Raw genomic sequence first — 115,343 nt, 5'->3', positions numbered from 1 at the left:
TAGTTATTCATAATGACATGACAGAAGTGGTTGAAGAAGTTATGAAAAATAAATAGATATACATGTGGCTAGTGTTTTTTAGAACTACTAGCCTTTTTATATAAAAAAGCACTTCTCAACTTTGAGAAGTGCTTTAAACATTTTAATTGAACACAAATTGCTGACGCAATTTGCATATTGAACTTGTAAGCAAACAAGTTTGCAACAATTCCAATATTAACGTTTTGAGAATTGTGGAGAACGACGTGCTTTTTTAAGACCTGGTTTTTTACGTTCTTTCATACGTGGGTCACGAGTTAATAAACCTGCGCGTTTTAAAGAACCTCTGTATTCTGGATCAGCTTCTAATAATGCACGAGCGATACCATGACGGATAGCTTGAGCTTGTCCAGTGAAACCACCACCGTATACGTTAACTAATACATCATAGTTACCTTTAGTTTCTGTAACATCGAATGGTTGGTTTAAGTCTAAGATTAATGATTCGAATGGTAAGTATTCGCGTACGTCACGATCGTTAACAGTGATATTACCTTCACCTGGTACTAAACGTACACGTGCTACTGAGTTTTTACGACGGCCTGTGCCTCTATATTCAACTTGTGCCAATGTAATTTCCTCCTTCTAATTAACCACGTAATTCGTAGTTTTCTGGTTGTTGTGCAGCGTGTGGGTGTTCAGCGCCACTGTATACAAATAATTTTTTACCTTGTTTTTCACCTAAACGTGAACTTGGTAACATTCCTTTGATAGAAGTTTCAAGTAAACGAGCAGGGTTGTTACGTTTTAATTCACCAGCAGTCACTGATTTAATACCACCTGGGTGATTTGAGTGACGGTAGTAAACTTTATCTTGTTCTTTTTTACCAGTTAATTCGATTTTTTCAGCGTTGATGATGATTACATAGTCACCAGTATCAACGTGTGGTGTATAAGTTACTTTATTTTTACCGCGTAAGATAGATGCTACTTCTGATGATAAACGACCTAATGTTTGGCCTTCAGCATCGATAACATACCATTTGCGCTCAATGTTTGATTCATTTGCCATAAATGTTTGACGCATAATAATTATCCTCCTAAAAATAAATGCTTCGTCTTAGATTACAGGTACTCATCGCAGTCGAACCTACGAACGAGGCCTGCAATCTAGGTCATTCTGTTACGATTTCAAAGCGTAATGTTCATTTATTTTATTCCTGTCTAATCTGCTTATATATCTTGTAACACAATAAGTTTCCGGGGCTTATCGTGGGATGATATAAAACAATACCGTTAACTATCTTATATTTTATAAGCCCATTTGTCAATGCATATTAGTCATTTTGTAATGATTTTTTGTAATGTATTTTTACATCCTCACCAAAGTCATTTTTAAGTGCTTCTGGATCTAAATATATCTTTTCAAGATATAATCCTTCAGCGGGTGCTGTAAAAGGCACATTATCTCTATTTTTAGCTTTAAGCAGTTCAGGAACTTCGTTAGGTTGTCGCTTCCCTTTACCTACTTCTATTAAAAAAGCTACAAGTACGCGCACCATATTATATAAGAAACCAGAACCTGTGACGATATAGTCAAAACCTTCGTCCGTTTTGACAACTTCACTTTGGTATAGTGTACGTTCTTTACTTTCAACTTCAGTCTTTTGTGAACAAAATCCAGTAAAATCATGAGTTCCAATAAAGTGTTTAGCCGCTTCATTCATCTTATCTAAATCTAAGTCATCTTTTATAAATGTCTTAAGACCACTTTCAAATGGATTGCGATGTTCCGCTTGATACACTTTATAGCGATATCTCTTACCTACACAATCATAACGACAATGAAACGTGTCATCTACTTGTTTTACACTATTCACGTAAATATCCTCAGGTAACGCACTATTCATCGCATATTTCCATTGTTTAGGCTCAATATTCAATTCTGTGTCAAAATGAAAATACTGTTCATAAGCATGCACACCACGATCTGTGCGACTTGATGGATGTATACGCACATGTCGGCGATGCATACGTTTTAAAATTTTTTCAAATTGTTGTTGAACAGTTCTACCTTGTTGTTGAATTTGAAAACCAAGAAATCCATGTCCTTGATACGCAATATTTACTAGTATGCGCAATGTCTTACACTCCCATATATTTTAATATAAATAATATCATTCCAATAGGTATCAGACTGAATAGACTCAAAGTATCTCTCTTATGCCATGACAACTTACGATAACTTGTACGTTGTACATTAGCATCATATCCTCTAACTTCCATTGCAATGGCTAATTCATCAGCTCTTTGAAAGGCAGAAATAAATAGCGGTATCATTAATGGGATGAAAGCTTTAATTCTTGTCATTAAACTCCCCGAACTGATTTCAGAACCTCTTGATTTTTGAGCAAGAATAATTTTATCTAATTCATCCATCAATGTTGGAATAAACCTTAAAGCAATTGACATAATCATACTTAATTGATGCACAGGAATTTTAAATAGTTTCAATGGGGCCATTAACTTTTCAAAAGCATCAGTCAAGTCAATTGGACTTGTTGATAATGTCATAATTGTTGCAACCATAACAATCGTTATTAATCTTAAAGAAATAAAAATACCTTCTAATACCCCTGTACTATCAATTTTAATAAAACCTATTTCTAATAGCGTAGTCCCACCGTGAGTAAAGAAGATGTGCATTAAAAACGTAAAGATTAAGAAGAAAAATATCGGTGTTAATCCTTTAATTAAAAACCAAAATTGAATTTTAGCCATTTTCATAAAACATAGAATTAATAATATTATCCAAGCAAATGTAGCAAAAGAATGAGCAAAAAAGATAAAAATAATAAATACAAATACAAAAATCAACTTTGCTCTAGGATCAAGACGATGTATCACAGAGTTATTAGGTAAATAACGTCCTATAATAAGTTTATTTTTCATGTTCTTGCCACTCCTGATACAATGTTACAAACTCATCTTCATTTAAGGCAATATCATTAAACATGGTTTGATATTTATCTTCAACATCATATTGCAGTTGTACTACATCAGGCAATGCAATATGCCAATCTTTCAGTTTTTCGTGTTGTCTGAATAATGATTTAGGAGAGCACTGTTCTATTACTTTCCCTTGTCTCATTACAATGATTTCTTCTGCATATCGCGCCACATCATTCATATCGTGTGACACTAATATGACTGTTTTATGATGATTGACTTGAATTGATTTTATTAATTCCATCACTTGCTGACGACTTTTTGGGTCAAGTCCAGCAGTAGGCTCATCAAGAATAATTATATTCGGTTTCATTGCAAGGATAGAAACTAATGCAATTTTACGCATCTGACCACCTGACATTTCAAATGGCGATTGTTCCATAATATGATGATCAAAACCTAAATCTAAGAGTAACTGATACGCATAAGACTTAACTTGTTCCACATTCATCTTAAAATTTTTAGGACCAAATGCTACTTCTCTTTCCACACTATCTTCAAACAATTGTGATTCAGGAAATTGAAAAACCAAACCTACTTGTTGTCTTAATTCTCGTAGATGCTTGTCTTTTGTTTTATGAGTAATCTCCTTATTATCAAAAGTAATACTACCTTTTGTTGGTTTTAATAGCCCATTAAAATGTTGAATGAGTGTGGATTTACCACTTCCTGTTTGACCAACAATCGCATAGTATTTACCTTGCTCAATTTTGAGATTGATATCATTTAAGGCTTGATATTCATAAGGAGTGCCTTTTTGATAAATATATGAAACATGATTAAATTGAATGGTCATAATTTATCAACCAGCCCTTCATATGTAGTGAATTCATCTTTAAAGCCTAGCTTTTGATTCATTTTCATTGCAAATGGTAAATCTAAGCCAATCTCTACTAAATACTGTGTATTTAAAAAAATAAAATTTGGCTTGCCTTCTTTGTAAACTTTGCCTTTATTCATAATGACGACATGATCACTTTCTAACGCTTCACTTAAATCATGAGTAATAGAAATAATCGTTAAATTTTTCTCTTGTTTAACTTGTTTAATTAATGAAAGTAAAGACTGTTTACCTTGGGGATCTAACATAGAGGTTGCTTCATCAAGAATGATGACATCTGGACTTAGTGCTAAGACTCCTGCAATAGCCACGCGTTGCTTTTGGCCTCCCGATAAAGAATGTGGTTCATATTCCATATATTCTTTCATATCTACATTATCTAAAGATTGAATGACGATTGCTTTCATTTTGTCATGAGATACTGCGTGATTCTCGAGTCCAAAAGCTACATCATATTCCACAATTGAACCTACAAATTGATTTTCTGGATTTTGAAAGACAATACCAATATGGCGTCTAACCTCTCTTAAATAATCAGGCGTAACTAAATGATTGTTATAAAAAATTTCTCCTTCAGTTGCTTGTTCTATTCCAACTATAAGTTTTGCAATTGTAGATTTCCCCGAACCATTATGTCCTACAATGGATGTCCATTGATGTTTTGGTATATTAAATGACACATCTTCTAAAGTGAAGGCCGCATCTTTTTGATATTGAAAATGTACATGTTTAAGTTCGATGATATTGTTATTATCAGTTTTCACAGCCTTCCTCCTTTATTAATAGTTACTACATTAGTTTACATGAATAAAAACTAGATGTACATGAGTAAACGTCTTTTATATATAAAAAGAGTCATGCCTCAAAAGCACGACTCTTTTTAATCATTATAGATTCATTAAAATTAAAAAAGCGCGCACCCCATCACATTTTAGTTGAGTTCACGCTTTATATTAGTATTTAGTTGATGGGGTACTCTGAGCTAGACAATATTTGTATGTGGCAAACATTATCGTTGCACTCATTTGCTTTAAATACAAGTAGTTAGTGTATTTATATATAAAATTAATCTACTAATTCGATGATAACTGATTCAGCACCGTCACCACGACGAGGACCTACTTTAAGAATACGAGTGTATCCACCTTGACGTTCTGCATAACGTTCAGCAATTTCACCAAATAATTTTTGAAGTGCAGTTTGTGTAGTTTCATCTTCATTTAAGATTTCAACATTACGTAATGTTTTAGCAGCATTACGACGAGATGCTAAGTCACCTTTTTTACCTAAAGTGATTAATTTCTCAACAACACTACGAACTTCTTTTGCACGAGCTTCTGTAGTTTCAATACGCTCACTTACGATAAGTGATGTAGCTAAATCACGTAACATAGCTTTACGTTGATCAGAAGTACGACCTAATTTTCTGTAACCCATGAGTTAACCTCCTTTAACTTATTAATCTTCTTTTCTTAAACCTAATCCTAAATCTTCTAATTTATATTTAACTTCTTCAAGAGATTTACGACCTAAATTACGCACTTTCATCATATCAGCTTCAGACTTGTCCGCTAATTCTTGAACAGAATTGATGCCTGCACGTTTTAAACAGTTATATGAACGCACTGATAAGTCTAATTCTTCGATAGACATTTCAAGTACTTTTTCTTTTTGATCTTCTTCTTTTTCAATCATGATTTCAGCATTTTGCGCTTCATCTGTAAGACCAACGAAAATATTTAAATGTTCAGTCATAATTTTAGCAGCTAATGAAACAGACTCTTGTGGAGTAATTGAACCATTAGTCCAAACATCTAAAGTTAATTTATCAAAATCACTACTTTGACCTACACGTGTATTTTCAACTGTATAGTTTACACGTTCAACAGGTGAATATAGTGAATCTACAGGAATTACACCAATTGGTAAATCACTAGTATTATTTTGTTCTGCTAATGCGTAACCTCTACCCTTATTAGCAACAAGACGAATTTTTAAATGTCCACCTTTAGACACTGTTGCAATTTTAAGTTCTGGGTTTAGAACTTCAACATCACTATCGTGAGTAATATCACTTGCTGTTACTTCGCCTTCATCTCTCACATCAATTTCTAATGTTTTATCTTCTTCAGAATAGATTTTTAATGCTAATTTTTTGATGTTCATAATAATTGTAGAAACATCTTCAACAACATTGTCTATAGCTGAAAATTCGTGTAAAACACCTTCAATTTCGATGTACTTAACGGCTGCACCTGGTAATGAAGATAGTAGGATACGACGTAAGGAGTTTCCTAGTGTAGTACCGTAGCCACGTTCAAGTGGTTCAACAACGAACTTACCGAATTTAGCATCTTCACTAATTTCAATTGTCTCAATTCTAGGTTTTTCAATTTCTATCATTTACAAAATCCTCCTTAATAACGTCGAATTAATTTTAAAATTGTTTCGCTCAGTGATTTGTAACAATAACAATCAATAAAAATTATACGCGACGACGTTTTGGTGGACGACAACCGTTGTGAGGTACTGGAGTAACGTCTCTGATTGCTGTTACTTCTAAACCAGCTGATTGTAATGCACGAATAGCTGATTCACGACCTGGTCCAGGTCCTTTTACTGTTACTTCAACAGTTTTCAAACCATGTTCCATTGCTGATTTTGAAGCAGTTTCAGATGCCATTTGAGCAGCGAATGGTGTTGATTTTTTTGATCCTTTGAAACCTAATGCACCAGCTGATGACCAAGATAAAGCATTACCAAATTCATCAGTGATAGTTACGATTGTATTGTTGAATGTTGAACGGATGTGTGCTACACCATTTTCAATATTCTTTTTAACTCTACGTTTACGAGATACTTGTTTACGTGCCATTTATATTTTGCCTCCTTTACCTATTATTTTTTCTTATTAGCTACAGTTTTAACTGGGCCTTTACGAGTACGAGCATTGTTTTTAGTTTTTTGACCACGAACTGGTAAACCACGACGGTGGCGAATACCACGGTATGATGAAATTTCCATTAAACGTTTAATGTTTAAGTTTTGTTCACGGCGTAAGTCACCTTCTACTTTATAACCGTCAACTACTTCACGGATACGACCTAATTCGTCATCTGTTAAATCTTTTACACGTGTATCAGCTGATACGTTAGCTTCTTCAACAATTTTTTTAGCTGTTGAAGTACCGATACCATATACGTAAGTTAATGAAATAACTACGCGTTTTTCACGTGGAATATCTACTCCTGCAATACGTGCCATATATTTTTACACCTCTCTTTTATTAACCTTGTCTTTGTTTGTGCTTAGGATTGTCACAAATTACCATAACTTTACCTTTACGTTTAATGACTTTACATTTTTCGCAAATAGGTTTTACTGATGGTCTTACTTTCATTTTTATACCTCCCTATATTATGGAGTGACGATTATTTATAACGATACGTAATTCTACCGCGTGATAAATCATACGGAGACATTTCTACTGTTACTTTGTCGCCAGGTAGAATACGAATATAATTCATTCTAATTTTACCACTTACATGTGCTAAAATTTCATGACCATTTTCTAATTCTACTTTAAACATAGCATTTGGTAAAGTATCAAGTACTGTACCTTCTAATTCTATTACATCTTGTTTCGCCATTGATTAACTTCCCCCTTTTTACAATAGTAAGGTAATCGTCAATAGACAACTTCAACGATACGAATCTAATATAGTGAATAGTTATTATAAGTTTAACAAAATGCGGGAATTATGATCGTCATACGACACTCAAAAAATAAATTCTTGCCAGAGAAACCTAATCAAAGTTCACATAAATCTAGATCGCACATTAGTTGACCTATTTTAATTGATCTAAGATATCAATGACATCTTTGGTTACTTCGTCAATATCTTTCGCACCATCAATGTTTTTCAATACGCCTTTTTCATCGTAATACTCTAAAATTGGCTTGGATTGTTTAACATTAACGCTTAAACGATTAGATACTGTTTCTGGATTATCATCTTTACGTTGATAAAGTTTTCCACCATCGATATCACAAACACCATCAACCTTTGGAGGATTAAATACAAGATGATAAGTTGTACCACATTTCTCACAGATACGACGACCTGTAAGACGATTCATTAGCTCTTCCTCAGGAACTTCAATATTGATAACAGCATCAATATTTCTGTCAAGCTCAGACATAATGTTGTTTAATGCCTCAGCTTGCTCAATTGTTCTAGGGAATCCATCTAATAAGAAACCTTTTTTTGCATCGTCTTCAGAAATTCTTTCTTTAACGATACCTACAGTAACTTCATCAGGGACTAATTCTCCACGATCCATGTATGATTTAGCTTCTTTTCCTAAATCAGTTTCATCTTTAATCGCTTTTCTGAACATGTCACCAGTAGATATATGTGGTATTGGGAATTTCTTAACAATTTCACTCGCTTGAGTACCTTTACCAGCTCCAGGTAAACCCATTAAAATGATATTCATAAATTGCCCTCCTACAAATTATCTACCACCAAAGCCTTTATATTCTTTTTGACTCACTTGTGCTTCAAGTGATTTCATAGTTTCAATTGCTACACCAATAACGATTAATAAACTTGTACCACCAATTTGAATTGATTGAGGTAAATTCATAAATTTTGTCGCTATAATTGGAAGAATAGCAATAACTGCTAAGAAAATAGAGCCTACAAAAGTTAAGCGATAAAGTACTTTAGTAATATATTTTTTTGTTTGTTCCCCAGGTCTAATTCCTGGTACATAACTACCTTGTTTTTTCAAGTTGTCAGCCATTTTTTCAGGATTAACTTGAACAAAGGCATAGAAATATGCAAATGCAATAATTAATATAACATAAACAATCATACCATAAGTGTTTGAAGGGTTAGCATATTCTGCAATATTTTGCGCCCAATCAGCTTTAGGGAAGAACAATGTTAATGTTCTTGGCAATAAGAAGAATGCCATCGCAAAGATGACTGGAATAACCCCTGCAGAGTTTACTTTTAAAGGTAGATATGTTGCTTGTGATCCTAAACGTTGTGCAGATTGTTTTTTAGCATACTGAATTGGAATTTTACGTTTCGCTTCCAATACATAAATCGCTCCAATTGTTAATAAAATTAATCCAACAATTAAACCGATGACTTTTAACCATGCTAACGTTGTATCGTCATTACCAACAAATGCTTGTTGCACAAATTGGATAATTGATGATGGCAACGTTGATAAAATACCTGCAAAGATAATGATTGAAATACCATTACCTACACCAAACTGTGTAATTTGATCACCAAGCCAAATTAAAAATGCAGTTCCAGTTGTTAAAACTACAGCAATCAATAAATAACTCATGACAGATTGATGAATAATCAATTTACCGCCTAAATAGTTATTAAATTGAAATGCCATACCAATTGACTGTATAAATGCCAATATGATAGCGAAATAACGTGTTACATTGCTAAGCTTTCTTTTACCTACTTCACCTTGTTTAGCCCATTCAGTAAATTTAGGGACAATGTCCATTTGTAATAATTGCATTACGATAGAAGCAGTGATGTACGGCATTATACCCATAGCAAAGATAGAAAAGTTCTTTAAGGCTCCGCCACCAAACGTATTAAGAAGAGCAGCGACACCTTGATCAGAACCTTGCTGTTCAAAAGGCTCAGGATTAACTCCAGGAGCCGGAATATAAGTTCCTATTTTGAATATTACTAACATTGCTAATGTGAAGAAAATCTTGTTTCGAACTTCTTTAGTTTTAAAGAAGCTCATAAACGTTTGAAACATTAGATCACCTCGTGTGCTCCACCTTTAGCATCGATAGCTTCAACCGCTGAAGCTGAGAATTTGTGAGCTTTCACTGTCAATTTTTTATCAAGTGAACCATTACCTAGTACTTTAATACCAGATTTTTCATTCTTAACCACACCAGTTTCAACTAATAAAGCTGGAGTTACTTCAGTACCATCTTCAAATTGATTAAGTTGGTCTAAGTTAACAATAGCATATTCTTTACGATTAATGTTAGTGAAACCTCGTTTTGGTAAACGACGGAATAAAGGTAATTGTCCACCTTCAAATCCTGGTCTTACGCTACCACCTGAACGTGCTTTTTGACCTTTTTGACCGCGACCACTAGTTTTACCATTACCTGTACCAGCACCACGACCTACACGATTACGTACACGACGTGAACCTTCAGCTGATTTTAACTCATGTAATTTCATTATTTAGGCACCTCCTTAATTATTTTTCTTCAACTGTTAATAAGTGTTTAACTTTGTTGATTTGCCCACGAATTGCAGGGTTATCTTCAACAACTACTGAACTATTAGTCTTTTTAAGACCTAACGCTTCAACAGTTTTACGTTGTGTTTCAGGACGACCAATAACACTACGAGTGAGGGTAATTTGTAATTTAGCCATTATTTATTTTCCCTCCTTAATTATATAATTCTTCTACTGATTTGCCACGTAATTTCGCAACATCTTCAGCGTTTTTAAGGTTTTGTAAACCATTTAATGTCGCACGTACCATGTTGATAGGTGTATTTGAACCTAATGATTTACTTAAGATATCAGTGATACCTGCTAATTCTAATACGGCACGTACTGGACCACCAGCGATAACTCCTGTACCAGGTGCAGCTGGTTTCATAAATACACTACCAGAACCATAACGGCCAGTGATAGTGTGAGGAGTTGTTCCTTCTACACGTGGAACTACTACTAAATCTTTTTTAGCTGCTTCTACAGCTTTTTTAATAGCTTCTGGTACCTCTTGAGCTTTACCAGTACCGAAACCTACACGACCATTTTTATCTCCTACTACTACTAATGCAGTGAAACGGAAACGACGTCCACCTTTAACAACTTTAGCAACACGATTAATTGTAACAACGCGTTCTTCAAATTCTTTCGTTTCTTCTTCTCTACGAGCCATGTATTTGTCCCTCCTTTAAATTAAAATTCTAATCCGTTTTCTCTCGCAGCTTCAGCTAACGCTTTAACGCGACCATGATATAAATAGCCACCACGATCAAATACGATTTCTTTGATACCTTTATCTGAAGCTTTTTTAGCGATTACTTCACCAACTTTAGTTGATAAATCAACTTTAGAAGTAGAATCACTAGCGATATCTTTATCTTGAGATGAAGCTTGTACTAAAGTTTCACCTTTAACATCATCAATAATTTGTGCATAAATATGTTTGTTTGAACGATATACATTTAAACGTGGTTTTTCAGCTGTACCTGATAATTTAGTACGCACACGAGCATGTCTTTTCAAACGCACTTTGTTTTTATCAATTTTACTGATCATTGTATTACTCCTTTCTTTAGAGAGTTATCTATTATTTACCAGTTTTACCTTCTTTACGGCGAACATATTCACCTTGGTAACGGATACCTTTTCCTTTATAAGGTTCTGGAGGTCTTACTGAACGAATATTAGAAGCGATAGCTCCAACTTGTTCTTTAGATACACCAGATACTGTAACAGTTGTATTTTTCTCTACTGCGAAAGTAATGCCATCTTCAGCTTTAATTTCAACAGGATGAGAGTAACCAACGTTTAATACTAAGTCATTACCTTGCATTTGAGCACGGTAACCTACACCAACAAGTTCAAGAGTTTTAACAAAACCTTGAGAAACACCTTGTACCATATTATTTAATAACGCACGAGTTGTACCATGAACTGTTCTATCTTCTTTAGAATCAGTAGGTCTTACAACTTCTAGAGTGTTTTCATCTTGTTTAAAAGTCATTCTTTCATCAAAAGTTCTAGTTAATTCACCTTTAGGACCTTTTACAGTAGCTGTTTGTCCGTCAAAAGATACTGTAACGTCACTAGGGATGTCAATAATTTTCTTACCAACACGACTCATGTTATGGCACCTCCTTATTTATTATTACCAAACGTATGCGATGATTTCTCCACCAACGTTACGTTTTCTAGCTTCTTTATCAGTGATGACACCTTCAGAAGTTGAAACTAATGCGATACCTAAACCATTTAATACTTTAGGCACTTCGTTCGCTTTAGCATATACACGTAAACCTGGTTTTGAGATACGTTTTAATCCTGTGATAACACGTTCATTGTTTTGACCATATTTTAAGAATAAACGAATAACACCTTGTTTATCATCTTCAACGTATTCTACGTTTTTAATGAAACCTTCATTTTTTAAGATTTCAGCAATTTGTTTTTTAATATTTGATGCAGGTAATTCTAATTTCTCGTGACGCACCATGTTTGCGTTTCTTACACGAGTAAGCATATCTGCGATTGGATCTGTCATAGTCATTTATTGTTGCCTCCTTTCAAACTCTTTTATCTTACCAGCTAGCTTTACGTACGCCAGGAATTTGGCCTTTATAAGCTAATTCACGGAAACAAATACGGCATAATTTAAATTTACGATATACAGAATGTGGACGACCACAGCGTTCACAACGAGTATATTCACGTACTGCATATTTTTGTTTTTTCTGTTGCTTAGCAACCATAGAAGTTTTAGCCACTTAATTAGCCTCCTTTTAGAGATTATTTACGAAATGGCATACCGAAGTTTGTTAACAATTCACGAGCTTCCTCGTCAGTGTTAGCAGTTGTTACGATAACAATATCCATTCCTCTTACTTTACTTACTTTATCATAATCGATTTCTGGGAAAATTAATTGTTCTTTAATTCCTAAAGTGTAGTTACCACGACCATCGAAAGCTGTTTTAGAAACACCTTGGAAGTCACGTACACGAGGTAATGAAACTGCGATTAATTTATCTAAGAATTCATACATTCTTTCTCCGCGAAGTGTTACTTTTGCACCGATTGGCATACCTTCACGTAAACGGAATGTTGCAACTGATTTTTTAGCTTTAGTGATTAATGGTTTTTGTCCAGTGATTAATTCTAACTCTTCAACAGCATTATCTAACACTTTAGAGTTTTGAACTGCATCACCAACACCCATATTTACAACGATTTTTTCGATTTTTGGTACTTCCATTACTGAACTATAGTTGAATTTTTTAACTAAGTTTTGAGTAACTTCAGTATTATATCTTTCTTTTAAACGGTTCAAAGTGGATCCTCCTTTCAACTAGTTATTAATTATTAGATTTGATTTCTTCGCCAGATTTTTTAGCGATACGAACTTTTTTACCATCTACAAATTTGTAACCAACACGAGTAGGTTCATTTGTTTTAGGATCTAATAATTGTACGTTAGAAACATGGATTGCTGCCTCTGTTTCTAAGATTCCACCTTCAGGATTTAATTGAGTTGGTTTTTGGTGTTTTTTAATAACGTTAACACCTTCCACAACGACGCGGTCTTTTTTAGGTTCAGTAGCGATTACTTTACCTTCTTTACCTTTATCTTTACCTGCGATAACTTTAACGTTGTCACCTTTTTTGATATGCATGTGGGCACCTCCTTAAATATTATGGTTTTAATAAATTATAGTACTTCTGGTGCTAATGATACGATTTTCATGAAGTTACCTTCACGTAATTCACGAGCAACAGGACCAAAGATACGAGTACCACGTGGGCCTTTGTCATCACGAATAATGACACATGCATTTTCATCAAATTTGATATAAGAACCATCGTTACGACGTACGCCTGATTTAGTTCTAACAACAACAGCTTTCACAACGTCGCCTTTTTTAACAACGCCACCTGGTGTTGCATTTTTAACAGTACATACGATGATATCGCCAATGTTCGCTGTTTTGCGACCAGATCCACCTAATACTTTGATTGTAAGTACTTCACGAGCACCAGAGTTGTCTGCTACTTTTAAACGCGTTTCTTGTTGGATCATTAGTTAAACCTCCCTTATCTCTAATCTTGTATTAAATAATTACTGATTCTTCAACAATTTCTACTAAACGGAAACGTTTTGATGCTGATAAAGGACGAGTTTCTTGAATTCTAACAATATCTCCTAATTTAGCTGAATTGTTTTCATCATGAGTTTTATATTTTTTAGAGTATTTTACTCGTTTACCGTATAATTTGTGTGTTTTGTAAGTTTCAACAAGTACAGTAATTGTTTTGTCCATTTTATCAGAAACAACTTTACCTACATAAACTTTACGATCGTTTCTTTCACTCACTTTTGTAACCTCCTCTTTCTTATACTTTATTGATTAGCTTTACTTTGTTCAATTTCTCTTTCACGAGCAACAGTTTTTAGACATGCAATTGTTTTTCTAACTGTACGAATACGTGCAGTTTCTTCTAATTGACCTGTAGCTAACTGAAAGCGTAGGTTAAAAAGCTCTTCTTTTGAAGATTTGATTTGTTCTTCGATTTCTGAAGTGGTTAAGTCTCTAATTTCCTTAGCTTTCATTTGTTTCACCACCCAATTCTTCACGTTTTACAAACTTAGTTTTTACTGGAAGTTTGTGACTTGCTAAACGTAATGCTTCACGAGCTACATCTTCAGATACACCAGCGATTTCAAATAAAATACGACCTGGTTTTACAACTGCGATCCAGCCTTCAACAGCACCTTTACCAGCACCCATACGTACTTCTAAAGGTTTTTTAGTGTAAGGCGTATGTGGGAAGATTTTAATCCAAACTTTCCCGCCACGTTTCATGTAACGTGTCATAGCGATACGAGCAGATTCGATTTGACGAGATGTGATCCAAGAAGTTGTTGTAGCTTGTAAACCATACTCACCAAATGTTACAAAGTTACCGCCTTTAGAACGACCAGTTGTTTTTGGACGATGTTGACGACGATATTTAACACGTTTTGGTAGTAACATTATTATTTTCCTCCTTCACTAGTATTCTTAGTAGGAAGAACTTCACCACGATAAATCCATACTTTAACACCTAATTTACCATAAGTAGTGTCTGCTTCAGCATGTGCATAATCAATGTCAGCACGTAAAGTATGAAGTGGAACAGTTCCTTCTGAATATTGTTCAGCACGAGCGATGTCAGCTCCGCCTAAACGACCTGATACTTGAGTTTTGATACCTTTTGCACCAAGTTTCATAGCTCTTGTAATAGCTTGTTTTTGTACACGACGGAATGAAGCACGATTTTCTAATTGACGTGCGATATTTTCTGCTACTAAACGAGCATCCATATCAACTTTTTTAATTTCCACAACGTTGATGTGTACTTTTTTATCAGTTAAGTTATTTAATTTATTACGAAGTTTTTCAATTTCTGAACCGCCTTTACCAATTACCATACCAGGTTTACCAGTGTGGATTGCGATGTTAATACGGTTAGCAGCACGTTCAATGTCAACGTGAGAAACTGACGCTTCTTTTAATTCGTTATCAATGAATTTACGGATTCTTAAATCTTCGTGTAATAAAGAAGCGAAATCTTTTTCAGCGTACCATTTAGCTTCCCAATCACGGATAACTCCAACACGAAGTCCGATAGGATTAATTTTTTGACCCACAGTATTCCCTCCTTAAATAGTTATTAAGCTTCTTTAGCTTCTTCTTTACCGTCACTTACGACGATTGTAATGTGGCTTGTACGTTTGTTGATTGCACTTGCACGACCTTGTGCACGTGGACGGAAACGTTTTAAAGTTGGTCCTTCATTTGCATATGCTTCTTTAACAACTAATTCATCTGTATTCATGTCATAGTTATGTTCAGCATTTGCTAAAGCGGACATTAATACTTTTTCAATTACTGGTGATGAAGCTTTATTAGTTAATTTTAAAATAGCAATAGCTTCTCCAGCATTTTTACCTCTAATTAAGTCAAGAACTAATCTTACTTTACGAGGTGCGATTCTGATTGTTCTAGCAACCGCTTTTGCTTCCATTAGGATATCCTCCTCTACTTATATATATTATTATCTACTAGTTTTTTTATCGTCAGCTGCATGTCCTTTAAATGTACGAGTTGGAGCAAATTCACCTAATTTGTGACCAACCATATCTTCAGTTACATAAACAGGTACATGTTTACGACCATCATATACTGCAAAAGTATGACCGATGAAATTTGGGAAAATTGTAGAACGACGTGACCATGTTTTGATTACTTGTTTCTTTTCACTTCCGTCTTGAGCTTCTACTTTTTTCATTAAATGATCATCAACGAAAGGTCCTTTTTTAATACTACGAGCCATTTGGGCGCCTCCCTTCTTATTGTGTGCGTGCAGCTGTTAAGCCGCACACTCAAATAAGTTGTTATTATTTTCTCTTACGTCCACGAACGATAAGTTTATCAGATGATTTTTTACCGCGACGTGTTTTCTTACCAAGCGTTGGTTTACCCCATGGTGACATTGGAGATGGTCTACCGATAGGAGCACGACCTTCACCACCACCGTGTGGGTGATCGTTAGGGTTCATTACAGAACCACGAACTGTTGGACGGATACCTTTCCATCTTGAACGACCAGCTTTACCAGCGTTAACAAGTTCATGTTGTAAGTTACCAACTTGACCGATTGTAGCACGGCAAGTAGATAAAATCATACGTACCTCACCAGAACGTAATCTGATTAATACATATTTACCTTCTTTACCAAGTACTTGTGAACTTGCACCTGCTGAACGAGCAATTTGTCCACCTTTACCAGGTTTTAATTCGATATTATGAATTACAGTACCAACTGGAATATTTTGTAATGGTAAAGCATTACCAACTTTGATATCTGCTTCAGCACCACTTTCAACTGTTTGGCCTACTTGTAATCCTTTTGGTGCAATAATGTAACGTTTTTCACCATCAGCATATACTAATAAAGCAATGTTAGCTGAACGGTTTGGATCATATTGAATTGAATCAACTTTAGCAGTGATTCCGTCTTTATTACGTTTGAAGTCAATTACACGATATTGACGTTTATGTCCTCCACCATGGTGACGAACTGTTAATTTACCTTGATTGTTACGACCCGCTTTTTTCGGTAGCGGTTGTAATAATGACTTTTCAGGTGTAGTCTTCGTGATTTCAGCGAAGTCTAACGTAGTCATATTACGACGACCATTTGTAATTGGCTTATATTTTTTAAGAGCCATTGTCGCTTACCTCCTTAATGGTAATATTATTTTATTTTAGTTGAATAAGTCGATTGAACCTTCTTTAAGTTTTACAATCGCTTTTCTTCTTTTATTTGTATAGCCTTGATAACGGCCCATACGTTTTTTCTTTGGTTTGTAGTTGATGATATTTACACTTTCAACTTTAACGTCGAAAATTTCTTCAACTGCAATTTTAACTTGAGTTTTGTTAGCACGAGTATCTACGTCAAAAGTATATTTATCTTCAGCCATTGCTTCAGAAGATTTTTCAGTGATTACGGGGCGCTTAAGAACATCTCTAGCTTCCATTATCCGAGCACCTCCTCAACTTTTTTCGCAGCTGATTCAGTAATGATTACACTGTCAGCGCTAGTGATATCTAATACGTTTAATCCTTGAGCAGTACTTACTTGTACGCCAGGAATATTACGTGCAGATAATTCAACATTTACATCTTCGTTTTCTGTTACTACTAACACTTTTTTAGGTTGTTCAAGTGTAGTTAAAACATTTTTGAATTCTTTTGTTTTTGGTGCATCAAAACCAAAAGTATCAACGATTGTAAAGTTGTTTTCTTGAACTTTGAAAGATAATGCAGAACGTAATGCTAAACGACGCATTTTCTTAGGCATTTTGTATGAATAGCTTCTTGGAGTTGGTCCGAAAACGATACCACCACCACGCCATTGTGGAGCACGGATTGTACCTTGACGTGCACGTCCTGTACCTTTTTGTCTCCATGGTTTACGTCCACCACCACGAACAGCTGAACGATTTTTCACTGCGTGTGTACCTTGACGTAAAGAAGCACGTTGTAAATTGATTGCTTCGAAAAGAACACTGTTGTTTGGTTCGATTGCGAAAACTGAATCGCTTAATTCAACTGAACCAGATTTTGATCCGTCTACTTTTAATACATCATAATTAGCCATTATGCTTTTTCCTCCTTTCGCTACTTATTATTTATTACCTTTTTTAATTGAAGATTTAATTTCTACAAAACCTTTTTTAGGTCCAGGTACATTACCTTTTACTAAAATAACATTGTTATCAGTATCAACTTGAACAACTTCTAAGTTTTGAACTGTAACTGTGTTACCGCCCATACGTCCAGGCATTTTTTGACCTTTAAATACTCTTGAAGCATCTGAAGCCATACCTACTGAACCTGGAGCTCTGTGGAAATGAGAACCGTGAGCCATTGGTCCACGACCTTGACCATGACGTTTAATTGCACCTTGGAAACCTTTACCTTTTGAAGTTCCTGTAACATCAATAATGTCTCCAGCTTCAAAAGTATCTACTGTGACTTCTTGACCTACTTCGTATTCATCAACATTAACGTTTCTGAATTCACGAATGAAGCGCTTAGGTGCTGCGCCAGCTTTTTTAGCGTGACCTTCAGCTGGTTTATTTGCATATTTATTTGATTTAGCATCTTTTTTATATGCTTGTTTGTCTGCAAAACCTACTTGGATAGCATTGTAGCCATCAACTTCTTCAGTTTTCTTTTGTAATACTACGTTTTGATTTGCTTCTACTACTGTAACAGGGATTAATTCACCGTTTTCTCCGAATACTTGTGTCATCCCAATTTTTCTTCCTAAGATTCCTTTGGTCATCGAAAGTCCACCTCCTAAATTGATCTATTATAATTTAATTTCGATGTCTACACCAGATGGTAAGTTTAAGCCCATTAAAGCATCAACTGTTTTTGGTGTTGGGTTAACAATGTCGATTAAACGTTTATGTGTACGTTGTTCGAATTGTTCACGAGAATCTTTATCCTTGTGCACCGCACGAATAATTGTATAAACAGATTTTTCTGTTGGTAACGGAATTGGTCCAGATACATCTGCACCAGAACGTTTAGCAGTTTCAACAATCTTTTCTGCTGATTGATCAATTACACGGTGATCATAAGCTTTTAATCTGATTCTGATTTTTTGTTTTGCCATAATTTTCCCTCCTTGTTCGTCTACATTGAAGTGATAGACTTCTCCACGAAAACTATCTCACACAACGCCATGGCAAAGCGGCCGGGTGTGTCAGTAACCTTTCGCTTCATCGCTTTCTTCAAGTCCAACATTAAATATGTTACAAGAAAAACACTGATAAATCAAGGTTTTTCTTTAACTTTTTTTATTTACGTCTAACACATACTTAAGTATTGTACTGGAAATTTTTATGTAGTTCAACCATTTTGAGTAAATTTTTTCCCTTTTTTCTATAAACCTTTATAATAGATATAGAGAGTAATGAATTTTGAAATTATAGCTATACATTTTTAATGCTAATTTATTTTAAAATTCATGAACTTTATCGGAGGTGAATATAATATAAATGAAAAGAAATGTGAAACTTACTTTAGCAATTATTAGTATCTTCTTAATAGCTAGTGAATTTTTCTATGGTATTCCTTTTTTAGGAGGCTCAGTTATTCTTGGGTTTGGTTGGCAACCTTTATTATTAAATGCTTTACTTTATCTTATTTTAGGAATCATTCTATTAGTAGATTCTCAAAACACAATTAAGCCAATGGCAATGATTCCATTTATTGGATTAATTGGATCATTTGTTGCTTTTCTACCTATTATTGGTATGTTTACGCATTGGATACTATTTTTCTTAATGGTATTCTTTATATTTGTTGTACTCAACGCCCCAACTTACATTCCTAATAAAGATTCTAAAGTTATTTATACACAATACAAAAAAGATGATAAAAATAATTAATAATTTCAATATTAAAAAGACACATTTAATTCAAAAATTAAATGTGTCTTTTTATGTCTAACCGTGTACAAACACGAAGTATAAAATAAATAATACCATTAATACATACATGATAGGATGAACTTCTTTATGTTTTTTAGTAATTAACATTGTTATTGGATAGAAGATAAACCCACATGCAATACCTGTAGCAATTGAATATGATAAAGGCATCATAATGATTGTAATGAATGCTGGTACTGCTACTTCAAATTTTTTCCAATTAATTTCAGCAAAGTTTGCCGCCATTAAAATACCAACTACAACTAACGCTGGTGTTGTTACTGCACTTGTAACGACTTCGATTAGCGGACTAAAGAATAATGCTAATAAGAAACAAAAACCAGTTATGATACTTGCAAAACCTGTACGTGCTCCTACTGCAACACCAGAAGTAGATTCAATATAAGAGGTTGTTGTTGTTGTACCAAAAATAGCTCCAACAATTGTAGCAAGCGAGTCTGCAAATAATGCTCTTCCAGCCCTTGGTAATTTATTGTCTTTCATTATACCTGCTTGGGTTGCTACTGCTACTAAAGTACCTGCAGTATCAAAGAAATCAATAAAGAAGAACGTTAAAATAACAATAAGAAATTGGATTGTAAATAATTGGCCTGGATCTTTAAATGCTTCAAAAGCTGCTCCAAATGTAGGTGTAATACTTGGAATTTTACCTACAATACCTGATGGTGTATGAATTTGACCCGTAATCATCCCTACAATTGCAGTTATAATCATACCAATAAAGATTGAACCTGGAACCTTTCTAGCATATAAAATGATTGTTATAGCAATCCCAAATATAGCTAAAAGTACTGATGGTTTAGTTAAATGACCTAATGTTACAAGCGTTGAATCATTTTTTACAATAATACCTGCACTTTGTAAACCTACAAAAGTAATAAATAGCCCTATACCTGCCGAAACCGCCATTTTCATTTCATAGGGTATTGCATTAATAATTATTTCCCTCAATCCAGTTGCTGTTAATATCGCAAAGAATATACCTGAAAATAGCACACCTGTTAAACCGATTTGCCAAGGAATTCCCATTGTTAAAACAACTGTAAATGCAAAGAACGCATTTAACCCCATCCCTGGGGCAAGCGCAATCGGATATCTTGCAATCAGTCCCATGAATAAAGATCCTACAAAGGCTGCTAATGCTGTCGCTACAAAAATGGCACCTTGATCCATTTTCATATCACCAGATATACCTTTAACACCTGCTAAACTTAAGACTTGAGGATTCACGGCTAATATATAAGCCATTGATAAGAAAGTTGTGATACCACCGATGATTTCTCTTTTGTAGTTAGTACCATACTCGTCGAATTGGAAGTATTTTTTCACAGCTTTAAACTCCTTTTTTTGAAATACTTTAATAGTTTAATATTACTTACTTAAAAAAACAATACTAAAAACGAACTTTTATCGACTTATTTCATTATAAGTTCGATTTTAGTTAAATTTTTAAGTTCTTTAATGCATCTTTAAAAGGATTATTATCCAATTCATCATGATTATTCATATATTTTTTCATATCTTTTTTAGAAACTTTACCATTATTTTTATTTTTCAATCGTTGATCCATTTGTGCTTGGGTTTCAGTATGACCGCATACACATCGGTAGACCGCTTCTTTTCCTCTTCCAAACAATGTCATTTTCTTTTTACAGTTAGGACAACGTGCATTCGTTTTACGTTGAATATTCTTTTTTGTATGACAGCTAGGATCTTGACACACTAGCATTTGTCCGTTTTTAGTTTTTACTTTTATCATAAATTTACCGCAATTGGGACATTCAGTAGAAGTTAAATTATCATGTTTATATTTTTGATCACTATGTTTGATTTCCCCAACAATTTCTTTAGTAAAATCTTTCATCTCATTAATAAATTGTTTAGCGTTATATTTACCTTTCTCAATAGAAAGTAATTTTTCTTCCCATTCTGCAGTCATTAAAGGAGAAGTCAGCGCTTTAGGAGAAAGCTCTAATATTTGTTTTCCTTTAGATGTCACTTTTAATTTTCCATCTTTTGATTCTATTGCATTAATATTGAATAGTTTTTCAATAATATCTGCACGCGTCGCTACTGTTCCAATTCCTCCCGTTTTATGAAGGGTATTAGCGTACTTTTTGTCATTCAATTGAATATAATTTTGTGGGTTTTCCATCGCCTTAAGTAAGCTACCTTCATTGAAATATTCAGGTGGTGTTGTTTCATGTTCGCTTACTTTGACTTGTTGTACATGATAGGTCTCATCCTTGCTAAAAGTGATAGTCTTATTAAAAGTTGAATCATTATTACTAAGTGCTTTAAATCCTAATTTACGTGTGACGTTTTTGGCATGTTTAAATTGATATTCTCCTACTTTTAAAATAACCTGTGTCGCTTCATACTGATAAGGATCCATTAATGTTTCTAAAAATCGTTGTGCAACCATTAAATATAGTTTTGTTTCTCTGTTAGTTAATGTATCAAAGTTGGGTCTAATTTCAGTTGGGATAATCGCATGATGGTCTGACACTTTTTGATTATTAAAAATATGCATCTTAGTTGTAAATGACTTAGTCAATAACTGACGAGCATGTGATTTATAATCAGTTGCTAATAAGGCTTGGAGACGTTCTTGTATGGTATCTGTCATATCGTTAGACAAGTAGTTAGAATCTGTTCTTGGATATGTTAATAGTTTATGACGTTCATACAGACTCTGTAAGGTATTTAAAGTTTCTTTGGGTCCCATTTTAAATCGCTGGTATGATGCTTGTTGTAAATCAGTTAAATTATATAAAGGTTTTGCGTAAGATTTTTTTTGATTAATTGAAACATCTTCAATCTGACCTGATTGTCCTTCTATTTTTTTAGACAATTTTTGTATTTCTTCTTTATTAGTAAACCTTTGATTCGTTTGAATATCAAATATAGCGTCATTTACATTTAAAGAAAGTGTGTAATACTTTTGAGGTTTAAAATGATTAATTTCTTGTTGTCGATGATAAACCAGTTGAATCGTTGGTGTTTGTACTCTTCCTAATGAAAGTTGAGCATCATATTTAGTTGTCAGTGCTCTAGTAGCATTAATACCCACTATCCAGTCCGCTTCACTTCGTGCAAGAGCTGCTTGATACAAGTGATTATATTCACGTCCATCTTTTAAATGTTTAAAGCCTTGTTGTATTGCTTTTTTAGTCACCGAACTAATCCATAAACGTTTAATTGGCTTTTTATTTTTTACTTTATCTAAGATGAGACGTGCTACCAGTTCTCCTTCACGCCCAGCATCTGTAGCAATAATAATGTCTTTCACATCTTTATTTAATATTAAAGATTTTACAATTTTAAATTGTTTACTTGTCTTCCCTATGACCACAGTATGCATTTGCTTAGGTAATATAGGTAAATCTTCTAATTTCCATTCTTTATATGTTTTATCATAATGTTCTGGTTGCGCATTTGTTACTAAATGACCTAAAGCCCATGTCACTATATAGCGATGATTTGCAATATATCCATTATGTTTTTCTTTAATATTTAGTGCTTCTGCAATATCTTTCGCTACTGAGGGTTTTTCCGCTAGAATTAATGATTTCATTCAAATTTCCTTTCGCATTCTTACTTTTTATTTTCATACGTTTAATATTGTAACATGTATAGCAATAGTGTTACTTTCCATCTCAACTTATTAATTTAAAGTAAAACCCCTATATTAAATTCAGCTTACTAAAATACTTAGGCTATACATTTTTATAATATTAGTCTTTTATATTTTATAAAAAAATGAGCAATTGCGTTTTATATCAATCACAAATAATATAAAATATTCACCAAGTGTTATGGAAAGGAAAGCACTTATTTTTGAAAAGGAGAGTGAGTAATAAATGCAGATTATTAACATATTAATCGCCTTATTACCTGCATTATTTTGGGGAAGTCTCGTATTAATCAATGTATTTGTAGGAGGAGGTCCATACAATCAAATTAGAGGTACAACGTTAGGTACATTGGTTATTGGTTTAATCTTACTTCTTACAGGTCATGCACAATTTGATAACCCTACTGTCATCATTGTAGGGTTAATTTCTGGTGCAATGTGGGCATTCGGTCAAGGAACTCAATTACAATCTGTTAACCTTGTCGGCGTATCTAAAACAATGCCTATTTCTACTGGTTTACAATTAGTAGGTACAACTTTATTTAGTGCTATCTTTTTAGGTGAATGGAGTACTGGATTACAAGTTACTTTAGGACTTATTGCAATGGTTTTATTAGTAACAGGGATTGCCCTTACATCACTAAAAGGAAAAAATGAGCGTTCTACAAAAGATCCTAATTTTAGTAAAGCAATGGTGATTCTAGTTGTAGGTACATTAGGTTATGTAGGTTATGTAGTAATCGGGAATATATTTGGCGTAAATGGTACTGATGCCTTATTCTTCCAATCAGTTGGTATGGCTATTGGTGGATTTTTACTTTCAATGAGACATGAAACAAATATTAAATCTACCACACTTAATATTATTCCAGGGATTGTTTGGGGAATAGGTAACTTATTTATGTTCTATTCTCAACCTAAAGTTGGTGTAGCAACAAGTTTCTCATTATCACAATTATTAGTTATAGTTTCTACTCTTGGTGGTATATTCTTATTAGGTGAGAAAAAAGATCGACGCCAAATGATTGGGATTTGGTCAGGTATTGCGTTGATTATCATCGCAGCAATTATATTAGGAAACTTAAAATAAGTATATTGAGGAGGTCATACAATGTTTTCTGAATTAGAAAATAAAGTTGTTGTTATTACTGGCTCTGGCAGTGGCATAGGAAAAGCAATGGCGGAAGTTTTTGGTAAAGAAAAAGCGAAAGTAGTCTTAAATTATAGATCAGAAAGTCATATGAAAGAACTTGATGCCCTTCAAGAAACAATCCAAAAATCTGGCGGTGACTCAATTACGATGCAAGCCGATGTTTCAGTCGAAGAAGATGTGAAACGATTAGTAGAAACGGCTGTTAAAGAATTTGGAACAATTGATATCATGATTAATAATGCTGGTTTTGAAAAAGCCACTCCAAGTCATGAAATGTCTATGGCTGAATGGCAAAAAGTTCTTGATATTAACTTAACAGGTGCATTTATTGGTTCACGTGAAGCGGTAAAACAATTTTTAAAAGAAGATAAGAAAGGTATTATTATTAATACTTCAAGCGTGCATGATACCATTCCTTGGCCAAATTACGTTAACTATGCTGCAAGTAAAGGCGGTCTTAAGTTAATGATGGAAACAATGTCAATGGAATATGCCCAACACGGTATTCGTATTAATAATATCTCTCCAGGTGCCGTTGTGACTGAGCATACAAAAGAAAAATTCTCTGATCCAAAAACACGTGCCGAAACATTAGAAATGATTCCAGCTAGAGAAATCGGTGATGCAAAAGATGTAGCAAACGGTGCATTGTTCTTAGCTTCTAATTTAGCTAGTTATGTTCATGGAACAACATTATATGTTGATGGTGGTATGATGAACTATCCTGCATTTATGGGTGGAAAAGGGTAATCATACTATAAAGTAAAAAAGCAAGCGATGATTAAAAATCGCTTGCTTTTTTCATATATATAGTTTTTATACAAAGATAGCTTGATAAATATATATAATAATAATACTTATCACAATAGAAATATTAGTAACCATTCCAACTAATGGCAATGTTTTATATTTAAACTGAATTGAATATGGAATAATTGCTACACCCACAGGAAGTAACCATGTAATTAATAACGTTGTTTTAATCATATCATCCGATGTTGGTAAGAAAAAGTGGACTAATAAACCAGCAATACATCCAAGTCCGTAATGGACAATTAAATATTTCACTGCAATTGGTAAAAATTGTTTTTCAATTCTGAAGCTCAACATAATTCCAAGTAAAATCATTGATAATGGCATGTTCGCTTTAGAAATAATGGTAAAAAAGTCAATTGAAGCTTTTGGTAAATGAATATTAGCCATATTAAGTATAAACATTACAATATAAGTAACGAGTGGTACTGAAGAAATTAACTTTTTCCCTAAAAATTTGAAATTAAATTGATCACTACCTTCACTGTAATAACTACCTACAAAGTAAGTGACTCCAAACATAATAATTGCCCCACCGATATCGGCCATACCAAAATAAATCATACCATTTTCAGGCCAAATTGTTTCTACAAGTGGATAAGCAAATAAACCAATGTTTAATGACGCTGCCATCATACCTACTGAACCCTTGACATGATTATCATATTTTCTAAATAATGCAACCATAATTACTTTGGCTAATATGCCATAGATGAGCATCATAATTGGTAAAATAGAAAATGATAAATCAAGATTCGCACTATTTAAATTGACAATAACTAAAGAAGGTAATGTGACATTCAATACAAGCGTAGACAATACTTGACTATCTGCAGATTTAATAAAGTTAATACGTTTAAGTAAGTAACCTAATGCAATTAACAAAATAATGATTATAAATTGCTCAGTCACAATTCATCCCTTCTTCCCTAATATTCCATTACAACTAATTACTCTAACACAATTAACAGTATTTTTAGAAGTTACTTGTTTCATGCTATAATCATTACTAATCATATTAATAAATAAGGAGTTCGACTAGACATGGACTTAGAATCACAATTAGCTGAGCTTAAATACGATTATATTCGTTTACAAAATAATTTAGAGAAAAAAGAATCACTAAATCAACAGATTGATCCTTTAGTAAAACAATTAGAAGAAATTGAAAAAGAAATTTCAGATATACGTTCAAAATTACGTCAGAAATAATTTTTCAATATATCTAGGCATTAAAGTTCATGAATGCTATGATATTAGTCGTAATAGAAAGGATGTCATCAAGTGAAAATATACTTAATTTTATTACCCATATTGTATCTTATTGTGAGTTATATCAGTATTTTTAAAATGAAATCAATGTTCGTACATATTTTACGTATTATTATGGGAATATTATTATTATTTGTAGTAGCTATCACTACGATCCAATTTCCTAGTGAAAATTGGTGGGTATTTGTTGTATTGCTTCTTCTTGTAGGAAATGTAGAAGTTACAGCTTTTAAAGCACTTAAAAACGATTATAAAGGTGTTTCAATTTTAAATATTATATCTATTATTATTTTTGTAATATATATTATTTTAACTTTTACTATGTATTAATAAAAAAGCAATTGAACGTATGTGCATACGTCTCAATTGCTTTTTTTGACTTATCCTAAATTTATCTTTATTTACGTGTAAGTTTGTTTTTTAAAGTAAAGAGTATTTCATAGATAACTGGCACTACGATTAAGGTTAGTAGTGTTGATGATACTAATCCACCTATGACTGTAGCGGCCATTCCTTTAGAAATTAGAATTGAACTATTTTGCCCAAATAATAATGGTAATAATGCACCGATTGTTGCAACTGCAGTCATCAAAATAGGTCTAATTCGGGTTCCACCCGCTTCAATTAAAGCTTCTTTCATTAACATACCTTGTTGTTCATTTGAAATCACTCTATCAATTAATACAATTGCGTTTGTAACAACAATACCAATTAACATCAACATACCAATTAAACTTGGTACTGAAATGGTTTCTCCGGTAATCAATAATGCAAATACTATACCAATAGCTGTAAATGGTAATGAGAATAGAATTGTAAATGGTGCTAAACCACCTTTGAATGTGATAACCAACACAAGATACACAATAACAATAGCAATAAGCATTGCAAAAGCGAGTTGGCTCATAGCTGTATTAATATCATCTGTTGCACCACCAACATTAAACTTAACGTTATTAGGTTTATCAATTGTATTGATTTCACGCATCACTTTACTAGAAGTTCCACCAACATCAGAAGCGGTAATTTTACCTGAAATTGTTGTAGCATAATCGCCATCTTCTTGAACAAGTTTACTTGGTGTTGTTGTTTTGTTTAGACGTGCAATATCTTTTAATTTAACAGTTTCTCCACTTGGTGCATGTAAGTCGATGTTTTCTAGTTTATTTTGAGACCAATTTGTTTGTTTATTCTGTTTTACTTTTACATCTATATTATTACCATTTTCTTTAACAGTTGTAATTGTTTTTTCTGGTAAGTTCTCATTTAAATTCAATGCTAATTGTGCAGCTGAAATACCTTTATCTGTTGCTTTATTTTGATCTACTTTGATTTCATATTGATCATAGGTTTGTGATAAATCTGAATTGACATCTGCTACACCTTTAATGGATTTCATTTTATTTTCAACTTTAGTTACTGTACTTCTAATTGCATCAGTAGAAGGTCCTTTAACAGTTACGTCCACTGAATTGTTTCCAGCTCCTGTACCTAAGTCTTGATTTTTCCATTTACCTGGGTTTTTCATTTTAGAAAGATGTGTAACCACTTTATCTGGTTCTTCCTCAAAGTGCGGCGTATCCGAATCATATTCCACCATAATAGCCATGCTATTCGTACTTCCCGTTGGATCTGCTGGAGAAGGTCCCCCTACAGAAAATTGAACTGTTTTAACTTTATCTTTACTTTGAAGGTATTTTTGAGCTTTTTCAGCATGTTTAAGTACTGCTTCTTCAGTTTCTCCTGGTTTAGGTGTATAAGTTAACGCTAAAAACTTATCTTCCCCTGTAGAAATATAACTTGTTCCTAATTTAGCTGCACCAATTCCTATACTCGCAATTAATATAACAATACTAATAATAAGAACAAGCCATTTATGATTAAGCGACCAACCAAGTACTCGTTTATATCCCTTACTAATCCCTCCTAATTTATTTTCTTCATTAACATTGCCCTTTATGTTTATTTCATTTTTAAAGAATGTTGAGGCAAGGGCTGGCACAACAGTAATAGAAACAAGAAGCGAAGCCAGTAAACTAAATGTGATAGCTAACGCAAATGGTCGGAACATTTCACCTACTGAGCCGGAAACAAAAGCTAGCGGTAAGAAAACTATAATTGTAACAATCGTAGAAGATAAAATAGGTTTAAATACCTCTCTCGTTGCACTAATAACTAAATTGTTCCCTTTTAATTGTTCACTTGGATCTGATAATCGTCGATAGATATTTTCTACTACAACAATAGAATCATCTATGACCCGACCAATCGCAATCGTCAATGCACCTAAAGTTAAAATATTAAGTGATACATTACTTAATTTCAGTGCAATAAGTGCAATCAAAATAGATAACGGAATTGAAACGATAGATATCGCTGTTGTTTTAATATTTCTTAAGAATAATAAAATAACAATAATTGCGACGATGGTACCTAATGCCGCTTTTTCAATCATAGTATATAATGAATCTTCAATTGGTTTAGCTGTGTCCATTGTTTTTGTAGCTTTGATATCACTATTATTCTTAACAAACTCGTCTATTTTCTTTTGCGTTGCTCTAGCCACTTGAACTGTATTTGCATCTTGTGCTTTCATTACTTGTACGTTCACTGCGTCTTTACCATTTGTTTTTGAAATAGAATCTCGTTCATCGCCCACAGTGATGTTAGCTAAATCTTTAAGTGGCACGCTTGGCATTTGACCATTTGTTCCTTTTAAAGAGCTATTCGTTTGCGATTGACTTGCACTAGATGATTGACTACCTTCTTGGCCAGTACTACTAATACTATTATCGTTAGAATCACTTGATTGTCCTTGGCCTGCTATAGAAAGCGGGATGTTTAAATCTTTTAATGCACTGACTGATTTAAATTGACCATCCACAACAAGGGATTTTTCATTATTTCCAAATTGGAATAAACCGAGTGGTGTTTCTCTTGTCGCTGTCTTAATGTAATTTTCAACATCCTCCGCAGATAACCTTACTTTATCCAATTCCTTTTGTTTAAATTTTAAAGTAACTTGACGTGTAGTTTGTCCATTCAGTTGTGCACTTTGAACACCATCAACAGTTTGAAGTTTAGGTATTAATTGTTCATTAATTTCCTTTGTAGTGGTTCTTAAGTCATTACTCTTATTTGTAAATGAGTAAGCTACGATAGGAAAAGCATCGATAGAATTACGTATTAATTCTGGTTCGCTTACTCCATCTTTAAAATCGATTTTGTCTATTTCTTTTTTCAGTACTTCTTCAGCTTTATCCATGTCAGTTCCGTTGTTATATTCAACTTTCACAATTGAAGCATTAGGTATCGATTGTGTTTCTACACTTTTTACATAAGCGAGTGATCTGACTTGTTTATCAATTTTCGAGCTAATTTCACCTTGTGTCGTTTGAGGTGTAGCGCCTGGCATCGTCGTTTGGACAGAAATAATTGGGTTTTCAACATCAGGTAATAATTCTAATTTAAGTTTAGCACTTGAATATATGCCACCTATAATGACTAAAAGAACCATTAAGAAAATAGCAAACTTATTACCTAATGAAAATTGAAGCATTTTTTTAATCATTTAATTACTTCTCCTATAATAAGTTATTAATATTGGTAAAAAAATCTGAACGTTTCTTTATAGAATCGTTCAGATTAAATACTGTATCTACAATACTGTAAATTAATTATTTACGTTTTAATTTGCGAGAGAGTTTAATTTTGGCTTTTGTAAGTCTTGGTTTAACTTGTTCGATTAATTGATATAACGGCTGATTTAAGACATAATCAAACTCACCAATTTTTTCACTTAAATAAGTGCCCCATACACGTTTAAAAGCCCATAATCCATAGTGTTCAGAATCTTTTGATGGATTATTATCTGTGCCACCAAAGTCATACGTTGTTGCACCATGATCTCTTGCGTATTTCATCATTTCATATTGCATATGATGGTTCGGTAAGAAATCACGATAATCATTTGAAGAAGCTCCATATAAGTAATATGATTTTTTACCTGCAAACATAAGTAATGCGCCTGATAAATATACGCCTTCTGGATGTTCTTGATTTAATCTTTCTAAATCTTCTTTTAATTCAGTTGTCTTAGAAATCTTATTTTTTACATCATTTAATTTGTTAGCTGTTTTTTTATCATTTGGACGTGCTTCTGACTTCGCTTCTAGTTTAGCTTTTTCTGCTTCTTGAGCTTCTAGATCTTTATTCGTTTCATCAAGCACTTGTTGTGGCTCTAATTTCACTAAGAATAATTCTGCATCCCCATCTTCATGTAATGAGTCATAAATATTCTCAAAATAGCTAATATCACGTGTTAAGAAGCCATCACGTTCACCCGTAATTTGCATTAATTTCGCAAATGTTTTAAGCCCTTCACGATTTGAGTGTTCAACTTTAGTACCTCGTTTAAGCGCCAATCTAACTTTAGAACGATTACGACGTTCAAAGTTTTGAATAATTTCATCATCCGTCTTATCAATAGGTGTAATCATTGTCATACGAGGTTGAATATAGTCTTTTGATAATCCTTCTTTAAACCCTTTATGTTTAAATCCAAGCATTCTTAAATTTTTAAGTGCTTCTGTGCCATGTTCTACTTCAACATCTGGATCAATCTTAATCGCATACGCTTTTTCTTCTTTAGCGATTTTTTTTGTTTCATTTAAAAGTGCTCTCAGTACATCTCTATCATTATAATCGGCTACGAATCCACGTGATACGTAGCATAATGTAAATGGTAACTTCGGTATCTTTTTAAATAATAACTGTCCTACACCTTTAATTTCACCATTTTCACCTACTGCCACACGTTTTGAATACCATCCAGTTAAGCGCTTTGTCTCTGCCCACTTTGTCAGTTGCAATAAATCACCATTCGGATGAGTTTTTACAAATTCGTCATGTTCCTGATTTGTGATATTCATCTTTTCCATGCTATATAAAACTCCTTTATCTTTGCATTACTTATCATTATACATTGTAGATTTGAGAGTGTCGACAAACTCATAATAGAAGTTGAATTTTCTTCAAAAAGCTATTCTTTTTGTTATACTTAATGAATGAAAAACACTACTATTTTTTATTAAAGAGGTTTTTAAAATTGAGAAATATAATTTTACTTATATTTATTGTATGTAATGCTATTGCAATAATTTATACAATGGCTCATCCTTTAACTATAAATTTTTTTAGTCTGAGAGTGATGTTTGTCGCTTTATCACTTGTACTTACCATTTTATTTATATTATTAAAAACAAATCGTTTTTCTTTAATATTAAGCTTAATCTCTCTAGTACTAGTTTTTATTCATATTGCTTTTATCGCACATAGTACTTATACCTATCTATTTAATTAGTTCCTTCATTCGGTTCGAAACGATATTTGGCTCCTTTAATAATAATTGAATAAGGAGTCGTAGTTTCATTATCTTTAAAAACAATGGTATTGTATCCAGATTGAGCCGCATCTTGAATCCGATAAACGATAGTATCCCCCTCTAATTTTAAGTCAGTGTAGTTCTCATTTTCTTCTATAATGTCCATATTAAACCAGCTTTGCCACTTAGTTAAGGTTTTAGAGCGTTTAGAACTATCTATAATAATTTTATCAATTTTAAATTGTTTCTGAAAAAATGAGTCTAAATTTTGCATATGATCGACTTTATTTTTATTCCACTCAATAAAAAAAGGTGGCCTAACCATATAGTCGGGATCAGCGATATAGAGTAACTTCCATCTTATCTTTTCACCCTTTTTATCTTCTCTGTCCATATGTATAGGACCAATCGTATCAATATGACGTTCGTTTAAAGATTGTTTTACCCTCTCTATATCTTCCGTTCTAAATGCCATTGTTTTAAATCCTTGCTTAAAATCATCTTGAACAATTTTCGTTGCAAAAGCGACTCTACCCTCTTCAGTTTTAGCTTCTTTCTTTAACTTTTCGACATCTTCAACATCTAAGAGTTCGATGTAATTTCCATTTATATAAGTTAAACGATTGAAAGTGCCATATTGATGATGCTTGCCTCCAGAATGAATTTTTAATAACTCACCTGGATATTTAAATCCTTTTAATTGATCGACGTAATGAATCATATGATCAAATTTCAACTTCATTTATCAATATCCCCTTTACTAATTTAAACTTAATTGTATTTTAACAAATTTCACTACACTTTACTCTATAACTTATATTTAGTGTTGAAAAATGAATGAAATCGGCGTATAATATTTTTCGTCATCAATTAGTTAGCCTTGCTAACTATTTTTGAGGGAGATAATTCAAAATGCTCACAAATGAATTTTTTAATAGTTTTATTGGTATTTATCGTCCTTATATTAAACGTACTCAATCTATATTAGATCAGTTTGGTCTACATACAGGTCAGTGGTTAGTGCTTAAAGATATTGCTACATATGACCAAACGACTTTAGTTCAAATATCTAAACGTCGTTTTATTGAAAAACCAACTGCGCGTAAAATTATTAAAGTACTATTTGAAAAAGATTTACTTTTGGTTACTCCAGGTACTGACAAACGTGAAAAGCTATTAAGTTTATCTGAAAAAGGACAGCAATTATTTGAGAACATTAATGCTTGTATTACACCTATTCAAGAAGATTTAATCCATCAATCTAATATATCTAATGATGATTTGGATCACGTCATAGCAATTATGAAAAAATTACATAACACATTATTGAAGGGGGATCCTCATGAATCAGACTAGTACTACTAAACAACCTATTTTTACTAAAAGTTTTACGATCAATTTTATGATTAACTTCTTTGTTTATTTGTGTATGTACTTATTATTAGTTATCATCGCTGATTATTCTAAAACATCCTATCATGTGTCGGACAGCTTATCTGGACTTGTTGTAGGACTATTTATTATCGGATCATTGATAGGACGTTTTGAAACGGGAAAGTATGTCAATCGTTTTGGTCCTAAAAAGATTTTAATTGCTGGTTTAATTTTTCTAATCATTACTCAGTTACTTTATTTTATCCCAGGATCGATAACCATCTTGATGTTAGTACGACTCCTAAATGGAATTGCTACAGCTATCGCAACGACAGCTACAGGTACAATTGCTGCACATGTTACCCCTGTAGAACGTAAAAGTGAAGGCATTAGCTTATTTTCACTAAGTCTTGTTCTTGGATCAGCCATTGGTCCTTTCTTTGGAATTTTATTATTGAAATCATTCTCAATTAATTTACTATTTCTTATCTGTCTTATACTAGGAATTGCAAGTTTAATTGTTTCAGTCTTTATTAAAATTGACTTTAATCCTACTAAAAATGCAATTGATAGAAAAGTAGCCCAAGCTTCTGGTTTCAACATTCATAATTTCATTGCTAAAGAAGCTGTACCAGTAGCAATTGTGATGATGATTATCGGGTTGAACTATGCTTCAATCCTAACATTCTTAAAATCTTTTGCTGAGCAACGTCATTTGTTAGAAGCATCTAGTTATTTCTTTATTTTCTATGCGGTCGCTTCATTAATCACTCGACCTATTGCTGGTAGGATGATTGATGCAAAAAATGAAAATGTTGTGGTTTATCCAGCATTTCTTGCCTTAATTATCACATTTGTTTTATTAGTATTTAGCTATAATGGTTGGGTATTATTACTTGCTGGCGTGTTCTTAGGTATTGGCTATGGAAATCTCTCTTCTTCTATGCAAGCCATTGCAATTAAAGTGTCACCTTCAAGTAAATATGGAATTGCAACTTCAACTTACTTTATTGGATTAGATATTGGTATTGGTTTTGGTCCATCGTTGCTTGGATTATTTACAGGTTCAATCACGTATACTCAAGTTTATTTCATTATGGCTATTGTAGCCGCTTTATGTACGGTACTTTATTTAATTGTTCATGGTAGAAAAGTGAATGGTAATACGTATTAATCTTTCATTTAATATATAAAAAGAAGCACCCCTATGATTCGTTATAGAATATTAGAGGTGCTCTTTTTATTTAATTAATTTGCAATACTAATAGCTTCAATTTCATTTTTCATTTTATCTAATACTTTTTGTTGCGACGCATTAAAGAAATAAAATACTTGTCGTTCATCTGTTTCAGAACGTAATTTAGAAATTAATTCTTTCTTGTAAATTTTGCGGATGATGACGTCAATTTTACTTGTATCCCATAACATTTCAAAATGTAATGTATCGCGTAACTCTTTTCCGCTAATTTTTTTACCTTCATACACTTTAAATAAAACAACAAATTCCTCAATAGAAATTTTATACGTCATTTTCAACCAATGCTTCAATTGACTAAGTTCTCTTTCCGCTTCAATAAAGCGAGTCACTTTATTATTCATAGTACATGCCTCCAAAGTTGATTCTAAGTTGTATAAATACATAATATAATAAAATTGCTTAATTTAATTATATAACATATGCACAATTTAATCTATTACAAATATTAATTTATATCTGTTTAGTGATTAATATAAATTACTTTGAAATTATTAAAATTAATTAAAAATACTATCAAATTAAAATACAGAAGTAAGTGATATCACATATGATTATCACTTGCTTCTGTATAGATTAACCACCAATATAATTCATATTAATTTTCTTTCGTTGTCGATTTCTTACTGTTTGTTCTGTTCGTTCATCTGAATAACGATCATCACGTGCTTGCCATAATGAAATGAGCGTGTCTTTTAATTTTTGATGTGTAGCACCACTACGCAATAATGATTTAATATCAAAACCATCAATCACACTAAATAAACATCCATAAAATTTCCCATCAGATGATAATCTTGCTCTTGTACAAGTAGAACAAAATGAAGCTGAAACACTTGTGATTAGACCAAACTGTGCACCATTATCTTTATGTCTATAATATGTGGCAACTTCACCAAAATATTTAGGTGGAAGAAGTTCTATATCAAACTCTTCTTCAATAGTAGATAGCATTTCTTCTTTCGTAACAACTTTACTAAAATTCCAACCATTATCATTACCTACATCCATAAATTCAATGAATCTTATTTGAATATGTTTATCTTTAAAATATTCAATCATAGGTAGGATTTGATCATCATTAATTCCTTTTTGTATCACTACATTTACTTTTACATGAAATCCAATAGATATTGCATAATCAATTTGTTGCAAGATGGTAGAAGCTTTAATGTTACGGTTATTGATTGCTTGAAATACTTCATCATCAATTGCATCTAAACTTACATTAATTCTACGCAATCCTGCATCATACAACTTTTGACCATGTTTTTTTAAAAGTAAACCATTAGTGGTCATACCAATATCTTCAATACCTTCAATATGATTAAGTTTTTCAATTAATTTATATAAATCACGTCGTAATAAAGGTTCTCCACCAGTAATTCTTAATTTTTTCACGCCTAATTCAGCATAAACTTTGGCAATTGTTGTAATTTCATCAAATGTAAGTAATTCCTCTTTAGGTAAAAAAACAAAATCATCACCAAATATTTCTTTTGGCATACAATAATCACATCTGAAATTACAACGATCTGTTACAGAAATTCGTAGATCTCTTATAGGACGTCCTAATTTATCTTTAATTTGGATCGTCATTAACGTGTCCCCCTTTAATCATTAATCTGATGAAGTAAAGTATTCAAATCATCTTGATAATTAATATTTTTAGACCAATTTTTTAAAGGCTGAACCTCTTTAGTATCTAGAAAACATGTTATCACATTTTTATATACATGCTGTAAACTATAATCATTAGAATTGAGTGCTTTTTCAATATTCGAAATGACTCCTCGACTATAAAAAGCAATGGTCGGTATAGGTTTATCATCGTCTGAATAAGCTATAATATCGGCTTGATGTTCCATACGCTGTGAAATTGTAAATTGATATAGTTGACTTATTGCTTCTTTAGTAATCATAGGAGTATCTACAGAGACCACAAAAAATAATTCTTCATTATTATAATGTTTCATAACTGTGTAGATTCCTGATAACGGGCCTTTATCTGCATGTGTTTCTTCATCTACCATAATATGTTTATACTCAAATTCATTCTTAAGTTGTTTGTTTGTACTTATAATAATATCGTCAAATAAATTCGTTTCTGTTAATGTGTTAATAATTCGTTTATAGAACATTTCCCCGTGAATACAAGCAAATGCTTTAGGACTACCAAAACGTTTAGAGTGTCCCCCAGCTAGAATAATTGCTTTCATATTTAACCACCACTAACTGGAGGTATTAACGCAACAACATCATCTTGCTTTACAATATCATTAAGTTGAACAAATTCTTCATTTACAGCTACTTGAAATTTTTTATCACGAATGGATGGGTGACGTTCAAATAATAATTCTTTAAACGTTTCTACTGTAATATCTTCTATTAAATCAATGTCTTCTGAATTCATTTCTAATATTTCTTTTATTTCTGCAAAATATAATACTCTCATTTAAGCCTCTCCTTTAGTTGCTTGACTATAATCTCCTCTTTGATGTCCTTGCCATTCTGCACCGTCTTCCCAAATTTCTTTTTTCCAAATTGGCACAACTTCTTTAATTCTTTCAATCGCATACTCATTTGCACGATAGGCATCTTTACGATGTGGCGAAGAGACAGCAATCAATACTGCAATATCAGAGATTTGTAGGGGACCAATACGATGTACAATCGTTGTTATCGTTCCTGGCCAACGCTGTGTAATTTCTTCTCCAATTTGTTCTAGTTTTTTTTGAGCCATTGGAACATAAGCTTCATACTCAAGATATTCTGTTTTCACCCCTTTAGTCCATTCGCGAACATGACCTGTAAATACAACAACAGCTCCTTGATGTTCATTTAAAGTAAATGTTCTATATTGTTCGGGCTCAATTGGATTCGTCACGATTTCAAATTGTTTCATTTTTATGTTCATCCTTTCGTTTCATCCATTTTAGTAACCATTGCTCATAGTTTTTTAAAGCATTCTCATTATTATAATTATAAAAATATTGAACATGTGTAAGAAGTCTCAGTTCTTCTAATTCTTCTTGGGTTTTATATACCACTATTTTGTCATAATCCTCATTTTTAAACCCTTCAACTAAAATAACGTCATAACTAATAGTTACACTTTCTTTTATCAGTTGTTCAAGCGACGGCTGATTTCTACGTGTTACTGTTTGTTGATAAGCAGATCCTTGAACAATACTCTGATCTGCACCAGCTTCAAAATGTTTCATATGATCCACATTAGATGATTGAAGTGTAATATCATCTTTTTCATGTCCGTGATGTTTAATCGTCACAATGTGATAGCCTTGAGATTTTAAAAATGTAATAGATTGTTGTAACAACGTTGTTTTACCCGAATCTTTAAAACCAACTATTTGTAAAATCATAATGATAGTTCCTCTTCGAAAACATTCGATTCAGTTAAAATAACATCTACCGTATGGCCGGCTTTAAATCCTCTTGTACCCCCTGGCAACATAATCATTGCATTACTATGTGCTATTGCTACCACAGCACCCGATTTATTAAATCCGGATGGAACCACAGTCGCACAATTATGAGTAAAAGATGCAGTTGCTCGAATAAATCTTGTAAATGGATTGGCTTTCGCAAAATCTTCCATTAATGTTGCTTTCACAACTTGAGGGTAAACTGCTTTGGCTTGCATCATATGTTGCACTGCTGGTTTAACAAATAATTCAAAACCAGTAAAACAAGCCGATGGATTCCCTGATAAACCAAATAAATACGTCTTATTTGCAACTGCCACAGTTGTCACACTTCCAGGACGCATCGCAATTTTATTAAATAACACTTCTGCTTGAATTGCTTTGTATATCTTTGGTAAAAAGTCATAATCTCCTACCGAAACGCCTCCAGTAGTAATGACAATATCATGATCTTTCATTGCTTTAGTGATGACTTGAATACTACTTTCTAAGTCATCTTGTTGTATACTATAAGGCTCTATCGTTAATCTCATTTTATCAGCTAACGCTTGTATCATCGGACCATTAGAATTTCTAATTTTTCCTGGTTGTAATTCTTCGTCTACATTCAATAATTCGCTTCCAGTAGCAATAACTGCAATACTTGGTTTTAAAAATACAGGCACTTCTGTATAACCATAGGTCGCTAGTACTGCAATAGCTCCAGGATTAATGACTTGTCCTTTTTTTAAAACGATATCTCCTGTTTTAGTTTCTTCTCCTTTTAGCGACACATTTTCATTCTCTTCAAAAGGTTTTCTAATCGTAAATGTATCTCCATTTTCCACAGTTTGTTCAAACATCACTACTGCATCTGCACCCTCAGGAATTTGAGCGCCTGTCATAATACGAACTGCTTCATTTTCTCCAACTGTTTTATGAGATACTGTGCCTGCACCAATATGATCTATCACTTTAAACGTTTTACGATTTTTTGAAAAGACACCAGCCGAATCTTCACTTCTTATAGCAAAACCATCATACGGCGATTTATTGAAACGTGGTATATCATAAGTTGCTACAATGTCTTCTGCTAAGACATATCCTAAACTGTCCTCTAATGATATATTATTTTGTTGAGTATATATATCTTGTTTTACAATACGTTCAATTGCTTCTTTAATAGGTATTGGTTTTCTTTTTTCAACTACCATTTTATCAACTCCAATTACACGATAAATTCATGCTATACTATTTTATAAACTCAGTAAGATAATGATGTACTCATTAAAAATAAATGTTTATAACTTTATTTATATGTTATGATTTTTTAGATATTTCTATAGGAGGCTATTTATGTCAAATTTTACACATATCAATCATCAAGGTAATGCAAAAATGGTTGATGTTTCTAATAAAAGTATTACAAAACGTATCGCTAAAGCGCATTCAAGCATCACAGTGAATGAGACGATTTACCGTCAAATTATAGACAATACAAATAAAAAGGGTAATGTACTTAATACTGCTCAAATTGCAGGTATAATGGCTGCTAAAAATACATCGACTATTATTCCTATGTGTCATCCATTGCCCTTAACTGGAATAGATATTGAATTCTCTTGGAATCAAGCAAACACACCACGCCACTATCAATTAAGCATTACTGCTACGGTTTCTACTACAGGTAAGACTGGTGTTGAAATGGAAGCTTTAACAGCTGCTTCAGTTACAGCTCTCACAGTATACGATATGACAAAAGCAGCTGATAAAGGAATGATCATTGGTGACACATACCTTGAATCAAAATCTGGAGGTAAATCTGGAGATTATCACCGTCAATTAGATTAATCTTTATGATTTTCTTCTATTATGATAGTCATAAGCAGCATTTTCAATTAGGGAAACCTATGATTTACAATGCTTTTTATGACTATTTTATTTATGGAGTTCATAAACCATATGATTTAATTCCGGAATAATGAGTTTAGTCATTGCTAACTTTACTGCCCCAGTTGATCCCGGCAACGTAAAGATTAATTTACTCATAACTGTTCCCGCTAATGCTCTTGAGAGAAGCGCTTTTGTTCCTACATCTTCCGTATAACTTAAATATCTAAAAAGTTCGCCGAATCCTTCAATTTCTTTATCTAAAAGTGGTTTTACAGCTTCTATAGTCACATCACGTTGTGCTATACCAGTGCCTCCAGTCGTTATAATGACATCAATATCTGATGCTAACCATTCGTCAATTTGAGATTGGATGTCTTCCTTGTCATCTTTAATGATATGATAGTGTTCTTCTGTCACTTCTATATTCAGTTCTTTCAAACACTTTTGAACTAATTGACCGCCTTTATCTGTTTCTTTATTTCGTGTATCAGAAATTGTTAACACTGCACATTGAATTGTTTTTTTAACTTCTTTGTTATCATGCTGATGCATCATCATTCTCTCCTTATCCAAATAGTTGATTGATTAAATGTATTGCTTCAGATTTCTTAGTTGTACCATGAATCAACATTCGCCCACCCTCAAAATATACAATTCTATGTTTTTTAAATTCAAATACTAACATATATTGGTTTTCATGGTAACGAATATCGAGTGCTGTAAGAAAATCAACTAATACTTTTTTTGTAATGTCTTTATTTTCATATTGAACTGTATCTCTACCACACAAAGTTGCATATGAAGTCGAATGAGCATATAAATATGGAAAGCTAGCATTCTTACCACAAGTTGGGCAATCATCACGACGCATTTTACTATAACCAAAAGAACAATGTGTATTCTCCCAAATATCTCCATATGTCAGCTTTGTGGGAATCTGTTTACCAATCAATATCTTTAAAGCATCCCGTAATTGAAAACTTGTGGTCATCGTTACGGCTGGCTGAATCACACCGACAGTATCACATGTCAGATTTATAACTGGTAACTGAGGCATTAAACAATTAAAGCAAGGGGTTTGACCTGGAATAAATGCAGTTTCTACATAGGTACTTTGAACTACTCCACCATAAATCCAAGGAATGCGATATCTATAGGAAAAATCATTGATTAATTGTCTTGTTTCAAAATTATCCGTTGCATCAATAATCAAATCTACACTCGTTGCATATTGCTCTAAAAATTGGGCATCTACATGTTCAATATAAATATTCATTTTTATATCAGAACGAATATGTCTTAAGTGATCTTGTGCAGCAACCACTTTTGGCAACATACGATCTGCATCACTTTCTGTAAACAATGTCTGTCTTTGTAAATTACTATATTCAATATAGTCTCTATCCACAATAGTCAACTCTTGAATACCAGCACGAACAAGTCCTTCAGCTACATGGGTACCCAAAGCGCCCATTCCAACAATCAATACATGTTTCTGATTAATGGTTTGTTGTCCATGTTCTCCAATATCTTTAAATAAAATTTGTCTTGAATAACGTTCTTGAGTCATTATTTGAAACCTCTCTCAACATTCTCTCTTCTTTTTATTATAACGAAATAGGAGTAGGACAGAAATCTAAAACGTTCTAAACTTCGATATCCTACTCCTATTTATTTAATTTGAATAATTTCATCTGCTAATACTTCTGCTTCATAATTAGAGTGCGTTACAAAAATAATAGGTATACACCATTCCTCATGAATTTGCTTAACTAGATGGATGCCTTCATCTCTAGAAATATCATCTAAACTTGAAAAAGGTTCATCAAGTAAAATTAAATTGGGTTTCGTGCTTAAAGTTCGCGCGAGTGCTACACGTTGGGCTTCCCCACCAGACAGTGTCGGCGGAAATTGATTTATTAAATGGCTAATATTTAAACGTTGAATAAGCTCATCAATATGTTTAGACTGTTTAGTCATAAATGTAATATTCTGAAGAACCGTCATGTTAGGAAAAAGTTGATAATCTTGAAATAAATAGCCAATTTGGCGTTGTTGAATCTTTACATTAATATGGTTTTCAGTATCTACTAATAACTGATTATTAACATTAATATAAGCCTCATCTGGTTGTCTTAATCCCGCAATAATATTTAATATTGTCGTTTTTCCAATGCCGGAGGGACCTTGTATTGCATATATTTTAGCTTTTGTATCTTCAATGTTAATATGAATCAATGTTTGTTTTAACTGATGTTGTAATTTAACTTGTAACATCTAGTCTACCTCCTGAGCTTTATCACGATTCGCAAAATTCAACATACTAATGACTGTAATAGAAAAAGCAACGAGTACAAGTACCCATAACCATGCCTGATTTTCTTTTCCTTGCTCTACTAAAAAATAGATTTCAAGTGGCAGGGTATTGGTTGTATTTGGAATATATCCTGCAACCATCAATGTTGCACCAAATTCTCCAATAGCTCTCGCAAAACTCATCATAATACCCGCAATAATTGAACGTTTAGATAATGGTAGAATTAAACGATAGAAGATTTTACATTCACTTGCTCCCATTGTTCGTGCAGTATTTAACATTTTAGGGTTAATACTTCGAAATCCTTGAATAGTATGTTGATACATCAGTGGAAAACTAACAATGACAGATGCAATTACTGCACCTGTCATTGTAAATACTACGGGTAAATGAAGTATATTTTGAAAGAATTGTCCCACAAATGTTCTAGGTGAAAAAACAATAATAAGTATAAACCCTAGTACTGTTGGTGGTAAAACAATAGGTAATAATATTAAGCTTTCAAGAAATTGAGTTGCATGCCCTTTTCTTTTATATAACGTTCTACAAATAAAAATTCCTAATATAGAGACAATTATCGTACTGATAAATCCTACTTTAATAGAAATCCATAGAGGTGTTAAATCAGGCATATGTCATCCCCCTATACTTTAAAGTGATATTCTTTTAAAATATTTTTCGCTTTTTTAGATTTTAAAAATTCCATCCATTCTTTAGCAAATTTATTATCTGATGTTGCTCCCGCTTCATAAGTGATAGATTTTTTCAAATCCGCTTTTTTAATCTCATTTACTTTATCTGTTCTTTCATTATTCGTATATAAATCGGTCTCATATACAAATCCCATTTGAGCATTACCTTTTTCAACGTAATTTAATACTTGTTTAACGTCTTTGGCATATACAATTTTATCTTTTACATCACTATATAAATGTTGATCATCTAAATATTGTTTCGCATATTTACCTGCTGGTACAGTTTTCACTTCACCAATAGCTAATTTTTCGTTGTCTTTTAAATCTTTTACTGAAGCTTGATCACTGTTTTTATCACCAATCAATACCAACTGATTATGTGCGTATTTATATGTATTATGAGCTTGATTATGTTTTTTCAACATATCTACATCTTTCGTATTTGCAGACATAAAGACATCAGTTGGTGCACCTTTTTCAATTTGTTGTCTTAAGGCTCCTGATCCACCATAATTAAATGTTACATTTACATTTTTATGTGTTTTTTCAAACTCTTTCTTTAATGCTTTACTTACATCACTTAAACTTGCTGCTGCTGAAACTTTCAATTCAGTTTTAGGATTATCACTATTATTTGACTTTGAAGATTGCTTGCTATTCTCATTATCTTTTGAATTTGAACAACCTGCCATAATGATAATGAAAGTCCCTAACACCGCTAATAATCGTTTTACAGTCATTTATTTTTATGCCCCCTATTCAATCAAATATTATACGCTTTTTATATCTTTTGAAAAGTTTTACCATGTTTTATATTTATTTCTAAATTTTAAAATATAAAGTTTTATATAATCATTCAATATTGAAATACTTTTTGTGAATATAATGATACAGTATAAAGTAGTTATAACCAAAGGGGAGACATTCATGGATAAAGATGCCGTTCAAAATCAACCAATTATTAGGTATGAAGATGAGCAACTCATCGAAACTGAAGACAGCTATGTAACCGAATTTCCATTAACGATTATGGTGAATGGAAAAGAATTTGCTACAGTAATCTGCAGTCCGACACATTTAGAAGAGTTAGTCATAGGATTTTTAGCATCTGAAGGAGCCATTTATAAAAAAGAAGAAATTAAACATTTACAAATTGATGATAGTAAAGGGTTTGCTCATGTAGAATTAACTAAGTCATTAAGTGATCGTTTTGAGTATTCTACAAAGCGCATGGTTGCTTCATGTTGTGGAAAAAGTCGAGAATTTTATTTTCAAAATGATGCGGCAATTGCTAAAACATCGATGTCTAATATCATTCTCACTCCAAGACAAATTTTAAATATGATGACAGGTTTACAAAGTGCAAGTACTTTATTTAAACAAACAGGTGGCTTGCATAATGCAGCGATTAGTGATGGTGAGGCATTTTTTGAACATCGTCAAGATATAGGTAGACATAATGCCTTAGATAAACTTTACGGTTTTTGTCTTACTCATCAAATTCCTGTTAGAAATAAAATGCTTATTTTTAGTGGACGTATATCATCTGAAATTTTACTAAAAGCAGCTAAAATCGGTGTTGGTGTTATATTATCAAAATCTGCACCTACCACATTAGCAGTAACACTGGCACATGACTTAAATATTACTGCTATTGGTTTTATTAGAGGTAATTCTTTTAATATTTATAGTCATCCAGAACGTGTAAAAGGAGTGAAATAGAATTTATTATAAATTCATTTTTCACTCCCTACTTTTATTTATATTGCATCTTCTTTGACTATCTGATATTGAAAGCTTTGAAAAATATAGCCTTGTTTTATATACATGTCTTTTGCTGTATCATCACCATCTGCCACTAATATGACGAGTCGAGAACCAGCTAAATGACCTACATAGGACTGCATCGTAGTACCTATTCCCTTATGACGATAGTCTTCTAAAACGCCGAACCCATCAATTTCAACGGTTTCATCTGTAACTATAACATCCAAAATCCCCACAGGTTTATGAAGATAATATGCAACTATACGAGTGACATCATCTATTTGATTTAATATTGCCTCTCTCGTTCGTTCTTCATTTTCTTTAACAAACGCTTCGCCATACGGTTTTGAAAATTTATTGTAAACACTTAAATAATCTTCCATGTTAAATGAAGTTACAGGTTCAATATCTACCTGAATATTGCTCTCAAATTGTTTTAATGTAACACTATCTATCGCGTACAATTCAAGTAGTCCTAATTGAAATCCTTCATTGCGTATCGCTTCTAACCATGTAGAATGCAGTAATTGGTTTTCTGGAAATGTAAAAGATAAATGAGAAGAATGTTGTTTTTTATGCAAAATTCGTTGTTTCTCCATATCTGAATACCACTGATTAATTGAAGGTAACGTTTTGTACTGCCACTTATTCATGTGATATGTCATTGGATCAGAAGGTGTTAAATATATAATATTCAACTCATCTTCTAAGTATATTTTTCCATTTTCTTTAATCTGCTTCATTGTTATGTATGTCATAGTAACCATCACCCAACTATGTATATTTTGTACTATTATATCAAATTCTTAAAACGTGAATGGTTAAGTAATGTTGTGCCGATTAAACTCGCAATAATCGCTTTAATAATATCTCCTGGAATAAATGTAAATGATAATAAAAATGCTTTACTTATAGGCATATGTATAATGAATCCCATAATGATTGTTCCTACAATATCTAATAATAAAACACCAAATACAAGTATACCAATAAATAATGTCAAGAAATTAATATGATTTTTAAAACGATCTCTTACTAAACCTATAAGATACGCCACTACTGGATATAAGAATAAAAATCCTGCTGAAGGACCTGCAAACACACCTATTCCACCGCGTCCACCTGATAATAATGGCAAACCTGTGGCTGCTAATAATAAGAAGATAATAACACTGAGTGCGCCGTATTTACGTCCTAATATAACTCCTGCTAAAAAGATACCTATATTTTGTAATACAATTGGTACAGGCATAAATGGTAACGGTATTCCGGGTACTAGGCCTAAAATACAAATAACCGCTGTCATTAACGCTGTATATACTAAATTTTTTGTACTCATTTGATTTCCTCCTTTTATGAAGAAAATTATACCACTTATGTAAACTATTTTATATAAAAAGTTTACATTTAAAGTTAATGAGATACTTTTTTAGCTAAAGACGTAATATAGTTGAAGAATTCATCATGATTGACATGATTAACGACATGCACCATACGTCCATCATCGCTCTCATATGTGCGTCCTTGGCTTGGTCCTTTTGTACATACATCTATTTTAAGTTCTATAGAATCTGTTAAGTTTTCTTTACCAATTTGAGCAGTCGTCAATACATCCCATAAAAAGTAAGTAGAGTTGGTGACAAAATGAGTAAGAGGAGGTACAGCTGCATAACTGATGCCTAAAAAATCAACTCCTATAAACTGACGTTGATTTGCCCACATTTGACGAATAGCTGGTGTCAATGGTACTTGATTAGTGCTTTCTAACGCTACCATTTCTATCTTGATAGACGTATCAAATATTGTTTTAACAGCTTCAGGATCCCAAAAAGCATTCCATTCAGCTGTGCCATCATGTTCGGGTTCTTCTACATTTCCCTTTTCTAAAAATGTTCCTCCCATCCAAACTAACTTTTCAATATTGTTTACTATTGCTTTATCATATTTGATTGCTTTGGCTAAATCAGTTAACGGACCAGTAAACAATAAAGTCACCTTTTCTTTACTATTATTTAATACATTAATAATATCCTCATAAGCTTCAAATGTACTCGTTATAGAACGTTTATCAATCCATTCCTCATTTAAAATAGGCAGCGCATCCATAAAAAAGGCATGCATTCTCCAGTCTTTCGGAAAAGGGTTAACTCCTCTTTCATATGAAGGAGCTACATCAATAGATAAATTTGAAAAACGATTTATAATTTTACATGAAGCACTTAGAGAAGGTTCTAAATAACAATCTGCACCGATTGTACTTACACCTACTAATTCAATATTATCCATTTGTAGTAATAAGAATAGCGATATTAAATCATCAACGCCGCCATCATGATTAAAATATATTTTAGTCATTAAATCCCTCCAAAAAATATGTAAAAAAAGCTATGACTACATTATACGTAATCATAGCTTTCTTTAAACATATTATAAATAAAAAATTCATTCTACATTAAATCAAGTATAGATTTTGCAATATTCGTATATGCTGCATCTTCCATAGGAGGATTATGTAGGCCAGCACGCATATTACGATAATAGCGTTGTAATGGACGATCCATTTCTAAACTTTTTGCCCCTACGATTCGCATAGCAAGATCCACTACTTCTAATCCTTGATTCATGACTAAAATTTTACTTGCAGATGTTTCATTCCAAATATTAAGTGTTTCATTATATTGATTGTAACCTCTAGCTGTACTCCATAAAAAATGACGTGCAGATAATAAGAGTGATTCCATTTTCCCAATATTTTGTTGTACAGTAGGTAGCGTAGCAATTGTTCCCTCAATACTATTAGGGGAATGCGTTTTGGCAAACTCAATAGCATAGTCTCTCGCTGCTTGGGCAATACCTAAATATACACTTGGTATATGTAAAATCCATCCATTGGGCTGAGGTTTATGTTTCGTTTCTACAAAGTTTTCAAACGGAACTATAACATCATTTAATACTAAATCATGACTTTCCGTTGCACGCATTCCTAACATATTCCAATTATCTGCAATTTCTAAACCTTTAGTCTCTCTAGGAATTAAAAAGAAGCCTACTTCTTGAATATCTTCTACAAATGCTGCAACAATATAATATGTCAATGCTTTACTCATAGAAGTAAACGTTTTCACACCATTTAATTTATAACCGTCTTTAGTTTTTATTGCATGCGTAGCAGGTCTCCCACCACGAGTAGGACTGCCAGTATCCGCTTCACTTACTGCTCTATTTACAAGCGCGCCATTTTTTACTTCTATTGCAAATTGATCAAGCATAGTTTGACTCCACATATGCTGTTGATATAATTGTCCTACAACGCTTAGATGCCAGCCTATAGACAGTGCTGTAGCGCCATCTATAGCTCCAAGATATGATTGTAAAACGACCATATCTTCTATTGTTGCACCTTCTCCACCATATGATTTAGGTAAAGTTAACACACTATAACCTTCCTCTACAAGCCATTTTATATTGTCAAATGGGAATTTAGAGTCAATATCTTCTTCTGCTGCTCTTTGTTTAAATGTATCTTCAATTGTTTTAAATTTTTTAATCCATTTTCTTTGAATATCACTACTTATTAAAAATGAATCTAACATGACTATCACCTATTCGATATTTGATATATTTAATCATAGTTTAACACTCGGTTTTAATAATATAAAGTATCTCATTAACATAGTATATTAGAATTAAAAAAGAGTGGACAGAAATTCTGTCTCACTCATTTACCCCATCATCATTCTATTGTATATATTTCTCTAATTCAGCAATTAAAGCATTAATTCTCTCGCGTTGCTCTTTTGTTACATAAACAATAACTGTTCTTTCATCTTGTATACTACGTTTTTTTGATAATAATTGTAAATCTTTTAATTTTTGTAATGCTTTAGTTAAGTAATAAGGTTTGAATTCTGAATACGTTGCAATTTCTTTTGAAGTAATTTCATCTTTTTTACTTTTAACAATATAATTTAAAATATAAATTTCTTCATAATTCAGATTATATTTTTTCTTAGTGTCTTTAAAAAACTTTTTCACTTGAAATGTTGCGTTAACTAAATCATTGATGTCTTTAATTTGTCCCATATTCTAAACCACTCCTCTGATGTACATCTAGTTGCTACAAGGTTCATGTATACTAACTACTACAACACTAAACATTTCTTATGCTATAAAAATTATTTTATAACATTTAAGTATAATATTTCAATATTTTTATGAAATTAAAATGATATTATATATTAAAATCTCATTTGCCAAATTAAATTATACATAATTATTTCATGTGTTATACACCTAAAATAACTAGTAATGTAAGAGACAAGACTTTCTTACATCACTAGTTATTTTTAGAACAAATTATAATATTAATTCCTTTTTTATCATTTTACTACAATGTCTCAAGATATAATGAATCTCTTCCTTTTTTGACATATTTAACTTTATACACACTCTACGTTCATCTATAACATCTCTTTCTTTCAAAATATAACCTCTTTGTTGTAATCGTTTAATTACTAAATTTATATTTATAGACTGACAACGCGAAAAATAGTTTATCGATTTTAACGAGATGTCATTTTGATTCGACCAAATAATGCCTAAAACAAGTAAATCATTTAAACTTAACTGATAGTGCTTAATACTTTTTTCAATCTTATTTAAAACTTTATAAATAGTAATTAGATATGTTAACTTACAATAATTCATATTCTTGATTGATGCTTTAAGATAGTTATTTTCAAGTAATTCTCCAATTTCTAATAATAAATGATTCATTTTTCTTTCATACACTTCTACAGGTAAGATTCTTAATCTTCGTTGATCATTTGCATCATAAGATTTAAAAATCCAATTTTCGTGGTATAAATGACTAACAAGATGGAATAAAGTTCGTTTAGATAAATACGTTTTTTTCATTAATGTTTCAATATCCATACCTTGATGGTTCGTTTTATGATAATCAATAATAGCATATAGTACATTTAGGTGTTCAATACTTAGGTTTTTAGAATATTTTAAAAGTTCATCGACTGCTTTATAAAATAAAAGATAAAATAATAGTACATCCATATCATTTTTCGTCATGATAGTTGCCACCTCGCAATTTATACAACAATTCTAGAAGACAGACTTTAGTATTGCGATACAATTTTAAAGTGTTACCAGTTTATCTTTATATCATACATATACTTACTTCATATTAAGTATGAGTAAAGGTCTAAATACTTTATCTTTTTACTTATTAATGGACTTAATCCTATTTTAGGTATGATAGTTACTTTTGACCTCAGCTATAAGTAACTGTGCTTCATAATCTAAAGATATTTCAACCGTTTCGGTAGCCTTATATATTGGAGCAAATTGTTTTTTTCGTGCTTGACCTGGAGTCATCCCATATTTCTTACTAAATAATGCAATAAATCTCGGAAAATGATTAAATCCATGTTTATAAGCAATATCTTGAATAAATTCACTACTATCTAAAATATCAAGTAAACATAATTTCAAACGAATATCATTAATATATTGAGCAATATTATGATAAGGTGTATGAAATTTAATCACTTGACTTAACTCTTTGTTAGACATATCAAGTGAATTCGCTAATGCTTGTTTATTAATCTTTTCATGATGATGTTCGATAATATATTCATGAACTTCATCTACAAGTGGATTGTTTAGTTTATAGTTTTGACGATGTTTTCTTTGAATATAACCTAATTCTACACATAAATGTTTAACTAATTTATCCCTTATGTGTGGAAGTCGAGGTTTTCGACTTTCAAATTCAAGAAGATTAATAATAAATGATTCTAATTGTTTTCGTTCAATAGAAGAAAATTTATATCCTTTTTGTCTGATATAATCGTCTGCAAATCTTAAATAATCTGTGAATGAAATTTCAATTATTGCAATAACAGAGTTCGTTTCGCCTTCTATCGAATATAAATCATTTAACATAATAAATACGAGATCTCTTTTTTTCATATTATATGTATCTAAGTCTAAATTTATTTTTCCAGAACCCTTTAACCAATATATAAGTTTGATATTGGATTCTTTTTGTTTTAATATTCTCGTATTTTTTAAAAGCTTTACCGAAAAATTATCTATCATACGTCTTTCCTCTCGTTTGTAATATAAAGACTAGATATAAGCGATGACATTTCTCCCCTTTATTCACCACTTAATTCTATTGAATTATCGCCTCGATACTTATGTATGCGTATCGGAGATCTATCTTCATATACAATTTTATGTTTTATTTCGGTATTAGCAGTAGCAATATTTTGACTTATTTTATCACTTTATTATCTTATAGTATGATTTTATTGTTTTTCAATATAAACTTACTTTATTTATATATAAGGATGACATATAAAATAATTTTTTAGTATTTATTTAATCAAGTAATAATTCAATAGGCTAAATTATTTTGTTATAAATTATTTTTCTATTATTTTACAAAAAGATTACAAGAAAATGAATGTCTTTTTCATATTCTTCTATAAACACTGTTATAATAGCGTTTTTTATATTAAAAAATATTACTAAGAATTAAATTTACAAGCTTTTATATTATCGAAAAATTACAAATCGTTAACATTCCCCACAAATTGTAATTTTTTTGATAAAGTATTTCTTGTCGTTAAGTAAAATGATTTAAAGACTAAGTTAACAAATGACTATTAAATATAAAATAATATTAATTTAATTCTCAGGAGGAAATTTATAATGAAAAAAATCGCTACAGCTACAATCGCTACTGCAGGAGTTGCCGCAATTGCTATCGCCGGACAAGGACATGAAGCTCATGCAGCTGAACAAGGATATAATCCAAATGATCCTACTTCATATAGCTACTCTTACACTATCGATCAACAAGGTAACTACCATTACACTTGGAAAGGTAACTGGAGCCCAGATCGTTTAAATCATTCTAACTATAATTACAATTATAACTACAATACATATAATAATTATTCTAATACAAATTCAACTTATAGTTATAACAACTATAATACTAATAACTCAAATCAAGTTGCTAGTAATCCAACACAATCTTACACAACAAGTAATCAACAAACTGGTGGTTTAGGTGCTGCTTCTACTTCTAATAATAATGTAAAAGTAACTACTGTAACTGCACCTTCATCAACAGGTGTTTCAATTTCTAACTCTGTTAGCTCAGGTAGAAACTACTACACTTCTGGCCAATGTACATATTATGTATATGACCGTGTAGGTGGTAAAATCGGTTCGACTTGGGGTAACGCAAATAACTGGGCAAATGCTGCAGCATCTGCTGGTTACACAGTAAATAACCGTCCATCTGCAGGCGCAATTATGCAATCTACTGCTGGTGCTTACGGTCACGTAGCATATGTTGAAAATGTAAATAGTAATGGTTCAATCACAGTGTCTGAAATGAATTATGGTCATGGTGTAGGTGTAGTAACATCTCGTACACTTTCTTCAAGTGAAGCTGCTTCATATAATTTCATTCATTAATTAAATTGATAAAGAAAAAAGATTTAGAATTCAATATGAATTCTAAATCTTTTTTTTATGCATAATACAAAAAGCGTTCGAAACTTTACTTTAATTTAGTGTTTCGAACGCTTTAAGTTATCATATTAATCAAATTCATTATTATGGATTGAATTCTCGCCACAAAAATTAAATCCTCTTTTAATTCATTTTTTAGGATATCTAAAATTAATGTATTTTTTAAATAACATCGCTACTATGTTTCTCATCAATACTTTAATCCTAATTTGTTATTTCCATATTATAGGGGAATTAAACATCAAATTAATCATTTAATTTATTTTTTTACGTATTCCAATGCCAGTAAATCCATAAATAATTGCTAATATAGCACATAAATAACATGGTACTGCCCAAATAAAGAATTGATCAACTGAAACTCCTAATTGTTGCGCATAGTAAATACCTGATGTTCCCCAAGGAATTAATGGTAGGACCATAGTACTGGAATCTTCTAATGTACGAGATAAATTACTTCTATCTAAATTCATATCTTCAAACATGTCTTTCATAAGTACCCCAACCATAATAATAACAATTGACGCCACACCAGCAGCAAACACCAACATTAGGGACGATAGCACAGTAATAAGAACGAGGGTACCAACAGATTTAACACCTTTTGCAACAGTTTGTAACATTACATCTAAACAACCAGATTTCTCTACAATACCTGCAAATGCATAACCACAAAAAATGGTCACAATGATTTGTGTCATACTCATCATTCCACCTTGTTCAATCAATGTTTTTGCATTTTCGGTAACATGAGAATGCCCAGTCATAGATGATGTAAAACCATCAAACGTTGCTTTAAAACCATCTACAAATTTAAATCCATTATTAAACTTACCTATCAAAATAGCACTCAACGCTGAAACAAGCATAGATGGAACAGTTGAAATTTTAAATATTAAACAAATGATAATCACAATTAAAGGAATCCATACAAAAAAATTAATATTATAAATACTAGATAGTTCATTTAAAAGTACTTTTATTTGCTTAGTATTTACATTACCTTGGGAATTTAATCCTGCAAAAAACCATACGATAAGTCCAATGATTGATGCTGGAATGGTTGTCCACATCATTGCTCTAATATGAGAAAAAATGTTTACTTTTGTTACGAGTGCAGCAAGATTGGTTGTATCTGATAAAGGTGACATTTTATCTCCAAATACTGCACCTGCAATAATTGCACCTGCTGCCATTCCTTGATTTATACCAAGTTGACTTCCAATAGATATTAAGGCAATCCCAGCTGTAGACGCAGACCCCCAAGCTGTTCCGGTTGCTAAACTACATATAGCCGAAATGATAAATGCTGAAATTAGAAAATAACTAGGATTCAAAAACTTAAGCCCATAGTAGATTAATGCAGGTACAGTGCCTGCGTACATCCAGCTACCTACAATGATACCTACAGCCAAAATAATGAAAATAGCAGGCATAGCTGTTGTCAATCGATGTGTAATTCCTTCTTCTAAGTCCTTCCATTTTAAACCGACACGCATAGCAATAAAAGCAGCGTAGGTTGAAGCGATAAGTAACAATACTTGAATAGGGATATTGAATTTAACAAATCCAATTGTAACAACTATTACCATGACAATAATTGTAGATATTGCTTCTAGAAATGTGGGTTTTCTTTTCATATATCTGCTCCTTTTTCTTTTTTCTTAAGACCTCTTTTCTATACCAAACATTATACTTATTTTAATCCTAATTTATCTAAACCAAGTTCTTCTACTGTTAGCCCTTCATTAAAGAAATCACGTTCGAGAATAGTCGAGGCAATCGTAATTATCGCATCAATATTCGGTGTATCTACACCAATTTCACGTCCTAAACTTGACCATAATACAAGTCCATATGCGATATCTTCAGTAAGATAACGATTTTCTACAGAGTTCGGTCCTGGAATTTGTGAAAATACAGGACTTGTATTAAATAAACGATTTAGCGGTTCATCCTCGTCTTTACGTTCTAGATAACCTCGTTGAATACGCGCTTCTTTAGCAGTTAATAATTCAAAACCTAATTTACGCCCTAAAGTTAGACGTTCTAATTCTACAGCATGTAAAAGTCGCACTGTGTGTTTTGTGATACCTTCTTTATATAATGCAAATGTATCTGCATAATCTATACGACCTACATTTAATAGTGTAGGAGCTGGATGAACTTCAGGATTTCCATTTTCTAGATTCGTTTTCCACAAACTTTCTTCTTTTACTAATTGTGGATACAATTGGCTCACTTTATCAAAACATTCATTTAACTCTCTCTTATTGTACGTTGAGAAAAAGACTTTTCTTACATTAAGAGATAAATCCACTCGAGCCTCTTCAAAATCTACACGTGTTCCGTAAGTAAGGGTATTAGCTTCTGCATATTTAGGTTGAATATTAATATGACGTTCCTCTAATACATTCATAAATCGAATTGATCCCATAGCTGCTGCGATATTAAAGAAAATAATTTGTTCCGCCGTTATATAATGAGACATCACTTTTGCATAATATTCAATGTAAGATGAAGGAATCACTACTTGTATCACTTCTGCATCTTTTAATACATATTCAATATCATCACTAATATTTGTAAAAGGTACAAACGTTTCATGACCTTCATTATTAAAATCAAATCCACCTTTTTCTAACGCTCTATCAAATTTGTGAATTGATGAATTTCGACAATATAATTTGACTTCATGTCCTTGATTGACCATATCTACTGCAGCTGTAACCGCACCATTTCCTGATCCTACTATTGCAATTTTCATAGTTATCATTCCTCATTTCTCTATTTAGAATTTTTAATAGTCATCTAAAAAAATTATTATCAATAAATAAAGATGCAGATATAAATACTGCATCTTCAAAATAGTATTATTTTATTCTATAGCCTAATTTAAATTTTTACAAACACTATTAGTAGTATGATATCACATAAATCTCCATAAATGTAACCGCTTATCCTTTAAGTATATACCTATATATATAATAAGTTTATTACAAGGTGATGTAATATAAATTCTATTAATATTTTCAAAAAAATTAGAAAATGTATAGCAAATATGCAATTTGCAAGAAATATTTCATTAAGAAATATTAAACAGATTTTTATTACATAGTTGTACAAGAATTTTGAATTTCATTTACGGTAAAGTAACAATGCCCTACTACATATTTTTATCTGATAAAGTATGATTTGTCGTTAACAGCGACAAGTTAATGTTAAAACATATTCAACATATCGCTAAAATTATCCTATTGTTGAATAGTATTTGGGAGGACTTTATTTATGAAAAAATTAATTACATTATCAACACTGACAGCAGGAATTGGAGTCTCTGCTTTTGGATTAAATATACATCATGCAGATGCAGCAGAATTAACTCAAAATCAAGCTACTCAACAAGTGAACCAACAAAAACAACATAATAATGGTGAACAACAACAAAATTTAAATCACCAACAAAATCAGAATCAACTTCAAAAGCAAGACTATAATCATCAACAAACAAGTCAATCTAATATAGCACATCAAGCACGTCAAATTAATCATTCAACTCTAAATAATCAAAGATATCATTTTGGTCAATCAAACTACAACGCACAAAACCAACCTACTCAACATTTGAATCACCAAAAGCAAAATCATAACGTAATTCACTATAATCAAGCAAAATCTAAAAAAATCGTCACTAACAAGCAAACACCTTCTCATTTCACTAATACTGTTTACTCAAACAATCATACAAATTCTAATCTATATTTAGCCAGTCATACTACAGAAGATGTAACTAGCGCCACATCTACAATGAATAAATTAAATAGTGTATCTCATACTACGTCATCTAGTAGTTCATCTACTGCAAATTCCTCAAGTGTAACGAGTACATCAACTAAGACAACATCTTCAACTAAGAACAACTTGTATACCGCTGGTCAATGTACATGGTATGTATATGACAAAGTGAATGGTGCTATTGGTTCAACATGGGGTAACGCAAATAACTGGGCAAATGCTGCAAAAGCAGCTGGATACACAGTTAATCATCATGCTGAAGCAGGTTCAATTTTACAAATCACAGCAGGAAGTTTAGGACATGTGGCTTATGTAGAAAGTGTAAATAGTGATGGATCAATTACAATTTCAGAAATGAATTACACAGGTGGCGCATACGTGACTGATACACGTACAATTTCAGCAAGCGAAGTAAGTGCTTATAATTATATTCATTTATCGTAAATATCTAAGATTGATATAACTTGAATATAAATATATTACCGTTTAAGATAACCTTTAAGATTATATTTTCATTAATTTAAAAGTGAGAAAATGAATTCATAATGAATTCTTTCTTACTTTTTTATTTTCTAAAATTGCATAACTCATAATTGTTTGAGAAAATATTTTTACTTATCAAAAATACTATAAGGAGTAATGGATATAATGCAATGGTTAAAGGTCATTTTATCTGGATTGATAGAAGTTGTTTGGGTTACGTGTTTAAATTACGCTCATAATACGTTTACTTGGCTCATCACTTTATTATTTATTGCTTTAAGTTTTTATTTAATGCTTTCTGCGACAAAACAACTTCCAGTAGGTACTGTTTATGCTGTCTTTGTTGGTATAGGCGCTGCAGGAACAGTTATCGTTGATATGTTATTTATTAATCACGTCATTTCACTTATGAAATTATTATTTATTATTTTATTAATTATAGGTATTATCGGATTAAAGCTTTCTACTGATGACCAATCTGAAGGAGGTCTATAAAATGGCGTGGTTATACCTTTTAGTTGCAGGATGCTTTGAGATTTTAGGTGTTGTTTTCTTAAATGAACTGAATCGTACACATAAAAAAATATATATTCTACTAGGTGCGCTTACTTTTATATTTAGTTTTAGTACTTTAAAACTATCTATGCAGACGATTTCGATGGGAACTGCCTATGCAATATGGACAGGGATCGGGACTGCTGGAGGTACCATTGTAGGTATGATTTTCTATAATGAATCAAAAAAATTTATTCGTATATTTTGTATTGGTTTAATCTTAATATCCGTAATTGCTTTAAAAATAATACAGTAACTTTATTCATATAAATTCTTTGTGTCCCTATCTTTCTTCCATTATACTTAATTTGAAAGAATACAAAGGAGTGAGATGGATGGAAAAAGTATATATAGCTGGTAAAATTCCAGAAGCTGGTTTAAATCTACTCAAAGAACATTTTGAAGTAGACATGTATGAAGGTGAAGGTATCATCGATAAAGAAACATTAAAAAAAGGTGTCAAAGATGCTTCTGCTTTAATTAGTATTTTATCCACTAATGTAGATAAAGAAGTAATTGACAGTGGTGAAAATCTTAAAATTATTGCCAATTATGGCGCTGGATTTAATAATGTAGATGTAGATTATGCACGTGAAAAAAACATTGATGTTACAAATACACCAAAAGCATCTACAGCTGCAACTGCTGAATTAACATTCGGCTTAGTATTAGCAATTGCTCGTCGTATTGTTGAAGGTGACAAACTTTCTCGTACAAAAGGATTTGATGGTTGGGCGCCATTATTCTTTAGAGGCCGTGAAGTCTCAGGCAAAACACTTGGTATTATCGGATTTGGAGAAATTGGTAGTGCAGTAGCTAAACGTGCAAAAGGATTTGATATGGATATCCTTTATACAGGTCCTCACCAAAAAAAGGAAAAAGAACGTGAAATTGGTGCTAAATACGTTGATTTAGATACATTATTAGAACACTCTGATTTTATTACAATCAATGCTGCTTACAATCCAGATATACACCACATGATTGATTCAGAACAATTTAAAAAAATGAAATCTACTGCTTATTTAGTCAATGCAGGGCGTGGACCAATCGTTAATGAACAAGCACTTGTTGATGCATTGAAGCATAAAGATATTGAAGGTGCAGCTCTCGATGTGTATGAATTTGAGCCAGATATTACTGAAGGCTTGAAATCTTTAGATAACGTAGTCATTACGCCACACATTGGTAATGCTACGTTCGAAGCTCGTGAAATGATGTCTAAAATTGTAGCTAATGATACAATTAAAAAATTGAATGGTGAAGAACCGCAATTTGTTGTTAATAAAAAATAAGGTTAAATAAAATAAGGAGTTATCATAGAATCCATAGTGAATTCTATGATAACTCCTTATTTGTCTTTTGTTTTATATAAAAATTTAGTTTGACCACTAAAAAATCGTTTTGGCATACGTTTCATGATAGCATTACGCAATGCAACAACTAGTTTATTATCTTTTTGAGCGATATTTCCGACTTTTCGAGAACGTTTTATTACTTTTTTAGTATGTTTTACACGTAATTTATTATATCGCTGTAATGCTTTTTCTAAGTCATAAGAAGCGATACAATTAGCTAAAACGATAGCATCTTCCATTGCTTCTCCTGCGCCCTGACCCATGTTTGGCGTCATTGCATGGGCAGCATCTCCTAATAAGACTGTACGACGATGTACAAATGAAGTTAAAGGTTTTAAATCATATAAATCGTTTTTAATAATACCTGTTTCACTTTGTTTATCTAACAATGCCCTCACTTGATTAGGATAATGATTAAAATAAGCCTGCAAATGTGGTTTTTCAAATGATACATATTTAGGATCTTTTTCATTTGCATTAATTGTAATAAACCAATAGGCTTGATTATTAATTAGAGGCACAATGCCCACGCGTCCACGTCTTCCCCAATATTCATCTGCTGTATATTGATTCATTATGTCCGCTTCATCTATCATTCCTCTAAAGCACGTATAACCTTGATAAATCACTTTAGAGTCTGGGAATAAAGCTTTTCTAACGATTGAATGAATACCATCCGCTCCAATACATAAATCAAACGTCTGACTTGCATGTTTTGAGAAATGAAGCATTGGCAGTTCAGATTGAACATCCACTTTAGTCACTTCATAATCAGTAAATACAGTATTAGGTTTTACATATGAAGATATTAACTCTATTAATGACTGACGAGATAATGTCACATTTAATGTTCCTTCTTTCAACTTAGCAGATGTAAGCAAATCACCTTTATCGCTATAGATATTTAATGATTTTAAATTTTGTCCGGCATTTTTGATACCTTTAGCTAAATCATGATTACCGAGTTTTTTTAAAACGTTATCACCGATACCAATACCTGCACCTACTTCTTTAATATCAGTCTTTCTCTCAAAGACTTTGACATCATGCCCTTGTTCTTGTAAAAGTGCTGCAACCGTTAAACCTCCGATACCAGCACCTATCACTGCAACTTTCATTCTATTACACCTCAATATCTCTATTTATTAGATATATAGTAATTCCTACGTATCTTATCTTTTTTTATACCCAAACGTTCATAATCTTTTTTCATATTATCTGCAATTTTATCTGCCCACTCAATATCACTCGCATATTGATGAGACCCTGGATTTTTAGGATTCCATCTCATTTGATAAAGCGTAATTTGTTCGTTTTCAAAATATTGATGACGAATAAAAGCTGCACCGCCCATAATTGCTTTACTTGGTGTTGTCCAATTATGTTCTTTAGCATAACTATGACCAGTAGCAATGGCATCTTGATCAAATGCACCAATTCCAAAAAAATTATAGTATTTATGATTATTCTCTTTAATACCATTAGCCAGTTCGGATTGACCATTTGCTGTTTCTATGATTGCATGATTCATTAAATATATAATATTCACTTGATACTTATCTTGGGCTTTTAAAAATGTTTGAGCCTGATCTGTTAAAATACCTTTATTTTTAAGTATATGTTTTACCTCATCTTCATTCATTGGAACCGTTTTAGATAGATCCATATATTTTAAATCATTATCTTTTTTAGAAATACTCATTGCTCTTTTCACTTCATTATTATTCACTAGAACAAACTGATTATTTTTATCAATGGTATTTAATTGGTTCGATTGGGTTTGCTTTTGAAGGGCCTCTTGAAAACTGTATCTTCGATCATTACGTAGTATATCCTTATGATTGATACAAAGTAATACAATCAATATGATGAGAACAATAATAAAAAGTATAATAGATAAACGTAACTGATTACTATTTCTATATTTCATAAATTGAAATTCCTCTAATTGTCTTATTTAGATAACATACTGTATGCAACTATAATAGCAATAATGACGATGGCAAACGAAATATTAATAATAATTTTCATGCCCGTACGATCTCGAAATAATACATTAAAAATAACAAGACTAATTGCCAATGAAACGGCAAACATTGCTATCGCTAACATTAATTTCATCATAATTAAAAATATAATTCCTAATACAACAAAAATATTAGAAATAATAGTCATTATTTTAATAATATTTGGATGAATAAGTCCTCTCTCCTTACACTTTAATTTATACACTCTACTTTATCATAATGGATGTATACTATATTTTACAAATTCATTTCTAAAAAAACTCCTCAACATAAGTCATTTCGTTCTTATATTAAGGAGTCGTATATATTCAATTTATTCTCTAGACATACCTTTAAGTAAATTTATCATGTACGTTAAGCTACGATTCATATCATCATCTTTTAATACACTCATTAAGCTTCGTATTGTCGTTTTGGCATTTGGACTTGCTTGATTAGCTACTTGTAAGCCACTATTAAGTTTATTTAAAAATTGACTTAGTTCTTTAACTTCTAAATTCCCAAGCATAAATACCATTGGAGCTAAATTTGTAATGAGTCCAGTATACATATCTTTATTTAATTCCGTAGCGAATTTATTTATAATAACTTGACGACCTTTAATACCACCGTTAATAGCATCTAAGAGTTTTGCATCATCTAAATTTTTAATAATACGAATAGCTTTTAAAATACTATCCTTATTTTCAACAATTGCATTTGTAACTTCATTCAAACTTTCCAACTTAAGTTGTTCTTTTGATTTTTCAAGACGATTAATTTTAGTTATTCTTTCAGCCATATTAATCCACCACATTTCCTGGGAAAATATAATCCTTACGTTTCCATTTTTTCTGAACTTGGACACTATATTGCGGATGACGATGTTTATCTACACGGAAATTCGTTGGATTTAAAGGAGATTTACCTTTTCTAGTTATAACCTCTAAACGACAATGTGTACGTTTATAAGATGGTGTGTGTGTAGCATAATCCACGTCACTATTAGTTAATTTATTTATAGCACCTATATCACCATTACTCATAGCATCATTATTTAAAGGAATATATATTTCTTTTCCTTTAACTCTATCAGTAATTGTAGCAACTAAAGTAGCTTCTCCTGTATCAGAAATAAGTTTTACTTCTGCACCCTCATGAATATCGCGATCTTTGGCTAATTCAGGTGAAATTTCTACAAATGCGTGAGGCATTTTATATTTAATCATTTCTGTTTGATATGTCATATTTCCTTCATGGAAATGTTCTAGAACGCGACCATTATTCACATGTAAATCATATACTTCATCTTCTTTAAAGAAATTATCAAATGTTAATTTAAATAATTTTGCACGTTTATTATCGAAATTAAAGCCATCAAGATATAATGTAGGTTGATCTGTACCATCTGGTGCTACAGGCCATTGTAAACTGTTAAAACCTTCTAATCTTTCATAGCTAACACCTGAATAAGACGGTGTTAAGCGTGCAATTTCGTCCATAATTTCTGAAGGATGACTATAATTCCAATCAAAGCCCATTCTTTTAGCAATCAATTGGAAAATTACCCAGTCAGGTTTTGAGTCACCTAAAGGTGATAGTGCTTGATTAATACGTTGGATTCTACGCTCTGTATTTGTATATGTGCCATCTTTTTCTAATGAAGGACTAGCTGGTAACACAACATCTGCATACGTTGCTGTAAATGTTAAAAATTCATCTTGAACTACCAAAAACTCAACTTTTTCTAATGCAGATTGTACATAGTTAATATTTGAATCTACAATTCCAGTATCTTCACCATACAAATATAGTGAATGAATTTGTCCTTCATGAATACCATCCATCATTTGATGATTATCCCGACCAGGCGTTGGATTCAATGTAACACCATACTCTTTCTCAAATTTCGATCTAATTTCATCATTGTGTATCATTTGATAACCTGGAAATTGGTCCGGCATACTTCCCATATCACTTGCACCTTGAACATTATTGTGGCCACGTAATGGATAAGCCCCTGTGCCAGGTCTTCTATAGTTACCTGTTACAAGAAGAAGATTTGAAATTGCTGTACTTGTATCACTACCAATATCTTGTTGTGTGACACCCATTGCCCAACAAATAGCTACAGATTCTGCTTTTGCGCATTCTTCCGCAAAACTAATTAATCGCGCTTTTGAAACTCCTGTAACCTCTTCAGTATATTCTAATGAAAATGGAGTTAATGATTCATAATACTCATCAAAATTGTCAACCCACTCTTTAATAAATTCAATATCATGTAAATGATGATCGATAATATATTTTGTCACAGCGCTCAACCATACTAAGTCTGTACCAGGTTTAGGTTGATAAAATTCATCTGCACGTTCAGCCATTTCATGTTTACGAATATCAAAGACATGCATTCTTTGTCCAAACAATTTCTGTGCACGTTTAATTCTTGAAGCAATAACTGGATGTGCTTCTGCTGTATTTGTACCAATAAGTACCGTCATAGTTGCTTTTTCCAAGTCATCAATAGAACCTGAGTCCCCGCCATGTCCTACCGTTCTAAATAATCCTTTTGTAGCAGGTGCTTGACAATATCTCGAACAATTATCAATATTATTTGAACCAAATACTTGGCGAGAAAGTTTTTGCATTAAGTATGACTCTTCGTTTGTACCTTTTGAAGAGGCGATAAATGCTAGGTGATCGCCACCATATTCATTTTTAATGCGCTTAAAGTTCTTTTCTATAACATCGAGGGCTTCTTCCCATTCAACCTCATGAAATTCACCATTTTTACGTACTAAAGGTTTAGTTAAACGTTGATCCGAATTAATGTGTCCCCACGAGAATTTGCCTTTTACACAAGTAGAGATTTTATTTGCTGGAGAGTCGTGTGATGGTTGAACTTTTAAGATTTCTCTATCTTTTGTCCATACATCAAATGAACATCCTACACCACAATATGTACATACTGTTTTAGTTTTGTTAATTCTTTCTTTACGCATCTCTGCTTCAGAATCCGACACAGCAAATAACAATCCATCACCTGGTTCAGCTTTTTTAGTTAAATCAATCATAGATGCTAATGAACCCGGTTCTGTATCAGTTAAATATCCCGCATTGCCCTCCATATTGACTTCCATCATTGCATTACATGGACACACTGTCGCACATTGACCACATGATACACAAGACGATTCATTTATTGGAACATCATTATCCCAAATCACACGTGGGTGCTCACGATCCCAATCTATAGAAAGTGTTTCGTTAACTTCCACATCTTGACATGCTTCTACACATCTACCACATAGGATACATTGGTCTGGGTCATAACGATAGAAAGGACCATAATCTTTCTCATAAGGCTTTGTTTTATATTCATATGATTGTTCTTGTAATCCCCATGCATCCATTGCATTGTGAATCTCACAATCACCGTTATTATAATCACATACTGTACAATACAGCATATGTTTTTCTAAAATTCTATCTAATGCTTCTTTTTGGCTAGCTTTCACTCGTTTATTTTGAGTATTGACTGACATCGGACGGTCAACTACTGTACTACACGCTCGTTCAACTTTACCATCAATTTCAACCATGCAAGTATCACAGGTTTGAATTGGACCCATGGATTCGTTATAGCAAATTGAAGGAACGAAAGTATCACGAGATTTAATAAATTCAAGTAAATTTGTTCCAGGTTCTACAAGGTAATCCACATCATCTAGGGTTAAAACTAAATGTTCTTGCATTGCTTTCCCCACCTTATATTTATATTCCATAAACAACCAATTTCATTAAGATTCTGTATTATTTCCCCATATTCAATACAGAATTAATATTATTGTATAACTAAAATCATATAATGTTAAGGCTTTCAATCATATCTATTGACCTTTCTTTATTCTTTTAAATAAAGAATATACTTTTAAATTTTTATATCTTTAAATAAAAAATCTGAGACCTATAAATTAGTCTCAGATTTTTTAATTGCTATATATTTTTTTTATTTTTTCAAATTATTATTTAATACCTCTGTCATTTGCACTTTTGAACTTTCATTAGGAATAAAATACCATAATCCATCATTTTGAATACTACCTGTCCCTTCTAGCTGATGACGATTAACTGTATCATTAGCCTCTTTATAATGACTTCTAATTTCATTTAAATCCCCTAATGTTAAATCAGTTGTGACGTTCTTTTGAATTTGAGTAATTAATGATGGCAAATGTGTAATCGCTGAAGAACTAACCATTTTATTTGCCATAGCTTGTAAAACTAGTTGTTGACGTTCTTGACGTCCAAAATCACCACCTGCACCTGTTTCTTTACGACTTCTAATAAATGCCATGGCTGTATCTCCATCAACATGAGTAGATTGCCCTTTAGTAAATGTTGTACCTTGAACTGTAAATGTATCATTACTTACTATGTTAACACCGCCTACCGAATCAATCATGTCGTGTAATCCATCCATATCAATAGTAGCGTAGTGGTCTATTGGCACATTCATTAGTTTTTCTAATGATTTAACAGCCATGGTAGGCCCCCCATAAGCATAAGCATGATTTATTTTTTCAGTTGTACCTCTTCCTACGATTTCTGCTTGAGTATCACGTGGAATACTTACAAGCTCAGTCGTTTTTTTCTTTGGATTCACTGATAAAATCATTATTGTATCACTACGTTCACCATCATTTGTGCTTTTACGTTGTGCATTAGAGTCAACACCAAATAAGGCAATTGTAAATGGATCTCCATTTTTTAAATTAACATTATGAGAACGCAATTCAGATTGTTGACGATGAAGCGGGTTATGAATTTTATTACCTGTTATCAATATCGTTGTCGCGATAACGGCTACAGTAACGACAGCTAACACAACAAGTATACTAATAATCCATTTCATTATTTTACTAGAGGAACGTTTTTTTCTATCAGGACGTTGCATCTTCCTCCTCCTATTCTACTTATATTAAAATATATCTCCATTATTATATATTAAATGATTTAATTTACTATACAACTTTAGTAGGAAATATATTAAATAACTAAGAAGAGAAGGATTAGTGTTTATCATTAATAATAGCTAATATCTCCTCGTAGCACCCTTTATTACTAATAATAAAGGGGCCACCTTTAGCGAAATCAAGATGTTGTCCATCCATCTGTGTCATCACTAATCCTAATTCTCTGGCGAATAAAAACTGTGCTGCGATATCCCAAGGTTTAGGATTAGTATTAAAATGTGCTCCAAATTGTCCTTTTATCACTCGCACTGAATCTAATCCGCAAGCTCCTATATATCTCACACTAAAAGACGATTGATACAAAGCTTTACTTAATTTTTCATTCACGTATTCTGAACCAAATGAAACAATAGTATCTTTAAGCGATAATACTTCTGGAGACTCAAGTTTGACATTATTCATGAAGGCCCCCTTACCTTCAATTGCTTTATATATTATTTTATGAGCGTAGTCATAAATATAAGATAATTTAGGTTGTCCATTTTCAAAGTAAGCTAAAATAATACAATAATCTTCTTGTTGTTTCACTAAATTGGCTGTTCCATCAATAGGGTCCATAATCCAAAGGTGTCCCTGATAAGGTTCAATACCCTCATTATTTTTTTCTTCAGCTAATAACTGATGTGTAGGAAAATACTTTTCCAGATAGGCCTCGAAATCATTTTGTATTTGTTTATCTACATTTGTAACTAAATCGAATCGATTTTCTTTTGTTTCTGTAACCATGTTTTTAATTAAATTAGGAATAATACCATCTAAATGTTGGAACCAATCCGTAATATGCTTATCTATAAATTGAAGTTGTTGTTTTTGCATGATGTCACCTCAACGTTTTTATTCATCTTATCATATAACATATTATTTTTTTTAAATAAAAAATCGGCTAGTCATTTGCTAGCCGACAAAATAGAAAGGAAAGTAAGTAATAAATATTGAAGATGTTTCGATGTAACCCGAACGATTCACCTTGAGCTATCTGTTATACAGCCCCTACCCCTTTGTTTGAAATCGTTCTACCCTGTTACAAATACTATATTAGCATAATTATCTAATGATTGTAAGCGTTTTCTAAATAAAAATAGTTTATTATTACACTTCCAATCAACTTATTACTAAAAATGTCTTGAATCTCAGTCTTATGTTATAATTAATGTAATATGTAATGTTCATAGGTGGTGAGTATATTGAATAAAATGGAAAGACAAAATCAAATTATTTCATTAATTCAACAAGGACATAAAATCAATGCGTCTGATTTAGCAAAACAATTTAATGTCTCTACCCGTACAATTACTAGAGATATTGATGATTTAGAATCTAAAGGAGTTCATATATACGCTCATAAAGGAAGACGCGGTGGATATGAAATTCAAAATACTGATCATTATTTTCATCTTAAATTAAATGAATCCGAACTTATTGCACTATTTTTAACTTTGCAAGAAAGTCAATCTCACTCTACATTACCTTACACTCAAGACATTCATTCAATTATGAACCAATGTTTAAAAACACCTAATACACAAATACTAAAAATACTGAAACATATCTCCAATAATATTAAATTAGAAGATACACATTCTCTAACATTACCACATTTGTTTTCAGATATTTTAATTTATAGTAACGAAAGACATGTTATGCTTGTTGACTTTTCAGAAAATAATGAAATTACTGCAGAAAATGTGATATTCATCGGCTTACTGTGCCGTAACGGTCAATGGTTTGCTATTGTTTATGAAATTGGATTCGGTAGAACTCGTGAATTATCAATATTAAATATTGTTGATATTTCTTATTCATTTGAAAAAAAAATTCAAACATACGATATTACTATTCATAACTATAAGGAATTTCTACAACCTAAAAACAATGAATAAAGTGAGTATTGAAGAAATTTTCGTGTATTCTCACTTTCATTCTCAAATACTAAATGCTTACATACCAAATATCCTTAACACCCTCTTTTAAAGGATGAGTATACCATGCATTATAAAACCTTAATATACGATCAACACATTTTAATTCAATTATTAATTTTACTAGAAAAAGCTAAATATTATTATTTTATGGACATAGCACATTTATCTTTGGGAATTAAAGATTACAATAATTTTATTAATCATTGTCGTGCGCATTTTAAACATAATCAAATAAATAGTATTTCATCTCATTGTTCTGATTCACAAACGTATTGCTTCGAACAATACAATGAATTGATGACTCATTTAAAACAAATCCCTCTTCAAAATTTTAAAAATGGAAATTTAATCGTCGATTTGCAAGAACGTCAAAATCATATTTATAAAGTTTATAATCAAATTAATAATTATCAATAACCTTATTTTTTCGATAAGTTTAGTAGGTAAATTGTCATTGTAATTTATAGTATGTATAATAATGCTTGATTAATATTAAGTAAAAACTGCATACTGTTTTTTAATTCTCGAAATAATGTCATATTGGTGGGAGAATATCACATTATTTCGGTAATCCTGTTACGTAAACCTTTACTTAACTTAATCACTTTACAGTTATTTATCGATATTTGTGGGAATTTAGATGTAATATATGATGTATTCACATGCCTAGATAGAGATGTTTTCATTTTCATCTATCTATTTATGATGAAAGAAAAACTTTTAATAAATTAGGTGATTGGATGACAAATATTTTAAGTAGGATAGATGAAGTCTACGCTTCGTCTTCTAAAAGTGAACAGAAACTTTCACGTTTCATATTAAATTCTCCACATAAATTAGTTTCAATGTCTAATGAAGCGATTGCAGATGAGCTTAATATTAGTGTGTCTACTATGAATCGTTATAGTCAAAAATTAATTAATCAAAATTTTAAAGCTATACGCGATGAAATTAAGCAATGGTTTCCTAAACAAGTCACACCGTATAATATCAAGTTAGTAGAAAATGAATCAGTAGAAAGCTTAAAACAAAAATTATATTTTCAAACTAAAGCGTCGTTAAAACAAAGTAATCATTTTATAGATCACCAAACTATTGACGCTATTTGCGAAACATTTAAACAGGCACATACCATTTTTCTATATGGTTATGGGAGTTCATACGTGTGTGCGCTTGAATTTTATCAGAAATTATCCCGTATTGGTCTCAATATTCAATTAGTTCAAGATACACATTTACTAACTACAATGTTGTCTACACATAATAAAAATGATTGTGTCGTTTTTATTACCCATAGTGGTGAACAGAGCGAACTACAAGCAATGGTAAAAGTCGTTAAAGATTTTAACCTTTCAATGATTACAATTACAAGTTCTAACAATAATTCAATTGCAAAAGATTCTGATTTAGTTTTAACGTATAATGAAGATTATAAAAACGAACTGTGTATGAGTGCGACAACTGCATTATTTGCACAATTATATACGATTGATATTATATTTTACCGCTTTATAGCACGTAATTATCACGCTTCTTTAGACTATATGACACAGTCAAAGATTTCATTAGATAATTACCACAAGTATTTATCAAAAATTGAATTTAAACATTAATAAAAAAGGAGTGGGATAAAACTCATTGTTCCACTTCATTCCCAACTTATGTTGGGCGTCGACGTTCTTTTTGAATGACTTTATGTTGGGGTCTCGGTCTACAATTAAAAAAACTTGATATTAGTCTATGTTTAATTTAGGGATTTACTATCCAAACGTTAAAAAATCTGAGACGTTTATGCACGTCTCAGATTTTTTATTATATATTTTTATCGTTATTTTACTCTTTTTATAGCATCATTTTTGTGATGACCGCGAATAAAGTAATACACTGTAACCCCTGCTAAGACAATAATACCTATAACCACTGAAATAACTGTGTCTTTATTAAATAACATACCAATTAAAACAATGAGTAAAAAGATAATTGTCATAACACTAGAAATTGTGCCTCCTGGCATTTTAAATGGATGATTTTCAACCTGTTCTGGATGTAATTTTCTGAAACGAATATGACTGATTAAAATCATAAACCATGGAATCATACCTGGTAAAATAGATGCACTATAAACATACACGAAAATACTATCAGCGCCTTTTATAAATAAAGGTAAAATAACATTTAATAATGCTCCAATTAAAATACCAATTGCAATAGTTAATACAGGATAAAATGGCACACCATTTTTCATTACACGTGTAAAGATTTTAGGCATTTGCCCTTTTTGAGCAAGTGTATATATCATACGACTTGCACTAAAAATACCAGAGTTACATCCTGATAATGCAGCAGTTAATACAACAAAGTTGATTAAACCTGCGGCAAATGTAATACCAATTTTAGAGAATGTAGCTACAAAAGGACTACCAATACTTTCTAATTGATTCCAAGGGTATATTGAAACAATAACAAAAATAGCACCTATGTAAAAAATTAATATACGCCATATAACACCATTTACAGCACTTTTAATATTCTTTTGAGGATTCTTTGTTTCACCTGCAGTAATACCAATTAGCTCAACCCCTTGATAAGAACCAATAACGATTGAAAGTGCAAAGAAGAAACCAACTAATCCATTTGGCATAAATCCACCATGTTTCCATAAGTTAGAAATACCGATAGGGTGTCCTCCATTACCAATTCCAAAGAAAATCAATCCTAATCCAGCAATAATCATTAATACAATTGTTACCACTTTTATCATTGCAAACCAAAACTCAAATTCTCCAAACGCTTTAACTGAAGCTAAGTTTGCTATTAATAATAATACTACTGCAATCACGCCTGGTATCCATTGTGGTAAATGAGGGAACCAATAATTCATATACTCACCTACGGCAATGACTTCACTCATCCCAACGACAATCCATTGGAATATATTACTCCACGCTGTCATATAGCCAGCAGCTGGATGTATGTATTCACTAGCAAATGTTGCAAATGAACCTGTTGTTGGATTTAAATAAATCATTTCTCCCATTGCTCTCATTATTAAAAATAAGAATATCCCTGCGATTAAATACGCAAAAATAACTGATGGTCCAGTCCATTTAATTGTACTTGTTGCCCCCATAAATAAACCTACACCGATTGTCCCACCCAGCGCAATCATTCTAATTTGACGTGCACTCAGTCCCCTATGTAATTCATTATTATCCATAAAAATACCCCATCTCTATTTGGACTAAGGTGCGATACTTTTAACCTTTAGAAAATATTTATTACGTTTTCTTAGTCGACATATCCTTTACCTTATTGAAGTTATTATACTATAATTTTCAGAAAATAAAATATATTTTTTAAATTCTGTCGAAAGCGGTTTCGTCAATTTACTTAAATTTTTTTACTTTTTGCAAAAATGAATAATCTAATATTTGTGTTATTGGGTTATTTTTAGTTGAGAATCATATTACTAAATTAATATATTTAATTGATACTTTAGCAGTATGCTATACTGCTTATATAGACTTAAAGGAGTTTAACCTTATGCAGCATTTATTAAAAAAGGATATGAAGGTATCTATTATTTTTGCTATTGTGTTCTTTTTACTGAACTTTTTTAGTGAACAACAACACATGGTAAGTTTGCTTATACTACGAACGCTTTTAGCAACTTTAGTATTTTTCTTACTATACTTAATTGTATTTTCAATCTTTAATTCTGATCAACGTAAAATAAAATTTAGTATTACTTTATCTATCGCTGTTATAATCTTTTTAATTATAGGAACATTATTATCTTCTCCAAAGTTCGGTGTTTTAACAGGAATCTGTGTAGGTATTATTGCAGGATTTATATGGGAATGGATTGAAAAAAGAAAAGGAGAATAAATATATGTCAGTCACTATTGGTATAATATTAATTATTGTTTTATTATTTTTAAGTCTCATACCAAATTATAATGCAATGAAACAAGCTAAATCTCAAGGATCTAAAAGCACTAGATTTACCGTAATGGTAGGTATTGATGCGATTTTAATTGTTTTATTAGTCTTTACAATTATTCTAAAAATAATTATTTAATAAAAAAGGAACCTTAGAAAAAGGTTCCTTTTTTATTCTTATATTGGTCAATCACTTTATAATTTGCCTTGTAACAAAAAGAAATACGCTATAAAAGCAAGTATAAGATATATCATTGATCCTATCATGAATGAACGTATACGAACTCTAAAAGGAATACGTTTATTAAATATTGGACCTAAAACAAGATTTCCTATTCCGATAATAATGGGTCCAGCTAAAAAGAAGATGATTAATTGCCACGACATGTCATTCACACATGACCCTTTTCAAAAAAACGATTTATAATTTCTTCGCCATTTAAATCTTTACCAATATATGGAATAGTTGAGAAATCTTGTTTTTGAGTCATATCATTTGTATTTACTATAACATCTAATCCAGCGCGAAAAGCAGCTGTAGCACCATTTACAGAGTCTTCAATAGCTAAACAATGAGTTGGAGAATAATTAAGTTGCTGAACCGCAGTCAAATAAAGTTCTGGCTCTGGTTTTACATATTCTACACTTTCTCTCCCAACAATAATATTTATATATTCATCTAAACCTAAACTCTTAAATACTGGAAAAATATCCTTTTTATAACTACTTGTCGCAATTGCCATAGGAATATGACGTTGCTTCAAGTATTTCATTAATTGTTTAATCGTAGGATTAATTTCTAATTGATTACTTGTTTGATGATGTTCTTTATAAATAATTTCTTTATTATCTTTTCCAATCGTCTGTTCCAAATATTCGTGTAAATCCTTTGCTTCTCCACCAATATTTTCACGGTAAAAATCGAGTGTAATTGGTGTTGCATTATGACTAATTAAATGCTTATTAATAATATTAAATAAATGTTGTTCAGTATCGACAATTGTACCATCAAAATCGAATACTATTGCTTTATACATGATATTTCTCCTTTAAACTTAATATTATAGGTAAGTTTAACATATTACATTAACGTTTAGACCAATATTTGGCAAGAATAGGTCCAGAAATATTATGAACAAAACTGAATACAGCTCCTGGCACTGCTGCTAGTGGACTAAAATGTACAGTTGCCAAAGACACAGCTAAACCTGAATTTTGCATTCCAACTTCAATAGAAACGGCCTTTTTGTCTCTTCTATCAAGTTTGAATACATGCGCTAAAACATAACCTAATAATAGCCCACTACATTATGTAAAATGACTACAATAAAAATAAGGAATCCAGTTTTAAGAATTTGTGATTTACTCCCTCCAACAACAGCCGCTAAAATCAAAGAAATCGCTACTACAGAAATAATTGGTAAAATTTTAGTAGCTTCCCGAGTTACTTTTTTGGAAGCAAGTTGTAAAAGGAATCCTATGATTATTGGTAATAAAACAACTTGAATGACCGACCATAACATACTTAAAAATGATACATGTAACCACTCATGAGCAAATAAATAAATTAAAGCCGGTGTTACAAATGGTGCTAATAAAGTAGATACACTTGTAATCGCTACAGATAACGCGACATTAGCATTAGCTAGATAACTCATGACATTACTTGATGTTCCGCCAGGACAACATCCAACTAAAATCACTCCAATTGCTAACTCAGCTGGTAAATTAAATATTTTAGCAATAGTATAGGCCAAGGTAGGCATAATAGTGAATTGTAAGATCACTCCGATAATAACAGACCTCGGCTCTTTAAAAACTAATTTAAAATCACTAGGTTTAATTGTCATTCCCATGCCTAACATCACAATTCCTAATAGCCATGGGACGAATTGACCCATCGTCGCTAGTTGAGTTGGAAATATAAAACCTATAATAGCAGCAATAAACATCCATAATAAAAATGTCTTAGTTGCAAATTCACTTACTTTACTTAACATAATGTCACCCTCTTATTTTAAATAATGAAATAAGAGTATCATAGGAGAAAAAGTAAAACAATGAATTTTCAGAATATTTAAAAATATGTATATTTTTATTTTTTCTCTTTTAAATAGAGTTACGAATATATTACAAAAATATTAAATTAAAATTCATTCAAAAGTCGTAGTGATAATCATAATAAAGAGTGATACAATCAGACTGTATATGGGAACGACGTGTTTCATTTTAAGAATGATAATGACATGAAGACTACATAATATTAAGAATTGGGAGGTTCTTGCATGTGGATAGATAAATTTGAAACTTACATCCTAAATATTGTAGGTTTGCAATCAAGATCGACTAAAAGACAATTAATGAAAATTTGCAGAAATGTTCAATTTTGCGAATCATTTCAATACAACATTATTAAATATAACAATACTCCAGCCCTTGAAATCAGCTTGCCTAAACAACAATTACCCTATTTCATTAGTTTTTTAAGTTTTTATCAAATTTCTATTTACCAAATTCTTTCTTCTAGAAATACACACACCTTATTGGATTCTGGACAACATTATTCTTCTTCTAAACGCTTTAATTTATGTATAGATGGATTACAAGATGCTTTTATCAAAGATAAAGTTATTGATATAATGACATATTTCTCTAATCAATATGATTTAACTTATACATTAAACAATAATTATGCTAGCGTATGTTGTAAACCAGAAATATTCTCGAAACTCATTCAGTTTATTGCTTGTCGAAATATTGATATTTTATCAGCCACATATAAAGCTCGTACATTACATAATGCACGTATTTCTTAGAGTAGTTAAAGGGTCGAAACAAAATGTTTCGACCCTTTTGGTATCTTATTTTTTATCATTTTCATCAAATACTAAGTGTTCAAATGCTTCTCGTACTTGTGGTACGGTCATCCCTACAACTACTTGTACATTCTTACCACTTTTTACAAGTCCATGTGACATTTGTTGATGTGTAAAATATGCAGTATCTTCTACTTTTGATTCGTCATTAACAGTTAAGCGTAAACGTGTTGTACAATTTGTCACATCTTTAATATTTTCTTTTCCACCTAAACCTTCTAAATAATAATATGCTTTTTCTTCATATTCATTACTAGGCTCAAAACCTGAAGTGTCTGTACTATCTTCTCCTTTTTTCTCTTTATAATCTTTTTTAGAAAATAGTTTCACTTCTTCTTCAGCACGACGTCCTGGTAATGGAATATCAAATTTTAAAATAAGATATCTAAATACAAAGAAGTAAATTGCTGAGAAAATTAAACCAATAATAACTTGAGCTACATAAGTCATCCAGTGATTTTGTCCAAGTGGAATCCAGTTTGTTGCAATAAAGTCAAGTAGTCCTCCACCCATATTACCAACTACTCCAAAACCATACATGATTGTATCCATTGTTGCAGCTAATAATGCATGAATAACAAATAAGAATGGTGCAATAAATAAAAATGTAAATTCTAATGGTTCTGTAATACCAACTACAACAGCAGTTAATGTAGCAGGTATCAATAATGCAGCTACTTTTTTACGATTTTCTTTAGGTGTTGTAGAATACATTGCTAAAGCAATACCAATTGCGCCAAATACTTTACCATTACCTTGAAGCATGAAACCATAATGGAATTGATCTTTTAATGGTTTGCTACTTTCGGCAAATTGATTTAAATGTCTAAACCATTCTGCTTTTAAACCATCTTTTGCTACAACTGGACCTACTTCAATTGGTGCATAAACAAAATGGTGAAGTCCAGTAGGTATTAATACACGTTCTAAGAAATGGTATAACCATACGCCTATATAACCAGAAGCAATAATGAAGTGTTGTAATGATTCAATTCCGCTTTGAATCGTTGGCCACACTACACATGTAATGGCTGCTACAGGTAACATAACAAAGAATGAAATAGTGACTACAAATGTTAAACCTTGGAAAACACCAAGCATTTCAGGTAATTTCTTACTGTAATATCTATTATGTATCCAAGTTACAATAGCTGAAATAATGATACCACCTAAAATATTAGTATCTAATGTTGGAATACCTGCAATTGCTTTTAAACCTGTAACATTTTCAACACCTTTTTGTAAGTTTGCACCAAACGTATGTGGCCATTGCGTTAAAATGGCATTGATAAATGTATTAAACATTAAGTAACCCATTAAAGCTGCTAATGCTGCGTGACCTGGTGCTTTTTTAGCAAGTGAAATTGGTAAACCTACTACAAATACAATTTCCATGTGATTAAAGATAACCCAACCACCAGATTCAATGACTGACCAAAATTTAAACCAAAATGTGTGACTGTCTGCCAAACCACCCATTATTGTTGGGTTTTTAAATAGTGTTGCAAACCCCAATATAATCCCGAAGAATGCAAACATTAATACTGGAACTATCATTGCGCTCCCAAAACGTTTTATTGCGTTCATATGCTGACCCCCAAATCTAAATATCATAGTTAATCATATGATATTGCACTTTTTTAAGCGCTTTCTTAATATCTTAATTCTATTATAGTAAACGCTTTCATATATACAATGATATTGACTCATTTTGAAATATTTTTGTATAATCAGTTTATATTTTCTATAGATGAAAAAATTTTCAATATTATAACTTGAGGTGTTTATATGTTATTAGATGAGAGAGTTAATGCTAACTTTGATAAATTAAATGACAATGATCTTCATATAGCTCATTTTGTTAATACACATATAGAACAATGTAAAACTTTAAAAATACAAGAACTATCACAATATACACATGCATCAAACGCAACTATTCATCGTTTCACACGTAAATTAGGCTTTGATGGCTATAGTGATTTTAAATCTTATTTAAAATTTGAAAGTCAATCTTTATATGAAGTTCCTACCGATTCAATCAAACAATTTAAACAAGAAATTGAAACAACATTTACTTACCTAGAAAGGGTAAATTTTAACCTTATTACTGAAAAAATTGATAAAGCTACCAATGTATACTTATATGGTACTGGACGAGCTCAGAAAAATGTAGCTGAAGAAGCACAACGTATCTTATTAACTATGCATAAAAATGTAATTGTATTGCATGATGAACATGAGATTAAAATGGTACTTAACTACTCTAATGAAGATGACTTATTTTTTGTGATTTCTTTATCTGGAGAAACTCACCAATTAACTGAGATTACTAATTTACTTCAATTGCGCCAACGTTATTTTATTTCTGTTACAACCATGAAAGACAATACATTAGCACAAAAGGCAAATTATAATGTTTATGTTTCTAGCCATACATTTTATTTATACAATGATATAGATTATTCTAGCTTTATTAATTATCATATCTTTTTTGAAACGCTACTAAGAAAATATAATGAGCGAAAAGAAAACGGTGAATTACAATAAATAAAAAGACCTATTAAGTAATAACTGACTTTTACTCAATAGGTCTTTTCATTTTAATTAAAGTAACATATCATTGTCCTCTACATATTGATCTAAAACTTCATTCATTCGATCAAACATTAATTCTAAACCATGTGCAGTAGAATCATGATATTCTTTCTTTTTATGTTTATATTCTAAAGCCGTTAAACGACGTTCTTTTTCTACTATAGATTGATAGTAAAAGAACATTTGCGTACCGCCTGATTCACGCTCTTCAAATTCTACTTCAATAACATCTTGACTATCGCTTAATTCTGGCATTCCAATAGTCATTTTGATGTATTCATCGGATACTAATTCTTCATATTTACCTTGAATTACATTTTGTTTACCATTACGAGCATCTACTATTCGATATTGTCCACCTTCATGAATATCTGCATCAAATAATTTATTTGTTCGTTGGGAGGTCATAAACCATTGCTTTAATAAGTTTATATCTGTCCAAGCACTATAAACCAATTCTGGAGAATATTTAAATAAACGCTCAATATGAATCTCAACTTGTTCATTTTCTACATTATATTTTGCCACTCATCTCACCTACTTTCACTCTTAGTTATATTTTAACGCATTTATAAATACTACCAAAATTTCAACTATCAGAAATTAAAAAAAATATAAATTTAGATGATTTTAACTTGTTATATATCATTTATTTCGTCTTAAGACGTGGAAATCTAAATACAATTGCTAGAATTCCACAAATGCCTAATAAAATTGAATAAATACAATATGGCATCATACTAAAAGGAGATATTCCAGCGACACCCGCTGCTGCAATAAGTTGAGGGCTATAGGGTAACAGACCTTGAAAACATCCAGCAAAAATATCAAGAAGGCTTGCTGATTTACGAGGATCTACTTCATACTCGTCAGCAATATTTTTAGCTAATGGGCCTGACATAATAATTGAAATTGTGTTATTTGCTGTAGCGATATCCGCTACACTCACAAGACTAGCGATACCAAATTCAGCACCACGTTTCGATTTCACTTTCGATTTCACAAAATTAAGCAACCACTCTACACCGCCATTATGTTGAATAAGACCAACAAGCCCACCAATAAGTAAAGCTATAATTGCAATATCTTCCATTCCAATAATTCCTTTTGATATAGCAGTTAATAAACCTTTCCAATTGAAAGAACCATCAATAAGACCAATGATTCCAGAAAGGATAGTACCACTAATTAAAACTAAGATAACATTCACACCAATGACGGCTAAAACAAGCACTAAAATATAAGGAATGACTTTCACTAAGTTATAATCATATTGCTTAGAATGATCAACATGTACACCATTTGTTAAGAAAAATAAAATGATAATTGTTAGAATTGCACCTGGTAAAACAATCCAAAAATTAACTTTAAACTTATCACTCATTTTTGTTTTTTGAGTACGTACTGCTGCTATTGTGGTATCTGATATCATTGATAAATTATCACCAAACATCGCACCGCCTACTACTGTTCCCATCGCTAACATAGCTGAAATATCAGTTGCTTGAGAAAATCCAAATCCTACAGGTGCAAGTGCTGCAATAGTTCCAACTGAGGTTCCCATAGAGATAGAGACAAACATACAAATTATAAACAATCCTACAATAATAAAATTTTGTGGTATGAGTGATAGTCCTAAATTAACTGTAGACGTGACACCACCCATTTTTTCAGCAGTAGTTGAAAATGCACCTGCTAAGATAAAGATGAAAACCATTAGGACAATATTTGAATGCCCTGCCCCTTGAGTAAATATTTCAATCTTTTTTGAAAATTTTTCTTTTCTATTCATCATTAATGCTACAATCACAGTAATCGTTATCGCAACATTTAAAGGCATATTACTAAAATCTCCAGTAGCGATTCCTATTCCTAAAAATAATGCAATAAATAGCACAAGAGGTAGTAGTGCCCATGCATGCCCTTTATTCCCTTCTTCCATATTTAACCTACTTTCCTTAATACTAATTGAATTTATATTTAAAGGTACAAGATTCATATATCATCGTCAATACAATTACATGTAAAATTCATATTATTATGATTCTGGACGTTTAATTGTAAATGTGTCTCCGAGTTTAGAATAATTATTTCCCGCTAAACGTGCTACGGGTTTAAGCTGATTAAAATCAATTTTACTATCCTCAAAATAGACATCTTCATTTATATGATACATAACAACTTCTCCTATAATTAAATCCGCACCATCATTTTTAGTACCTAATTGAATCATTTGATCTAATTTACATTCAAAACGAATATTAGCTTCTTTCACAGCAGGCGTCTGTATAATAGATGAACTGATAAGAGTCAATGATGTGCGTTCTAATTCATTGTCTTCGTATTTTAAAGGTGCAGCCGTCTCATTGATATCTTCAATATTGAATTCATCTGTAATATGCACAACAAATTCTTTTGTTTTTTCAATATTTATAGCAGTATCTTTACGCTTACCATTACTTCTTTGTGCTGCAATTGCTATCATAGGTGGCTTATTATTCACTACATTGAAAAAGCTAAATGGTGCACCGTTTAAATTACCTTTTTCATCTTCCGATGTTACAAACGCAATAGGTCTAGGTATAACTGAACCACTTAATAATTTATAATTTTGAATATCTGATAATTGATTTGGATTAATCCCTTTCATTTTTAATTCTCCTTTATAAAATAAAAAGCGAGAGATTTCTAAAAATCTCTCGCCAGTATACTTAACGTTTAACTAAATTAGTCGATTTGAATACCACCAGTAACGCTATGAACTTGACCAGTTAAATAACTACCATCTTCTGAAGCAAATAATACATATGGTCCCACACATTCAACAGGTTGACCTGCACGGCCTAGTGGAGTAGCTTGGCCAAATTCTGGTATTGCTGATTGAGGTTGTCCACCACTGATTTGTAAAGGTGACCAAAATGGTCCTGGCGCTACACTATTCACTCTAATACCTTTATCTCCAAATTCTTCAGAAAGACTTTTTGTTAATGAAATAATTGCTGCTTTAGAAGCGGCATAATCATGTAAAATTGCAGCTGGTTTATACCCTTGTACTGAAGATGTCGTTGTAATTGAAGCACCTGGTTTTAAATATTTAGTTGCTGCTTGAGCAGTCCAAAAAATTGGATACACATTTGTTTCAAATGTTTCAGCAAATTGTTCAGTTGTAAATCCATGAATATCATCATGATACTGTTGATGACCCGCAACAAGAGTAATGTTGTCTAAGCCACCTAATTCATTATAAGCTTGTTCTACTAAATCATAGTTAAACTGCTCATTTCTCACATCTCCAGGGATAAGTACTGCTTTTCTTCCAGTTTTTTCGATGACTTCTTTAACTTCTTGTGCATCTTGTTCTTCACTTGGTAAGTAGTTAAGAACTACATCAGCGCCTTCTTTAGCATAAGCAATTGCTGCTGCACGTCCAATACCTGAATCGCCACCAGTTACCAACATTTTATAATCTTGTAAACGACCATGACCTTCATATGATTCTTCACCACAATCTGGTTTAGGTGACATTTTATATTGATAACCTGGTGTTTCTTGTTCTTGTTTTTTATAATCAGAATCTTTAAATTTAATTCTTGGATCTTGTGCACCCATTAAAATCATCTCCTATTTAATTACTCAACATTGGTTTACCACGTTAAGTAGTAATTAAATCATAATTCTAAAATTTTCTAATAAATATTATGCTAATAATTGATAAATCAGTTCTATAAAATAATCAGGTGTTTTTTCTAAAATACGTTCATCTGGATTGTATTTTGGATGATGTAAATCATATTCGCTATTCGATCCAATAAATGCAAACACACCTGGATGATGCTCTAATAAACCAGAAAAATCTTCTCCAATTGTATATGGATGTTCTAAATCAATTACTGTGTATCCTACTTTTTTTGCCGCTTCTTTAGCATGTTTTGTAAGCTCTACGTCATTAATAACTGCGCCTGGTAAACGTGTATAAATTAATTCAATCTCTATATTAAATAATTGTTCTAATCCTTTAGCAATATCATGCATACGTTGTTCAATATAATCTTGTACTTCAGGTTTGAATGAACGTACCGTGCCTTGAACATAAGCATTATCTGCAATAACATTCCAAGTATTACCTGAAGACACTTCTCCTATTGTAATGACAGCACTATCAAAGGCAGATAAATTACGACTAATAATTGTTTGCAAACTTGTAATTAATTGCCCTAACGCCATTACAGGGTCATTGCCTTGCTCTGGCTTGGCAGCATGAGCTCCCTTGCCATGAATTTTAAATTCAAAACGATCTACAGCAGACGTAATAGGACCAGATTTAATTGCAAATTCTCCAATATCTAATGTTGGATAATTGTGAAATCCAACAATCGCTTGTACATCATCTAATGCATTGGTTTTAGCCATGGCTTTAGCACCATACCCAAGCTCTTCAGCTGGTTGAAATAAAAACCTTACTCTTCCATTTAATTGTTCTTCTTCTTCTTTTAACTTGGTAGCAATAGCTAAGATACTAGCCATGTGAATATCATGTCCACAAGCATGCATCACTCCATCATTAGTAGAAGTAAAGTCTTGACTAACTTGCTCCTGAATAGGTAACGCATCAATATCAGTACGAACAGCAATACATTTTTCTCCTTGTCCTATTTCTGCTACTAGGCCCGTTTCCATTGGAATGTCAATCATTTTAATATTGTATGAAGTTAATATATCTTTTATACGTTGCGTCGTTTTATATTCGTATTTTGATAACTCAGGATATTGATGAAACATGCGTCTCCATTTTACAACGTCGTTAAAACTTGTCATCAATGTCACTTCCCTTTCTCTAAGTCCAATAAAATGTTGTATAGTCTATAGTATCATAATTATCAAACTTTTCTTATAACTAAATAAGAGTAGATATCCATTACTTAGAATGGTGGACTACTCTTATCTAAAAGTTCATTTCAATTTTTAAAATAACTACTCTATAAAATGGTGAATAAAATTCGCTGCAAGTTGAGCAGTACGATGATCAATATCATAATTTGGATTGACTTCAGCAATACTAATAGAAGATGTCTTTCCACTTAATATAACGCGTTTACCTATATTAAATACAGAATGAGGATTCAATCCGAGGACAGTAGGTTCACTTACTCCAGGTGCAAATGCACTATCGATGGCGTCCATACTAATTGTAAACATAATCGTTTCATGCTGATGAATAAAACGTTCAATCTTATCTTTAATGGTTGGAGACAAATCATTTAAAATTTCATCTGCATATACATAGATAATTCCTTTTTCTTCAGCATATTCATATAGAGAACGTGTATTTCTACCTTGAGATAAGCCTAAAACTAAGTAATCAACATTATCATCTTTTTCTAAAATTTGTCTGAACATTGTACCAGAATTAGATTGTACATCAGCACGCGTCTCAAAATGTGAATCGATATTAATAATGCCAATAGAAGCATCAGGATAAGTGTGTCTCGTTGCTAGGTATTGTGCGTATGCGATATCATGTCCTCCACCAATAAAAAAAGATTGGTGATGCTGTTGAATAACTCGAGCAGCCAAATGTCCCATTTCTTCTTGAACTTCACTTAGAGAACCTTTTGTATATTCTACATTTCCATAATCAACAAGAGATTCACATTCACTTAAATCAGGTAATTGGGCAAACGCTTTTTTTATTTCGTCTGGTCCTTTTTTAGCACCAATTCTTCCTTCATTCAGTTCAATCCCTTTATCAACGGCATAGCCTAACAAACCTACACCAACTTTATCAAAACGATTTTCTATTTTTTCTAAATTAGCAAATGTGACGGTCTGAAAATGCTTAAACTGCTTAGGATCATTTTGACTATCTACTCTTCCTTTCCATAGTTTTGGATTGCTTTCACTGTACATAATATTAGATGCCTCCTAATTATTTAAGGTTATCTTAATCATATAACATATTTTATACAATCAATACCCATTTTTATTAAATTATTTACCCTTTAATTTATGATTCAGACATTAAATATTAGTTTCAAAAATTTAAAAATAATTCAATACTATTACATTTTAATGATATTTAAAATGGACAATTTATTTATCCCCTTGTAATATGTATAATATTAAGAAAAGAATATATATGGTTACCCTAATGGAGGTTACATACATGAAGACGAAACGTATTTCAGGATTTCAATGGGCTTTAACAATTTTTGTATTTTTCGTTGTTACAATGGCATTGTCTTTAATCCTGCGAGACTTTCAAGCATCTATTGGTATTAAACGTTTTGTGTTTAGTATTAATAATTTAGCGCCATTTATTGCTGCAATAATTTGTATTATTGCATTTAAAAATAAGCGTACTCAACTAGCTGGTTTGAATTTCTCTATTGATATTAGAGTTATTGAACGTATAATACTTGCGTTAATTTTGCCGCTCATTATTTTTATTATTGGAATGATGAGTTTCAATAGATTTGCTGATAGTTTTATTTTATTACAAGCCAATGATTTATCAGTATCTGTATTTACAATTATGATTGGTCATATTTTCATGGCTTTCTTTGCTGAATTTGGATTCCGTTCATATTTACAAAATATTGTTGAAAGTAAAGTCAATACATTTTTTGCTTCAATCATTGTAGGTTTAATGTATTCTATTTGGACTATTAACACGACATATGGAATGCAATATGCAGGTTATCACTTCTTATATACATTTATGTTTTCAATGATTGTCGGTGAATTAATTAGAGCAACTAAAGGTCGTACGATTTATATTGCAATGTTATTCCATGCTGCAATGACATTTGCTCAAGTATTCTTATTTAGCGAAGAAACTGGCGACTTATTCTCTATGAAAGTCATTGCTTTAAGTACTACAATTGTTGGTATTATTTTCATTCTTTTAAGTTTAGTCATTCGCTTTATCTTATATAAAACAACAAACCAATCATTAGATGAAGTAGAACCTAATAATTATTTAGACCATGTAAATGATGACACAGATGATTCAAATAAGATATCTAATAGTGAATTGGATAAAAAAGAAACGTCACATCAATCGTTACAAGAAAATAATGTGACTCATACACAGACTAATGAATCTGAAGTCCAAGACGGTGATCATCATTTAAAATCATCTTCTAAATATACAGAAGATAGACGCTCATCTGTAGTGGATAATGTAAAAGAAGAAATCAATGATATCCATAAATCTAATAAATAAAAAGAAAAGAGAGGAACTTAAACATGTTCCTCTCTTTTTTACTTCTTATTAATTACTTTAATTCCTTCTTGAGTGCCAATAATCGCTTGTGTTGTCATATCTAAAAAATAACCTGTTTCTAGCACACCTGTGAGATGAATTAAAAATTCATGTAATTGATAAGGATCTATCTTACTTTTTAATTCACAGTCTAAAATATAATTCCCATTATCTGTAATAAATGGTATATCCTCATTCATTCTTCGTTCGACTGAGATATCATTATATGTTTCAATTTTTTTAGATATCAGTAACCAGTTAAATTTATCAACTTCAATAGGTAATTTGAAAGTTTCACCTAAGTAATTTACCATTTTACTTTCGTCTGCTAAAACTATAAATTGTCTTGCCATTTCATCAATGACTTTCTCTCTGAATAAGGCACCACCGCCTCCCTTAATAAGGTTTAAATCTGAATCAATTTCATCTGCACCATCAATAGCTAAATCTATATAAGTAATATCATTAATATCAACCACATTAATATTATATTGTTTAGCAAGAAATTCACTTTTATTAGATGTACATACACCTGTAACATTTAAATGATCTTGTTGAATACGCTCTGCAATCTTAGGAATCAATAGTTCAATTGTACTTCCTGTTCCAATTCCAAGAATCATATTATCTTGGATTTGAGCTACTGCATCATCTGTCGTCATTAATTTGAGTTCTTTCGCATCCTTCATCGGTACTATAACTCCTTTTCATATACTCATTTATTATTTTACACTAGCCTTTTTAAAATACCTAGGTCTATTTTACATTCATTTAATTTATCAAAAGATATTTTTATACTTTTTAAAAATATAGTAAAATAACAGATATGATAAAAAAGGAGACCATAACATGATTCCCGTATATGCTATTTCAACTGGTAAAATTGAAACTTTAAACTATGATCAAAAACGTCCAATGCATTCTGCTTTAAATAAAACAATGTTTTCTGGAAAAATGTGGTTATCTTATACAGGGTTCAGTGAGGATGAACAAGCTTATAAGGACCATGGTGGTCCACACAAAGCTGTTTGTTGTTTTAGTAAGAAAAATTATGCAATGTATAAAGATGATATTAATATACTACCTGATTATGCAATGTTTGGTGAAAATTTAACTCTCGTTGACCTTGATGAAAATGATGTGTATTTTGGAAATCAATATCAATTAGGAGAGGCAATTGTAGAAGTTTCTGAAATACGTGAACCTTGCTGGAAGATTCAAAGAAAGTATGGTATTAAACATTTAGTTAAGCGGATGTCATCCTCAGGTAAAACAGGATTTTATATGCGTGTTTTAAAAGAAGGTTATGTGCAGCAACAAGATCATTTATTACTCCTTAAAACTGCTGAATCTCCTACACGCTTATCTGTTCAAAATTTGAATGATATTTATTATAATGACCGTGAAAATATAGATCGTTTAAATAAAGCTATTAATAATCCTTACTTATCTCCTAAACGTATTGAAAAATTGAAATTATTAAAAGAAAAAGCAATGAATAAATAGAAATTATTAAAAGAAAAAGCAATGAATAAATAGAAACATACCACTATCACTTAATGTCATAGTGGTATGTTTCTGAATAAAAATAAAGTTATTTTTCTGAAATATGATATATTGTCTTCGCATAAAATGGAACATTAGCTTTTAGAATTGACTTAGCTTTATTGCCTTCATTATTAATATCATTAGGTAAGTATTGTGTTTCTAGCGCTACACCTGAATGAGGTTTATAAATATTAAAATCACTCTTCCATTCTGATGTATCATTAAAAGTAAAAATTACTATATTAGTCATTGTTGTTTCTACATCTAACGCAAACTCGTTATTTTCAACGATAAGACGATGATGACCAATATCAAATGGGTGATCGAGACCTTTATTAAAATATATTTGTTCTTTAATTTGTTTATCTTCAGAATTAAAAATATCTTGAAATTGAATAGGTCGATGATTAAATCGTTCTAATAAATCAATAGGCTGTTGACTGGAAATAAGATGGTTCTGATCAATAGGATACATTTTTAATTGTTCACTTATTATAGAGTGATTATCAATGACATTATTATCTCTATTTAGATTAAAGTACACATGATTTGTAGGATTGAATAATGTATCTTCATTTGATGTTGCTTCATATTCAATCGTCCAGCGATGTTCAACATCATATGTATGTATAACCTTAATCATCATATCTCCAGGATAACCATCCTCTTTTGATTGTATCTGAAGTTTAAATATAACTTTAATATTTGTTATATTATTTTGTATTTCATAATCAAACAACCGTCTGTCTAAACCATTACTACCGCCGTGAAGTTGATTAGTCATTTCATTTGCTTCCAATTGATAATATTTATTGTTCAAATTAAAAGAAGCATTTTCAATACGTCCTGCATATCGTCCAATAGTAGCTCCAAATTTATATGGATTTTCAGGGTAAAATTCATCCGCTTCTACTTTATTACCTAACACAATATTATTATCATGATATTTCCAACACACAATTCGTGCTCCATAGTTTGTAAATACAATATACGTATCGTCATTATCTATTTTAATTAAATCTATACCATGATTTTGTTTCTCTACTTCAACTATCATTACTTACGTCTCCCTCTCAACACGCTTGATCAGGCTCTATTTGGTAAAATCATTATTAATACGCCAATAATGCATACAACAGCACCTAAGACATCATACTTATCTGGAATTTGTTTATCAAATACAAATGACCATATGATACTCATTATAATAAACACTCCGCCATATGCCGCATAGACACGTCCAAAGGTTGGAAACACTTGAAATGTAGCAATCACACCATATAAGACAAGCACTAGTCCACCAATCCACCCTAACCAACTTGATTGTCCTTCCCTTAACCACAACCAAATTAGATAGCCTCCACCAATTTCACAGAGACCTGATAATACAAAAATAAATATTGAATATATCATTTCTTTATTCACCAACTTTTGAAAAGTTAGTTTCATTGTAGCAAACTGCTTTAAATTTCATCTATTACTTTTAAACTTTGACTTTATCATCAATACATATTGTTACACTTTTTTAATTAATATTCCATAAGTTTTATATAAATTTAAAAATGTAAACGCTATCTATTAAATGTTTTTTCATTCTCTATCAATGCATTTAATATTTTCTAACTCTAACATTTTCCACTATAATAAAATTATTAAAAAATTTAGACAAGCATCCAAATGATTCATTTAAAGAAAGAGGTATTTATATTGGACTTTGTAAATAAACCAACAATTGAAACGGCTAAATCTTTATTAGGCGTTAAAATTAGTTATCAAGATCAAACACAAACTTATAGTGGCTATATTGTCGAAACAGAAGCTTATTTAGGTTTTAAAGATAAAGCAGCACATGGATTTGGTGGGAAACAAACGCCTAAAGTCACTTCTTTATATCAACGTGGTGGAACCATATATGGCCATGTTATGCATACGCATTTACTTATTAATTTAGTAACACGTGAAGAAGGTATCCCAGAAGGTGTCTTAATACGTGCAGTTGAACCTGAAGATGGTATCGAAACTATGAAAATCAACCGAAATAAATCTGGTTTCGAACTTACAAATGGGCCAGGAAAGTGGACTAAAGCATTTAATATTCCTAGAGCAATAGATGGTTCAACAATTAATCAATGTCGTTTATCTATTGATGTAAGGAATAGAAAATTTCCTAGAGAGATTGAAGAAAGTGCACGTATAGGTATCCCAAATAAAGGTGAATGGACAGAAAAACACTTAAGATATACTGTTAAAGGAAATCCATATGTCTCTAGAATGAGAAAATCTGATTGTCTATTACCAGAAGAAACATGGAAGTAACACCTCATTCAATAAAAAAATCGCTTTTGAAAAGGTCATCCTTCTTCAAAAGCGATTAATATTATCCACGTTCAACTTTTAAATGTCTTTGTTCTATCCAAGACATTAACTTACTATCAAAAACAATTTTACTTTGTTTTAAATCATTAATATCTTTAGCATCTAACATTGTCATAATAGATTTCATATGGTCTATAAATGATTCTACATATTCAATGGTACTAGTGATACCAGCATGTTCAACTTGATTTAAAAATGGACGTGACATGCCAACAGCTTTTGCACCTAAAGCTAAACTTTTAATTGCATCTAAAGGTGTGCGTAATCCACCACTTGCAAATACATTTAGTTTATCTTGATAACTTATACTTTCAAGTAGTGATTCTACAGTCGATTGGCCCCAATTTGAAAGGTAATCCATGTCTTTATTTGAACGACGCTCATTTTCTATCGTGACAAAATTAGTGCCACCCTTTCCACTCACATCTACATACGTCACGCCTATATTTACTAAAGATTGTAGTAATTCTTTACTCATGCCAAATCCTACTTCTTTAATGATAACAGGTACACTCACGCGTTGAACAATTGCTTCCACATTTTCTAACCATGTCGAAAACTCTCTATTCCCTTCTGGCATCACTAATTCTTGTGGTGCGTTCACATGTACTTGTAAAGCTTGTGCGTCTAATAATTCAACTGCTTTAACAGCTTTATCTACTGGTACATCTGCACCTACATTACTAAATATAATGCCCTCAGGGTTTGTTTTACGTACAATACTAAATGATTCAGCCATCTTAGGATTTCTTAAAGCTGCATGTGTAGATCCTACAGCCATAGCTAAGCCTGTTTCTCTAGCAACGACTGCTAACTTTTCATTAATTGTCTTAGTCCAATCACTTCCACCTGTCATTGCATTAATGTACAAGGGAAATGTCATATCAAAATTTGAAGTATGACTCGTTAAATCCACTTGATTCACATTGATATTTGGAATTGAATGATGTACAAACCTCATACGGTCAAAATCTGATTGAGGGACATCTTGTTGTGCCATTGCAATTTCTACATGTTCATTTTTTCTTTGCTCTCTTTGGATATCACTCATGTAACAACCTACTTTCCTTAAACTATGTTCTATATTAAAACCACTTTTTCTTTTTAAAGAAGAGAATTAATGCAATTGAAATGAGTAACATTATAGTTAAACAAATAAAATAACCATAATGCCATTTTAACTCTGGCATATATTCAAAGTTCATTCCATATACGCCTACTATAAATGTTAAAGGAGAAAATATAACTGACACGAGTGTCAATACTTGCATAATACTATTCATTCTAAAAGAAGAATAAGATTCAAAATTTTCTCGAATTTCATTTGTCATTTCTTGAGAGGTTCTAATAATATTATTTTGTTTAATAATATGATCATCAATATGTTGAATATACATTGAATGTTTATAATCTACAATTAAGTTACCTTCAGTCTTAATTGTATTCACAAGTTCCTGCATTGGGAATAATACACGTTTTATTTTTATAAGATTAGAACGTAATTGAAAGACATTATCCATTACTTTTTTACTATGTGTATCATCTACATGTGCATCTTCAAAGTTGTATACCTCATCTTCAATGGTATAAACAAAATCAAAATATTTATCTACCATCATATCAAGGATATGTATAACGATATCAGCACAATCTAAATCTGGATCATGTTTACGCGCATTCATCTTGACAACTTCCATTAATGATTCAAAATGATGTTGATGATAAGTAATTAATGTTTTTCCGTCTAGAAATACGTTCAATGCTATAGGAGTAAAATTATCTTTATGCATACTATGAAATACCATGTATTGGTAATCATCATAAGATTTATATTTAACTCGTGGTACCCCTTTAATGGCATCTTCTAATTCTAAATAGTTAAAATTATAGTTTTCAATCAAAAAATCATTTTCTTTGGATGTTGCATCTTCAAAATCCAACCACACAATAGTAGCATTATTAGGTACATCACTGATTTGTTCAACTTGAGTTAGTGGTTCGTCCTTAGTTTGATATCGAATTATCATGGTCATCTTTCTGTTTCCTCCTATTTAACCATACGGTTATCATTCTACCATGAATTAAATATTGTGTATGTGTTATTTTATGTTAGTAAAGTATTTTTATAAAATTTTAAAGAAGGGATAAAATATTATGAACTATCCATTTATTATTCATAAAAGTGTAGTATCTTCTCAAGTTGATTTTAACCAACATATGCACGATGCAGAATATAATTCAGTTTTCAGTGAAGTTATTAGTGAATTTAATCATTATAATGGTTTATCATTGAAAGAAAGAGAAGCGCTTAATTATACAACATTTACAGTCGAAGAACATACAACCTATTTAAAGGAATTACACTTCGAAGAATCATTTTCAGTTCGTGTTCGTATTTATAATTATGATGAAAAACGTGTTCACTTCTTTTTAGAATTATTTAAAAATGATGAAACTTTAGCTGCAACAAGCGAAATAATGATGATGGGTATTAATCGTTCAACACGCCGACTTGCTTCTTTCCCCGCACACTATAAATCTAATATCCAAATATACTATGATTCTCAATATGATAAGCGCTGGCCTAAATCATTAGGACATCAAATTGGCATTCCAAAGAAAGGAGAGGCATAATGACAGACACTATTTCTGAAATCTTAGAAAACACACTATTTGACCTTAGTGATACACTTAAAATACATTTAATTGAATTAAATGAAAACCGTTCACTATTTATGAATGGACCTAGTCGAGAGCTCATTCAACGAACATTTAATATTAGTTTTTACCAAGGACAAAAACAAGCGATAGAAGCATTAGATAGAGAAATTAAAACGACTACGGATGAAAATGATTTAATAGCTAATCTAAAAAGATATTCGCAAGACGTTGAAAAACAACTTTTAAATGTAATAGAGTTACATACTACAACTTATGAACCCAAAGAAAACTTAAGATTGGCACAATCTCTCGATACTTATTATCATTGTAAAGGCCAACATGATATAATTAGTGAATTATTATCGCAAGTCAATAAATATTCAATATAAAAATATAGGACTAAAGTAAAATCTAACTCGATTCTACTTTAGTCCTTATCATTATTCATGAATTGCCTTATTAATTTGTTTAATCACCTTATGAGATTCATGAATTGGGAATAACGCAAAGTCATGAAACATTTTTGGATACTCAAAAAATTGTATAGATTGATGATGCGTTTCCAATTCATATGCCAAACGTTGCATATCTGGATAATAAATTTCCTTACCACCACCAAACATTATAATTGGTGGCAATCCTTGTTTTATTCCATATATCGGCGAAATTAAAGGATTTGATAATGGTTCTTTATCACTCCACACATTCATTATGTTTTGAAGCCCTTGAATATTAACAAAGCGATCTTTTTCAACCAAATATTCAGTAATTTGAGGATTTGTCATTGTTGCATCAAGCATCGGAGAAATTAAACATATTTTGTATGGTAAAGGTTTGTCATTTTCTACTAATTGTTGTACATAACTAAGTGCAAGTGCTCCACCAGTTCCATCACCCATAATAACAATGTTTTCATTATTAACTTCACTTAATAACGATTCATATACATTATTAATTGCTTTAAATGTATCTTTAAGATGAAACTCTGGTGCTTTAGGATATATCGGTAAAACGACCTCATATAAAGTGTTGAGTGCAAGTTTATCCATTAATCTCCAATGGAATGGAGAAGGTTGTAACGTGTTATACCCACCATGAATATACAAAATTTTCTTTTTAGTTTCGTGACGAAAATTAAATCTAAACACTTGCATATCTCCTAAAGATAATTTATCAAGATTTGCTTTCACATTTAAAGTTGGAGGTTGCTTATGTTTCGCTCTATTAATATCTTTTCTACGCTCCATAAACGAGTTAAACTCGTCTTCACTCTTAAACTGAATTGAGCGATTATGTAGTAAATATTTATTAACAATTCTATTTACCATGCGTGTTTTCATAAAATTTTTACCTACCTTATAAATTTATAAAATTAATCAAACTTTATTACAGAAAGCTTAAAAAAACGATATAATACTATTTATATGATTAAAAATGAGCAATCTAGTTCATATAATTGCCTATTGCATATTAAATTCAGTATAAATGAGTCAACTATAGAAAACAAATGAATGACGGCAAAGGAGTAATAATAATGCAAAATCAAAATCCTAATAGATATCAAACAAATCGCCCCCCATATGTCCGTGTTAACCAACAAGCTTATTATGGTAAAAAGAAAAATTCGTGGATAAGTTTAATTATACATATCATCATTCTTATACTTGTAGGGATTACTTGTTATAGCATGTATAAACAGCCTATTCTAAATTTTGTTCTTGCAAATCAAGCGATTGATTTCTCTGAGATTAAAAACTTTCAAAATACAACTACTCAGATTGGACCACTCAATATTAATATTAGTGAAGTCGCTAACTTACAAGGTGTAATCGATAAATTTATTCTAGCCTTTAATATATTTTTCGTTTTATGTATTGGCAGCATGATTATTTCAATTTTAACCATTGTATTTAATAGAACGATTTTAAAAGTGATTAATTTCATCATTATCGCTGTTGCGTTAATGATTGCTTTTTCCTTTAGTTATACAATTCAAATGTTAGGAAAGCAAATCTCTCAGAACTTGCATCACTTTTTCTTAGATTTACCACCAAATCAAATTATTACTGAAGCAGATGCTATTCACAATGCACTGATCTTACTTTCAAGTAGTTTAGCGTTATTATTTATAAGCTTTTTCTTTAGAAATCGTCATCCTAGAATCAAATAGAAATGTCATCTCATTTTATATTTAATAAAATAAAAAAAGGTATTGAACGTTTTATATGTCCAATACCTTTTTTATTTATTAAAATTTATTACTTTCTTTACTCATCAATCTGTCATGTTCAGCTTCAGCACCTTTTTTACCTTTTAAGAATAAACTTAAAACGAATGCTAAGACACTTAATGCTGTAGCAATCCAAAACGCATCATTGATCCCTTCGATTGAGGCTAATTTATTTACATAAGTCAAGATAACTTGTAATGCGCCTTGTTGACCCCCATATTGTGCTGCCATTTCACGTACATGATCTTGAATGACTGGATTAGTTTTATCTAATTCAGTTGAAAATGCATTCAGATGATTTGTAGATTGAGTTGTCATTACAGTAACGAGAATCGCAGTACCAATTGAACCAGCTAATTGTCTCATCGTATTTAAGAACGCATTACCATGAGAAATTAAGCGAGGTGGTAAGGCATTGATAGCTGCAGTCATTAACGGCATCATAACAAATGCCATACCTAGTGAACGTATTACATAAATACTCATAATATGAAGATAAGAAGTATCCATATTCAGTTTTGTTAATTCATACGTTCCGTAAGTCATCACTGCAATACCGAATAAAGCAAGTGGTTTAAGACCAATAGTATCAAGTAATTTACCAGCAACAGGTCCTAATACACCCATTAATAATGAACCTGGTAATAATAGTAAACCAGAATCTAATGCTGAGAAACCACGTAAATTTTGAAGATATAATGGTAATAAAATCATACCTCCAAATAAACTCATCATTACTACCATGTTTATAATAGTAGTAAGCGTGTATGTTGGTGATTTTAGCACTTCTAAATTAAGCATTGGTGCTTTCATTGTTAATTCACGAATAGCAAATAAGATGATGAACACAACACCAATTATAAACATTATAATGATTTCAGTTGAACCCCATCCTTTATTACCAGCTTCACTAAAGCCATATAATAAAGCACCAAATCCAATTGTACTATATACGATACCACGATAATCTGCTTTTGGATTGATTGTTTTTTGATAGATTTTGAACCATACTAATCCAAATAAGAAAGCAAGTAATCCTAAGATAAACATCATATAGAACATAACATTCCAATGATAATTTTGGACGATGTAACCAGATAATGTTGGTCCAATCGCTGGAGCAAGAATCATTGCAATACCCATTGTTCCCATTGCCACACCACGTTTTTCAGGTGGGAAAATAGTAACAATTACATTAGATCCTAATGGCATTAATATACCTGCACCAATTGCTTGTAAAACACGTCCTCCCATCATAATTGGGAAGTTAGTTGAAATACCACAAACTAATGAGCCGATTGTAAATAATAAAAGCGCTATTAAAAATAGCTTACGATATGAATACTTATTAAATAAAAACGCACTTATTGGTATTAAAATACCATTTACTAACATGAATCCTGTCATCAACCATTGCCCAGTTGAAGCAGAAATATTGAACTCTGTATTAATTCTAGGTAAAGCTACATTAAGTAATGTTTGGTTTAAAATTGCGATAAACATACCAAACAACATAGCAGCTAAAATTTTACCTCTTGTAATCCCTGCACCGAAGACAAAATCTTGTGTTTGGTCTTTTATACGTTCGTTCACACGTCCTTCTTGTGAATCAGGATTAATAGGTTCATAAATAGAATCTTTGGAAAGATGTTGATTATTAACATCTCTATCATTATGATTTACTGTATCTTCAGAATGCGTATTGCGTTGTTCATCATCTGAGTAGTGTAAGGAATGTGACGTTTGTTTTTGCTCAGGATGAATTTGTTCTGAAGATGAATCTTGTTGTTCTTGTTCTTCTTCAAAATGATTTTTTCTTTTATCATTATTGATATCGTTATCTTCCTTATAATGAGATTGATCATTATTAAAGTAACGTTTTTTCTCTTCACTGATTTGAGAAGAGGATGCATTCTTTGCATCGTTATTTTGTTCTAAGTCACTCATTTTAAATTTAGATGGATTATTTTGACTCTTAGATTCTTCATTTACTTGTTGTCCCTTTGATTGATTTAATTTAGATTTATGACGTGATTTCAACACGAATAAATTAATTAAACCAACTAAAATGACCGCTGAAACGATATATCCAATAATGAAGGTCACTGTCATTTTATGACCTCCTTAGTCTTTATGGATTTTAACTTCAGCGTTCATTCCAGGAACAACATTTTTAGATGGTTGTGAATCTAAAGAAATTTTCACAGGAATCACTTGTGAAACTTTAGTATAGTTACCGTCACTGTTTGATGATGGCATTAATGAGAAACTATTTGCAGTTGCTTTTCCGATTTCTTTAATTTTACCATCGATTTTAGAATCTTGACCGTCGATTGTTACATCAACTTTATCGCCTTTTTCAATGCTGCTTAAATCATTTTCATCGATATTAGCTGTAATGTATAAATCATCTAAATTATATGCATAAGCAATTGGTGAACCTGCTTGAGCGATAGAGCCTTCCATTCCATCAGTTTTAGCAATTGTACCATCTTGTGGCATTTTAATTTTTTGATCTTGAGTTTGACCATCTTGACCTTGAGCAGTTACTTCTGCCACTGTGTCACCTTTTTTCAATTTATCGCCTTGTTTTGCGTCAAAAGATTTAATTTGTCCAGATGCTGGACTCGCAATTTTAATTTGATTACCGTCAACTTTAGCATTATCAGTTGTTACATAGCTAGTTGCATTATGATAGAAATAAAATCCAACTACTCCGATAATAACTAAAGCAACGATAGTAATGATATTGATTAACACCATTTTCTTCATTGAACTTTCCTCCTATTTGCTTTTAAAAATCACTTTATATATTATAAAGACATATCAATAAAAAAAACACCAACAAAACTTAAAAAATTGTCGGTTATTCTTTTTAATTTAGGTGACATACATGAAATTAAAAGCGAAATATAAAATTATAATAAGTATGATCGATTTGCTAGAAGATTATCCTTTCGAACAAATTTCAATTAAAATGATATGTGCAAAATGTAAAATTAATCGTTCAACCTTTTATGATAATTTTCAGGATAAATACGACTTATTGTCTACAATCCAAAGTTACCATTTAAATAAGTATGAAAAATTATTAAAAGCACTTTCTAATAATTTTCACAATATAAAAAAAGAGCCTGAAAAAGTATTTAAGTTCTTCCATATTATTCTCAAATATATATATAGAAAGAAATCTTTTTTCCACGCTATTTTCATCTCAAATCCAAATAAAAGTTTAACTATGGACTACTTAGATATTACAAAGAAATATTACGCTAAGATTTTAGTTGAAAATGAAACTTTAATTCAAAATAGAGAACTTTTTATTTCTTATACCGTTAGCGGTCAAATTGGAGTAATTCTTTATTGGCTAAGAAGTGGTTGCCAAGAAAGTCCTAAAGAAGTAGCAAATTCTTTATTATCCAATACAATTAAGTTACAGAGATAATAAAGAAGGGAGCAAGACAGAATCAAATTAAACTCTGTTTTGCTCCTTTTTATTTATCTTTTTGTTTTAAACACTTTAAAATTAATAAGGTGTAAAATAACAAGGATTACAATTGCACTAATAATGATTGTTAGATAAGGCATACTGTTATATTCTCCTTTTACATTTACCAAAGGTGTAACAATACCTCCAAATAAAAATTGTACAAGTCCTAATAAACTTGAAGCACTACCATTACCAGTGGTACTTTCCTCCATCGCAATAGAAAACCCTAAAGTAGCTACACCTGTAACTGGAGCTACTAATGTTATAAAACCAATCACTAAAAAAATGAATGATCCATGTTGGATGAGCGTTAACGAAACAATACATACACCAATAACTTGGATACATGTCAATAACCTTAAAAGTGTTTGCGTATGAATATAATCTACTAATTTTCCTGTTAATTGACTAGAGACGATTAATGTTATTCCTATTCCAGCAAACATCCAACTAAAATGCAGTGGAGAGACACCATAAATTTTTTGAACTAAAAACGGTGAAGCAGAAATATAACTAAATAATAAAATAAATGAAACACCTTGTATGAGCATGGGTAGCACAAATCGTGGTGTACCTAATAAGCTTTTAAAATTCTGAAATATCACTTTGATACCACTGCTATCTCTATACTCTAAACTTAACGATTCTGGTATTTTTGTTAGACTCCCCATTACCATTAATATACCGAAGATAGTTAATATAACAAATATGACTCTCCAAACTGCTACACTTAAAATGATACCTCCAAGCGCAGGCGCAATAACCGGAGCAACACCATTAACTAGCATTAATAAAGATAGGAATTTAGTTAATTCATTACCTTTATATAAATCACTTGCAATGGCTCTTGAAATAACTGCCGCGCCTCCCCCAGTAATACCTTGTAAAAGTCTTAAGATAATCATAAGCCATATGTTATGAACAAATATGATTCCGAGACTTGCAAGAGTAAAAATGGTCATAACGATAATTAAAGGTTTTTTACGCCCCAAACTATCGGAAATCGGTCCTACAAATAAATTACCAATTCCAAGACCAATCATAAAAAACGATAGTGTTAATTGAGCATGAGCTGTCGTAGTGTTGAAATCATTTTTCAATTCAGGTAAACCGGGTAAGAACATATCAATCGCTAAAGGTCCTATAGCAGTCAACATACCTAGAATAATAATAAATAACAAGGAATGCTTATCTTGGTTATGTCTTTGTTCCATTTAAATATTCTCCTTAGTATCTATTTAATGTTTATAATTTGTAATATTCCATTATCTTTATTTTCTTCTATTTCATAAGTGACATATTCTATTTCTCCGCGTTGATTAATTTGTTGTACTTTAGCTTTAATAATATCTCCACTTTGAGTTGCACTTAACAACTGTGAGAACTCAAAATGCTTTGAATCACTTAAATGATTTTTTATATCTATATATGCATCAGACTTATTTTTTAGAAATGGACTTATTATATCAAAATTTTGTTGATTAATAGCATTATTTAGAGCATAAGCATATTGATTAAAAAATGGTTCTAACGTAACTCTAAGTATACTTTCTTCTTCAGTTTTCTTTGAAACATAATCAGAAATTTTATCTTCATCAAAGTCCAGTATGGCACTATTAATGTTTCCTAAATCTTTTGCTTTTATTGTTTTACTTGTAGACGTAAATGTTTTGTCTTTAACCATACCTGTAGCTGAAACACTAATGTCTTTATTTTGAGGATATGGACCATATATTTTTGATGCATCATATTTCATTTCTTTATCATTAATAGTTACTTTTAATGTGTTTTTATCTAAGTCACTTTTACCCTTTAATTTAACTTTAAGTGCAGCTTCGTTAAAGTTCTCATTAACATCCACAGTATTTCCTTTAGCATATCTAAAATCAAATTTCATTTGACCTGTAAAATGACCATATTCCGTGTCTTTTTCAGCATCGATAGCATAAACACCTGGAATGTATTTGCCAATAGAAGTTGCTTGATTCGCCTTTGCATGAATGCCTCTACGTTTTCCACCAGCTTTAAATTTATATTTTGTATCTATTTTCGGCTTAACAATAACCGTTTTTGTAGGTGGTCTATAACTCATATTATTAAAGATTAAAAAACGCGTTCCATTTTTACTAATTTTTAATACATTTTTATCTGTTTTTGTTTGTATATAGGCAGAATCATGATTACTTTTATTTAATTTATCTGTTGTGTGTTTGACATCGTGAATAAATTTCATCATTCCAACTTCATCTTTAATATATTGAATATAAACACTTGCTTCTTCATCATCTACAGGAACATCTTTAGTACTAATTAACGTAGCTACTTTTTGAGCATCGTTGTTATCAATTGCGTTTACAAGAATTTTAGTTTGAGCTTCGGGGGAATTGAAATTTCTTAATAGTATGAAAACAATACCAATTAAAACAACAATGAAAGCTATAATGACCCACGGAATAAACTTTTTAAATTTTAAATTAGATTGTTCTGATTGAGAGGACGATGTTGCTTTATTTTTTTCTTTTGGTATCATATTTCCACAATTAGAACATTGCTTATCACTTTTATTTAATTCTTGTCCACAATAAGGACATTGTTTCATTTTCTCATCAACTTCCTCTCATAAGATGCAATGTCATTTATATTTTTCACACAAATATTATAACCCTTTTTTCTTGTGGAGATAACTTCCGATTAACGTTTATTTTACCTTAGCATTAAACTGCTTCACACGTTCATCTATAATATAAAGCACACTCAGAGCTTTTTCTATATCACTACTAGATAAGTCTTTAACCATATCATTCACAATTTGACTTATAATTTCGTTATTTTCTTCCGTATATTGGCGCCCTTTCTCTGTTAAAACAATATACTTTAAACGTTGATCTATTTTATCGTTAGGCTTCTGTAATGCAACAAAGTCACTTTCTATTAATTTTTTTATACGACGACTTACTGCCGCTTTATTAACCCCTTGTTTTTCAGTAATTTCTGTTATAGATAAAGCTTGATGATGACTAAGTAATCGTAGTACATTCGATTGCTCAGTAGAAACACCATATTTTACTTGTTGATCTTTTAAAAGTTTAGACGTTAATGTATTTGTATCGTCTATGAAATGTTTCATAAATTCAATATGATTTTTTGAGATTCTATTCATTACAAATCTCCTTACTTAAATAATTTCATATATTATGTAGTTAATTTTTATACTCTGTTAAATAATATCAATAATTTTCCACGTTGAAAACAAATAGAAAAATATAATAGTTGCTAAATTGTGACCCTTTCATTACATTTAAATATATAAATAGATATGAGGTTATTAAATATGCTAGCAATCATTTTATTATTTATTGTTTTAATTATTATCCTAAGTGTTTTGTTTAATATAAGACATTTTATCTCCCTTTCTTTTTTTATTACAAGCGTGATATTATGTTTCACCATTAATCTCATTAATATCATGACCATGACTCTACCAACTGGATTGTTTATATTAATTATCATTTCTACCATCGGTTTGCTTGTCAAACATTCTCATCTATTTAAAATAAAAAAAGGAACCCGTTTCTTAAACAAAATGTTTCGTAGATTAATAAATGGTGTCTTATTTATTGGTATATTTATATATCTTAGTACAATACCATTATCTATTTTAAATGGCATGTTTTTATGGATTGCTTTAATTTTATTTAGTGCTTGTTACACTTTCATTATATATTTAATTTTTTCTTCTGCATTTGGACGTGCTAAAACCCATAAACAATATGATGTGATTCTTATACTTGGCGCAGGTATATTCACTGAAACAATCACTCCTATGCTAGCCTCTAGACTGGATAGAGCTTTAAAAATCTATAAAGTACAGTCGCATAATTGCAACATATTGGTAAGTGGTGGTCAAGGTCCTGACGAACCAATTTCAGAGGCCTTAGCAATGAAGAATTATCTCATTAAATGTGGTGTGTCATCTTCTTCAATATTGATGGAATCACAATCAAGCAGTACATATGAGAACTTTTTATATTCTAAATCTTTCATTAATACATCGTTTGAAAATGTCCCTAGTATTTTATGTGTGACGAGTCAATTTCATATTTTAAGAGCCTTACGTTTTGCACAAAAGTTAAATATAAACATAATAGGATTAGGAAGTTCAACGCCTTATCATTTTCTAGATAAAGCGCTCTTACGAGATTTTCTTGCACTTATATATCAATATAAATTACTTTTGACTTTGTATTTAGTCGGAGTATTTATAGCATCAATTTGGATATTACTTTAATATACAAAAAGTCTGGATCATTTTCTTATATGATCCAGACTTTTCCATAGTATGAATACTATTCACTTTTTAATTAAGTATTTTGCCGTCTTCTAATTTTACAACGCGATCAGCATAGTCAAATAATCGCTCGTCATGTGTAATCATAATACCTACCATCTCTTCAGATTTTATACGTTCCTTAATCATCTCTACTACTTTCGTAGCACGACTTGCATCTAAACTTGCTGTTGGTTCATCTGCAAGAATAATTTTAGGATTATTTGTAAAGGCACGCATAATTGCTACACGTTGCTTTTCTCCTCCTGATAACATATGTGGAAATGCATCCAAACGATCTTTGAGACCAATTTCTGTTAATAAATATTTAGCATTTGAAACGGCTTCTTTTTTATTTACTCCCGCTTCCTTAGCAATAACAGTGAGTTGTTCTTCAACCGTTAGATAAGGCACAAGATGTGACGATTGAAAAATAAAACCAATATCATTAAGTCTTAATTCTGTACTATTTTTATAATTTGAATACAAATCATGACCTTCATATAATATCTTACCATCAGTAGGTGTTAACAACCCACCTAATATATTTAATAGTGTCGATTTACCTGAACCTGATGCACCATTTAAAATAATAAACTCTCCTGGTTGAACGTCTAAATTAATATCCTTTAATACTTTTGTCTTCGCTAAACCTTCTCCAAATGTTTTACTAATATGTTCGAGTTTTAATGTCATTATTCCATACCTCCAATAGCATCAATTGGATCCACTTTTACTACTTTGATAAATGATAGTAAGGCACCGATACATCCTACAATAAGAAAAATAACAATCATTAATAAAATTGTACCGTAACCTAAATAAAATGGCATAGTCACTGGCATAATTAAACTTAATATTAAAATAAGTACTGTGGCTAAAATAACACCAACCATGGTAGTTAAAATAATCTCTATAATTAATGAGCTTAATAAATGTCTCGTTTTAATACCTACTGCTTTTAATATGCCTATTTGTGAGATTTTTTGAATGGTCATAACATAAAAGAATGCACTTAATACAATTGCTGTAATCACAAACAAACTAATTATCATTAAATTCAATGGCATTTGTTCTGTTTGGTAACTTGCAATGTTATCAGTCAATGTTTTTTCACTAACAGTTGTTACATTAGAAATATCATTAATTCTATTTTTATCTTTTTTACTTAATTCTTTAACTGGATAGAATGTAGAATAATTTTTATTAAGCGTTTTAAAATCTGAATGATTCATCATAACCATTGAACTATGAGAATACATTGTATCTTCAATAATACCACTTACTTTATAAGCTTCTTTATGACCTTTAAACTTAATCATATCTCCTTTTTTTACATCTTGTCCCGTTAATTTATCATTTATTGCAACTTCATGTGAATGATTAGGATAGCGACCTTCTTTTAAAGAGGGACGATCTTCTTTAGAAGTAGAGAACGTAAGAATATCTTGATCTTGTTGTTTTAATTTTAATGTTTGTGGTCCAAGATGTGTTGCTTGTTGATTTATAATATCTTCTATCTTATTTTGTTGATTTGAATCAAGTTGTGATGTTTCAATTTTAGGTTCTTTCATTTTTTCAATAATATATGTTTGTGCATTTTGATTATTTAAAAATGACACATTTTCTCTCGCTAAACCTTGAGCTAAACCATTAATAAATAATACCATACTCCCTAGTAAGAAGATGATTAGCATAATTAATATATATCGAAACTTATAAAATTTTATTTCTTTCCAAGCTAAATTCATTTCTTTTTCCTCCCTATTTATCTTTATTAAACAGTATAGAGAGTAAATATGAACTGAATATGAACAACAAAGAAAATTGTCTTAGATTTTAAAGATTCGTATAATAATTAGAAAAGGAGCGAAAAGTAAATGATAAAATGTTTAATTGTAGATGATGATCCAAAACTCTTGCATTACGTTTCTAAACATTTAGAAGCGGATCATATAAAAACCGTGACACATTCGAGTGGAGAACAAGCATTAAAATATCTTAATCATCATCGCGTGGATATCGCAGTTGTAGATATTATGATGACAGGTATGGATGGATTTGAATTATGTCAATTATTAAAAGATCACTATCAATTACCAGTTATTATGCTAACAGCACGAGATGCATTAAGTGATAAAGAACGCGCATTTGTCAGTGGCACAGATGACTATGTAACTAAGCCATTTGAAATTAAAGAATTATTATTTAGAATTCGTGCCGTTTTGCGTCGTTATCAAATTAATACACAAAATAAGATTGAAATAGGAAATGTCATTTTAAATGATGAATTTATGGAGGTAAGTGTAGCATCTAAAAAAATGAATCTTCCTACTAAAGAATTCCAACTCCTATTTTTATTATGCACTCATCCAAGACAAATTTACACAAGAGAGTCTATTATTGAAAAAATTTGGGGTTTCGATTATACAGGCGATGAAAGAACAGTAGACGTTCATATTAAGCGTTTAAGAACACGGTTAAAAAAATTAGAGGCAACTATTGAAATTCAAACAGTAAGAGGCCAGGGATACAAGGTGAATAAAGATGTTTAAAACATTATATAGTCGCATTGCGATTTATACTATTACTGTGATTATTTTTAGTGCATTAGTTAGTTTTTTCATAGCAAATATATATTATCATTTCAATCTCAAAGAAAATAATGACACTAAAATTATGCGTACGTTAAAAGAAGCTCGTACATACGAACATCAACTTCCTTCAAAATACGTAAAGTCTTATTTTCAACATTTAGGACAAATGAATTATCAAATCGTTACCGTCGATAAACAAGGACAAAAAACATTTTATGGTGAACCTTTTAGAAAAGATACACTGTCCTCATCATCTATTAACCAAGTTATGCGTGGTCATGATTATCACGGTATAAAAAACAAACCTTTTGAATTATTTGTGACAGGTTTCTTTGATAACGAAACAGATAACACGGTGGGCATAAGATTTTATGAAGACCATGAACCTATAGCAGTATTTATGCGGCCAGATATAGGTAAAACATTCGGCGAGTTTAGAATATTTTTATTTGTATTACTTATTTTCTTATTGCTGATATCTATTTCGCTTGTTATTGCTTCAACATACTCGATCATTAAACCTATTAAAAAGTTAAAATTGGCGACAGAACAATTAATGAATGGGAATTTTGAAACACCCATTTCTCGTACACGTCATGATGAAATTGGAACTTTACAGTTTCGCTTTGATACCATGCGTCAGTCATTAAAACAATTAGATGACATGCGTCAGCATTTTGTTCAAAATGTTTCACATGAAATTAAAACACCTCTTACACATATTGAAAGACTATTAACTGAATTACAATCTGCGCATTCAGAAGATGAACGTCATAGTTTAATCAATGATATTCATTTAGAAATTACACGTCTTAGTAACTTAATAAAAGAACTACTATTACTATCTGAATTAGATAATGCGAATCACTTATCTGTTGACGATAAATTAGAATTATCTTCACTCATTACTGATATCATTCGACATGAACAATACACGATTGATGATAAATCATTGATGTTATTATCTGATATGCATAACATATATTTCCAGGGAAATCGTCGCCTTTTACATCAAGCATTTTCGAATCTAATTCAAAATGCTATTAAATATTCAGATATAAATGGCATTATCGATATTACTTTGAATCAAGAAAATAATCATATTATTTTTGCGGTAACAAATGAAGGACAAACTATTTCTAAACAAGCGATACCACATCTATTTGATCGTTTTTATAAACTCAATGCTAGTGATAATAGTAATGGTTTAGGACTAGCAATTACTAAGTCCATCATTGATTTACATCACGGTAAAATATGTGTATCTAGTAATTCTGAAAGTGGCACGACATTTAAAATTCTATTTCCACATACCCTATTTTAACTTATTAGACAAAAACAGGCAGTGTTAAAAAGGACACTACCTGTTTTTTTGATTATTTCACATTTAAATATTTTCTTACTTCTTTATTTACTGCGTTATAAACTTCTTCATGCTCATTAAGTTTAAGTCCATACGATGGAATCATCTCTTTAATTTTTGGAATCCAAGCATCAAATTCATTTTTGTAACAGCGTTTTAATACATCTAACATGATATCGACAGCTGTTGAAGCTCCTGGAGAAGCACCTAATAATGCTGCAAGTGATCCATCATCAGAAGTAATGACCTCTGTACCAAATTGTAAGTTCCCTTTACTATCTTCTGTATCTTTAATCACTTGAACACGTTGTCCAGCAATAACAACTTCCCAATCTTTGTCTCTAGCATTCGGTAAAAAGATTCTTAAATCATTCATTCGATCTTTATGACTAAGCATTAATTGAGAAACTAAGTATTTAGTTAAATTGAACTCTTTAACTCCTGCTGTTAACATCGTCACAATATTATTCGGTTTAACAGAGCGAATTAAATCTAAATTTGATCCTGTTTTCAAAAATTTAGGTGAGAAACCTGCAAACGGTCCAAATAATAGAGAGCGTTCTCCATTTACAAATCGTGTATCTAAATGTGGTACAGACATCGGCGGTGCTCCAACATCTGCTTTACCATATACTTTTGCATAGTGACGTTCAATAACGTCTTCGTTTTTACAACGTAAGAAAAGACCACTTACTGGGAAACCACCTACATGTTTAGACTGCTTAATTCCAGTTTTTTGTAGAAGTGGAAGACTTGCTCCTCCAGCACCGATGAACACAAACTCAGATTCAAACGTATGAATTGTATTAGAGTTCAAATCTTTGACAGTCACTTTCCAATAACCATTGTTCAATCGTTCAATATTTTGAACTTCTTGATGATACGTAACGTCTACATTACGTTCTTTTAAATTAGAAATTAATTTTTTAGTGAGTGCTCCAAAGTTTACATCTGTACCAGTTTCATCACGAGATAATGCAATAGGAACGGGTGATGTTCTACCTTCTACCATTAACGGCACCCATTCATCAATTTGATCCCGATCTTCTGTGATTTCCATTTTTTGAAATAAAATATTTTCTTTTAAAGCTTTTACACGTTTTTTCAAAAAGTCTACGTTTAAAATACCTTTAACAAAGCTCATATGTGGCACAGATTGAATAAAATTACCTGGATGTTCTAGTTGACCAGTTCTGACTAGATAAGCCCAAAATTGTTTAGATACTTGGAACTGTTCATTAATTTTAATTGCTTTTGTTACATCAATACTGCCATCTTTATTTTCTTTTGTATAATTCAATTCACATAGAGCTGAATGTCCTGTTCCAGCATTATTCCATACATTAGAACTCTCCTCACCTGATTGTTCCAATTTTTCGAAAATTTTAATTTCTTTTTCTGGAGATAAGTCTTTTAGTAATGTTCCTAATGTTGCGCTCATGATTCCGCCACCGATTAAGATGACATCTGTTTTGCTATGTTCTATACTCATAACAACCCAGTCCCCCTTTTATAATTACATCTTCAGTCGAAATAAATACGACCATTTTCAATTTAAAACGCTTTCTTTAATTGATAAAAAATAAATATTAATTTGACGTTAAAAACGTAAACAAAATTTTAATTACTATAGTAATTATATACATAATTTCTCTTTGAAAAAAGTATTTACACGAATTATTACATTATGTCATCTCTGTTTTCAAAAATATTTTAATTTTATTATAAAGCCCACAATATTTATACAGTTGGTTTATTACATGCTATAATTTTTATAATATTATTAATAACGAGGTACAATCATGAAATCATTTACTTTTTTAATGCATAATATATATGCTTTAGGTGGCACAGTTAAAGCAATGACTGAATTAGCAAATACCTTAGCGGACAAAGGTCATAACGTTAAAATTATCTCTATTTTTAGAGCTAAAGATAAGCCTTACTTCAAACTTAATTCTTCTATTAAAATAAAACACTTAGTTGATTATAGACTAAAACCACAAAATGTGATTTCTATCTTCATGAATCGGCTTAATAAATACACTCCTTTATTAAAGCCTATCTACCTTTCAAAACATGAGCCTGGTTTAAATCAATTCTCGAAGTATATTGAACATAAATTGATACGCGCAATTAATGATATAGATACCGATGTACTCATAGGTACAAGAGCAAGTTTTAATATATTTATTTCTAAATATTATCATGGACATGCAATGACAATAGGTATGGAGCATATGAATTTAAATGCCTATCCCAAAGCGTATCGACAAGAAATATTAGATGCTTATCAACATCTAGACGCACTAACCACTTTAACTCATACGGATAAAGACCATTATGAATCATTCATTAAAACGCCTGTATATGTCGTTCCTAATATTATTCGCACTAAAAAATTAAATCTACCTAAAAAAAATGTTATTTTAAGTGCCGGACGTCTAGAATATGAAAAAGGTTATGATATTTTAATCGAAAGTGTCCAACTCATTAAAGATACGCTTAGACAGAAAAAATATAAAATTGAGATTTATGGTGAAGGTCAAGAACATCAACATTTACAAGAAACTATTAATCATCACCAGCTTAATGACTTAATAACTATATATCCAGCTACTCAACACCTTAATGAAAAATTAGCGCAAAGTCGAATGACTGTCGTTCCTTCACGAAATGAAGGGTTTGGAATGGTCATATTAGAAGCAATGGCTCAAGACAATATTGTTATTAGTTTTAAAGATACACTTGGACCTTCACAACTGATTCAACATAATAAAAATGGTTATTTAGCAGACTATGCGAATGCACAATCATTAGCAAAATATATTGATCTTGCTATTCAAAAGAAAGAGCATTCAGAAAATATGATTGAAGCAAGCCATCAAACTCTTGAAAGCTATTCTCCAGATAAAATCTATAATGCTTTTTATTCTATTTTCAAATAAAAAAAGGATTGCAATTCTCCGAATTGCAATCCTTTTTATTATAACTACATAAACATTGATAAAATAAATGTCCAAATACAGATAAATATCAATAAAGCAACACTGTATTTTAATGTCATTTTAAGTAATTCTGATTCTTTACCCACTTGTTTTACAGCTGCTGTTGCAATCGCAATTGATTGTGGAGATATAAGTTTTGCAGCCACACCACCAACAGTATTCGCTCCAACAAGTAACGGTGCACTTGTACCAATTTGTTGGGCAACTGAAGCTTGAATTGGTGCGAATAATGAGTTGTTATTTACAACAGAACCAGTCATGAACACACCAATCCATCCTAAGATTGGAGATAAAATTGGGAACACGCCGCCTGCTTTTGCGATACCTTGACCCATTGCAGCACTTAAACCACCATATGTAGTGATTTTAGAAATTGCTAAAATGAAACAAATAGTTAAAATTGGTAACCATAGTTCTTTGAATGCTTCTACGAACAAACGTCCTGCATCACCGAAATTAACTTTTTTAGACATTAAAACTGTAATAATAATTGTAAGTAAAATGGCTGTACCAGTTTGACCAATAAAATTAAAACTTAATGTAATAGGTTTATGTGCTACATCACTGTATGTTCCTGGTAAATTAAAGTTAAATACCAATGCTGATAAAGGACCATTTGGTGCAAATAAGTTTTTAAAGAATGTTGCACTCCAAATCATTACAATTACAGTTAAGATAATGAATGGGCTCCATGCATATAAAATTTCTTTACCACTATGTGGAGTAACTGCTTCTGGTTTAACATCTTTTTGTATTCTAAAAATATTTTTAGGTTGGAATTTTTTAGAGAATACTGCTAACACACCCATAGTCACTAATGGTGGAATGATGTCAGCTAATTCTGGACCAACAAATACTGTAATTAAGCCTTGTAATACTGTATAAGTAATTGAAGCTACTAAAATTTGTGGTAATGTTTCCTTAATACCTTTAAAACCATCAATAATAAAGATTAATAAGAATGGAATAATAAAGTTAATAATTGCTAAAGTAAGTGTAGACACTTGAGACACGCTCATTGCTTCAACATGTCCTGGTAAATGAAGTGTATTCACAATACCAACTGGAATACCAATTGCACCGAATGCACCTGAAGCAGCGTTGGCAATTAAACATAACATAGCTGCTTGTAAAGGTTTAAAACCTAGTTGTGCAAGTAATAATGCACAAATTGCAATTGGCACACCGAAACCTGCAGCACCTTCTAAGAAGCCATTAAAAGCAAAACCAATTAATAATAATTGAATACGTTGGTCTTGTGAAATGCTCATAATGCTATCTTGAATTGTACTAAATTGACCAGATTCTTGAGTCGTTTTATATAATAAAACGGCCATAATAACGATATAACCAATTGGGATAATACCTTGATAGAATCCTTCTATTACACCACCTGTAGCAATACCACCAGGTAATTTAAAGAATGGCAATGCAATAAGTAAAGTAACTACTAAAGTAGTGATTGCTGCATAAATCCCTTTCATTTTAAACACAGTTAAACATAACAAGAATAAAATGATTGGAATTGCTGCAATTAAACTAGATAACGCTAAGTTACCAAAAGGGTTAAAAGAATGTACTAACATAGTTTAAACGCTTCTTTCCTTAATATTTTATTATATTGATGAATTATCTAGCTAAACAACTAAAAATTCACTTTTATAATTTTAACAGGTATTCACAAAAATTAACATATTGTATTCAAGTTAAAATTAGAATATTACACTTTTTATTTTTGTGAATATTTTCACAAAAATAATATAACATTTCTTATCACAATTGACAATACTGTAAAAATAATTTATGTCAACAATAGTAGTAAAATCTATTTGAATTTTCATTAATATATGATTTTATATGATCATTCATGTAAATATGAATTTTTTAAAAGTGCATGGTAAAATAAAAATATGAAATTTAGGAGTTAAAGGATAATGCATAATGATTAAACAAATAAATATATCTAATATGGCACATCTAGATATACAACTTAATAAAGCTAAATCTGCAGGGTATTCACATTTTATCCCCTATTCTAACGAAATAAAAATTAATCAAGACATGCTTAATGCTGTCCCATTAGGTGAACATTCTATTGCGGTTGATTACACAATCCATGGTGTTTACCTTAATGATTGTCGTTATTTTGGGAATGATAAATTAAGTTTTCTCGCTTGGATGAATAATATTAATCATTATCCAAATATCATTTATAATATTGATACTGCGCTGATTTACCTTTCAAAATATCAAATTCAATCTATTATGGATCTAGCAGTCATCACTATTTTAAAAAATGAGATCGATATAGATGGACATGTTGTTTTTGATTTTATTGAAGAATTACAGACATCTAGTTCATTTTGGAATTCATTAGATACACGAGAAATTAAAATTGCCAATCACTTTGATTTAAATAAATTAGCTTATATCCACGACCATTCGATTCCATTTCCTAAATATAAGCATCCATTAGCTGACGAAACTCTTCGTTTTGCTGATAGCTGGCTTGTAACAACAAAATTTAAATTACCTAAATGGATGTACAATAAAATTCATCAACGTGCTATTCAAAATCATAAAAAATTAAGTTATATCTATACTAAAGATACATCCAAATTGAAAAATCATGTCGTATTTTTAGGATTCGATTATGGCTATAGGGGTAACTCTAAATACCTTTTTAATTATTTTGTAAAACGAAATCCAACAACAGAAGCTTATTACATTACTGACGATAGACGTGGACCGTATTTCCTTCCCATTGATGCAGAACATAATAAAGAACTTATTGAAACTGCAAAAATTGTAGTCATTGAAAGTTATATGCCTGAAGCTTACCAACCTAATGGTACAGTCATTCAATTATGGCATGGTACACCTATTAAAGAATTATTTTTAGATAGTAAAGAACCTTATCAAAATCAAACTATTTATAATTACAGAGCAAGAAAATATAATAAATGGAAACACCAATCATATGTCTTATTAGATTCAAAAGCTTCAGAAGGTTTATTTGAGACTGCTTTTCCTAATGAAACGGTTCAATTTCTTCCTTTTGGTTATCCAAGAGTAAGTTATTTACTAAACTATAAAGATAATCAAAATCAGCAAAGAAAAATACGTGAAAAATTAAAACTCAATCATACAAAACCTGTTTTATTATATGCGCCAACATGGCATAAAAATACAGAATCATTTACGCCTTTAACGATGACACCAGAGTTACTAGAAAAATACTATGTGATATATAAGGGGCATATTGAAGGTGATGATGCTATTCCAGAAGGTGTCATTGAGGCTCCTATGGATATCGAAACACAAGACTTAATCTTAGTATCAGACATTGTACTTACTGATTATTCTTCTATCATTTTTGATGCCCTAACTATTGATAAAAAAGTTTGTTTATATACTCCTAACCACGAAGAATATAAAGAAGAACGTGGCGTCTATATTGATGTGCTGAATAGTCTAGCAAAAGTTTGGTACACAGACGAAGAATTGTTACTAAATCATTTAATTCATGATAGGATTCCTACCATTCATCAACATGCACTTATAAATCGTAATAATCAATCTCTAAAAAAATTAACTCAACTTATGAGAGATATTTTAGATAAATAATAAAGCACTAAGCGTACAGAACTTTTCTGTACGCTTAGTGCTTTATTGTGTTATTTTAAATTTCTTTTTCCATAATTAAATCCGTGTCTATTACATTACCATTAATAAAATCATGTTGTCCTGTAATTTCAAAGCCTTGCTTTTTATAAAAGCTAATGGCAGAAGGATTATTTTCCCAAACACCTAACCATATTTTTGATTTATTATACTCCCTTGCTTTATCAATCGCTAATTGAATAAATTGACTTCCTCTCCCTCCACCTTGGTAATCCTTATCAAAATAAATGCGCTGAATTTCTAAATATTGATTACCTTTTGGTTCAGTTTGTGTTTCATTAATATTTAATTTTAAATAACCAGCAATCTCATCATCGACCTTATAGAAATAGTGAAATGATTGATGATGTTCGATTTCTGATAATAACTTCGTTTCATTATAGTTTTCTTCAAAAAATTTTTTAAAGTTTTCATCAGTATAACTACCTTTAAAAGTATCATAAAATGTTTTTTCTGCAATTTTTCTTAACTCACTTACATTATCTTGTTTAATTTCTTCAATTTCTTCTTTCATATTTCCCCTCTTTTATTGTACTTATTTTTTCACAAAACTAGATAATACCTTATTCCTTATCAAACACATTTTAAACACTATATTAAATTATTTTATTATAAATTAAAATATATATTGATAATCATTATAAATAAAATTATATATTTATGCTGTTTTACTGTCAATATAATTATTTTTTTATCAAAATACAGACTATTTTATATTTAATTTATATAAACTTTTTAACTTAATGACTCATTTAAAATGTGGTATGGTTATTTAGGATATGCAATTAACATCTAATTTTTTATTTTTAAGGAGTACGATTTTATGAGTGTAAATTTCAAAGCGTTTATGGTTGAAAAAGATAATGATGGCACCGTCACAAGTGATTTCAAGGATTTATCAATCAATGATTTACCTGAAGGTGAAGTTTTAATAAAAGTTCAATATTCTGGTATTAATTATAAAGATGCCTTAGCCACTGTTAAAGATAGCGGTGTACTTAAATCATATCCAATGGTTCCTGGAATTGATTTGGCAGGTACAGTTGTAGAATCTGATGACCCTACAATCGAAAAAGGTGAAGAAGTTATTATTACTGGCTATGATTTAGGCGTCAATCATTACGGTGGATTTAGTGAGTATGCCCGTGTTAAATCAGATTGGATTGTTAAATGTCCTGAAAATCTAACACTTGAAGAAGCGATGATTTATGGGACTGCTGGTTACACAGCTGGTTTAGCAATAGAAAAATTAGAAAAAGCAAACTTTATGACACTTGAAGGCGATAAAGTACTTGTACGTGGCGCTTCTGGTGGTGTTGGGTCTTTAGCTGTAATGATGTTAAATGAACTTGGTTATAAAGTTGTAGCAAGTACTGGAAATAAAAAAGCTACAAATAAATTAAAAGAATTAGGAGCAAGAGAAGTTATCGATCGTATTTCTGAAGATAGTAATGAAATATTAGGAAAAAGAACTTGGCAAGCTGCTATTGATCCTTGCGGTGGTCCTGGAACACCTTATATAGCAAAGCATCTAACAAATGGTGGTGGTGTTGCATTAATTGGTATGACTGGAGGTAACCACTTTGAAACTTCAGTATTTCCATTTATTCTTCGCGGTGTAAGCGTCGTTGGACTTGATTCAGTTATGACACCAATGAAATTACGTCAACGTGTATGGAGAAGATTAGCAACTGATTTAAAATCTGATAAATTACATGAAATTAAAAATACAATTGCTTTTAAAGATTTAAAACATTCTATTGAGACAGTACTTAATCATGAGAACGCTGGAAGGATTATTATAGATTTTGAAGCATAGTTAATATTTATTTAATAAAAAAGAGCAAGAAACCCAGTTTATATCGGTTTCCTGCTCTTTATTTTTAAAGATAATAAGTTATATCTTTTTTATCTTTTATTCTTGTTATTTTTTTGTTTTTTTCTACGATTCTTTAATACTAATCCTAGACCAACTAATAGTGTCATTAATTCAATTTCTAATTGAATAGATGTACCTTCTGAACCAGTATCAGGTAATCTATGTAATTTAGATAAATGACTGTTATTAGATTTAATACCGTCAGTGTTAACATTTGATTGATTTTGATTATTATCTTTGTTGTTATGACTTAAGATATTTTCAATTTTGTCAATATCAAACATATTCAATTTGTTTATTAATTTTTGGATAATTGAACCGATATCATCAATGTGTGATTTATCAATTTCTTTTAATGTATCATGTCTAAGTTTTTCAAGATAATCAATTAATTTAGCTTTTTGTTCATCTGTTAAATCTTTGCGTGCTTTAATTTCTTTAATTTTATTATTTATTAACGCATTAGTAATTTCTTTTGCAACAATTTTCGCTATATTATCTTTGCCTTCTTTAAGTTTATGGTTAATTTCATTGATATCATTTGCGTTATCAATGTTTTTAAGTACTTTTTGTAAAGCTTTATCTATTTCAGCTAACGCTTTTTGTTTCTGGGCACTAGTTAAGTTAGAATTATTTAGAATTTCTTGGCGTTTTTTATTAGCGAAATCAATAATTTCTTGTTTAGCCAAAATTTTAGCATCAATTAATGCTTTTAATTTATCGATTTCTTTTTGAATATTATCTTTAATCTTAATAAGGTCTGTTAATGTAGTTGCATTATTAATCTGACCTTTTGCACCTTCAAGAAGACGCTCTAATTTAGATTTAAGTTTTTCTTTATCTTCTTTAGAAAGATTAGGATTGTTGTCAATTTCATCTTTCAATCGGTTAACTTCATTTTCTAACTCTACTAAAGCTTTTTGTTTAGCTAATTCAACTTGATGTTTTCCATCTAAATCATATTTTGCTTTTTTAATATCTTGAATTAATTTATTAATTTCTTCAAGTGATGCATTTGTACCAATACCTTTATTTATTAAGTCTTCAGCTTTTTTAATAAGTTCATCGTAAGCGGATTTTTTATCTGGTGAAGCTTCTGAATAATTAACAGAATGCTTGATATCTAAATTATCAGCTATTTCATCAATTAAATGTTTCATAGCTTTATCCACTTCTTTAGCTTTATTAATAATTATATCTAAATTATCACGTGAATTTTCATTATCTACCATATTGTTAAACGCATCTTTTTGTGCATTGTTCAAATGTTCTAAGTTTTCCAATATGTGTTTAACATTATTTCTAGCATTTTGTAATTTTTCTGCACCATTTAAATTATTTTTAGCATCAATTATCTTATCTTTAAGTTGATTTATCACGCTAGGATCAATAATAGGATTTTTTGCATCATTAATTAGTTTTTCAGCTTCTTTTAAAGCATCATCATAGGTATCTTTTTTATCTTTATCTCCATCAGTATAATTAATACTTGCTTTGATTTTATCTTTTTCAGCGATGTTTTCTTTTAATTGTTTCATCGCATCATTTAATAAATTAGTATTATGTTTAATATTTTCTAATTCATCAGAAGTTGTAGAAGCTTTTGTCTTTTCTATTAATTTATCCTTCTGTGATTCTGTTAAATCAGTTTGTTGTTTAATTTTTTTAATGACAGCATCATAATCTAATATTAAGTCATGTTTAGCTTGTTCAAGTTCATCTTTAGCACGTTTCACATTTTCGATAGTTTTATGAATTTCATCAACTGTTGAAGTTGGGTTATCAATAACTTTTTGTGCATTAGCTAATGTATCTTTTGCTTGACTTAATTTATTTCTATAATTTTCAACAGAATCACTAGTCATATTTTTAGTTTCAGGCACCTGATTAATGCTTGTTTCTAAATTGTTTTTAGCATTATTCAATAAAGTTTTGTCTGGAATTAAATCATGTTTAGCTTGTTTTAATGCAACTGTAGCTTCATTTACTTTAGCTATTGCTTGCGCAATTTCCCCAGATGTTGCATCGTCATTTTCAATCACTTTTTGTGCGTCTCTGCTGACTTGTTCTGCTTCTGCTTTTTTCGCTCTATAATTATC

130 protein-coding genes and 2 pseudogenes (1 of these 132 running past the window's edge) are annotated in these 115,343 nt (G+C 31.2%); 35 read left to right on the top strand and 97 right to left on the bottom strand.

Annotated elements, in window-relative coordinates:
* Positions 1-56, top strand: the end of a protein-coding gene (locus HMPREF2578_RS01115; protein ID WP_048762071.1) for an NAD-dependent protein deacylase. The gene continues 679 nt to the left of window position 1, outside the view; the window shows 56 of its 735 coding nt (coding positions 680-735); its start codon lies beyond the left edge, outside the window; the stop codon is at positions 54-56.
* A 160-nt stretch (positions 57-216) separates the two neighbouring features.
* Here the strand turns inward: HMPREF2578_RS01115 and rpsI are convergent, their stop codons facing one another.
* The 35 genes from rpsI to rpsJ all read right to left on the bottom strand — a co-directional run bounded on the left by rpsI (position 217) and on the right by rpsJ (position 18,852).
* Positions 217-609 carry a 30S ribosomal protein S9 gene (gene rpsI, locus HMPREF2578_RS01110; RefSeq protein ID WP_002448344.1) on the bottom strand — a complete coding sequence of 131 codons (393 nt, stop codon included), beginning with the start codon at positions 607-609 and terminating at the stop codon, positions 217-219.
* Positions 610-628: 19 nt separating this feature from the next.
* Positions 629-1,066 carry a 50S ribosomal protein L13 gene (gene rplM / locus HMPREF2578_RS01105; RefSeq protein WP_002448612.1) on the bottom strand — a complete coding sequence of 146 codons (438 nt, stop codon included), beginning with the start codon at positions 1,064-1,066 and terminating at the stop codon, positions 629-631.
* Positions 1,067-1,316: 250 nt separating this feature from the next.
* Positions 1,317-2,120: a tRNA pseudouridine(38-40) synthase TruA gene (gene truA, locus HMPREF2578_RS01100; RefSeq protein ID WP_070508210.1), complete on the bottom strand. Its 804-nt coding sequence runs from the start codon at positions 2,118-2,120 to the stop codon at positions 1,317-1,319.
* A 4-nt stretch (positions 2,121-2,124) separates the two neighbouring features.
* Positions 2,125-2,931 (bottom strand): energy-coupling factor transporter transmembrane component T family protein, encoded by an 807-nt coding sequence (locus HMPREF2578_RS01095; RefSeq protein WP_049434086.1) that lies wholly within the window; start codon positions 2,929-2,931, stop codon positions 2,125-2,127.
* A complete protein-coding gene (locus HMPREF2578_RS01090; protein ID WP_019835776.1) occupies positions 2,921-3,784 on the bottom strand; it encodes an energy-coupling factor transporter ATPase in 864 nt (287 codons plus the stop codon). Before HMPREF2578_RS01090 ends, HMPREF2578_RS01095 begins: the two co-directional genes overlap by 11 nt.
* Positions 3,781-4,593, bottom strand: a complete 813-nt coding sequence (locus HMPREF2578_RS01085; RefSeq protein WP_049379213.1) for an energy-coupling factor transporter ATPase — start codon at positions 4,591-4,593, stop codon at positions 3,781-3,783. The genes HMPREF2578_RS01090 and HMPREF2578_RS01085 overlap by 4 nt, the downstream gene beginning before the upstream one ends.
* A gap of 301 nt (positions 4,594-4,894) precedes the next feature.
* Positions 4,895-5,266 (bottom strand): 50S ribosomal protein L17, encoded by a 372-nt coding sequence (gene rplQ / locus HMPREF2578_RS01080; protein ID WP_002448491.1) that lies wholly within the window; start codon positions 5,264-5,266, stop codon positions 4,895-4,897.
* Between the two features lie 21 nt (positions 5,267-5,287).
* Positions 5,288-6,232, bottom strand: coding sequence for a DNA-directed RNA polymerase subunit alpha (locus tag HMPREF2578_RS01075; RefSeq protein ID WP_002448356.1), 945 nt, complete (start codon positions 6,230-6,232; stop codon positions 5,288-5,290).
* An 82-nt stretch (positions 6,233-6,314) separates the two neighbouring features.
* Complete coding sequence (rpsK, locus tag HMPREF2578_RS01070; protein WP_000101625.1) at positions 6,315-6,704, bottom strand: 30S ribosomal protein S11; 390 nt, start codon at positions 6,702-6,704, stop codon at positions 6,315-6,317.
* Between the two features lie 23 nt (positions 6,705-6,727).
* Positions 6,728-7,093, bottom strand: a complete 366-nt coding sequence (rpsM, locus tag HMPREF2578_RS01065) for a 30S ribosomal protein S13 (protein ID WP_002448629.1) — start codon at positions 7,091-7,093, stop codon at positions 6,728-6,730.
* 22 nt (positions 7,094-7,115) lie between these two features.
* Complete coding sequence (gene rpmJ / locus HMPREF2578_RS01060; RefSeq protein WP_001829709.1) at positions 7,116-7,229, bottom strand: 50S ribosomal protein L36; 114 nt, start codon at positions 7,227-7,229, stop codon at positions 7,116-7,118.
* 31 nt (positions 7,230-7,260) lie between these two features.
* Positions 7,261-7,479: a translation initiation factor IF-1 gene (gene infA, locus HMPREF2578_RS01055; RefSeq protein ID WP_001829792.1), complete on the bottom strand. Its 219-nt coding sequence runs from the start codon at positions 7,477-7,479 to the stop codon at positions 7,261-7,263.
* Between the two features lie 199 nt (positions 7,480-7,678).
* On the bottom strand, positions 7,679-8,329 hold the full coding sequence (locus tag HMPREF2578_RS01050) for an adenylate kinase (protein WP_002448556.1): 651 nt from the start codon (positions 8,327-8,329) through the stop codon (positions 7,679-7,681).
* An 18-nt stretch (positions 8,330-8,347) separates the two neighbouring features.
* Positions 8,348-9,640: a preprotein translocase subunit SecY gene (secY, locus tag HMPREF2578_RS01045; protein ID WP_002448596.1), complete on the bottom strand. Its 1,293-nt coding sequence runs from the start codon at positions 9,638-9,640 to the stop codon at positions 8,348-8,350.
* Positions 9,640-10,080: a 50S ribosomal protein L15 gene (gene rplO / locus HMPREF2578_RS01040; RefSeq protein WP_017174842.1), complete on the bottom strand. Its 441-nt coding sequence runs from the start codon at positions 10,078-10,080 to the stop codon at positions 9,640-9,642. The genes secY and rplO overlap by 1 nt, the downstream gene beginning before the upstream one ends.
* A 19-nt stretch (positions 10,081-10,099) precedes the next feature.
* Entirely contained in the window at positions 10,100-10,279 is a 180-nt protein-coding gene (rpmD, locus tag HMPREF2578_RS01035) for a 50S ribosomal protein L30 (RefSeq protein ID WP_001096576.1), read from the bottom strand.
* A 16-nt stretch (positions 10,280-10,295) separates the two neighbouring features.
* Complete coding sequence (rpsE, locus tag HMPREF2578_RS01030) at positions 10,296-10,796, bottom strand: 30S ribosomal protein S5 (protein WP_002448405.1); 501 nt, start codon at positions 10,794-10,796, stop codon at positions 10,296-10,298.
* Between the two features lie 20 nt (positions 10,797-10,816).
* Positions 10,817-11,179 carry a 50S ribosomal protein L18 gene (rplR, locus tag HMPREF2578_RS01025; protein WP_017174843.1) on the bottom strand — a complete coding sequence of 121 codons (363 nt, stop codon included), beginning with the start codon at positions 11,177-11,179 and terminating at the stop codon, positions 10,817-10,819.
* 31 nt (positions 11,180-11,210) lie between these two features.
* Positions 11,211-11,747, bottom strand: coding sequence for a 50S ribosomal protein L6 (gene rplF / locus HMPREF2578_RS01020; RefSeq protein WP_061544272.1), 537 nt, complete (start codon positions 11,745-11,747; stop codon positions 11,211-11,213).
* 24 nt (positions 11,748-11,771) lie between these two features.
* Positions 11,772-12,170: a 30S ribosomal protein S8 gene (gene rpsH, locus HMPREF2578_RS01015; protein WP_002448514.1), complete on the bottom strand. Its 399-nt coding sequence runs from the start codon at positions 12,168-12,170 to the stop codon at positions 11,772-11,774.
* 31 nt (positions 12,171-12,201) lie between these two features.
* Complete coding sequence (locus HMPREF2578_RS01010) at positions 12,202-12,387, bottom strand: type Z 30S ribosomal protein S14 (protein ID WP_001140799.1); 186 nt, start codon at positions 12,385-12,387, stop codon at positions 12,202-12,204.
* Positions 12,388-12,409: 22 nt separating this feature from the next.
* Positions 12,410-12,949 (bottom strand): 50S ribosomal protein L5, encoded by a 540-nt coding sequence (gene rplE, locus HMPREF2578_RS01005; RefSeq protein WP_002448593.1) that lies wholly within the window; start codon positions 12,947-12,949, stop codon positions 12,410-12,412.
* 25 nt (positions 12,950-12,974) lie between these two features.
* Entirely contained in the window at positions 12,975-13,292 is a 318-nt protein-coding gene (rplX, locus tag HMPREF2578_RS01000; protein ID WP_002448459.1) for a 50S ribosomal protein L24, read from the bottom strand.
* Between the two features lie 35 nt (positions 13,293-13,327).
* Entirely contained in the window at positions 13,328-13,696 is a 369-nt protein-coding gene (gene rplN / locus HMPREF2578_RS00995) for a 50S ribosomal protein L14 (protein ID WP_002432661.1), read from the bottom strand.
* A gap of 31 nt (positions 13,697-13,727) precedes the next feature.
* Entirely contained in the window at positions 13,728-13,991 is a 264-nt protein-coding gene (rpsQ, locus tag HMPREF2578_RS00990; protein WP_002448443.1) for a 30S ribosomal protein S17, read from the bottom strand.
* 26 nt (positions 13,992-14,017) lie between these two features.
* Complete coding sequence (rpmC, locus tag HMPREF2578_RS00985; protein ID WP_070508209.1) at positions 14,018-14,227, bottom strand: 50S ribosomal protein L29; 210 nt, start codon at positions 14,225-14,227, stop codon at positions 14,018-14,020.
* A complete protein-coding gene (gene rplP, locus HMPREF2578_RS00980; protein WP_002448374.1) occupies positions 14,217-14,651 on the bottom strand; it encodes a 50S ribosomal protein L16 in 435 nt (144 codons plus the stop codon). Before rplP ends, rpmC begins: the two co-directional genes overlap by 11 nt.
* A gap of 2 nt (positions 14,652-14,653) precedes the next feature.
* Positions 14,654-15,307 (bottom strand): 30S ribosomal protein S3, encoded by a 654-nt coding sequence (rpsC, locus tag HMPREF2578_RS00975; protein ID WP_017174845.1) that lies wholly within the window; start codon positions 15,305-15,307, stop codon positions 14,654-14,656.
* 23 nt (positions 15,308-15,330) lie between these two features.
* Positions 15,331-15,684 (bottom strand): 50S ribosomal protein L22, encoded by a 354-nt coding sequence (rplV, locus tag HMPREF2578_RS00970; RefSeq protein ID WP_001829734.1) that lies wholly within the window; start codon positions 15,682-15,684, stop codon positions 15,331-15,333.
* Between the two features lie 30 nt (positions 15,685-15,714).
* Positions 15,715-15,993 (bottom strand): 30S ribosomal protein S19, encoded by a 279-nt coding sequence (gene rpsS / locus HMPREF2578_RS00965; RefSeq protein WP_002448348.1) that lies wholly within the window; start codon positions 15,991-15,993, stop codon positions 15,715-15,717.
* A gap of 64 nt (positions 15,994-16,057) precedes the next feature.
* A complete protein-coding gene (rplB, locus tag HMPREF2578_RS00960) occupies positions 16,058-16,891 on the bottom strand; it encodes a 50S ribosomal protein L2 (protein ID WP_002448473.1) in 834 nt (277 codons plus the stop codon).
* Between the two features lie 36 nt (positions 16,892-16,927).
* Positions 16,928-17,203: a 50S ribosomal protein L23 gene (gene rplW / locus HMPREF2578_RS00955; RefSeq protein WP_002448403.1), complete on the bottom strand. Its 276-nt coding sequence runs from the start codon at positions 17,201-17,203 to the stop codon at positions 16,928-16,930.
* The gene (rplD, locus tag HMPREF2578_RS00950) at positions 17,203-17,826 is read right to left on the bottom strand and encodes a 50S ribosomal protein L4 (RefSeq protein ID WP_002448327.1); all 624 of its coding nucleotides are present in this window, start codon (positions 17,824-17,826) and stop codon (positions 17,203-17,205) included. Before rplD ends, rplW begins: the two co-directional genes overlap by 1 nt.
* A gap of 27 nt (positions 17,827-17,853) precedes the next feature.
* Complete coding sequence (gene rplC / locus HMPREF2578_RS00945; protein WP_002448523.1) at positions 17,854-18,516, bottom strand: 50S ribosomal protein L3; 663 nt, start codon at positions 18,514-18,516, stop codon at positions 17,854-17,856.
* 27 nt (positions 18,517-18,543) lie between these two features.
* Positions 18,544-18,852 (bottom strand): 30S ribosomal protein S10, encoded by a 309-nt coding sequence (gene rpsJ, locus HMPREF2578_RS00940; protein ID WP_001118666.1) that lies wholly within the window; start codon positions 18,850-18,852, stop codon positions 18,544-18,546.
* Positions 18,853-19,237: 385 nt separating this feature from the next.
* Between rpsJ and HMPREF2578_RS00935 the strand changes: the two genes are divergently transcribed.
* Positions 19,238-19,630, top strand: coding sequence for a hypothetical protein (locus HMPREF2578_RS00935; RefSeq protein WP_017174846.1), 393 nt, complete (start codon positions 19,238-19,240; stop codon positions 19,628-19,630).
* Positions 19,631-19,687: 57 nt separating this feature from the next.
* On the opposite strand, the gene HMPREF2578_RS00930 is transcribed toward HMPREF2578_RS00935, so the two are convergent.
* Together HMPREF2578_RS00930 and HMPREF2578_RS00925 are read right to left on the bottom strand one after the other, a co-directional pair.
* Positions 19,688-21,022: an NCS2 family permease gene (locus tag HMPREF2578_RS00930; RefSeq protein WP_002448576.1), complete on the bottom strand. Its 1,335-nt coding sequence runs from the start codon at positions 21,020-21,022 to the stop codon at positions 19,688-19,690.
* Between the two features lie 112 nt (positions 21,023-21,134).
* Positions 21,135-23,270, bottom strand: a complete 2,136-nt coding sequence (locus HMPREF2578_RS00925) for a DNA topoisomerase III (RefSeq protein ID WP_070508208.1) — start codon at positions 23,268-23,270, stop codon at positions 21,135-21,137.
* A 286-nt stretch (positions 23,271-23,556) separates the two neighbouring features.
* Here HMPREF2578_RS00925 and HMPREF2578_RS00920 point away from each other — a divergent pair, with 286 nt between their 5' ends.
* Positions 23,557-24,420, top strand: a complete 864-nt coding sequence (locus tag HMPREF2578_RS00920) for a GRP family sugar transporter (protein ID WP_017174849.1) — start codon at positions 23,557-23,559, stop codon at positions 24,418-24,420.
* Between the two features lie 21 nt (positions 24,421-24,441).
* Complete coding sequence (locus HMPREF2578_RS00915; RefSeq protein ID WP_070508207.1) at positions 24,442-25,233, top strand: glucose 1-dehydrogenase; 792 nt, start codon at positions 24,442-24,444, stop codon at positions 25,231-25,233.
* A gap of 66 nt (positions 25,234-25,299) precedes the next feature.
* Here HMPREF2578_RS00915 and HMPREF2578_RS00910 read toward each other — a convergent pair whose 3' ends face one another.
* Positions 25,300-26,208, bottom strand: a complete 909-nt coding sequence (locus HMPREF2578_RS00910) for an AEC family transporter (protein ID WP_048762087.1) — start codon at positions 26,206-26,208, stop codon at positions 25,300-25,302.
* A gap of 132 nt (positions 26,209-26,340) precedes the next feature.
* Here HMPREF2578_RS00910 and HMPREF2578_RS11100 point away from each other — a divergent pair, with 132 nt between their 5' ends.
* Entirely contained in the window at positions 26,341-26,508 is a 168-nt protein-coding gene (locus HMPREF2578_RS11100) for an SE1832 family protein (protein WP_049382611.1), read from the top strand.
* Positions 26,509-26,580: 72 nt separating this feature from the next.
* The gene (gene mspA, locus HMPREF2578_RS00905) at positions 26,581-26,898 is read left to right on the top strand and encodes a membrane stabilizing protein MspA (RefSeq protein ID WP_017174853.1); all 318 of its coding nucleotides are present in this window, start codon (positions 26,581-26,583) and stop codon (positions 26,896-26,898) included.
* 67 nt (positions 26,899-26,965) lie between these two features.
* Here mspA and HMPREF2578_RS00900 read toward each other — a convergent pair whose 3' ends face one another.
* From HMPREF2578_RS00900 to HMPREF2578_RS00885, 3 genes are all read right to left on the bottom strand, one after another.
* Positions 26,966-30,139 carry an efflux RND transporter permease subunit gene (locus HMPREF2578_RS00900; RefSeq protein WP_070508206.1) on the bottom strand — a complete coding sequence of 1,058 codons (3,174 nt, stop codon included), beginning with the start codon at positions 30,137-30,139 and terminating at the stop codon, positions 26,966-26,968.
* 106 nt (positions 30,140-30,245) lie between these two features.
* Complete coding sequence (locus HMPREF2578_RS00895; RefSeq protein ID WP_049379349.1) at positions 30,246-31,508, bottom strand: lipid II:glycine glycyltransferase FemX; 1,263 nt, start codon at positions 31,506-31,508, stop codon at positions 30,246-30,248.
* A 414-nt stretch (positions 31,509-31,922) separates the two neighbouring features.
* On the bottom strand, positions 31,923-32,693 hold the full coding sequence (locus tag HMPREF2578_RS00885; RefSeq protein ID WP_019834797.1) for a VOC family protein: 771 nt from the start codon (positions 32,691-32,693) through the stop codon (positions 31,923-31,925).
* Positions 32,694-32,863: 170 nt separating this feature from the next.
* Between HMPREF2578_RS00885 and HMPREF2578_RS00880 the strand changes: the two genes are divergently transcribed.
* Both HMPREF2578_RS00880 and HMPREF2578_RS00875 read left to right on the top strand, forming a co-directional pair.
* On the top strand, positions 32,864-33,307 hold the full coding sequence (locus HMPREF2578_RS00880) for a MarR family winged helix-turn-helix transcriptional regulator (protein WP_048682439.1): 444 nt from the start codon (positions 32,864-32,866) through the stop codon (positions 33,305-33,307).
* On the top strand, positions 33,294-34,499 hold the full coding sequence (locus HMPREF2578_RS00875) for an MFS transporter (protein ID WP_070508205.1): 1,206 nt from the start codon (positions 33,294-33,296) through the stop codon (positions 34,497-34,499). Before HMPREF2578_RS00880 ends, HMPREF2578_RS00875 begins: the two co-directional genes overlap by 14 nt.
* A 74-nt stretch (positions 34,500-34,573) precedes the next feature.
* On the opposite strand, the gene HMPREF2578_RS00870 is transcribed toward HMPREF2578_RS00875, so the two are convergent.
* From HMPREF2578_RS00870 to glp, 7 genes are all read right to left on the bottom strand, one after another.
* Positions 34,574-34,924: a SarA family transcriptional regulator gene (locus HMPREF2578_RS00870; RefSeq protein WP_017174859.1), complete on the bottom strand. Its 351-nt coding sequence runs from the start codon at positions 34,922-34,924 to the stop codon at positions 34,574-34,576.
* 232 nt (positions 34,925-35,156) lie between these two features.
* The gene (moaA, locus tag HMPREF2578_RS00865) at positions 35,157-36,179 is read right to left on the bottom strand and encodes a GTP 3',8-cyclase MoaA (protein ID WP_070508204.1); all 1,023 of its coding nucleotides are present in this window, start codon (positions 36,177-36,179) and stop codon (positions 35,157-35,159) included.
* Positions 36,180-36,193: 14 nt separating this feature from the next.
* Positions 36,194-36,799: a molybdenum cofactor guanylyltransferase MobA gene (gene mobA / locus HMPREF2578_RS00860; protein ID WP_017174861.1), complete on the bottom strand. Its 606-nt coding sequence runs from the start codon at positions 36,797-36,799 to the stop codon at positions 36,194-36,196.
* A gap of 2 nt (positions 36,800-36,801) precedes the next feature.
* Positions 36,802-37,035 (bottom strand): molybdopterin converting factor subunit 1, encoded by a 234-nt coding sequence (gene moaD, locus HMPREF2578_RS00855; RefSeq protein ID WP_017174862.1) that lies wholly within the window; start codon positions 37,033-37,035, stop codon positions 36,802-36,804.
* Positions 37,036-37,485, bottom strand: coding sequence for a molybdenum cofactor biosynthesis protein MoaE (locus HMPREF2578_RS00850; protein ID WP_017174863.1), 450 nt, complete (start codon positions 37,483-37,485; stop codon positions 37,036-37,038).
* The gene (gene mobB / locus HMPREF2578_RS00845) at positions 37,472-37,963 is read right to left on the bottom strand and encodes a molybdopterin-guanine dinucleotide biosynthesis protein B (protein WP_017174864.1); all 492 of its coding nucleotides are present in this window, start codon (positions 37,961-37,963) and stop codon (positions 37,472-37,474) included. The genes HMPREF2578_RS00850 and mobB overlap by 14 nt, the downstream gene beginning before the upstream one ends.
* Positions 37,960-39,219, bottom strand: coding sequence for a molybdopterin molybdotransferase MoeA (gene glp / locus HMPREF2578_RS00840; protein WP_070508203.1), 1,260 nt, complete (start codon positions 39,217-39,219; stop codon positions 37,960-37,962). Before glp ends, mobB begins: the two co-directional genes overlap by 4 nt.
* A gap of 142 nt (positions 39,220-39,361) precedes the next feature.
* Between glp and moaC the strand changes: the two genes are divergently transcribed.
* Positions 39,362-39,856 (top strand): cyclic pyranopterin monophosphate synthase MoaC, encoded by a 495-nt coding sequence (gene moaC, locus HMPREF2578_RS00835; protein ID WP_017174866.1) that lies wholly within the window; start codon positions 39,362-39,364, stop codon positions 39,854-39,856.
* An 87-nt stretch (positions 39,857-39,943) separates the two neighbouring features.
* Here the strand turns inward: moaC and HMPREF2578_RS00830 are convergent, their stop codons facing one another.
* The 5 genes from HMPREF2578_RS00830 to modA all read right to left on the bottom strand — a co-directional run bounded on the left by HMPREF2578_RS00830 (position 39,944) and on the right by modA (position 43,650).
* Positions 39,944-40,450: a MogA/MoaB family molybdenum cofactor biosynthesis protein gene (locus tag HMPREF2578_RS00830; protein ID WP_017174867.1), complete on the bottom strand. Its 507-nt coding sequence runs from the start codon at positions 40,448-40,450 to the stop codon at positions 39,944-39,946.
* A 13-nt stretch (positions 40,451-40,463) separates the two neighbouring features.
* Complete coding sequence (locus HMPREF2578_RS00825) at positions 40,464-41,468, bottom strand: ThiF family adenylyltransferase (protein WP_017174868.1); 1,005 nt, start codon at positions 41,466-41,468, stop codon at positions 40,464-40,466.
* Between the two features lie 101 nt (positions 41,469-41,569).
* Positions 41,570-42,175 (bottom strand): ATP-binding cassette domain-containing protein, encoded by a 606-nt coding sequence (locus HMPREF2578_RS00820; RefSeq protein ID WP_070508202.1) that lies wholly within the window; start codon positions 42,173-42,175, stop codon positions 41,570-41,572.
* Entirely contained in the window at positions 42,176-42,847 is a 672-nt protein-coding gene (gene modB, locus HMPREF2578_RS00815) for a molybdate ABC transporter permease subunit (RefSeq protein ID WP_070508201.1), read from the bottom strand.
* 11 nt (positions 42,848-42,858) lie between these two features.
* Complete coding sequence (gene modA, locus HMPREF2578_RS00810) at positions 42,859-43,650, bottom strand: molybdate ABC transporter substrate-binding protein (RefSeq protein ID WP_002448452.1); 792 nt, start codon at positions 43,648-43,650, stop codon at positions 42,859-42,861.
* Between the two features lie 187 nt (positions 43,651-43,837).
* Between modA and fdhD the strand changes: the two genes are divergently transcribed.
* Positions 43,838-44,632: a formate dehydrogenase accessory sulfurtransferase FdhD gene (fdhD, locus tag HMPREF2578_RS00805; protein ID WP_002448559.1), complete on the top strand. Its 795-nt coding sequence runs from the start codon at positions 43,838-43,840 to the stop codon at positions 44,630-44,632.
* Between the two features lie 38 nt (positions 44,633-44,670).
* Here fdhD and HMPREF2578_RS00800 read toward each other — a convergent pair whose 3' ends face one another.
* The 7 genes from HMPREF2578_RS00800 to HMPREF2578_RS00770 all read right to left on the bottom strand — a co-directional run bounded on the left by HMPREF2578_RS00800 (position 44,671) and on the right by HMPREF2578_RS00770 (position 50,665).
* Complete coding sequence (locus HMPREF2578_RS00800) at positions 44,671-45,420, bottom strand: GNAT family N-acetyltransferase (RefSeq protein ID WP_256275841.1); 750 nt, start codon at positions 45,418-45,420, stop codon at positions 44,671-44,673.
* 50 nt (positions 45,421-45,470) lie between these two features.
* Positions 45,471-46,016 carry a biotin transporter BioY gene (locus HMPREF2578_RS00795; RefSeq protein WP_002448536.1) on the bottom strand — a complete coding sequence of 182 codons (546 nt, stop codon included), beginning with the start codon at positions 46,014-46,016 and terminating at the stop codon, positions 45,471-45,473.
* Positions 46,017-46,090: 74 nt separating this feature from the next.
* The gene (locus tag HMPREF2578_RS00790) at positions 46,091-47,032 is read right to left on the bottom strand and encodes a nucleoside hydrolase (RefSeq protein ID WP_049438244.1); all 942 of its coding nucleotides are present in this window, start codon (positions 47,030-47,032) and stop codon (positions 46,091-46,093) included.
* Positions 47,033-47,124: 92 nt separating this feature from the next.
* Positions 47,125-48,270 carry an acyl-CoA dehydrogenase family protein gene (locus HMPREF2578_RS00785; protein WP_070508199.1) on the bottom strand — a complete coding sequence of 382 codons (1,146 nt, stop codon included), beginning with the start codon at positions 48,268-48,270 and terminating at the stop codon, positions 47,125-47,127.
* Positions 48,271-48,415: 145 nt separating this feature from the next.
* A complete protein-coding gene (locus HMPREF2578_RS00780) occupies positions 48,416-48,760 on the bottom strand; it encodes a transcriptional regulator, SarA/Rot family (RefSeq protein WP_002448494.1) in 345 nt (114 codons plus the stop codon).
* 273 nt (positions 48,761-49,033) lie between these two features.
* A complete protein-coding gene (locus HMPREF2578_RS00775; protein WP_070508198.1) occupies positions 49,034-49,762 on the bottom strand; it encodes a transcriptional regulator, SarA/Rot family in 729 nt (242 codons plus the stop codon).
* Positions 49,763-49,939: 177 nt separating this feature from the next.
* The gene (locus HMPREF2578_RS00770; RefSeq protein ID WP_256275840.1) at positions 49,940-50,665 is read right to left on the bottom strand and encodes a helix-turn-helix domain-containing protein; all 726 of its coding nucleotides are present in this window, start codon (positions 50,663-50,665) and stop codon (positions 49,940-49,942) included.
* 747 nt (positions 50,666-51,412) lie between these two features.
* Here HMPREF2578_RS00770 and HMPREF2578_RS00765 point away from each other — a divergent pair.
* Positions 51,413-52,189 (top strand): CHAP domain-containing protein, encoded by a 777-nt coding sequence (locus HMPREF2578_RS00765; protein WP_002448555.1) that lies wholly within the window; start codon positions 51,413-51,415, stop codon positions 52,187-52,189.
* 311 nt (positions 52,190-52,500) lie between these two features.
* Here HMPREF2578_RS00765 and nhaC read toward each other — a convergent pair whose 3' ends face one another.
* Together nhaC and HMPREF2578_RS00755 are read right to left on the bottom strand one after the other, a co-directional pair.
* On the bottom strand, positions 52,501-53,886 hold the full coding sequence (nhaC, locus tag HMPREF2578_RS00760) for a Na+/H+ antiporter NhaC (protein WP_017174881.1): 1,386 nt from the start codon (positions 53,884-53,886) through the stop codon (positions 52,501-52,503).
* 56 nt (positions 53,887-53,942) lie between these two features.
* Positions 53,943-55,013 (bottom strand): NAD/NADP-dependent octopine/nopaline dehydrogenase family protein, encoded by a 1,071-nt coding sequence (locus tag HMPREF2578_RS00755; protein ID WP_002448510.1) that lies wholly within the window; start codon positions 55,011-55,013, stop codon positions 53,943-53,945.
* Positions 55,014-55,534: 521 nt separating this feature from the next.
* Between HMPREF2578_RS00755 and HMPREF2578_RS00750 the strand changes: the two genes are divergently transcribed.
* The 4 genes from HMPREF2578_RS00750 (at position 55,535) to HMPREF2578_RS00735 (ending at position 58,374) form a co-directional block, all read left to right on the top strand.
* On the top strand, positions 55,535-56,485 hold the full coding sequence (locus HMPREF2578_RS00750; protein ID WP_070508196.1) for a CHAP domain-containing protein: 951 nt from the start codon (positions 55,535-55,537) through the stop codon (positions 56,483-56,485).
* A 204-nt stretch (positions 56,486-56,689) separates the two neighbouring features.
* Positions 56,690-57,019 carry a DMT family transporter gene (locus tag HMPREF2578_RS00745; RefSeq protein ID WP_048681895.1) on the top strand — a complete coding sequence of 110 codons (330 nt, stop codon included), beginning with the start codon at positions 56,690-56,692 and terminating at the stop codon, positions 57,017-57,019.
* Position 57,020: 1 nt separating this feature from the next.
* Positions 57,021-57,335 (top strand): DMT family transporter, encoded by a 315-nt coding sequence (locus HMPREF2578_RS00740; protein ID WP_017174884.1) that lies wholly within the window; start codon positions 57,021-57,023, stop codon positions 57,333-57,335.
* A gap of 79 nt (positions 57,336-57,414) precedes the next feature.
* Positions 57,415-58,374 carry a 2-hydroxyacid dehydrogenase family protein gene (locus HMPREF2578_RS00735; RefSeq protein WP_017174885.1) on the top strand — a complete coding sequence of 320 codons (960 nt, stop codon included), beginning with the start codon at positions 57,415-57,417 and terminating at the stop codon, positions 58,372-58,374.
* A gap of 56 nt (positions 58,375-58,430) precedes the next feature.
* Here the strand turns inward: HMPREF2578_RS00735 and HMPREF2578_RS00730 are convergent, their stop codons facing one another.
* The 7 genes from HMPREF2578_RS00730 to HMPREF2578_RS00700 all read right to left on the bottom strand — a co-directional run bounded on the left by HMPREF2578_RS00730 (position 58,431) and on the right by HMPREF2578_RS00700 (position 66,295).
* A complete protein-coding gene (locus tag HMPREF2578_RS00730; RefSeq protein ID WP_070508195.1) occupies positions 58,431-59,555 on the bottom strand; it encodes an FAD-dependent monooxygenase in 1,125 nt (374 codons plus the stop codon).
* Positions 59,556-59,575: 20 nt separating this feature from the next.
* Positions 59,576-60,367 carry an N-acetylglucosaminidase gene (locus HMPREF2578_RS00725; protein ID WP_070443419.1) on the bottom strand — a complete coding sequence of 264 codons (792 nt, stop codon included), beginning with the start codon at positions 60,365-60,367 and terminating at the stop codon, positions 59,576-59,578.
* A gap of 23 nt (positions 60,368-60,390) precedes the next feature.
* Positions 60,391-60,612, bottom strand: coding sequence for a hypothetical protein (locus HMPREF2578_RS00720; RefSeq protein WP_017174888.1), 222 nt, complete (start codon positions 60,610-60,612; stop codon positions 60,391-60,393).
* 165 nt (positions 60,613-60,777) lie between these two features.
* Complete coding sequence (locus HMPREF2578_RS00715; protein WP_048762114.1) at positions 60,778-61,245, bottom strand: helical membrane plugin domain-containing protein; 468 nt, start codon at positions 61,243-61,245, stop codon at positions 60,778-60,780.
* Between the two features lies 1 nt (position 61,246).
* The gene (gene fdhF, locus HMPREF2578_RS00710) at positions 61,247-64,198 is read right to left on the bottom strand and encodes a formate dehydrogenase subunit alpha (protein WP_061544280.1); all 2,952 of its coding nucleotides are present in this window, start codon (positions 64,196-64,198) and stop codon (positions 61,247-61,249) included.
* Between the two features lie 254 nt (positions 64,199-64,452).
* A complete protein-coding gene (locus HMPREF2578_RS00705) occupies positions 64,453-65,400 on the bottom strand; it encodes an LCP family protein (protein ID WP_017174891.1) in 948 nt (315 codons plus the stop codon).
* Between the two features lie 115 nt (positions 65,401-65,515).
* On the bottom strand, positions 65,516-66,295 hold the full coding sequence (locus HMPREF2578_RS00700) for an inositol monophosphatase family protein (protein WP_048762118.1): 780 nt from the start codon (positions 66,293-66,295) through the stop codon (positions 65,516-65,518).
* A 368-nt stretch (positions 66,296-66,663) separates the two neighbouring features.
* Here HMPREF2578_RS00700 and HMPREF2578_RS00695 point away from each other — a divergent pair, with 368 nt between their 5' ends.
* From HMPREF2578_RS00695 to HMPREF2578_RS00685, 3 genes are all read left to right on the top strand, one after another.
* On the top strand, positions 66,664-67,359 hold the full coding sequence (locus HMPREF2578_RS00695) for a helix-turn-helix transcriptional regulator (RefSeq protein WP_070508194.1): 696 nt from the start codon (positions 66,664-66,666) through the stop codon (positions 67,357-67,359).
* Between the two features lie 105 nt (positions 67,360-67,464).
* Positions 67,465-67,818, top strand: coding sequence for a hypothetical protein (locus tag HMPREF2578_RS00690; protein ID WP_017174894.1), 354 nt, complete (start codon positions 67,465-67,467; stop codon positions 67,816-67,818).
* Between the two features lie 323 nt (positions 67,819-68,141).
* Positions 68,142-69,014, top strand: coding sequence for a MurR/RpiR family transcriptional regulator (locus tag HMPREF2578_RS00685; RefSeq protein ID WP_017174895.1), 873 nt, complete (start codon positions 68,142-68,144; stop codon positions 69,012-69,014).
* Positions 69,015-69,229: 215 nt separating this feature from the next.
* Here HMPREF2578_RS00685 and HMPREF2578_RS00680 read toward each other — a convergent pair whose 3' ends face one another.
* Positions 69,230-70,618 (bottom strand): amino acid permease, encoded by a 1,389-nt coding sequence (locus tag HMPREF2578_RS00680; protein ID WP_019835274.1) that lies wholly within the window; start codon positions 70,616-70,618, stop codon positions 69,230-69,232.
* Between the two features lie 326 nt (positions 70,619-70,944).
* Between HMPREF2578_RS00680 and HMPREF2578_RS00675 the strand changes: the two genes are divergently transcribed.
* On the top strand, positions 70,945-71,289 hold the full coding sequence (locus HMPREF2578_RS00675) for a hypothetical protein (protein ID WP_017174897.1): 345 nt from the start codon (positions 70,945-70,947) through the stop codon (positions 71,287-71,289).
* A gap of 4 nt (positions 71,290-71,293) precedes the next feature.
* Positions 71,294-71,482: a hypothetical protein gene (locus HMPREF2578_RS00670; RefSeq protein WP_002448560.1), complete on the top strand. Its 189-nt coding sequence runs from the start codon at positions 71,294-71,296 to the stop codon at positions 71,480-71,482.
* Positions 71,483-71,538: 56 nt separating this feature from the next.
* Here HMPREF2578_RS00670 and HMPREF2578_RS10795 read toward each other — a convergent pair whose 3' ends face one another.
* The 3 genes and pseudogenes from HMPREF2578_RS10795 to HMPREF2578_RS00660 all read right to left on the bottom strand — a co-directional run bounded on the left by HMPREF2578_RS10795 (position 71,539) and on the right by HMPREF2578_RS00660 (position 73,343).
* Positions 71,539-71,730, bottom strand: coding sequence for a hypothetical protein (locus HMPREF2578_RS10795; protein ID WP_071560670.1), 192 nt, complete (start codon positions 71,728-71,730; stop codon positions 71,539-71,541).
* A 5-nt stretch (positions 71,731-71,735) separates the two neighbouring features.
* Entirely contained in the window at positions 71,736-72,380 is a 645-nt protein-coding gene (locus tag HMPREF2578_RS00665) for an HAD-IA family hydrolase (RefSeq protein ID WP_019835625.1), read from the bottom strand.
* A 49-nt stretch (positions 72,381-72,429) separates the two neighbouring features.
* A pseudogene (locus HMPREF2578_RS00660) lies at positions 72,430-73,343 on the bottom strand (bile acid:sodium symporter family protein).
* A gap of 285 nt (positions 73,344-73,628) precedes the next feature.
* On the opposite strand from HMPREF2578_RS00660, the gene HMPREF2578_RS00655 reads away from it, so the two are divergent.
* Positions 73,629-74,159, top strand: coding sequence for a hypothetical protein (locus tag HMPREF2578_RS00655; RefSeq protein WP_019835626.1), 531 nt, complete (start codon positions 73,629-73,631; stop codon positions 74,157-74,159).
* A gap of 45 nt (positions 74,160-74,204) precedes the next feature.
* On the opposite strand, the gene HMPREF2578_RS00650 is transcribed toward HMPREF2578_RS00655, so the two are convergent.
* On the bottom strand, positions 74,205-75,806 hold the full coding sequence (locus HMPREF2578_RS00650) for an alpha-glucoside-specific PTS transporter subunit IIBC (RefSeq protein WP_049414026.1): 1,602 nt from the start codon (positions 75,804-75,806) through the stop codon (positions 74,205-74,207).
* A 201-nt stretch (positions 75,807-76,007) separates the two neighbouring features.
* Here HMPREF2578_RS00650 and HMPREF2578_RS00645 point away from each other — a divergent pair, with 201 nt between their 5' ends.
* A complete protein-coding gene (locus tag HMPREF2578_RS00645) occupies positions 76,008-76,769 on the top strand; it encodes a MurR/RpiR family transcriptional regulator (RefSeq protein WP_019835628.1) in 762 nt (253 codons plus the stop codon).
* Between the two features lie 57 nt (positions 76,770-76,826).
* Here HMPREF2578_RS00645 and HMPREF2578_RS00640 read toward each other — a convergent pair whose 3' ends face one another.
* The 6 genes from HMPREF2578_RS00640 to hutG all read right to left on the bottom strand — a co-directional run bounded on the left by HMPREF2578_RS00640 (position 76,827) and on the right by hutG (position 82,724).
* Positions 76,827-77,345: an SRPBCC family protein gene (locus HMPREF2578_RS00640; protein ID WP_002448616.1), complete on the bottom strand. Its 519-nt coding sequence runs from the start codon at positions 77,343-77,345 to the stop codon at positions 76,827-76,829.
* Positions 77,346-77,466: 121 nt separating this feature from the next.
* Positions 77,467-78,759, bottom strand: coding sequence for a Na+/H+ antiporter NhaC family protein (locus HMPREF2578_RS00635; RefSeq protein WP_070508193.1), 1,293 nt, complete (start codon positions 78,757-78,759; stop codon positions 77,467-77,469).
* Positions 78,760-78,855: 96 nt separating this feature from the next.
* A complete protein-coding gene (locus HMPREF2578_RS00630; RefSeq protein ID WP_017174904.1) occupies positions 78,856-79,467 on the bottom strand; it encodes a flavin reductase family protein in 612 nt (203 codons plus the stop codon).
* A 77-nt stretch (positions 79,468-79,544) separates the two neighbouring features.
* Entirely contained in the window at positions 79,545-80,426 is an 882-nt protein-coding gene (locus tag HMPREF2578_RS00625; RefSeq protein ID WP_070508192.1) for an SDR family oxidoreductase, read from the bottom strand.
* An 87-nt stretch (positions 80,427-80,513) separates the two neighbouring features.
* A complete protein-coding gene (locus HMPREF2578_RS00620) occupies positions 80,514-81,632 on the bottom strand; it encodes an amidohydrolase (protein ID WP_019835631.1) in 1,119 nt (372 codons plus the stop codon).
* Positions 81,633-81,788: 156 nt separating this feature from the next.
* Positions 81,789-82,724 (bottom strand): formimidoylglutamase, encoded by a 936-nt coding sequence (gene hutG / locus HMPREF2578_RS00615; RefSeq protein WP_019835632.1) that lies wholly within the window; start codon positions 82,722-82,724, stop codon positions 81,789-81,791.
* Between the two features lie 256 nt (positions 82,725-82,980).
* Here hutG and HMPREF2578_RS00610 point away from each other — a divergent pair.
* Positions 82,981-83,809, top strand: a pseudogene (locus tag HMPREF2578_RS00610) (lysostaphin resistance A-like protein); the annotation flags it as partial.
* 271 nt (positions 83,810-84,080) lie between these two features.
* Here the strand turns inward: HMPREF2578_RS00610 and HMPREF2578_RS00605 are convergent.
* Positions 84,081-84,770 carry a ribose 5-phosphate isomerase A gene (locus tag HMPREF2578_RS00605; protein WP_049413651.1) on the bottom strand — a complete coding sequence of 230 codons (690 nt, stop codon included), beginning with the start codon at positions 84,768-84,770 and terminating at the stop codon, positions 84,081-84,083.
* A gap of 160 nt (positions 84,771-84,930) precedes the next feature.
* Between HMPREF2578_RS00605 and HMPREF2578_RS00600 the strand changes: the two genes are divergently transcribed.
* Entirely contained in the window at positions 84,931-85,587 is a 657-nt protein-coding gene (locus HMPREF2578_RS00600; protein WP_017174910.1) for an MOSC domain-containing protein, read from the top strand.
* An 88-nt stretch (positions 85,588-85,675) separates the two neighbouring features.
* Here the strand turns inward: HMPREF2578_RS00600 and HMPREF2578_RS00595 are convergent, their stop codons facing one another.
* Both HMPREF2578_RS00595 and HMPREF2578_RS00590 read right to left on the bottom strand, forming a co-directional pair.
* Entirely contained in the window at positions 85,676-86,686 is a 1,011-nt protein-coding gene (locus HMPREF2578_RS00595; RefSeq protein WP_019835635.1) for an aldose epimerase family protein, read from the bottom strand.
* Between the two features lie 29 nt (positions 86,687-86,715).
* Positions 86,716-87,042 (bottom strand): YnfA family protein, encoded by a 327-nt coding sequence (locus tag HMPREF2578_RS00590; RefSeq protein ID WP_017174912.1) that lies wholly within the window; start codon positions 87,040-87,042, stop codon positions 86,716-86,718.
* Positions 87,043-87,336: 294 nt separating this feature from the next.
* On the opposite strand from HMPREF2578_RS00590, the gene HMPREF2578_RS00585 reads away from it, so the two are divergent.
* Positions 87,337-87,945, top strand: coding sequence for a DNA-3-methyladenine glycosylase (locus tag HMPREF2578_RS00585; RefSeq protein WP_019834786.1), 609 nt, complete (start codon positions 87,337-87,339; stop codon positions 87,943-87,945).
* Between the two features lie 61 nt (positions 87,946-88,006).
* Here HMPREF2578_RS00585 and fni read toward each other — a convergent pair whose 3' ends face one another.
* Complete coding sequence (fni, locus tag HMPREF2578_RS00580; protein WP_019834785.1) at positions 88,007-89,056, bottom strand: type 2 isopentenyl-diphosphate Delta-isomerase; 1,050 nt, start codon at positions 89,054-89,056, stop codon at positions 88,007-88,009.
* 34 nt (positions 89,057-89,090) lie between these two features.
* Positions 89,091-90,038 carry a magnesium/cobalt transporter CorA gene (gene corA, locus HMPREF2578_RS00575; RefSeq protein ID WP_017174915.1) on the bottom strand — a complete coding sequence of 316 codons (948 nt, stop codon included), beginning with the start codon at positions 90,036-90,038 and terminating at the stop codon, positions 89,091-89,093.
* A gap of 121 nt (positions 90,039-90,159) precedes the next feature.
* Here corA and HMPREF2578_RS00570 point away from each other — a divergent pair, with 121 nt between their 5' ends.
* Both HMPREF2578_RS00570 and HMPREF2578_RS00565 read left to right on the top strand, forming a co-directional pair.
* Positions 90,160-90,639 (top strand): thioesterase family protein, encoded by a 480-nt coding sequence (locus tag HMPREF2578_RS00570; protein ID WP_049413647.1) that lies wholly within the window; start codon positions 90,160-90,162, stop codon positions 90,637-90,639.
* Positions 90,639-91,055, top strand: a complete 417-nt coding sequence (locus tag HMPREF2578_RS00565; RefSeq protein WP_017174917.1) for a hypothetical protein — start codon at positions 90,639-90,641, stop codon at positions 91,053-91,055. The genes HMPREF2578_RS00570 and HMPREF2578_RS00565 overlap by 1 nt, the downstream gene beginning before the upstream one ends.
* A 51-nt stretch (positions 91,056-91,106) precedes the next feature.
* Here HMPREF2578_RS00565 and HMPREF2578_RS00560 read toward each other — a convergent pair whose 3' ends face one another.
* Complete coding sequence (locus tag HMPREF2578_RS00560; protein WP_017174918.1) at positions 91,107-92,006, bottom strand: alpha/beta hydrolase fold domain-containing protein; 900 nt, start codon at positions 92,004-92,006, stop codon at positions 91,107-91,109.
* 194 nt (positions 92,007-92,200) lie between these two features.
* Between HMPREF2578_RS00560 and HMPREF2578_RS00555 the strand changes: the two genes are divergently transcribed.
* Entirely contained in the window at positions 92,201-92,836 is a 636-nt protein-coding gene (locus tag HMPREF2578_RS00555; protein ID WP_049413643.1) for a hypothetical protein, read from the top strand.
* Between the two features lie 78 nt (positions 92,837-92,914).
* Here HMPREF2578_RS00555 and HMPREF2578_RS00550 read toward each other — a convergent pair whose 3' ends face one another.
* Positions 92,915-95,008: a DHA2 family efflux MFS transporter permease subunit gene (locus tag HMPREF2578_RS00550; protein ID WP_049413641.1), complete on the bottom strand. Its 2,094-nt coding sequence runs from the start codon at positions 95,006-95,008 to the stop codon at positions 92,915-92,917.
* 12 nt (positions 95,009-95,020) lie between these two features.
* A complete protein-coding gene (locus tag HMPREF2578_RS00545) occupies positions 95,021-95,668 on the bottom strand; it encodes an HlyD family secretion protein (RefSeq protein ID WP_002448529.1) in 648 nt (215 codons plus the stop codon).
* 121 nt (positions 95,669-95,789) lie between these two features.
* On the opposite strand from HMPREF2578_RS00545, the gene HMPREF2578_RS00540 reads away from it, so the two are divergent.
* On the top strand, positions 95,790-96,341 hold the full coding sequence (locus tag HMPREF2578_RS00540) for a TetR/AcrR family transcriptional regulator C-terminal domain-containing protein (RefSeq protein WP_049413638.1): 552 nt from the start codon (positions 95,790-95,792) through the stop codon (positions 96,339-96,341).
* Positions 96,342-96,394: 53 nt separating this feature from the next.
* Here the strand turns inward: HMPREF2578_RS00540 and HMPREF2578_RS00535 are convergent, their stop codons facing one another.
* From HMPREF2578_RS00535 to HMPREF2578_RS00525, 3 genes are all read right to left on the bottom strand, one after another.
* A complete protein-coding gene (locus tag HMPREF2578_RS00535) occupies positions 96,395-97,600 on the bottom strand; it encodes a putative multidrug effflux MFS transporter TcaB (protein WP_049417324.1) in 1,206 nt (401 codons plus the stop codon).
* A 20-nt stretch (positions 97,601-97,620) separates the two neighbouring features.
* Positions 97,621-98,985 (bottom strand): membrane-associated protein TcaA, encoded by a 1,365-nt coding sequence (locus tag HMPREF2578_RS00530; RefSeq protein ID WP_049413635.1) that lies wholly within the window; start codon positions 98,983-98,985, stop codon positions 97,621-97,623.
* Between the two features lie 99 nt (positions 98,986-99,084).
* A complete protein-coding gene (locus HMPREF2578_RS00525) occupies positions 99,085-99,546 on the bottom strand; it encodes a MarR family transcriptional regulator TcaR (protein ID WP_017174925.1) in 462 nt (153 codons plus the stop codon).
* 171 nt (positions 99,547-99,717) lie between these two features.
* Between HMPREF2578_RS00525 and HMPREF2578_RS00520 the strand changes: the two genes are divergently transcribed.
* Positions 99,718-100,674, top strand: a complete 957-nt coding sequence (locus HMPREF2578_RS00520; protein WP_070491988.1) for a YdcF family protein — start codon at positions 99,718-99,720, stop codon at positions 100,672-100,674.
* Positions 100,675-100,743: 69 nt separating this feature from the next.
* On the opposite strand, the gene HMPREF2578_RS00515 is transcribed toward HMPREF2578_RS00520, so the two are convergent.
* Positions 100,744-101,409, bottom strand: a complete 666-nt coding sequence (locus tag HMPREF2578_RS00515) for an ABC transporter ATP-binding protein (protein WP_049413630.1) — start codon at positions 101,407-101,409, stop codon at positions 100,744-100,746.
* The gene (locus HMPREF2578_RS00510; RefSeq protein WP_061815614.1) at positions 101,409-102,464 is read right to left on the bottom strand and encodes an ABC transporter permease; all 1,056 of its coding nucleotides are present in this window, start codon (positions 102,462-102,464) and stop codon (positions 101,409-101,411) included. The genes HMPREF2578_RS00515 and HMPREF2578_RS00510 overlap by 1 nt, the downstream gene beginning before the upstream one ends.
* 129 nt (positions 102,465-102,593) lie before the next feature.
* Between HMPREF2578_RS00510 and HMPREF2578_RS00505 the strand changes: the two genes are divergently transcribed.
* Together HMPREF2578_RS00505 and HMPREF2578_RS00500 are read left to right on the top strand one after the other, a co-directional pair.
* Positions 102,594-103,268 carry a response regulator transcription factor gene (locus tag HMPREF2578_RS00505; RefSeq protein ID WP_017174929.1) on the top strand — a complete coding sequence of 225 codons (675 nt, stop codon included), beginning with the start codon at positions 102,594-102,596 and terminating at the stop codon, positions 103,266-103,268.
* Positions 103,261-104,634 (top strand): sensor histidine kinase, encoded by a 1,374-nt coding sequence (locus HMPREF2578_RS00500; protein WP_070508191.1) that lies wholly within the window; start codon positions 103,261-103,263, stop codon positions 104,632-104,634. The genes HMPREF2578_RS00505 and HMPREF2578_RS00500 overlap by 8 nt, the downstream gene beginning before the upstream one ends.
* Before the next feature lie 52 nt (positions 104,635-104,686).
* Here the strand turns inward: HMPREF2578_RS00500 and mqo are convergent, their stop codons facing one another.
* Positions 104,687-106,165, bottom strand: coding sequence for a malate dehydrogenase (quinone) (gene mqo, locus HMPREF2578_RS00495; RefSeq protein WP_070508190.1), 1,479 nt, complete (start codon positions 106,163-106,165; stop codon positions 104,687-104,689).
* Between the two features lie 310 nt (positions 106,166-106,475).
* Between mqo and HMPREF2578_RS00490 the strand changes: the two genes are divergently transcribed.
* A complete protein-coding gene (locus HMPREF2578_RS00490; RefSeq protein WP_017174932.1) occupies positions 106,476-107,621 on the top strand; it encodes a glycosyltransferase family 4 protein in 1,146 nt (381 codons plus the stop codon).
* Between the two features lie 44 nt (positions 107,622-107,665).
* Here HMPREF2578_RS00490 and HMPREF2578_RS00485 read toward each other — a convergent pair whose 3' ends face one another.
* Positions 107,666-109,267: an L-lactate permease gene (locus tag HMPREF2578_RS00485; protein ID WP_002448432.1), complete on the bottom strand. Its 1,602-nt coding sequence runs from the start codon at positions 109,265-109,267 to the stop codon at positions 107,666-107,668.
* Between the two features lie 355 nt (positions 109,268-109,622).
* Between HMPREF2578_RS00485 and HMPREF2578_RS00480 the strand changes: the two genes are divergently transcribed.
* Positions 109,623-111,308, top strand: coding sequence for a CDP-glycerol glycerophosphotransferase family protein (locus HMPREF2578_RS00480; protein WP_049413622.1), 1,686 nt, complete (start codon positions 109,623-109,625; stop codon positions 111,306-111,308).
* A 55-nt stretch (positions 111,309-111,363) separates the two neighbouring features.
* Here HMPREF2578_RS00480 and HMPREF2578_RS00475 read toward each other — a convergent pair whose 3' ends face one another.
* Positions 111,364-111,879, bottom strand: a complete 516-nt coding sequence (locus HMPREF2578_RS00475) for a GNAT family N-acetyltransferase (protein WP_048680377.1) — start codon at positions 111,877-111,879, stop codon at positions 111,364-111,366.
* Between the two features lie 309 nt (positions 111,880-112,188).
* Between HMPREF2578_RS00475 and HMPREF2578_RS00470 the strand changes: the two genes are divergently transcribed.
* Positions 112,189-113,184, top strand: coding sequence for an acrylyl-CoA reductase family protein (locus tag HMPREF2578_RS00470; RefSeq protein ID WP_048680383.1), 996 nt, complete (start codon positions 112,189-112,191; stop codon positions 113,182-113,184).
* Between the two features lie 89 nt (positions 113,185-113,273).
* Here HMPREF2578_RS00470 and HMPREF2578_RS00465 read toward each other — a convergent pair.
* A partial coding sequence (locus tag HMPREF2578_RS00465) for a DUF1542 domain-containing protein (RefSeq protein ID WP_070508189.1) occupies positions 113,274-115,343 on the bottom strand: 2,070 nt, incomplete at its 5' end.

The sequence above is a fragment of the Staphylococcus sp. HMSC072H03 genome, from assembly GCF_001809305.1.
Lineage (GTDB): Bacteria > Bacillota > Bacilli > Staphylococcales > Staphylococcaceae > Staphylococcus > Staphylococcus hominis.
The sequence above is the reverse complement of the archived record's forward strand: the minus strand, read 5'-3'. Positions and strand labels throughout refer to the sequence as shown.

Excerpts from the sequence above, each read along its gene's own strand:
- HMPREF2578_RS00550 (WP_049413641.1), bottom strand. The coding sequence starts at position 95,008 with ATGACAGTGACCTTCATTATTGGATATATCGTTTCAGCGGTCATTTTA.
- HMPREF2578_RS00925 (WP_070508208.1), bottom strand. The coding sequence starts at position 23,270 with ATGAAATCATTAATTCTAGCGGAAAAACCCTCAGTAGCGAAAGATATT.
- HMPREF2578_RS00680 (WP_019835274.1), bottom strand. The coding sequence starts at position 70,618 with ATGGATAATAATGAATTACATAGGGGACTGAGTGCACGTCAAATTAGA.
- rpmD (WP_001096576.1), bottom strand. The coding sequence starts at position 10,279 with ATGGCTAAATTACAAATTACCCTCACTCGTAGTGTTATTGGTCGTCCT.
- HMPREF2578_RS00665 (WP_019835625.1), bottom strand. The coding sequence starts at position 72,380 with ATGTATAAAGCAATAGTATTCGATTTTGATGGTACAATTGTCGATACT.
- HMPREF2578_RS00830 (WP_017174867.1), bottom strand. The coding sequence starts at position 40,450 with ATGCATCAGCATGATAACAAAGAAGTTAAAAAAACAATTCAATGTGCA.
- HMPREF2578_RS00915 (WP_070508207.1), top strand. The coding sequence starts at position 24,442 with ATGTTTTCTGAATTAGAAAATAAAGTTGTTGTTATTACTGGCTCTGGC.
- mqo (WP_070508190.1), bottom strand. The coding sequence starts at position 106,165 with ATGAGTATAGAACATAGCAAAACAGATGTCATCTTAATCGGTGGCGGA.
- rpsJ (WP_001118666.1), bottom strand. The coding sequence starts at position 18,852 with ATGGCAAAACAAAAAATCAGAATCAGATTAAAAGCTTATGATCACCGT.
- fni (WP_019834785.1), bottom strand. The coding sequence starts at position 89,056 with ATGAGTGATATCCAAAGAGAGCAAAGAAAAAATGAACATGTAGAAATT.
- HMPREF2578_RS01090 (WP_019835776.1), bottom strand. The coding sequence starts at position 3,784 with ATGACCATTCAATTTAATCATGTTTCATATATTTATCAAAAAGGCACT.
- HMPREF2578_RS00885 (WP_019834797.1), bottom strand. The coding sequence starts at position 32,693 with ATGAAGTTGAAATTTGATCATATGATTCATTACGTCGATCAATTAAAA.
- HMPREF2578_RS00530 (WP_049413635.1), bottom strand. The coding sequence starts at position 98,985 with ATGAAACAATGTCCTTATTGTGGACAAGAATTAAATAAAAGTGATAAG.
- rpsH (WP_002448514.1), bottom strand. The coding sequence starts at position 12,170 with ATGACTATGACAGATCCAATCGCAGATATGCTTACTCGTGTAAGAAAC.
- HMPREF2578_RS00600 (WP_017174910.1), top strand. The coding sequence starts at position 84,931 with ATGATTCCCGTATATGCTATTTCAACTGGTAAAATTGAAACTTTAAAC.
- rplQ (WP_002448491.1), bottom strand. The coding sequence starts at position 5,266 with ATGGGTTACAGAAAATTAGGTCGTACTTCTGATCAACGTAAAGCTATG.
- HMPREF2578_RS00670 (WP_002448560.1), top strand. The coding sequence starts at position 71,294 with ATGTCAGTCACTATTGGTATAATATTAATTATTGTTTTATTATTTTTA.
- HMPREF2578_RS00470 (WP_048680383.1), top strand. The coding sequence starts at position 112,189 with ATGAGTGTAAATTTCAAAGCGTTTATGGTTGAAAAAGATAATGATGGC.
- rplF (WP_061544272.1), bottom strand. The coding sequence starts at position 11,747 with ATGAGTCGTGTTGGTAAGAAAATTATTGACATCCCTAGTGACGTTACA.
- HMPREF2578_RS00595 (WP_019835635.1), bottom strand. The coding sequence starts at position 86,686 with ATGATAGTTGAAGTAGAGAAACAAAATCATGGTATAGATTTAATTAAA.
- HMPREF2578_RS00935 (WP_017174846.1), top strand. The coding sequence starts at position 19,238 with ATGAAAAGAAATGTGAAACTTACTTTAGCAATTATTAGTATCTTCTTA.
- HMPREF2578_RS00730 (WP_070508195.1), bottom strand. The coding sequence starts at position 59,555 with ATGAAAGTTGCAGTGATAGGTGCTGGTATCGGAGGTTTAACGGTTGCA.
- HMPREF2578_RS00790 (WP_049438244.1), bottom strand. The coding sequence starts at position 47,032 with ATGACTAAAATATATTTTAATCATGATGGCGGCGTTGATGATTTAATA.
- HMPREF2578_RS00740 (WP_017174884.1), top strand. The coding sequence starts at position 57,021 with ATGGCGTGGTTATACCTTTTAGTTGCAGGATGCTTTGAGATTTTAGGT.
- glp (WP_070508203.1), bottom strand. The coding sequence starts at position 39,219 with ATGGTAGTTGAAAAAAGAAAACCAATACCTATTAAAGAAGCAATTGAA.
- HMPREF2578_RS00705 (WP_017174891.1), bottom strand. The coding sequence starts at position 65,400 with ATGCAACGTCCTGATAGAAAAAAACGTTCCTCTAGTAAAATAATGAAA.
- HMPREF2578_RS00770 (WP_256275840.1), bottom strand. The coding sequence starts at position 50,665 with ATGAAAAAAAGAGATCTCGTATTTATTATGTTAAATGATTTATATTCG.
- fdhD (WP_002448559.1), top strand. The coding sequence starts at position 43,838 with ATGGATAAAGATGCCGTTCAAAATCAACCAATTATTAGGTATGAAGAT.
- HMPREF2578_RS00635 (WP_070508193.1), bottom strand. The coding sequence starts at position 78,759 with ATGGAAGAAGGGAATAAAGGGCATGCATGGGCACTACTACCTCTTGTG.
- HMPREF2578_RS00750 (WP_070508196.1), top strand. The coding sequence starts at position 55,535 with ATGAAAAAATTAATTACATTATCAACACTGACAGCAGGAATTGGAGTC.
- infA (WP_001829792.1), bottom strand. The coding sequence starts at position 7,479 with ATGGCGAAACAAGATGTAATAGAATTAGAAGGTACAGTACTTGATACT.
- HMPREF2578_RS00920 (WP_017174849.1), top strand. The coding sequence starts at position 23,557 with ATGCAGATTATTAACATATTAATCGCCTTATTACCTGCATTATTTTGG.
- HMPREF2578_RS00650 (WP_049414026.1), bottom strand. The coding sequence starts at position 75,806 with ATGAACGCAATAAAACGTTTTGGGAGCGCAATGATAGTTCCAGTATTA.
- HMPREF2578_RS10795 (WP_071560670.1), bottom strand. The coding sequence starts at position 71,730 with ATGTCGTGGCAATTAATCATCTTCTTTTTAGCTGGACCCATTATTATC.
- rplR (WP_017174843.1), bottom strand. The coding sequence starts at position 11,179 with ATGATCAGTAAAATTGATAAAAACAAAGTGCGTTTGAAAAGACATGCT.
- HMPREF2578_RS00520 (WP_070491988.1), top strand. The coding sequence starts at position 99,718 with ATGCTAGCAATCATTTTATTATTTATTGTTTTAATTATTATCCTAAGT.
- HMPREF2578_RS00565 (WP_017174917.1), top strand. The coding sequence starts at position 90,639 with ATGACAGACACTATTTCTGAAATCTTAGAAAACACACTATTTGACCTT.
- secY (WP_002448596.1), bottom strand. The coding sequence starts at position 9,640 with ATGTTTCAAACGTTTATGAGCTTCTTTAAAACTAAAGAAGTTCGAAAC.
- HMPREF2578_RS00500 (WP_070508191.1), top strand. The coding sequence starts at position 103,261 with ATGTTTAAAACATTATATAGTCGCATTGCGATTTATACTATTACTGTG.
- HMPREF2578_RS00655 (WP_019835626.1), top strand. The coding sequence starts at position 73,629 with ATGTGGATAGATAAATTTGAAACTTACATCCTAAATATTGTAGGTTTG.
- HMPREF2578_RS00880 (WP_048682439.1), top strand. The coding sequence starts at position 32,864 with ATGCTCACAAATGAATTTTTTAATAGTTTTATTGGTATTTATCGTCCT.
- HMPREF2578_RS00485 (WP_002448432.1), bottom strand. The coding sequence starts at position 109,267 with ATGTTAGTACATTCTTTTAACCCTTTTGGTAACTTAGCGTTATCTAGT.
- moaD (WP_017174862.1), bottom strand. The coding sequence starts at position 37,035 with ATGAGAGTATTATATTTTGCAGAAATAAAAGAAATATTAGAAATGAAT.
- rplX (WP_002448459.1), bottom strand. The coding sequence starts at position 13,292 with ATGCATATCAAAAAAGGTGACAACGTTAAAGTTATCGCAGGTAAAGAT.
- rplW (WP_002448403.1), bottom strand. The coding sequence starts at position 17,203 with ATGGAAGCTAGAGATGTTCTTAAGCGCCCCGTAATCACTGAAAAATCT.
- HMPREF2578_RS00775 (WP_070508198.1), bottom strand. The coding sequence starts at position 49,762 with ATGACGAAAAATGATATGGATGTACTATTATTTTATCTTTTATTTTAT.
- HMPREF2578_RS01095 (WP_049434086.1), bottom strand. The coding sequence starts at position 2,931 with ATGAAAAATAAACTTATTATAGGACGTTATTTACCTAATAACTCTGTG.
- HMPREF2578_RS00715 (WP_048762114.1), bottom strand. The coding sequence starts at position 61,245 with ATGGCTGAAAGAATAACTAAAATTAATCGTCTTGAAAAATCAAAAGAA.
- HMPREF2578_RS00540 (WP_049413638.1), top strand. The coding sequence starts at position 95,790 with ATGAAATTAAAAGCGAAATATAAAATTATAATAAGTATGATCGATTTG.
- rpmJ (WP_001829709.1), bottom strand. The coding sequence starts at position 7,229 with ATGAAAGTAAGACCATCAGTAAAACCTATTTGCGAAAAATGTAAAGTC.
- mobB (WP_017174864.1), bottom strand. The coding sequence starts at position 37,963 with ATGATTTTACAAATAGTTGGTTTTAAAGATTCGGGTAAAACAACGTTG.
- rpsS (WP_002448348.1), bottom strand. The coding sequence starts at position 15,993 with ATGGCTCGTAGTATTAAAAAAGGACCTTTCGTTGATGATCATTTAATG.
- rplC (WP_002448523.1), bottom strand. The coding sequence starts at position 18,516 with ATGACCAAAGGAATCTTAGGAAGAAAAATTGGGATGACACAAGTATTC.
- HMPREF2578_RS00720 (WP_017174888.1), bottom strand. The coding sequence starts at position 60,612 with ATGACTATTATTTCTAATATTTTTGTTGTATTAGGAATTATATTTTTA.
- rplB (WP_002448473.1), bottom strand. The coding sequence starts at position 16,891 with ATGGCTCTTAAAAAATATAAGCCAATTACAAATGGTCGTCGTAATATG.
- moaA (WP_070508204.1), bottom strand. The coding sequence starts at position 36,179 with ATGACGATCCAAATTAAAGATAAATTAGGACGTCCTATAAGAGATCTA.
- HMPREF2578_RS00780 (WP_002448494.1), bottom strand. The coding sequence starts at position 48,760 with ATGGGACAAATTAAAGACATCAATGATTTAGTTAACGCAACATTTCAA.
- HMPREF2578_RS00525 (WP_017174925.1), bottom strand. The coding sequence starts at position 99,546 with ATGAATAGAATCTCAAAAAATCATATTGAATTTATGAAACATTTCATA.
- moaC (WP_017174866.1), top strand. The coding sequence starts at position 39,362 with ATGTCAAATTTTACACATATCAATCATCAAGGTAATGCAAAAATGGTT.
- HMPREF2578_RS00900 (WP_070508206.1), bottom strand. The coding sequence starts at position 30,139 with ATGATTAAAAAAATGCTTCAATTTTCATTAGGTAATAAGTTTGCTATT.
- HMPREF2578_RS00685 (WP_017174895.1), top strand. The coding sequence starts at position 68,142 with ATGACAAATATTTTAAGTAGGATAGATGAAGTCTACGCTTCGTCTTCT.
- HMPREF2578_RS00480 (WP_049413622.1), top strand. The coding sequence starts at position 109,623 with ATGATTAAACAAATAAATATATCTAATATGGCACATCTAGATATACAA.
- HMPREF2578_RS00725 (WP_070443419.1), bottom strand. The coding sequence starts at position 60,367 with ATGAAATATAGAAATAGTAATCAGTTACGTTTATCTATTATACTTTTT.
- rpmC (WP_070508209.1), bottom strand. The coding sequence starts at position 14,227 with ATGAAAGCTAAGGAAATTAGAGACTTAACCACTTCAGAAATCGAAGAA.
- corA (WP_017174915.1), bottom strand. The coding sequence starts at position 90,038 with ATGACCATGATAATTCGATATCAAACTAAGGACGAACCACTAACTCAA.
- HMPREF2578_RS00795 (WP_002448536.1), bottom strand. The coding sequence starts at position 46,016 with ATGAGTACAAAAAATTTAGTATATACAGCGTTAATGACAGCGGTTATT.
- HMPREF2578_RS00510 (WP_061815614.1), bottom strand. The coding sequence starts at position 102,464 with ATGAATTTAGCTTGGAAAGAAATAAAATTTTATAAGTTTCGATATATA.
- HMPREF2578_RS00895 (WP_049379349.1), bottom strand. The coding sequence starts at position 31,508 with ATGGAAAAGATGAATATCACAAATCAGGAACATGACGAATTTGTAAAA.
- HMPREF2578_RS00630 (WP_017174904.1), bottom strand. The coding sequence starts at position 79,467 with ATGAAAGGGATTAATCCAAATCAATTATCAGATATTCAAAATTATAAA.
- HMPREF2578_RS00545 (WP_002448529.1), bottom strand. The coding sequence starts at position 95,668 with ATGAAGAAAATGGTGTTAATCAATATCATTACTATCGTTGCTTTAGTT.
- HMPREF2578_RS00645 (WP_019835628.1), top strand. The coding sequence starts at position 76,008 with ATGTTATTAGATGAGAGAGTTAATGCTAACTTTGATAAATTAAATGAC.
- HMPREF2578_RS00850 (WP_017174863.1), bottom strand. The coding sequence starts at position 37,485 with ATGAAACAATTTGAAATCGTGACGAATCCAATTGAGCCCGAACAATAT.
- rpsM (WP_002448629.1), bottom strand. The coding sequence starts at position 7,093 with ATGGCACGTATTGCAGGAGTAGATATTCCACGTGAAAAACGCGTAGTT.
- HMPREF2578_RS00490 (WP_017174932.1), top strand. The coding sequence starts at position 106,476 with ATGAAATCATTTACTTTTTTAATGCATAATATATATGCTTTAGGTGGC.
- HMPREF2578_RS00605 (WP_049413651.1), bottom strand. The coding sequence starts at position 84,770 with ATGAAGGATGCGAAAGAACTCAAATTAATGACGACAGATGATGCAGTA.
- nhaC (WP_017174881.1), bottom strand. The coding sequence starts at position 53,886 with ATGAAAAGAAAACCCACATTTCTAGAAGCAATATCTACAATTATTGTC.
- HMPREF2578_RS00675 (WP_017174897.1), top strand. The coding sequence starts at position 70,945 with ATGCAGCATTTATTAAAAAAGGATATGAAGGTATCTATTATTTTTGCT.
- HMPREF2578_RS00570 (WP_049413647.1), top strand. The coding sequence starts at position 90,160 with ATGAACTATCCATTTATTATTCATAAAAGTGTAGTATCTTCTCAAGTT.
- HMPREF2578_RS00870 (WP_017174859.1), bottom strand. The coding sequence starts at position 34,924 with ATGAATAATAAAGTGACTCGCTTTATTGAAGCGGAAAGAGAACTTAGT.
- modB (WP_070508201.1), bottom strand. The coding sequence starts at position 42,847 with ATGCCTGATTTAACACCTCTATGGATTTCTATTAAAGTAGGATTTATC.
- HMPREF2578_RS00590 (WP_017174912.1), bottom strand. The coding sequence starts at position 87,042 with ATGATATATTCAATATTTATTTTTGTATTATCAGGTCTCTGTGAAATT.
- HMPREF2578_RS00800 (WP_256275841.1), bottom strand. The coding sequence starts at position 45,420 with ATGAAGCAGATTAAAGAAAATGGAAAAATATACTTAGAAGATGAGTTG.
- HMPREF2578_RS00555 (WP_049413643.1), top strand. The coding sequence starts at position 92,201 with ATGCAAAATCAAAATCCTAATAGATATCAAACAAATCGCCCCCCATAT.
- HMPREF2578_RS00820 (WP_070508202.1), bottom strand. The coding sequence starts at position 42,175 with ATGTTACAAGTTAAATTACAACATCAGTTAAAACAAACATTGATTCAT.
- HMPREF2578_RS00700 (WP_048762118.1), bottom strand. The coding sequence starts at position 66,295 with ATGCAAAAACAACAACTTCAATTTATAGATAAGCATATTACGGATTGG.
- fdhF (WP_061544280.1), bottom strand. The coding sequence starts at position 64,198 with ATGCAAGAACATTTAGTTTTAACCCTAGATGATGTGGATTACCTTGTA.
- rpsE (WP_002448405.1), bottom strand. The coding sequence starts at position 10,796 with ATGGCTCGTAGAGAAGAAGAAACGAAAGAATTTGAAGAACGCGTTGTT.
- modA (WP_002448452.1), bottom strand. The coding sequence starts at position 43,650 with ATGACTGTAAAACGATTATTAGCGGTGTTAGGGACTTTCATTATCATT.
- mobA (WP_017174861.1), bottom strand. The coding sequence starts at position 36,799 with ATGAAAGCAATTATTCTAGCTGGGGGACACTCTAAACGTTTTGGTAGT.
- HMPREF2578_RS00825 (WP_017174868.1), bottom strand. The coding sequence starts at position 41,468 with ATGACTCAAGAACGTTATTCAAGACAAATTTTATTTAAAGATATTGGA.
- HMPREF2578_RS01075 (WP_002448356.1), bottom strand. The coding sequence starts at position 6,232 with ATGATAGAAATTGAAAAACCTAGAATTGAGACAATTGAAATTAGTGAA.
- HMPREF2578_RS00785 (WP_070508199.1), bottom strand. The coding sequence starts at position 48,270 with ATGTTAGATTCATTTTTAATAAGTAGTGATATTCAAAGAAAATGGATT.
- HMPREF2578_RS00560 (WP_017174918.1), bottom strand. The coding sequence starts at position 92,006 with ATGAAAACACGCATGGTAAATAGAATTGTTAATAAATATTTACTACAT.
- HMPREF2578_RS00690 (WP_017174894.1), top strand. The coding sequence starts at position 67,465 with ATGCATTATAAAACCTTAATATACGATCAACACATTTTAATTCAATTA.
- rplO (WP_017174842.1), bottom strand. The coding sequence starts at position 10,080 with ATGAAATTACATGAGTTAAAATCAGCTGAAGGTTCACGTCGTGTACGT.
- HMPREF2578_RS00745 (WP_048681895.1), top strand. The coding sequence starts at position 56,690 with ATGCAATGGTTAAAGGTCATTTTATCTGGATTGATAGAAGTTGTTTGG.
- rplN (WP_002432661.1), bottom strand. The coding sequence starts at position 13,696 with ATGATCCAACAAGAAACGCGTTTAAAAGTAGCAGACAACTCTGGTGCT.
- rplV (WP_001829734.1), bottom strand. The coding sequence starts at position 15,684 with ATGGAAGCAAAAGCGGTTGCTAGAACAATCAGAATCGCACCTCGTAAA.
- HMPREF2578_RS00505 (WP_017174929.1), top strand. The coding sequence starts at position 102,594 with ATGATAAAATGTTTAATTGTAGATGATGATCCAAAACTCTTGCATTAC.
- HMPREF2578_RS00735 (WP_017174885.1), top strand. The coding sequence starts at position 57,415 with ATGGAAAAAGTATATATAGCTGGTAAAATTCCAGAAGCTGGTTTAAAT.
- rpsK (WP_000101625.1), bottom strand. The coding sequence starts at position 6,704 with ATGGCACGTAAACAAGTATCTCGTAAACGTAGAGTTAAAAAGAATATT.
- rplM (WP_002448612.1), bottom strand. The coding sequence starts at position 1,066 with ATGCGTCAAACATTTATGGCAAATGAATCAAACATTGAGCGCAAATGG.
- HMPREF2578_RS00875 (WP_070508205.1), top strand. The coding sequence starts at position 33,294 with ATGAATCAGACTAGTACTACTAAACAACCTATTTTTACTAAAAGTTTT.
- HMPREF2578_RS00755 (WP_002448510.1), bottom strand. The coding sequence starts at position 55,013 with ATGAAAATTGCAATAGTAGGATCAGGAAATGGTGCGGTTACAGCTGCA.
- HMPREF2578_RS00515 (WP_049413630.1), bottom strand. The coding sequence starts at position 101,409 with ATGACATTAAAACTCGAACATATTAGTAAAACATTTGGAGAAGGTTTA.
- rplP (WP_002448374.1), bottom strand. The coding sequence starts at position 14,651 with ATGTTACTACCAAAACGTGTTAAATATCGTCGTCAACATCGTCCAAAA.
- HMPREF2578_RS00535 (WP_049417324.1), bottom strand. The coding sequence starts at position 97,600 with ATGGAACAAAGACATAACCAAGATAAGCATTCCTTGTTATTTATTATT.
- rplD (WP_002448327.1), bottom strand. The coding sequence starts at position 17,826 with ATGGCTAATTATGATGTATTAAAAGTAGACGGATCAAAATCTGGTTCA.
- HMPREF2578_RS00475 (WP_048680377.1), bottom strand. The coding sequence starts at position 111,879 with ATGAAAGAAGAAATTGAAGAAATTAAACAAGATAATGTAAGTGAGTTA.
- HMPREF2578_RS00765 (WP_002448555.1), top strand. The coding sequence starts at position 51,413 with ATGAAAAAAATCGCTACAGCTACAATCGCTACTGCAGGAGTTGCCGCA.
- HMPREF2578_RS00620 (WP_019835631.1), bottom strand. The coding sequence starts at position 81,632 with ATGACAAGTTTTAACGACGTTGTAAAATGGAGACGCATGTTTCATCAA.
- hutG (WP_019835632.1), bottom strand. The coding sequence starts at position 82,724 with ATGTACAGTGAAAGCAATCCAAAACTATGGAAAGGAAGAGTAGATAGT.
- HMPREF2578_RS00625 (WP_070508192.1), bottom strand. The coding sequence starts at position 80,426 with ATGGGTGCACAAGATCCAAGAATTAAATTTAAAGATTCTGATTATAAA.
- HMPREF2578_RS11100 (WP_049382611.1), top strand. The coding sequence starts at position 26,341 with ATGGACTTAGAATCACAATTAGCTGAGCTTAAATACGATTATATTCGT.
- HMPREF2578_RS01050 (WP_002448556.1), bottom strand. The coding sequence starts at position 8,329 with ATGAATATCATTTTAATGGGTTTACCTGGAGCTGGTAAAGGTACTCAA.